Origin of the sequence: Enhydrobacter aerosaccus (assembly GCF_900167455.1) — a bacterium.
Lineage (GTDB): Bacteria > Pseudomonadota > Alphaproteobacteria > Reyranellales > Reyranellaceae > Reyranella > Reyranella aerosaccus.
In genome coordinates this window covers 1-109,064 of the sequence record NZ_FUWJ01000004.1, presented here as the reverse complement: position 1 = coordinate 109,064, position 109,064 = coordinate 1, and the positions used below count along the sequence as shown (strand labels likewise).

Annotated in this window: 118 protein-coding genes, 1 tRNA gene and 1 riboswitch (1 of these 120 running past the window's edge); of the genes, 55 read left to right on the top strand and 64 right to left on the bottom strand. The window is 65.5% G+C overall.

Translation table 11 applies throughout. The annotated features are described in order from the left end of the window. Positions 1 to 571 carry the 5' portion of a GNAT family N-acetyltransferase gene (locus B5D62_RS17785; RefSeq protein ID WP_085935270.1) on the bottom strand. The gene continues 278 nt to the left of window position 1, outside the view, so the window shows 571 of its 849 coding nt (coding positions 1–571); its start codon is at positions 569 to 571; its stop codon lies off the left edge, out of view. 66 nt (positions 572 to 637) lie between these two features. Continuing rightward, on the bottom strand, positions 638 to 1,075 hold the full coding sequence (locus B5D62_RS17780; protein WP_085935269.1) for a Fur family transcriptional regulator: 438 nt from the start codon (positions 1,073 to 1,075) through the stop codon (positions 638 to 640). Positions 1,076 to 1,187: 112 nt separating this feature from the next. Here B5D62_RS17780 and B5D62_RS17775 point away from each other — a divergent pair, with 112 nt between their 5' ends. Then, positions 1,188 to 1,370: a sulfurtransferase TusA family protein gene (locus B5D62_RS17775; RefSeq protein WP_231714849.1), complete on the top strand. Its 183-nt coding sequence runs from the start codon at positions 1,188 to 1,190 to the stop codon at positions 1,368 to 1,370. Positions 1,371 to 1,385: 15 nt separating this feature from the next. Here the strand turns inward: B5D62_RS17775 and rimI are convergent, their stop codons facing one another. Further along, entirely contained in the window at positions 1,386 to 1,859 is a 474-nt protein-coding gene (gene rimI / locus B5D62_RS17770; protein WP_085935267.1) for a ribosomal protein S18-alanine N-acetyltransferase, read from the bottom strand. Then, on the bottom strand, positions 1,856 to 2,533 hold the full coding sequence (gene tsaB / locus B5D62_RS17765; RefSeq protein WP_085935266.1) for a tRNA (adenosine(37)-N6)-threonylcarbamoyltransferase complex dimerization subunit type 1 TsaB: 678 nt from the start codon (positions 2,531 to 2,533) through the stop codon (positions 1,856 to 1,858). Before tsaB ends, rimI begins: the two co-directional genes overlap by 4 nt. Positions 2,534 to 2,587: 54 nt before the next feature. Here tsaB and ddpX point away from each other — a divergent pair, with 54 nt between their 5' ends. Continuing rightward, on the top strand, positions 2,588 to 3,154 hold the full coding sequence (ddpX, locus tag B5D62_RS17760) for a D-alanyl-D-alanine dipeptidase (RefSeq protein WP_085935265.1): 567 nt from the start codon (positions 2,588 to 2,590) through the stop codon (positions 3,152 to 3,154). 7 nt (positions 3,155 to 3,161) lie between these two features. Here the strand turns inward: ddpX and B5D62_RS17755 are convergent, their stop codons facing one another. The 6 genes from B5D62_RS17755 to B5D62_RS17730 form a co-directional block, all read right to left on the bottom strand. Beyond that, positions 3,162 to 4,241 carry a glucosaminidase domain-containing protein gene (locus B5D62_RS17755; protein WP_085935264.1) on the bottom strand — a complete coding sequence of 360 codons (1,080 nt, stop codon included), beginning with the start codon at positions 4,239 to 4,241 and terminating at the stop codon, positions 3,162 to 3,164. 103 nt (positions 4,242 to 4,344) lie between these two features. Then, positions 4,345 to 4,899 carry a NifU family protein gene (locus B5D62_RS17750; RefSeq protein WP_085935263.1) on the bottom strand — a complete coding sequence of 185 codons (555 nt, stop codon included), beginning with the start codon at positions 4,897 to 4,899 and terminating at the stop codon, positions 4,345 to 4,347. 278 nt (positions 4,900 to 5,177) lie between these two features. Next, a complete protein-coding gene (locus B5D62_RS17745) occupies positions 5,178 to 5,663 on the bottom strand; it encodes a universal stress protein (RefSeq protein ID WP_085935262.1) in 486 nt (161 codons plus the stop codon). Positions 5,664 to 5,680: 17 nt separating this feature from the next. Further along, complete coding sequence (locus tag B5D62_RS17740) at positions 5,681 to 6,580, bottom strand: TIGR02186 family protein (RefSeq protein WP_085935261.1); 900 nt, start codon at positions 6,578 to 6,580, stop codon at positions 5,681 to 5,683. After that, positions 6,577 to 7,503, bottom strand: a complete 927-nt coding sequence (locus B5D62_RS17735) for a sulfite exporter TauE/SafE family protein (protein ID WP_085935260.1) — start codon at positions 7,501 to 7,503, stop codon at positions 6,577 to 6,579. Before B5D62_RS17735 ends, B5D62_RS17740 begins: the two co-directional genes overlap by 4 nt. 9 nt (positions 7,504 to 7,512) lie before the next feature. Beyond that, entirely contained in the window at positions 7,513 to 8,553 is a 1,041-nt protein-coding gene (locus B5D62_RS17730; RefSeq protein ID WP_085935259.1) for a DUF2333 family protein, read from the bottom strand. 135 nt (positions 8,554 to 8,688) lie between these two features. Between B5D62_RS17730 and B5D62_RS17725 the strand changes: the two genes are divergently transcribed. Next, positions 8,689 to 9,645, top strand: coding sequence for an alpha/beta hydrolase (locus B5D62_RS17725; RefSeq protein ID WP_085935439.1), 957 nt, complete (start codon positions 8,689 to 8,691; stop codon positions 9,643 to 9,645). Positions 9,646 to 9,764: 119 nt separating this feature from the next. Here B5D62_RS17725 and B5D62_RS17720 read toward each other — a convergent pair whose 3' ends face one another. Beyond that, on the bottom strand, positions 9,765 to 10,649 hold the full coding sequence (locus B5D62_RS17720; protein WP_085935258.1) for a LysR substrate-binding domain-containing protein: 885 nt from the start codon (positions 10,647 to 10,649) through the stop codon (positions 9,765 to 9,767). An 80-nt stretch (positions 10,650 to 10,729) separates the two neighbouring features. On the opposite strand from B5D62_RS17720, the gene B5D62_RS17715 reads away from it, so the two are divergent. The 5 genes from B5D62_RS17715 to B5D62_RS17695 all read left to right on the top strand — a co-directional run bounded on the left by B5D62_RS17715 (position 10,730) and on the right by B5D62_RS17695 (position 14,107). Beyond that, positions 10,730 to 11,902: an MFS transporter gene (locus B5D62_RS17715; protein ID WP_218191113.1), complete on the top strand. Its 1,173-nt coding sequence runs from the start codon at positions 10,730 to 10,732 to the stop codon at positions 11,900 to 11,902. A gap of 117 nt (positions 11,903 to 12,019) precedes the next feature. After that, entirely contained in the window at positions 12,020 to 12,259 is a 240-nt protein-coding gene (locus tag B5D62_RS17710; RefSeq protein ID WP_085935438.1) for an antitoxin, read from the top strand. A gap of 3 nt (positions 12,260 to 12,262) precedes the next feature. Beyond that, positions 12,263 to 12,649, top strand: a complete 387-nt coding sequence (locus tag B5D62_RS17705) for a PIN domain-containing protein (RefSeq protein ID WP_085935256.1) — start codon at positions 12,263 to 12,265, stop codon at positions 12,647 to 12,649. An 80-nt stretch (positions 12,650 to 12,729) separates the two neighbouring features. Beyond that, positions 12,730 to 13,395 carry a hypothetical protein gene (locus B5D62_RS17700; protein WP_139373946.1) on the top strand — a complete coding sequence of 222 codons (666 nt, stop codon included), beginning with the start codon at positions 12,730 to 12,732 and terminating at the stop codon, positions 13,393 to 13,395. Positions 13,396 to 13,441: 46 nt separating this feature from the next. Next, positions 13,442 to 14,107, top strand: a complete 666-nt coding sequence (locus B5D62_RS17695) for a TetR/AcrR family transcriptional regulator (RefSeq protein WP_085935254.1) — start codon at positions 13,442 to 13,444, stop codon at positions 14,105 to 14,107. 19 nt (positions 14,108 to 14,126) lie between these two features. Here the strand turns inward: B5D62_RS17695 and B5D62_RS17690 are convergent, their stop codons facing one another. From B5D62_RS17690 to gloB, 7 genes are all read right to left on the bottom strand, one after another. Beyond that, positions 14,127 to 14,774, bottom strand: coding sequence for a class I SAM-dependent methyltransferase (locus B5D62_RS17690; protein ID WP_085935253.1), 648 nt, complete (start codon positions 14,772 to 14,774; stop codon positions 14,127 to 14,129). A 10-nt stretch (positions 14,775 to 14,784) separates the two neighbouring features. Further along, positions 14,785 to 15,453 carry a tetratricopeptide repeat protein gene (locus B5D62_RS17685; protein WP_218191112.1) on the bottom strand — a complete coding sequence of 223 codons (669 nt, stop codon included), beginning with the start codon at positions 15,451 to 15,453 and terminating at the stop codon, positions 14,785 to 14,787. A 22-nt stretch (positions 15,454 to 15,475) separates the two neighbouring features. Beyond that, the gene (locus B5D62_RS17680) at positions 15,476 to 16,234 is read right to left on the bottom strand and encodes an SDR family NAD(P)-dependent oxidoreductase (protein ID WP_085935252.1); all 759 of its coding nucleotides are present in this window, start codon (positions 16,232 to 16,234) and stop codon (positions 15,476 to 15,478) included. Next, positions 16,224 to 18,374, bottom strand: a complete 2,151-nt coding sequence (locus tag B5D62_RS17675) for an AMP-binding protein (protein WP_085935251.1) — start codon at positions 18,372 to 18,374, stop codon at positions 16,224 to 16,226. The genes B5D62_RS17680 and B5D62_RS17675 overlap by 11 nt, the downstream gene beginning before the upstream one ends. Next, entirely contained in the window at positions 18,371 to 19,102 is a 732-nt protein-coding gene (locus tag B5D62_RS17670) for a thermostable hemolysin (protein ID WP_085935250.1), read from the bottom strand. The genes B5D62_RS17675 and B5D62_RS17670 overlap by 4 nt, the downstream gene beginning before the upstream one ends. Before the next feature lie 102 nt (positions 19,103 to 19,204). Next, positions 19,205 to 19,648 (bottom strand): DUF2141 domain-containing protein, encoded by a 444-nt coding sequence (locus B5D62_RS17665; protein ID WP_085935249.1) that lies wholly within the window; start codon positions 19,646 to 19,648, stop codon positions 19,205 to 19,207. A gap of 522 nt (positions 19,649 to 20,170) precedes the next feature. Next, positions 20,171 to 20,947 carry a hydroxyacylglutathione hydrolase gene (gene gloB / locus B5D62_RS17660; RefSeq protein WP_085935248.1) on the bottom strand — a complete coding sequence of 259 codons (777 nt, stop codon included), beginning with the start codon at positions 20,945 to 20,947 and terminating at the stop codon, positions 20,171 to 20,173. Between the two features lie 152 nt (positions 20,948 to 21,099). Here gloB and B5D62_RS17655 point away from each other — a divergent pair, with 152 nt between their 5' ends. The 5 genes from B5D62_RS17655 to B5D62_RS17635 all read left to right on the top strand — a co-directional run bounded on the left by B5D62_RS17655 (position 21,100) and on the right by B5D62_RS17635 (position 24,663). Beyond that, entirely contained in the window at positions 21,100 to 21,891 is a 792-nt protein-coding gene (locus tag B5D62_RS17655) for a class I SAM-dependent methyltransferase (protein WP_085935247.1), read from the top strand. Positions 21,892 to 21,929: 38 nt separating this feature from the next. Beyond that, the gene (locus B5D62_RS17650) at positions 21,930 to 22,862 is read left to right on the top strand and encodes a DUF1932 domain-containing protein (protein WP_170920996.1); all 933 of its coding nucleotides are present in this window, start codon (positions 21,930 to 21,932) and stop codon (positions 22,860 to 22,862) included. Beyond that, complete coding sequence (locus tag B5D62_RS17645) at positions 22,852 to 23,355, top strand: YbaK/EbsC family protein (protein ID WP_218191111.1); 504 nt, start codon at positions 22,852 to 22,854, stop codon at positions 23,353 to 23,355. Before B5D62_RS17650 ends, B5D62_RS17645 begins: the two co-directional genes overlap by 11 nt. Positions 23,356 to 23,425: 70 nt before the next feature. Next, the gene (gene lepB, locus B5D62_RS17640) at positions 23,426 to 24,193 is read left to right on the top strand and encodes a signal peptidase I (RefSeq protein ID WP_085935435.1); all 768 of its coding nucleotides are present in this window, start codon (positions 23,426 to 23,428) and stop codon (positions 24,191 to 24,193) included. After that, a complete protein-coding gene (locus B5D62_RS17635; protein ID WP_170920994.1) occupies positions 24,190 to 24,663 on the top strand; it encodes a GNAT family N-acetyltransferase in 474 nt (157 codons plus the stop codon). Before lepB ends, B5D62_RS17635 begins: the two co-directional genes overlap by 4 nt. A gap of 33 nt (positions 24,664 to 24,696) precedes the next feature. Here the strand turns inward: B5D62_RS17635 and metW are convergent, their stop codons facing one another. Both metW and metX read right to left on the bottom strand, forming a co-directional pair. Beyond that, positions 24,697 to 25,308: a methionine biosynthesis protein MetW gene (metW, locus tag B5D62_RS17630; RefSeq protein WP_085935244.1), complete on the bottom strand. Its 612-nt coding sequence runs from the start codon at positions 25,306 to 25,308 to the stop codon at positions 24,697 to 24,699. Between the two features lie 12 nt (positions 25,309 to 25,320). After that, entirely contained in the window at positions 25,321 to 26,481 is a 1,161-nt protein-coding gene (gene metX, locus B5D62_RS17625; RefSeq protein ID WP_218191134.1) for a homoserine O-acetyltransferase MetX, read from the bottom strand. Positions 26,482 to 26,585: 104 nt separating this feature from the next. Further along, positions 26,586 to 26,661, bottom strand: a riboswitch (SAM riboswitch). 103 nt (positions 26,662 to 26,764) lie between these two features. On the opposite strand from metX, the gene B5D62_RS17620 reads away from it, so the two are divergent. From B5D62_RS17620 to B5D62_RS17605, 4 genes are read left to right on the top strand one after another with little or no spacing between them, the layout of a single operon-like run. Next, positions 26,765 to 27,616: a chorismate mutase gene (locus tag B5D62_RS17620; protein ID WP_085935243.1), complete on the top strand. Its 852-nt coding sequence runs from the start codon at positions 26,765 to 26,767 to the stop codon at positions 27,614 to 27,616. A 22-nt stretch (positions 27,617 to 27,638) separates the two neighbouring features. Then, positions 27,639 to 28,730, top strand: coding sequence for a histidinol-phosphate transaminase (hisC, locus tag B5D62_RS17615; RefSeq protein WP_085935242.1), 1,092 nt, complete (start codon positions 27,639 to 27,641; stop codon positions 28,728 to 28,730). Beyond that, on the top strand, positions 28,727 to 29,611 hold the full coding sequence (locus tag B5D62_RS17610) for a prephenate/arogenate dehydrogenase family protein (protein WP_085935241.1): 885 nt from the start codon (positions 28,727 to 28,729) through the stop codon (positions 29,609 to 29,611). The genes hisC and B5D62_RS17610 overlap by 4 nt, the downstream gene beginning before the upstream one ends. Beyond that, complete coding sequence (locus tag B5D62_RS17605; RefSeq protein WP_085935240.1) at positions 29,608 to 30,150, top strand: gamma-glutamylcyclotransferase; 543 nt, start codon at positions 29,608 to 29,610, stop codon at positions 30,148 to 30,150. Before B5D62_RS17610 ends, B5D62_RS17605 begins: the two co-directional genes overlap by 4 nt. On the opposite strand, the gene B5D62_RS17600 is transcribed toward B5D62_RS17605, so the two are convergent. Continuing rightward, the gene (locus B5D62_RS17600; protein WP_085935239.1) at positions 30,147 to 30,776 is read right to left on the bottom strand and encodes a TetR/AcrR family transcriptional regulator; all 630 of its coding nucleotides are present in this window, start codon (positions 30,774 to 30,776) and stop codon (positions 30,147 to 30,149) included. The two genes, B5D62_RS17605 and B5D62_RS17600, sit on opposite strands and share 4 nt — an antisense overlap. 198 nt (positions 30,777 to 30,974) lie before the next feature. Between B5D62_RS17600 and B5D62_RS17595 the strand changes: the two genes are divergently transcribed. Continuing rightward, a complete protein-coding gene (locus B5D62_RS17595) occupies positions 30,975 to 32,129 on the top strand; it encodes a trans-sulfuration enzyme family protein (protein WP_085935238.1) in 1,155 nt (384 codons plus the stop codon). On the opposite strand, the gene B5D62_RS17590 is transcribed toward B5D62_RS17595, so the two are convergent. Both B5D62_RS17590 and B5D62_RS17585 read right to left on the bottom strand, forming a co-directional pair. Next, positions 32,126 to 33,115, bottom strand: a complete 990-nt coding sequence (locus B5D62_RS17590; RefSeq protein WP_085935237.1) for a proline racemase family protein — start codon at positions 33,113 to 33,115, stop codon at positions 32,126 to 32,128. The genes B5D62_RS17595 and B5D62_RS17590 overlap by 4 nt on opposite strands. After that, positions 33,112 to 34,269: an acyl-CoA dehydrogenase family protein gene (locus B5D62_RS17585; protein WP_085935236.1), complete on the bottom strand. Its 1,158-nt coding sequence runs from the start codon at positions 34,267 to 34,269 to the stop codon at positions 33,112 to 33,114. Before B5D62_RS17585 ends, B5D62_RS17590 begins: the two co-directional genes overlap by 4 nt. A 57-nt stretch (positions 34,270 to 34,326) precedes the next feature. On the opposite strand from B5D62_RS17585, the gene B5D62_RS17580 reads away from it, so the two are divergent. Together B5D62_RS17580 and B5D62_RS17575 are read left to right on the top strand one after the other, a co-directional pair. Next, positions 34,327 to 34,401 (top strand) — tRNA-Gly (locus B5D62_RS17580). Between the two features lie 38 nt (positions 34,402 to 34,439). Further along, positions 34,440 to 35,780, top strand: a complete 1,341-nt coding sequence (locus B5D62_RS17575) for an enoyl-CoA hydratase/isomerase family protein (protein WP_085935235.1) — start codon at positions 34,440 to 34,442, stop codon at positions 35,778 to 35,780. Positions 35,781 to 35,800: 20 nt separating this feature from the next. On the opposite strand, the gene B5D62_RS17570 is transcribed toward B5D62_RS17575, so the two are convergent. The 4 genes from B5D62_RS17570 to pyrC form a co-directional block, all read right to left on the bottom strand. After that, a complete protein-coding gene (locus tag B5D62_RS17570) occupies positions 35,801 to 36,391 on the bottom strand; it encodes an ActR/PrrA/RegA family redox response regulator transcription factor (protein ID WP_085935234.1) in 591 nt (196 codons plus the stop codon). A gap of 20 nt (positions 36,392 to 36,411) precedes the next feature. Beyond that, the gene (locus B5D62_RS17565; RefSeq protein WP_231714848.1) at positions 36,412 to 37,749 is read right to left on the bottom strand and encodes an ActS/PrrB/RegB family redox-sensitive histidine kinase; all 1,338 of its coding nucleotides are present in this window, start codon (positions 37,747 to 37,749) and stop codon (positions 36,412 to 36,414) included. Between the two features lie 3 nt (positions 37,750 to 37,752). After that, complete coding sequence (locus tag B5D62_RS17560) at positions 37,753 to 38,553, bottom strand: NUDIX hydrolase (protein WP_085935233.1); 801 nt, start codon at positions 38,551 to 38,553, stop codon at positions 37,753 to 37,755. An 86-nt stretch (positions 38,554 to 38,639) separates the two neighbouring features. After that, on the bottom strand, positions 38,640 to 39,683 hold the full coding sequence (pyrC, locus tag B5D62_RS17555; RefSeq protein ID WP_085935232.1) for a dihydroorotase: 1,044 nt from the start codon (positions 39,681 to 39,683) through the stop codon (positions 38,640 to 38,642). 50 nt (positions 39,684 to 39,733) lie between these two features. Here pyrC and B5D62_RS17550 point away from each other — a divergent pair, with 50 nt between their 5' ends. Beyond that, positions 39,734 to 40,789, top strand: coding sequence for a serine hydrolase domain-containing protein (locus B5D62_RS17550; protein ID WP_231714847.1), 1,056 nt, complete (start codon positions 39,734 to 39,736; stop codon positions 40,787 to 40,789). Continuing rightward, the gene (locus B5D62_RS17545) at positions 40,786 to 41,673 is read left to right on the top strand and encodes an alpha/beta fold hydrolase (RefSeq protein ID WP_085935230.1); all 888 of its coding nucleotides are present in this window, start codon (positions 40,786 to 40,788) and stop codon (positions 41,671 to 41,673) included. The genes B5D62_RS17550 and B5D62_RS17545 overlap by 4 nt, the downstream gene beginning before the upstream one ends. A gap of 38 nt (positions 41,674 to 41,711) precedes the next feature. Here the strand turns inward: B5D62_RS17545 and B5D62_RS17540 are convergent, their stop codons facing one another. Next, positions 41,712 to 42,899: a glycoside hydrolase family 5 protein gene (locus B5D62_RS17540; protein WP_170920993.1), complete on the bottom strand. Its 1,188-nt coding sequence runs from the start codon at positions 42,897 to 42,899 to the stop codon at positions 41,712 to 41,714. Positions 42,900 to 42,960: 61 nt separating this feature from the next. On the opposite strand from B5D62_RS17540, the gene B5D62_RS17535 reads away from it, so the two are divergent. Further along, entirely contained in the window at positions 42,961 to 44,151 is a 1,191-nt protein-coding gene (locus tag B5D62_RS17535) for a GntT/GntP/DsdX family permease (protein ID WP_085935228.1), read from the top strand. Here the strand turns inward: B5D62_RS17535 and B5D62_RS17530 are convergent. Beyond that, a complete protein-coding gene (locus tag B5D62_RS17530; RefSeq protein WP_085935227.1) occupies positions 44,148 to 45,119 on the bottom strand; it encodes a Bug family tripartite tricarboxylate transporter substrate binding protein in 972 nt (323 codons plus the stop codon). The two genes, B5D62_RS17535 and B5D62_RS17530, sit on opposite strands and share 4 nt — an antisense overlap. Positions 45,120 to 45,179: 60 nt before the next feature. Here B5D62_RS17530 and B5D62_RS17525 point away from each other — a divergent pair, with 60 nt between their 5' ends. Beyond that, positions 45,180 to 46,409: an MFS transporter gene (locus B5D62_RS17525; RefSeq protein WP_170920992.1), complete on the top strand. Its 1,230-nt coding sequence runs from the start codon at positions 45,180 to 45,182 to the stop codon at positions 46,407 to 46,409. 14 nt (positions 46,410 to 46,423) lie between these two features. Next, entirely contained in the window at positions 46,424 to 47,263 is an 840-nt protein-coding gene (panB, locus tag B5D62_RS17520; RefSeq protein ID WP_085935225.1) for a 3-methyl-2-oxobutanoate hydroxymethyltransferase, read from the top strand. Here panB and B5D62_RS17515 read toward each other — a convergent pair. Further along, positions 47,260 to 48,240, bottom strand: coding sequence for a quinone oxidoreductase family protein (locus B5D62_RS17515; RefSeq protein WP_085935224.1), 981 nt, complete (start codon positions 48,238 to 48,240; stop codon positions 47,260 to 47,262). The two genes, panB and B5D62_RS17515, sit on opposite strands and share 4 nt — an antisense overlap. A gap of 105 nt (positions 48,241 to 48,345) precedes the next feature. Between B5D62_RS17515 and rutA (B5D62_RS17510) the strand changes: the two genes are divergently transcribed. Next, positions 48,346 to 49,428 (top strand): pyrimidine utilization protein A, encoded by a 1,083-nt coding sequence (rutA, locus tag B5D62_RS17510; protein WP_085935223.1) that lies wholly within the window; start codon positions 48,346 to 48,348, stop codon positions 49,426 to 49,428. A 3-nt stretch (positions 49,429 to 49,431) separates the two neighbouring features. Here the strand turns inward: rutA (B5D62_RS17510) and B5D62_RS17505 are convergent, their stop codons facing one another. The 14 genes from B5D62_RS17505 to B5D62_RS17440 form a co-directional block, all read right to left on the bottom strand. After that, positions 49,432 to 50,370, bottom strand: coding sequence for an acetamidase/formamidase family protein (locus tag B5D62_RS17505; protein ID WP_085935432.1), 939 nt, complete (start codon positions 50,368 to 50,370; stop codon positions 49,432 to 49,434). A gap of 11 nt (positions 50,371 to 50,381) precedes the next feature. Further along, positions 50,382 to 51,137 (bottom strand): SDR family NAD(P)-dependent oxidoreductase, encoded by a 756-nt coding sequence (locus B5D62_RS17500; protein WP_085935222.1) that lies wholly within the window; start codon positions 51,135 to 51,137, stop codon positions 50,382 to 50,384. 26 nt (positions 51,138 to 51,163) lie between these two features. Further along, a complete protein-coding gene (locus B5D62_RS17495; protein WP_085935221.1) occupies positions 51,164 to 52,321 on the bottom strand; it encodes an ABC transporter substrate-binding protein in 1,158 nt (385 codons plus the stop codon). 24 nt (positions 52,322 to 52,345) lie between these two features. Further along, positions 52,346 to 53,173 (bottom strand): ABC transporter permease, encoded by an 828-nt coding sequence (locus tag B5D62_RS17490; protein ID WP_085935220.1) that lies wholly within the window; start codon positions 53,171 to 53,173, stop codon positions 52,346 to 52,348. Further along, complete coding sequence (locus B5D62_RS17485) at positions 53,173 to 54,042, bottom strand: ABC transporter permease (protein ID WP_085935219.1); 870 nt, start codon at positions 54,040 to 54,042, stop codon at positions 53,173 to 53,175. Before B5D62_RS17485 ends, B5D62_RS17490 begins: the two co-directional genes overlap by 1 nt. Then, the gene (locus tag B5D62_RS17480) at positions 54,039 to 55,175 is read right to left on the bottom strand and encodes an ABC transporter ATP-binding protein (protein ID WP_085935218.1); all 1,137 of its coding nucleotides are present in this window, start codon (positions 55,173 to 55,175) and stop codon (positions 54,039 to 54,041) included. The genes B5D62_RS17485 and B5D62_RS17480 overlap by 4 nt, the downstream gene beginning before the upstream one ends. Continuing rightward, the gene (gene rutA, locus B5D62_RS17475; protein ID WP_085935217.1) at positions 55,176 to 56,258 is read right to left on the bottom strand and encodes a pyrimidine utilization protein A; all 1,083 of its coding nucleotides are present in this window, start codon (positions 56,256 to 56,258) and stop codon (positions 55,176 to 55,178) included. 100 nt (positions 56,259 to 56,358) lie between these two features. Then, the gene (locus tag B5D62_RS17470; RefSeq protein WP_085935216.1) at positions 56,359 to 57,408 is read right to left on the bottom strand and encodes an oligopeptide/dipeptide ABC transporter ATP-binding protein; all 1,050 of its coding nucleotides are present in this window, start codon (positions 57,406 to 57,408) and stop codon (positions 56,359 to 56,361) included. Continuing rightward, positions 57,405 to 58,382 (bottom strand): ABC transporter ATP-binding protein, encoded by a 978-nt coding sequence (locus B5D62_RS17465; RefSeq protein ID WP_085935215.1) that lies wholly within the window; start codon positions 58,380 to 58,382, stop codon positions 57,405 to 57,407. Before B5D62_RS17465 ends, B5D62_RS17470 begins: the two co-directional genes overlap by 4 nt. Continuing rightward, on the bottom strand, positions 58,379 to 59,221 hold the full coding sequence (locus B5D62_RS17460) for an ABC transporter permease (RefSeq protein ID WP_085935214.1): 843 nt from the start codon (positions 59,219 to 59,221) through the stop codon (positions 58,379 to 58,381). The genes B5D62_RS17465 and B5D62_RS17460 overlap by 4 nt, the downstream gene beginning before the upstream one ends. Then, the gene (locus tag B5D62_RS17455) at positions 59,218 to 60,228 is read right to left on the bottom strand and encodes an ABC transporter permease (protein ID WP_085935213.1); all 1,011 of its coding nucleotides are present in this window, start codon (positions 60,226 to 60,228) and stop codon (positions 59,218 to 59,220) included. Before B5D62_RS17455 ends, B5D62_RS17460 begins: the two co-directional genes overlap by 4 nt. A gap of 2 nt (positions 60,229 to 60,230) precedes the next feature. After that, entirely contained in the window at positions 60,231 to 61,859 is a 1,629-nt protein-coding gene (locus B5D62_RS17450) for an ABC transporter substrate-binding protein (RefSeq protein ID WP_085935212.1), read from the bottom strand. Then, positions 61,856 to 63,199 (bottom strand): LLM class flavin-dependent oxidoreductase, encoded by a 1,344-nt coding sequence (locus tag B5D62_RS17445; RefSeq protein ID WP_231714860.1) that lies wholly within the window; start codon positions 63,197 to 63,199, stop codon positions 61,856 to 61,858. Before B5D62_RS17445 ends, B5D62_RS17450 begins: the two co-directional genes overlap by 4 nt. Before the next feature lie 142 nt (positions 63,200 to 63,341). Beyond that, positions 63,342 to 64,361, bottom strand: a complete 1,020-nt coding sequence (locus B5D62_RS17440; RefSeq protein ID WP_085935211.1) for an aspartate-semialdehyde dehydrogenase — start codon at positions 64,359 to 64,361, stop codon at positions 63,342 to 63,344. A gap of 158 nt (positions 64,362 to 64,519) precedes the next feature. On the opposite strand from B5D62_RS17440, the gene B5D62_RS17435 reads away from it, so the two are divergent. Together B5D62_RS17435 and B5D62_RS17430 are read left to right on the top strand one after the other, a co-directional pair. Continuing rightward, on the top strand, positions 64,520 to 66,169 hold the full coding sequence (locus tag B5D62_RS17435; RefSeq protein WP_085935210.1) for an amidohydrolase: 1,650 nt from the start codon (positions 64,520 to 64,522) through the stop codon (positions 66,167 to 66,169). Next, positions 66,166 to 67,104, top strand: a complete 939-nt coding sequence (locus B5D62_RS17430; protein ID WP_170920991.1) for a CobW family GTP-binding protein — start codon at positions 66,166 to 66,168, stop codon at positions 67,102 to 67,104. Before B5D62_RS17435 ends, B5D62_RS17430 begins: the two co-directional genes overlap by 4 nt. A 2-nt stretch (positions 67,105 to 67,106) precedes the next feature. Here B5D62_RS17430 and B5D62_RS17425 read toward each other — a convergent pair whose 3' ends face one another. The 3 genes from B5D62_RS17425 to B5D62_RS17415 all read right to left on the bottom strand — a co-directional run bounded on the left by B5D62_RS17425 (position 67,107) and on the right by B5D62_RS17415 (position 71,373). Then, complete coding sequence (locus tag B5D62_RS17425; protein WP_085935208.1) at positions 67,107 to 69,449, bottom strand: xanthine dehydrogenase family protein molybdopterin-binding subunit; 2,343 nt, start codon at positions 69,447 to 69,449, stop codon at positions 67,107 to 67,109. A 90-nt stretch (positions 69,450 to 69,539) separates the two neighbouring features. Then, positions 69,540 to 70,178, bottom strand: coding sequence for an NIPSNAP family protein (locus B5D62_RS17420; RefSeq protein WP_085935207.1), 639 nt, complete (start codon positions 70,176 to 70,178; stop codon positions 69,540 to 69,542). 10 nt (positions 70,179 to 70,188) lie between these two features. After that, positions 70,189 to 71,373 (bottom strand): mandelate racemase/muconate lactonizing enzyme family protein, encoded by a 1,185-nt coding sequence (locus B5D62_RS17415; RefSeq protein ID WP_085935206.1) that lies wholly within the window; start codon positions 71,371 to 71,373, stop codon positions 70,189 to 70,191. Positions 71,374 to 71,432: 59 nt separating this feature from the next. On the opposite strand from B5D62_RS17415, the gene B5D62_RS17410 reads away from it, so the two are divergent. The 11 genes from B5D62_RS17410 (at position 71,433) to B5D62_RS17365 (ending at position 81,491) form a co-directional block, all read left to right on the top strand. Continuing rightward, positions 71,433 to 72,110: a DUF4286 family protein gene (locus B5D62_RS17410; RefSeq protein WP_085935205.1), complete on the top strand. Its 678-nt coding sequence runs from the start codon at positions 71,433 to 71,435 to the stop codon at positions 72,108 to 72,110. Positions 72,111 to 72,157: 47 nt separating this feature from the next. After that, positions 72,158 to 72,994, top strand: coding sequence for a protein-methionine-sulfoxide reductase heme-binding subunit MsrQ (locus B5D62_RS17405; protein ID WP_085935204.1), 837 nt, complete (start codon positions 72,158 to 72,160; stop codon positions 72,992 to 72,994). 23 nt (positions 72,995 to 73,017) lie between these two features. Beyond that, the gene (locus B5D62_RS33415; RefSeq protein WP_170920990.1) at positions 73,018 to 73,677 is read left to right on the top strand and encodes a hypothetical protein; all 660 of its coding nucleotides are present in this window, start codon (positions 73,018 to 73,020) and stop codon (positions 73,675 to 73,677) included. 80 nt (positions 73,678 to 73,757) lie between these two features. Beyond that, the gene (locus B5D62_RS17400; protein ID WP_170920989.1) at positions 73,758 to 74,927 is read left to right on the top strand and encodes a DUF2157 domain-containing protein; all 1,170 of its coding nucleotides are present in this window, start codon (positions 73,758 to 73,760) and stop codon (positions 74,925 to 74,927) included. Then, a complete protein-coding gene (locus tag B5D62_RS17395) occupies positions 74,924 to 75,481 on the top strand; it encodes a GDYXXLXY domain-containing protein (protein WP_085935202.1) in 558 nt (185 codons plus the stop codon). The genes B5D62_RS17400 and B5D62_RS17395 overlap by 4 nt, the downstream gene beginning before the upstream one ends. A 115-nt stretch (positions 75,482 to 75,596) precedes the next feature. Next, positions 75,597 to 76,400, top strand: a complete 804-nt coding sequence (gene modA / locus B5D62_RS17390) for a molybdate ABC transporter substrate-binding protein (RefSeq protein WP_085935201.1) — start codon at positions 75,597 to 75,599, stop codon at positions 76,398 to 76,400. After that, positions 76,397 to 77,083: a molybdate ABC transporter permease subunit gene (modB, locus tag B5D62_RS17385; RefSeq protein WP_085935200.1), complete on the top strand. Its 687-nt coding sequence runs from the start codon at positions 76,397 to 76,399 to the stop codon at positions 77,081 to 77,083. Before modA ends, modB begins: the two co-directional genes overlap by 4 nt. Then, positions 77,080 to 78,138 carry a molybdenum ABC transporter ATP-binding protein gene (gene modC, locus B5D62_RS17380; RefSeq protein ID WP_085935199.1) on the top strand — a complete coding sequence of 353 codons (1,059 nt, stop codon included), beginning with the start codon at positions 77,080 to 77,082 and terminating at the stop codon, positions 78,136 to 78,138. Before modB ends, modC begins: the two co-directional genes overlap by 4 nt. A 14-nt stretch (positions 78,139 to 78,152) precedes the next feature. Then, on the top strand, positions 78,153 to 78,503 hold the full coding sequence (locus B5D62_RS17375; RefSeq protein WP_085935198.1) for a winged helix-turn-helix domain-containing protein: 351 nt from the start codon (positions 78,153 to 78,155) through the stop codon (positions 78,501 to 78,503). 63 nt (positions 78,504 to 78,566) lie between these two features. Further along, positions 78,567 to 80,189 carry an FMN-binding glutamate synthase family protein gene (locus tag B5D62_RS17370; RefSeq protein WP_085935430.1) on the top strand — a complete coding sequence of 541 codons (1,623 nt, stop codon included), beginning with the start codon at positions 78,567 to 78,569 and terminating at the stop codon, positions 80,187 to 80,189. Positions 80,190 to 80,261: 72 nt separating this feature from the next. After that, positions 80,262 to 81,491 carry an aminotransferase-like domain-containing protein gene (locus B5D62_RS17365; RefSeq protein ID WP_085935197.1) on the top strand — a complete coding sequence of 410 codons (1,230 nt, stop codon included), beginning with the start codon at positions 80,262 to 80,264 and terminating at the stop codon, positions 81,489 to 81,491. A 69-nt stretch (positions 81,492 to 81,560) separates the two neighbouring features. On the opposite strand, the gene B5D62_RS17360 is transcribed toward B5D62_RS17365, so the two are convergent. The 6 genes from B5D62_RS17360 to B5D62_RS17330 all read right to left on the bottom strand — a co-directional run bounded on the left by B5D62_RS17360 (position 81,561) and on the right by B5D62_RS17330 (position 86,646). After that, positions 81,561 to 81,983, bottom strand: coding sequence for a VOC family protein (locus B5D62_RS17360; protein ID WP_085935196.1), 423 nt, complete (start codon positions 81,981 to 81,983; stop codon positions 81,561 to 81,563). Positions 81,984 to 82,006: 23 nt separating this feature from the next. Continuing rightward, the gene (locus tag B5D62_RS17355; RefSeq protein ID WP_085935195.1) at positions 82,007 to 82,426 is read right to left on the bottom strand and encodes a VOC family protein; all 420 of its coding nucleotides are present in this window, start codon (positions 82,424 to 82,426) and stop codon (positions 82,007 to 82,009) included. Between the two features lie 21 nt (positions 82,427 to 82,447). Continuing rightward, on the bottom strand, positions 82,448 to 83,644 hold the full coding sequence (locus tag B5D62_RS17350; protein ID WP_085935194.1) for a serine hydrolase domain-containing protein: 1,197 nt from the start codon (positions 83,642 to 83,644) through the stop codon (positions 82,448 to 82,450). Between the two features lie 9 nt (positions 83,645 to 83,653). Next, positions 83,654 to 84,112, bottom strand: coding sequence for an SRPBCC family protein (locus tag B5D62_RS17345; RefSeq protein ID WP_085935193.1), 459 nt, complete (start codon positions 84,110 to 84,112; stop codon positions 83,654 to 83,656). A 13-nt stretch (positions 84,113 to 84,125) separates the two neighbouring features. Next, positions 84,126 to 84,659: an SRPBCC family protein gene (locus B5D62_RS17340; protein ID WP_085935192.1), complete on the bottom strand. Its 534-nt coding sequence runs from the start codon at positions 84,657 to 84,659 to the stop codon at positions 84,126 to 84,128. Positions 84,660 to 85,056: 397 nt separating this feature from the next. Further along, positions 85,057 to 86,646 (bottom strand): flavin-containing monooxygenase, encoded by a 1,590-nt coding sequence (locus tag B5D62_RS17330; RefSeq protein ID WP_085935190.1) that lies wholly within the window; start codon positions 86,644 to 86,646, stop codon positions 85,057 to 85,059. Between the two features lie 76 nt (positions 86,647 to 86,722). Between B5D62_RS17330 and B5D62_RS17325 the strand changes: the two genes are divergently transcribed. From B5D62_RS17325 to B5D62_RS17315, 4 genes are all read left to right on the top strand, one after another. After that, complete coding sequence (locus tag B5D62_RS17325; RefSeq protein ID WP_170920988.1) at positions 86,723 to 89,023, top strand: xanthine dehydrogenase family protein molybdopterin-binding subunit; 2,301 nt, start codon at positions 86,723 to 86,725, stop codon at positions 89,021 to 89,023. Next, the gene (locus B5D62_RS17320; protein WP_085935188.1) at positions 89,020 to 89,613 is read left to right on the top strand and encodes a DUF938 domain-containing protein; all 594 of its coding nucleotides are present in this window, start codon (positions 89,020 to 89,022) and stop codon (positions 89,611 to 89,613) included. Before B5D62_RS17325 ends, B5D62_RS17320 begins: the two co-directional genes overlap by 4 nt. Positions 89,614 to 89,718: 105 nt before the next feature. Continuing rightward, positions 89,719 to 89,862: a hypothetical protein gene (locus B5D62_RS33410; protein WP_170920987.1), complete on the top strand. Its 144-nt coding sequence runs from the start codon at positions 89,719 to 89,721 to the stop codon at positions 89,860 to 89,862. A gap of 19 nt (positions 89,863 to 89,881) precedes the next feature. Next, on the top strand, positions 89,882 to 90,196 hold the full coding sequence (locus B5D62_RS17315; protein ID WP_085935187.1) for a c-type cytochrome: 315 nt from the start codon (positions 89,882 to 89,884) through the stop codon (positions 90,194 to 90,196). 26 nt (positions 90,197 to 90,222) lie between these two features. Here B5D62_RS17315 and B5D62_RS17310 read toward each other — a convergent pair whose 3' ends face one another. From B5D62_RS17310 to B5D62_RS17275, 8 genes are all read right to left on the bottom strand, one after another. Next, on the bottom strand, positions 90,223 to 90,927 hold the full coding sequence (locus B5D62_RS17310; RefSeq protein ID WP_085935186.1) for a cyclic nucleotide-binding domain-containing protein: 705 nt from the start codon (positions 90,925 to 90,927) through the stop codon (positions 90,223 to 90,225). A gap of 124 nt (positions 90,928 to 91,051) precedes the next feature. Beyond that, positions 91,052 to 92,026 carry an ABC transporter transmembrane domain-containing protein gene (locus tag B5D62_RS17305; protein ID WP_085935185.1) on the bottom strand — a complete coding sequence of 325 codons (975 nt, stop codon included), beginning with the start codon at positions 92,024 to 92,026 and terminating at the stop codon, positions 91,052 to 91,054. Between the two features lie 20 nt (positions 92,027 to 92,046). Then, the gene (locus tag B5D62_RS17300) at positions 92,047 to 92,424 is read right to left on the bottom strand and encodes a response regulator transcription factor (protein ID WP_085935184.1); all 378 of its coding nucleotides are present in this window, start codon (positions 92,422 to 92,424) and stop codon (positions 92,047 to 92,049) included. An 81-nt stretch (positions 92,425 to 92,505) separates the two neighbouring features. Then, complete coding sequence (gene fixJ, locus B5D62_RS17295; RefSeq protein WP_139373945.1) at positions 92,506 to 93,141, bottom strand: response regulator FixJ; 636 nt, start codon at positions 93,139 to 93,141, stop codon at positions 92,506 to 92,508. Beyond that, positions 93,131 to 94,672, bottom strand: coding sequence for a PAS domain S-box protein (locus B5D62_RS17290; protein WP_085935182.1), 1,542 nt, complete (start codon positions 94,670 to 94,672; stop codon positions 93,131 to 93,133). Before B5D62_RS17290 ends, fixJ begins: the two co-directional genes overlap by 11 nt. A gap of 86 nt (positions 94,673 to 94,758) precedes the next feature. After that, complete coding sequence (locus tag B5D62_RS17285; RefSeq protein ID WP_085935181.1) at positions 94,759 to 94,974, bottom strand: hypothetical protein; 216 nt, start codon at positions 94,972 to 94,974, stop codon at positions 94,759 to 94,761. A gap of 19 nt (positions 94,975 to 94,993) precedes the next feature. Further along, positions 94,994 to 96,337 carry an oxygen-independent coproporphyrinogen III oxidase gene (gene hemN / locus B5D62_RS17280; protein ID WP_085935180.1) on the bottom strand — a complete coding sequence of 448 codons (1,344 nt, stop codon included), beginning with the start codon at positions 96,335 to 96,337 and terminating at the stop codon, positions 94,994 to 94,996. 8 nt (positions 96,338 to 96,345) lie between these two features. Then, positions 96,346 to 97,182, bottom strand: coding sequence for a universal stress protein (locus B5D62_RS17275; protein ID WP_170920986.1), 837 nt, complete (start codon positions 97,180 to 97,182; stop codon positions 96,346 to 96,348). 103 nt (positions 97,183 to 97,285) lie between these two features. On the opposite strand from B5D62_RS17275, the gene B5D62_RS17270 reads away from it, so the two are divergent. Further along, complete coding sequence (locus B5D62_RS17270) at positions 97,286 to 98,035, top strand: sulfite exporter TauE/SafE family protein (protein WP_085935178.1); 750 nt, start codon at positions 97,286 to 97,288, stop codon at positions 98,033 to 98,035. A 12-nt stretch (positions 98,036 to 98,047) separates the two neighbouring features. On the opposite strand, the gene B5D62_RS17265 is transcribed toward B5D62_RS17270, so the two are convergent. Beyond that, positions 98,048 to 98,740 carry a DUF2189 domain-containing protein gene (locus B5D62_RS17265; protein WP_170920985.1) on the bottom strand — a complete coding sequence of 231 codons (693 nt, stop codon included), beginning with the start codon at positions 98,738 to 98,740 and terminating at the stop codon, positions 98,048 to 98,050. Positions 98,741 to 98,969: 229 nt separating this feature from the next. Between B5D62_RS17265 and ccoN the strand changes: the two genes are divergently transcribed. From ccoN to B5D62_RS17220, 9 genes are read left to right on the top strand one after another with little or no spacing between them, the layout of a single operon-like run. Beyond that, complete coding sequence (gene ccoN / locus B5D62_RS17260; protein WP_085935176.1) at positions 98,970 to 100,430, top strand: cytochrome-c oxidase, cbb3-type subunit I; 1,461 nt, start codon at positions 98,970 to 98,972, stop codon at positions 100,428 to 100,430. 11 nt (positions 100,431 to 100,441) lie between these two features. Beyond that, complete coding sequence (gene ccoO, locus B5D62_RS17255; protein WP_085935175.1) at positions 100,442 to 101,167, top strand: cytochrome-c oxidase, cbb3-type subunit II; 726 nt, start codon at positions 100,442 to 100,444, stop codon at positions 101,165 to 101,167. A 7-nt stretch (positions 101,168 to 101,174) separates the two neighbouring features. Continuing rightward, positions 101,175 to 101,330 (top strand): cbb3-type cytochrome oxidase subunit 3, encoded by a 156-nt coding sequence (locus B5D62_RS17250; protein ID WP_085935174.1) that lies wholly within the window; start codon positions 101,175 to 101,177, stop codon positions 101,328 to 101,330. A 10-nt stretch (positions 101,331 to 101,340) separates the two neighbouring features. Next, positions 101,341 to 102,201 (top strand): cytochrome-c oxidase, cbb3-type subunit III, encoded by an 861-nt coding sequence (ccoP, locus tag B5D62_RS17245; RefSeq protein ID WP_085935173.1) that lies wholly within the window; start codon positions 101,341 to 101,343, stop codon positions 102,199 to 102,201. Between the two features lie 11 nt (positions 102,202 to 102,212). Beyond that, positions 102,213 to 103,688 (top strand): cytochrome c oxidase accessory protein CcoG, encoded by a 1,476-nt coding sequence (gene ccoG / locus B5D62_RS17240; RefSeq protein WP_231714846.1) that lies wholly within the window; start codon positions 102,213 to 102,215, stop codon positions 103,686 to 103,688. Positions 103,689 to 103,698: 10 nt separating this feature from the next. Further along, entirely contained in the window at positions 103,699 to 104,172 is a 474-nt protein-coding gene (locus B5D62_RS17235; RefSeq protein WP_085935172.1) for a FixH family protein, read from the top strand. Then, the gene (locus B5D62_RS17230) at positions 104,169 to 106,532 is read left to right on the top strand and encodes a heavy metal translocating P-type ATPase (protein ID WP_085935171.1); all 2,364 of its coding nucleotides are present in this window, start codon (positions 104,169 to 104,171) and stop codon (positions 106,530 to 106,532) included. Before B5D62_RS17235 ends, B5D62_RS17230 begins: the two co-directional genes overlap by 4 nt. Then, positions 106,532 to 106,672 (top strand): cbb3-type cytochrome oxidase assembly protein CcoS, encoded by a 141-nt coding sequence (ccoS, locus tag B5D62_RS17225; protein WP_085935170.1) that lies wholly within the window; start codon positions 106,532 to 106,534, stop codon positions 106,670 to 106,672. The genes B5D62_RS17230 and ccoS overlap by 1 nt, the downstream gene beginning before the upstream one ends. 13 nt (positions 106,673 to 106,685) lie before the next feature. Continuing rightward, a complete protein-coding gene (locus B5D62_RS17220; protein ID WP_085935169.1) occupies positions 106,686 to 106,874 on the top strand; it encodes a hypothetical protein in 189 nt (62 codons plus the stop codon). Between the two features lie 25 nt (positions 106,875 to 106,899). Here B5D62_RS17220 and B5D62_RS17215 read toward each other — a convergent pair whose 3' ends face one another. Both B5D62_RS17215 and B5D62_RS17210 read right to left on the bottom strand, forming a co-directional pair. Further along, a complete protein-coding gene (locus B5D62_RS17215; RefSeq protein ID WP_139373944.1) occupies positions 106,900 to 107,142 on the bottom strand; it encodes a hypothetical protein in 243 nt (80 codons plus the stop codon). Between the two features lie 15 nt (positions 107,143 to 107,157). Next, a complete protein-coding gene (locus B5D62_RS17210) occupies positions 107,158 to 107,502 on the bottom strand; it encodes a hypothetical protein (protein ID WP_085935167.1) in 345 nt (114 codons plus the stop codon). Positions 107,503 to 107,620: 118 nt separating this feature from the next. On the opposite strand from B5D62_RS17210, the gene B5D62_RS17205 reads away from it, so the two are divergent. After that, the gene (locus B5D62_RS17205) at positions 107,621 to 107,986 is read left to right on the top strand and encodes a hypothetical protein (RefSeq protein WP_336470162.1); all 366 of its coding nucleotides are present in this window, start codon (positions 107,621 to 107,623) and stop codon (positions 107,984 to 107,986) included. 73 nt (positions 107,987 to 108,059) lie between these two features. Further along, positions 108,060 to 108,824 carry an FkbM family methyltransferase gene (locus B5D62_RS17200; protein WP_170920984.1) on the top strand — a complete coding sequence of 255 codons (765 nt, stop codon included), beginning with the start codon at positions 108,060 to 108,062 and terminating at the stop codon, positions 108,822 to 108,824. The last annotated feature ends 240 nt before the right edge of the window (positions 108,825 to 109,064 follow it).

Genomic DNA, 109,064 nt, shown 5'->3' with positions numbered 1-109,064 from the left:
GATAGAGGTAGCTGAGCGCGAGCGCATCGTGCGCCGGCTCGGTCCCCGGCAGGCTGGCGCAGCCGAACATCACCTGAATATTGTAATGGAAAGAATAGAGCGCGATGCCACGCCACAGCATCTGCATGGTGGCCGTGTTGCGCGCATCCTTGGCGATGCAGGAACGACCGAGTTCCAGCACTTCACCCGGATAGTTAACCATCGGTCCGACATCGAACTCCGCCGCCGAATAAAACCGGCCGAGCTTTGCCGCCGCCGCGCGTCGGATCAGGCGATAGGTGCCGACGATTCCTTCGGGTCCCTCGCCGCGACGCCGATCGAGCACGAGCAGATGATCGCAGACATCGTCATAAGCGTCGAAGTCGCGCCTCAGCCGCGCCATGTCGGGCGTGGGATTGGCCTGCATCTCCTCGTAGAAGATGCGAAAGCGCAACGCCTGGGCCGCATCGATCTCGGCCTCTGTCTGGGCGAGTCGAACCTCGAAGTCGCCCGCAACGACCTTGACGATCTCCGCGTTCGAAACGGGAGGGCCAAGGAGTTCGGCTTCGCTGTCAGCGCGGTCAATTCGCATGCGTCATCCGCAAGGGGGCCGCCCCGATCATGCGGTCATTATCGGGGCAGCGAGGATTGCGTCCACTCATTTTTGGCGGTCGGATTTCCCGTCCAGGGGAACGCCGTACAGTTCCAGACGATGTCCGACAAGGCGATAGCCCTGCTTTTCCGCGATGCGCCGTTGAAGTTCCTCGATCTCGTCGCTGTGGAACTCCACGACCTTGCCACTCTGGATATCGATCAGATGGTCGTGGTGCTCGTTCGGCGCTTCCTCGTAGCGAGCCCGGCCATCGCCAAAATCATGCTTGGCGAGAATGCCGGCTTCCTCGAACAGGCGGACCGTTCGGTAGACCGTCGCGATCGAAATATTGGGATCAACCGCCGTCGCCCGTTTGTGCAGGGACTCGACGTCGGGATGATCGGAGGACTCCGACAGCACGCGCGCAATCACGCGACGTTGGTCGGTCATTTTGAGGCCACGCTCAGCGCAGATCGCCTCGAGCTTTGATTTTTGGTCAGACATGCCCACATACCCTACACCGGCCCGCCCGCGCGGTATAGTTGGGGACATGTCTTTCCCTTCCCCCTCTGCCCTACCCGACGACGCCATCGACATCACCCACGAGGTTTGCCCGATGACGTTCGTACGCACGAAACTCCGGCTGGAGCGCATGCGTTCCGGCCAGGTGCTTACGGTGCGCCTGCGCGGCGAAGAGCCGCTGCGCAACGTGCCGCGCGCCGCCCGTGACGAGGGCCACATCATCTTGGGGATCGTAGACGACGGCGATGACCATATCGTGACTATCCGCCGCGCCTGACCCTTCCGCCCGGGATCATCCCAAGGCTAACCGCATCACGATGGCGTCCGCGGGCGGGCCCTTGGTGCGTGGATAGTAGCCCGGCCGACGGCCGACGGCGGCAAAGCCGGCCTGTTGATAAAGCGCTTGCGCCTTCGGGTTGTCGGCCCCGACCTCCAGGAAGAGATGGTTCGCGCCGCGCGCGCGAACGAGATCGATAACCGCTTTCAACAAGGCGCGGCCTGCGCCCTGGCGCCGGCAACTCTGCGAGACAGCCAAGGTCAGCAATTCCGCCTCGTCGGCGGCGACGCGGCAAAGCGCAAACCCGACCGGCTTGCGCGTATCCGTCATCGCGATCAGGCCGAAGACACCGGGACCCACCGCCAGATCGGCGAGCTCCTGCCACGTCCAGCCGCGTTCGTTCAACTCGGCAAATGCCTCTGCGTGCAAGGCAGCCGCCAGTTCGAGATCGAGCGGGCCCAGCGGACGACAGGTGGGAGGTGCGGTCAATCGACCGTCCGCCGCTCGCCGCTGGGCAAGGTGATGTTGACGCCGCGGAGATAGAGAGGATGCGGCAGCCCCTCGGCCTTGTTGCGCCGATCCCAGTCCTGCACGTCCGTCACCGTCGCAAGGTGCGCAAGCACGACAGGATCGAGCAGCGTTGCCTGTGGCGTGGCATCGATGCCAGCCTCACCGAGCTCCGTCGCAAGGCGCACCGCCTCGAGCCCGATGACAAGACACGGTCGCCCCTGCAGCCGACTTGCAAGCTGTTCGGTCGAGGCAAGGAATGGCACCTGATCGGCTTCGCGAAGTGCGCAGAACCAGTCGCCTAGATGCGTGTCGACCGCCGCCACGACGAGGCGATCGCCGGCATTGGCCTGGGCCAGCAACACATCGGTGGTGCGAATACCGGCCAAGGGAACGTCGAGCGCAAGCGCAAGCCCGCGCGCCGTCGCGAGGCCGACGCGCACGCCGGTGAAGCTGCCGGGCCCGACCGTCACGGCGATCAGCGATACCGCCCGGCGATCGACCTTTGCCGTTTCGAGCAGTTCGGCAATGACGGGGAGCAGCCGCGCCGCTTGATCGCGTCCCTCTTCGCGATGAACCGCCAGCACCGCATCATCCCGCAAGAGCGCGGCGCCCAGGCCGGTGATGGCGCAGTCGAAGGCAAGGACCACGCTCATCGCGCGAACTCCGGATCGCTGGCGCTCGCTCGCGCGACTGGGCAATGTGCGGTCATGAAACTCGATCTGGTTGAAATCGTCCCGCCGGACTTCGATGTCGACGTGACGCTGGCCTATGCGACCGACGCCAATCTAACCGGGCGACCGGTGTATCGAAATGCCGAATGCTGGCTCCATCGCGATGCGGCCGAGAAGCTCGCCGTCGCCATCGCTCTGGCCAAGCCGCTCGGCTATCGGCTGCGCATCTTCGATGCGCTGCGGCCGAGCGAGGCGCAGTGGGCCTTGTGGAACGTCCGGCCGGACCCCGAATTCCTGGCCGATCCACGCCGCGGCTCGCCCCATTCGCGTGGCGTCGCCGTCGATCTGACGCTGCTCGATGCCGACGGCCGGGAACTCGACATGGGCACCGGGTTCGATGCCTTCACCCCGCTGTCGCATCATGCACGGACGGACATTCCGGTCGAGGCACAGCGCAACCGGCTGCTGCTGATGGGCCTCATGACCTCTGCCGGCTGGGACTTCTATCGCAACGAGTGGTGGCACTATCAGCTGTTCGACGCGCGCCGCTACGCGCTGATCGCGGATGCCGATCTGCCGCGCTCCATGATGCAGCCGCGCTAAGCGTCGCTCAGAAACTGGAAAGCTTGGCCTTGTCGAAGTCGCCCATGTCGTTCTCGCGCATCACTTGGCGCACGAACTGGACGTAGGACTGCCCGAGCTCGGAATAGCGCGCGAGCTGGCCGATCAGGCGAAAGCCCTCGAGCGGCTCGCCACGCCGGCGCATGGCGGCGCGTTCGGTGCGGAACGCCGCATAGGCCGGATGAGAGTCGAGGTTGAGCACATAGGCCTCGGCCGCCTCGCCGATATTGGCGAAGGGTTGCGGCATGCCGGCACCCGGCTTCCACGACACCGACACCGCATGCTGGCCCACGGCCTGGATCTGACCGAACAGCGCATTGCCGGTGCGGGCCGCGAAGGACGTCCCCCAGCCCGACTCGACGCCGGCCTGCGCGATCGCCATCGACGGCGGCACGATGTCGACACGGCGCACCAGCTCTTCGAGGTTGTCGGCGGGCGTGTCATAGCGATCGGCAAGCTGCTCCAGCCACACGCGCTCCACCGGCGTGATTCCGGCGCCGGAGTCGAGCTTGCCCTTGAGGTAGAGCAGCTGATCGCGCTCGCCGAGCACGCGCTGATTGATTTCGAGAATCACCGGCAGGAGCGCGGTGATGAACAGCACCTTGCGGCTGGTGCCGTCCTTGCTGCCGAGATCGTCCGGCACGCGCTGCACCTTGAGCGGCGGCACCGCCTCGCCCTGGCGGATGTCGGTCAAGGTGAAGGACACATCGCGGAACGCACCGGCCAGTTCGTCCGCGGTACGCGGATTGATGGCCCGCAACTGGACCTGCCGGCGCACGGCGTTGCCCGGCGCCGCGAAGCGGCCGTGGCCGCCCAGGAAATCCCGGCTCGTGACCTGCATCATCTGGTCGAGCTCGGAAGGAACGGGCGCGGCGAAGGTAAGGGACGTCGGAAAGGGAGAATTGGAGAGGAAGGGTGGCGGTTGGGCCGGATCCGCCGGCTCGCCGATACGTGCTGAAAGGGCTGCCATGGCATCGGCCTGGGGCACCGGATGGCGGAGGCTTACGCCCGTGGCGAACACCGCAAGCCAGACGGCCGGAAATGCATAATGGCGGATAGACAACTGCATGCCTCACTCTTCAGTAGTTGTTCCAGGGAACGAGCTACCGTCCGCGGCCCCCGGCATTGGGGACCACGTCCTGAACTACGCTGATACTTGGGCTTGGGCGGTCCTACTGGGCCGCCTGAACTTCAACCACTTCCGGCACGTAGTGCTTCAGAAGGTTCTCGATGCCCATCTTGAGCGTGGCCGTCGAGCTGGGGCAGCCCGAACAGGACCCCTGCATGTGCAGGTAGACCACACCATCTCGGAAATCCTGGAAGACGATATCGCCACCGTCCTGGGCCACGGCCGGACGGACGCGCGTCTCGAGAATGTCCTTGATCTGGGCGACGACTTCGTCGTCCTCGCCGGCCGCGCCTTCGGCGCCGGGTCCGGCCTCACCGGCGACCACGGGCTCGCCGGAGGTGTAATGCTCCATGATGCCGCCCAGGATCGAGGGCTTCAGCATCTGCCAGTCCTTGTCGGCGGCCTTGGTCACCGTAACGAAATCGGTTCCGAAGAAGACCCGCTCCACGCCATCAACGGCGAACAGCCGCTTCGCCAGCGGCGAGGACTGGGCGGTGTCGACATTGGCAAAATCCACCGTCCCCTTTTCCATGACCACCCGGCCAGGGATGAACTTCAGGGTCGAAGGGTTCGGCGTCTGCTCGGTCTGGATAAACAAACCTACCTCCTTCTCGAACGCTTGAGGCGGCAGGCCGCTCGCGTCGCTTAGGGTTGGGATGGGACGTCGCCATCCCGTTTCGTGCCATCGAGGTAGGAACCCAGAATGGCCTGATCAAGACGATTCTTGGGTCGTTCTGTATATTTGTTATGGAAATATTTATTCTTTATAAATAATTACAAACGCTTGATCGACATTCGAGTGATGGAAAGTCTCCCGAAGGAGCAATATGCAATAGCAGGCCGATTGCCAAAACGCCGCATATGTTCTTGCACCCATCATGAGATTGCGTCGATTTCGGCTTCAGACAGACCGCCCGGAACGATGGTCAGCGGAATCCGAAGCTGCGCACCGGACTTGCCGGTGAAGGCCGTGACCAGCGGTCCGGGTCCTTCGCCGGTCGAAGAGCTGCCGAGCACCAGCACCGAGATCGAACGATCCTCGGCCAGCAGCTTCAGGATCTCGTCGCGGCTCTTGCCTTCGCGGATATGGATCGCCGGCGGCTGCCCGGTGAGCGTGGCCGCGACCTCGGCGTGTCGGGCCACGATCTCCTCGGCCTCCTGGCGCGCCTCCTGGTGCATCAGCTCGGCCACGGTGCCCCATTGCTGCGCTTCCGGCGGCGGCATCACGTAGAGCAGCGCCACGCGGCCGCCCGTGCGCTTGGCGCGACGGCAGGCATAGTGGAGTGCCTTGCGCATCTCCGGACTCTCGTCGACCACGACGAGGAACACGCGCTCCCCCGGCCGTCCGCTTGGCTGCGTCATCCTCTCCCCCCGTCCGTCTAGAGCCGCCGCATGATCGTGCCGCCCACCCATCCGACCAGCAGTGCCATGGCGATGGCGCCCATGCCGTAGAAGGCTCCCTCCTGGTGCGACCATGCCGCCAGATCGGCGCTGAACCCCACCTTGGCCACCGGCAGCGGGTGGGACACGGTCGCGGCAATTCGGCCGTCCCGGATCAGATAGGCTCGCACCGAATACATCCCCTCCGGCAGGCGCGAGGGAAACGGCAGGTCGGCCCGGAACAGGCGGCCGCCCTGGATCGGGACCTGGCCGATATCGGCGGGATAGAGACCTTCACGCCGTTTGACCTCGACCAGGCCGCCGCGGAACTCGGCCAGCCGGGCCGGCGGACCGAGGCGGACCGGACGAATGATCGACATCCGATCCTCGAGCGACAGGATCTCGCCGCCGGCGCGGCCGGCCAGCAGCCGCTGCAGGGGCTGGCTGGCGGCAATGAAGTAATAGGACGGCACGTCGTCGAACAGCTGCCGCCCGGTCGTCAGCCACAGGCCGAGCACGCGCTGCTTGCGCATCACCGTCTCGCGCATCGGCGGCCCCTCGACCACCACGACGATCTCGCCCGGCGGATCGAACATGCCGAACACCAGCAGGCTCTCGCCCTGGAAAGCCGAGGTGATGGACACCCTCGGCGCCGACAGATCCATGATCAGGTTGGGCGGGCCCAAGGGGTCGCTGCTGGCCGAGGGCTCGGCCGGCGGGGCCTGGCCGGCCAGAGGTGGTGCCGGCAGCAATCCGCCGCGCGGGGAGACGGGGGGCGGCGACACGGCTGGCGGTGGCACGGCTGGCGGCGGCATCGAGGATGGCGGCGGGGGCGCCTGGGCCCCAGCCTCGACAGCCGCGGCGCAGCACCACAGGAAGGCCAGCAGCAGCACCTTCACGGCAGCACCTCCCGGGTGCCGAGCGAATAGGGCGAGGCCGGCGTCCGCACCAGGTCGGTCAGGAGCTGGCCGGCCACCGCCAGCACCAGCAGCCCCATCAATCCGCGCAGCACCACGCCCGGCAGCTTGGCGGCCAGGCGGGCGCCGATCGGCGCCCCGACCACGCCGCCCAGGATCAGCAGCAGCGCCAGCACGACATCGACGGTGCGGTTGGTCATCGCCTGCAGGAAGGTGACGTTGGCCGCCACGAACAGGATCTGGAAGTTGGAGGTGCCGATCACAACGCCGGTCGGCATGCCGAGCAGGTAGATCATCGCCGGCACCAGCACGAAGCCGCCGCCCACGCCCAGGATCGCCGACAGGATGCCGATCACGAAGCCCAGCCCCAGCGGCAGCAGCGCGCTGATGTAGAGCTTAGACTTGTAGAAGCGCATCTTGAGCGGCAGGCGATGCACCATGTAGTGCGTATGCAGCTTGCCGCGCGGTGCCTCGGGATTGCGCCGGCGCTTGAAATAGGTGCGCGAGCTCTCGGCCAGCATCAGCAGGCCGATCGCCGACAACATCACGACATAGAGCACGGCGATCACGAAATCGATCTGCCCCACGCGCTTCAGCCAGGTGAAGAGCGACACGCCGGCCGAGGAGCCAACCATGCCGCCCAGCAGCAGGATCAGCCCCATGCGCAGATCGACATTGCCGCGCCGCCACTGCACCTGCAGCGAGGAGACGGAATTGGCGATCACCTGGTTGGCCTGGCTGGCCACCGCGACCGCGGGCGGAATGCCGGCGAAGATCAGCAGCGGCGTGGCCAGGAAGCCGCCGCCGACGCCGAACATCCCGGCCAGCAGGCCTGCCGCACCGCCCAGCGCCAGCAGAACGAAGACGTTCATCGACTGCTCGGCGATGGGCAGGTAGATCTCCACGCCCGACCTTTACTTCTGCAGGATGGAGCTGATTTCGCGCAGCTGGGTGCGCGCCCGCAACAGGTAGAAGCCCTGCGCGGCGAGATGGTTGGGGATCAGCAGCGCATCGGGCCAGCCGTTCCACACGATCCACGGCTTGAGCTCGGCCGCCACCCGGAAGGTCTCGACCATCTGGTTCCAGGCATTGGTGAGATCGCGGTCGCGGATCACGTTCTGGAAGTCGTTGCCGAGCTCGCGCAGCAGCAGGAAGTTGGCGTAGAGCCGGCCCTTGTTGAAGTAGAAGATGTCGTCGCACTGCATGTCGAACAGGTTGCCCGCCTGCTCGATGATGTGCCGGTCGATCACCGCCGAATCGGAGCCGATATCGTTGGCGATGCGATCGATCAGCGCTTGCAGATTGTCGGCGCGGCGCTCGAACACCGCCTGCCCGACCGCCAGCCGCTTGTTGTAGGCGATCAGCCGGTCGCGCCCGGCGCGATATTTCTGCGCCGAGGTGGTGGTCGGCATCAGCGAGACGCTGGGCTGCCACAGCCACACCGTGGGCTGTTCGTTGAGGAAGCCGCGCGCCTGGTCGAGATCGCGATCGACCTGGCTCGAGCCGCGGGTGCGGCCGACCTGGTCCATCATCTCGGTCGAGAACCGGCCCAGCGCCGCCATGATGCCGCGCTGGAAGTTCGGCATGTTGTCGAGGATCGCCGCCGGCATGAAGAACGGCTGCATCGGCGTCCATTGATGGACATCGACCTCGCGCGTCACGAGATCGGCCGCGACCGCGACTGTCCGGCTCTCGCCCGAGGCGACGTTCTGGGGACCGAACTGCGGATCGTCGTCGATATTCTGGATGATCAACCCGCCCAGGGGATAGAACAGCAGCAGGAACACCGCGAGGATCGACAGCGCCCATCGCCAGGCGGATCGACGGCCTGGTGACGGCGCCGCCGCGTGCGATGCCCGTCCTTTGATGCGAAAGCCGCGCAGATCGTCCCAGGCACGCCGCCACCGCGACGGCTTCGGTGACGGTCCCGTGCCTGGATCCGGTTCGAATGTCATGACCTGACATTAGCGCGAACACCTGCCGGAATTGCGGAAAAAAACAGCGCAACGAAGAGCGCGCAGCCTTTCCCCAACATCACGGTGCTAGACTGCGCTCCCTTCACGGAATGGACACGAATGGAGTCGATGGCGATGGCGCTTGATCCCGAATCCCAACGGTTGCTCGAGGCGATGGCAGCGGCCGCTCGTCCGGCCTGGCGCACATTGAGCCCGGAGGCGGCACGCGAGCAGTATCTGTCGCTGCGGCCGGCGGCCCAGGGACCGCGACCGGATGGCATCAATGTCGCCAATCGCACGATCCCGGGTCCGGGCGGACCGATTCCGATTCGCGTTTATCGTCCCGAGCGCGCCGCCCCGGATGCGCGTCTGCCGGCGCTGATCTATGCGCATGGCGGCGGCTGGGTGTTCGGCAATCTCGACAGCCACGACGTGCTGTGCGCGCAGCTGGCGCGCGACGCCGGCATCACGGTGATCGCGGTCGATTATCGCCTCGCCCCCGAGCAGCGCTTCCCCGGCGCCTTCGAGGATGTCGTGACGGCGCTGAAATGGGTCGCCGCGCACGGACCGGCGCTCGGCGTCGATCCGCAGCGTCTCGCCATCGGCGGCGACAGCGCCGGCGGCAACCTCGCTGCCGCCGTCTCGATCTGGGCACGCGACAACAAAGGACCGAAGCTGCGTCTGCAGCTCCTCGCCTATCCCGTGACCGATGCGCTGGAGCGGGCCGAGTCCTACGAGCTGTTCCGCGAGGGCTATGGCCTCGACGCACCGACCATGGAATGGTTCTTCGATCACTATGCGCCCGACGCGGCGGCCCGCAGCGACTGGCGCCTGTCGCCGCTGCGCGCGGACTCGCTGGCCGGCCTGCCGCCGGCGCTGGTGATCACCGCCGGCTACGACCCGCTACGCGACGAGGGCCGCGCCTATGCCTTCCGCCTGCAGAAGGAAGGCACGGTCGCCGACCTGGTCGAGTTCGGCGGCATGCTGCACGGCTTCCTGTCCTCGCCCATGCTGCTGCACGGCGCCCGCCGCGGCGCCGCCATCTGCGCCAGCGCCCTGCGCGAACACCTGGTGCTGCGCGGGCAACAGTAAGAGACACCCTCATAGGAGCGCGCAACTCCAGTTGCGCTCATGCTTGAAGGCGCCACTGGAGTGGCGCGCTCCCATGAGCGCTACGCGCCTCCTCAGGATGAGGTTGGTAGGGACCAAGATCACGCCGCCGGCTGGCGGAGCAGCCAGTCGGCGAAGAGTTGGGCTTCGCGGCCGGCGCCGGGGGCGCGGCCGAAATACATGGGCGGCAAGGGCATGCGCAGGTCGGGCAACGGACAGACCAAGCGGCCCTGGGCCACGTCGGTCCCCAGCAGCGACGTCGCCGTGATGGCGAAGCCAAGCCCGTCGACCGCGGCCTGCAGCACGATGTGCGAGTGATCGAGCTGCAGCCGCCGCGCCGGGCGCAGGCGCGGCAGGCCGACATGCGTCTTCCAGTCGTCCCAGTCCTGCTTGCGCGTCTTGACCACCAGCAGCGTGTGCTGCGCCAGCGACCGCGGCTCGACGATCGGCTTGTGCTTCAGGAGCGACGGCGCGGCGACCACGACCAGCTCGTCGTCGAGGAAGGGCTGCGCCTGCAGCGCGGGCGGCCAGCCCTCGACGCTGCGGCGGATCGCTATGTCGAAGGGCTCGGCCGCCTTCTCGGGCGGCAGCAGCGTGGTCAGGACCTGCGGCTCGATGCCCGGATGATGCGCGACGAAATCCGGCAGGCGCGGGATCAGCCAGCGCACGGTGAAGGACGGCCGCGCATTGATGCGCACCGCCCGCGCCGGCGCCCGCACCATCAGCGCTCGCGCCGCCTGGCCGATCTGCTCCAGCGCCGGCCCGGCCTCGGCCAGGAGCTGCTGGCCCTCGACGGTGAGGCTTACGCGGCGCACCTGTCGCTCGAACAGCGCCACGCCCAGGAACGCCTCCAGCCCACGGATCTGCCGACTGACGGCGCCATGCGTGACGTTGAGCTCAAGCGCGGCGCGCGAGAAGCTGAGATGGCGCGCGGCCACCAGGAACATGCGCAGCGCATTGAGGGGCGGAAGCGGACCGGCCGGCATGTGTGAGTTTTTATCACACATGGCCGGAGGACACATCGTTTGTCACACCTCCGTAACAAACCCATTGTGAACCCATGTCCGTGTCGGCGTCTCCTTCCGCGTCCCCTTCCACTTCCCCGGCCGCTTCCCCGGGCGCGCCTCCCGCCGCGTCCCCTTCTCCCGCCGATCACAACGCCCGCTATTCGGCCGCGACGCTGGCGCTGACCCTGCCGGGCGACACGCTGCTCTATCTCCTGCTGCCGATGTTCGCGCCCCAGTTCGGCGTGACGGTGGCCGAGGCGGGGCTGCTGCTGGCGGCCAACCGGCTGGTGCGCATCGTCGGCTATGGCTGGGTGGCGCGCTTCTATGCCGCCCGCGGCGACCGGCCGACCAACCTGCTGGCCGTCGCCGCCTCGACCATTGCGGCGCTGGGCTATGCGACACTGTCGGGCCTGTGGCTCCTGCTGCCGATGCGTCTGCTGTGGGGGCTGGCCTTCGCGGCCCAGAACCTGTCGACCCAGACCATGGCCACCACCGATCTGCACGGCGCCTCGAAGCGCAACGGCCGCTCGCGCGCCATCATCGCCCTGGGGCCGACCCTGGCCCTGCCGCTGGGCGCGCTGCTGGCCGAGGCATGGGGACCGCGGGCGATCTTCTTCGTGCTGATCGCCGTCGCGCTGGCCGGCTTCTGGACCGCGCGCCGCCTGCCATCCGCCCCGCATCCCGTCCCGACCACGCGCCGCCGCCTCACCCTGCCGACCAGCCTTGATGTCTGGTCGTTCCTCGAAGGCTTCACCCTCGACGGCATGTTCGTGATCGGACTGGCCTATCTCGGCAAGGACCTGCTGCCGGGCGACGCCGTGCTGGCGGCCGCGCTGCTGATGGCGCTGCGCTATTTCTGCGAGATCGTGCTGGCGCCGATCGGCGGCCATATGGCCGAGCGGCTGGGCGCGGAGCGGCTGCTGGTCAGCCTGTCGCTGCTGACGGCGCTGGTGCTGGTCGGCTTCGGCGCCGGGTGGCTGCTGAGCTGCGCCGCCGCCATCGTCGTGCTGCGCGCGCTGCAATTGCCGCTGGTGCCGCCGATCGTGGCCCGCCGCACGCCCGGACCCGCGCGCGTCCAGGCGCTGGCCGCCCGCGCCGTCTGGCGCGACATCGGTGCCGGCACCGGCCCGATCGCCGCCGGCCTGCTGCTGCCGATCCTGCCGACCTTCTGGATTTATGCCGTCTCAGCCGCGCTGCTGTCGCTCGCCGCGCTGGCGTGCGTGAGGCGGTAGCGAGAGAGAGCTGCCGGAATTGCGGGAATGGACTTTCCGCAATTCCAGCAGCTTGCGCCGACCTTGTTTCCGCCTGTCTTCGTCCGTATATATGCGTATATACACACGGAATCCCGCATGACAATCGCACGAACCAGGACCTTCAGGAGTGGCAACAGCGAAGCGTTGCGGCTGCCGCGTGATGTTGCTTACGGTGAGGGTGTCGAGTTGGTGATCGTCCGCTCTGGCGATGTGATGACGATCTATCCTGCCGCGACTTCACTCCCGGCGATGATCGCACGCCTGAGAGCACTGCCTACGCCACCCACCATTGAGGTGCGCGACACCGAGGAGCTGCCGGAGCGGCCTGGCCTCTAGACGATGGCCTTCCTGCTCGATACCGACGTGCTAATCCATCTGCGCGATGGCGATCCCGGCATCACTGACAAGGTAGCCGCGCTCGACGATGGAGTGCTGATGTCGATCGTCAGCCGCGTCGAACTCGAAGGTGGCGTCTATCGCGACCCCGCGTGGGCGCTGCTTCGGCGTAGCCGACTCGACGCCTTGCTGAATGCGATCCCCGCGCTCGCCTTCGACGAGGAAGCTGCGGAGATGTACGGCGCCATCGTCGCGAGCACCGGCTATTCGCGGCGCAAGTTGCTCGACCGCATGATTGCCGCGCAAGCGCTCGTTCATCGCGCAACGCTGGTGACGCGAAACGCGGATGATTACACCGGCATCCCTAACCTTTCGCTGCTTGCCTGGTGATGGACCGCAACGACTCACATGGGAGATGACGGCGCTCTCGGGCATGATTACACAGGCGCGCTCGCAAAGGAGTGCGTGGCGTGACCAGGAGGCAGCCGGCGCCGATGCCGCCCAAGCAGAAACCGAGAAGCAAGAAAGCGCCTGCCGCTCCGCGCAAACCGCGCGCGCGCAAGCAGACGCGCGCCGCCGCACCACCGCCGCCGCCCAGCCTCGAACAGGGCCTGCGCGAGATGGCCTATGACGGCGCCCTGTCATTCTTCTGGGTCGGCGTGGCGCTGACGATCGTGGTCGCGCTGGCGATCGGCGCCTTCGCCCTGTGGTCGCTGCGGCCGGTACCGGGCTTCGCCTCCGACGGCGTCGAGACCGGCTCGCCGTTCGACGTCACGTTCCGGGTCGAGAACATGAGCGCGTGGTTCCCGCTGGCGAACCTCAAGGTGAGCTGCGTGCTGACCTATGCCGGCGTGCCGGAGATCCCGTCGATCCCGGCCGCCGACCTGCGGCTGCCCGGCGGCAACGGCACGGCATTGGCGCCGGGCCAATCGGCCGCCTTCCGGTGCCCCTTCCGCAGCCGGCTGAAGGCCTCCAGCAACGACGAGCTGGGCGTCGCCCTGCGCTCGGAGGTCTACTTCCACAGCGAGTACGACCTGCCGCTGCTGGGCTCCTACCGCATCACCGCCGACAACGGCCCCTTCATCCTCAACACGCGCCTCATCCCGCCGCGCTGGACCGGTCGGCCGGGCAAATGACAGATTCGGCCTTTGCTAGAATAATCACTCTAATTTAAGATTGATCATGCGCACCGTCGATCCGATCAAACACGAACAGAAGCGGCAGGAGATCCTCGCGGCGGCCATCCGTTGCGCGCTGCGCAGCGGGCTCAAGGGCACGTCGACCTCGGACATCTGCGCCGAGGCGAAGATCAGTCCCGGCCATCTCTATCATTACTTCGAGAACAAGGACGCGATCTTCGCCGGGTTGGCGGAAACCAAGCTGAACGAGCTGACGGAACGACTCAGGCGCAACATCGAGGCCGGCGGTGCCACCCTGGAGGCCATCTCGGCTGCGGTACGGGCGGCGTCGGAGGCGTCCTGGCACCGCGACGAATATGCCCTCGTGTTCGAGATGCTGGCGGAAGCCGTGCGCAGCCCGGCGATGGCATCCCTGCTGCGCAAGACCGGCGATGCCATGCGTGCCGTATTGGCGAATGCCTTCCGCGAGGGACAGAAGAACGGCGAGTTCGACAAGACGCTCGACCCGGCCCTCGCCAGCGCCGCCGTGCTCGGCATGATCGATGCCGCCAAGGCGTTCGCACTGCGCTATCCGGAAACCAGCCGGGCCGAGCGCGCCGCCTTCCTCGACCTTCTCATGGCGCGGCTGCTGGCCCCGGGCTCGTGCCCCGCCGCGAAGGCGGCTCCGAGGCACGTGGCGGTCGCGAAGCGCAAGGTCCGCGCCTCCTGAAGCGGCGGCGCGGGATCGGTCACGGCGTCGTGGCGACGGCGACCAGTCCCTGAACGCCGCCGCGGAGGCGGACCTTCCACACCTCGATCGTCGCCTGCGGAAATCCACCCGCGTGCAGCATCGAGGCCAGGCTGTGCTCGTCCCAATGGATGTGCGTATCGGCGCCGGCGAAAGGCCAATGGGCCATGGTCGCGCGGTCGGTCACGTAGAGCGCCAGCGTGCCGGACGGGCGGAGCACGCGGCGGATCTCGCGCGCCACCCGTCCCTCCCTGTCCCAGAAATAGGCGACGTTGACGGCCAGGACTTTGTCCATCGAGCGGTCCGCGAAGGGCAGCGCGTCGAAGGCGCCGGTCGTCAGCACGAGGCGTCCCGACCGGACGGCACCGCGATTGCGGGCCGCCGCCTGCTCGAGCATGACCGCCGACCGGTCGACGCCGTAGAGCCGACCGTTGGGGGCTTGCGCCGCCGCCAGCGCCAGCCCATGGCCAGGACCGCATCCCACTTCGAGCACGGTATCCGTCGCGTGGATCGCCAGCGCCTCGACCGCCAGCCGGTTGCATTCGTCGTTGACGACCCGCATCGCCAGGCCGGTGAGCCGGCCGGCCCAGCCGCGCGGCTCCCTGAGTTGGCGCCCGAGCCGATGCCCGAGCCGGTGCGAGAGCGACATCGTTGCCGGCCTACTGGCGCGTGCCGTCGATGTTCGCGATCAGCGCCTGGATCTCGGCCCGGCGCCCGCTATCCCAGATCGGCCGATTCGGCGTGACCGGCGCCGCGAGGCCGTGGGTAAGCACGGCCTTCGCCTTCTGCTTCTCGCCCTGGCCGATCAGGAAATCGCCGTAGAAGTACGCCGAGTCCAGGCCGTTGGGATCGAGCGCCGCCGCCCGCTCCAGGTACTTGCGCGCCTTGGCGTCGTCGCCGAAGCCGAGCGGGAAACCGGGAACGCGATAGTAGATGACGCCGAGGCTCAGCAGGACACCGCCGTTGGCGGCGTTAGGATCGATCGCCTCCGCCTGCTCGAACAGCGTGCGCGCAGCGCGGGCATAGCGCATCTGATCGAGCATGTGCGCCATCGCCGCTTCCTCGCTCGTCACGATGCCCTCCCAGAGCAGCGGCTCGGCGCGGCCCGGGTACTTCTTCCTCACCGCAGCCGCCTGGGCCACCAGTTGATCGATCTGCCTCAACTGCTCCGATTTGTCGGTGCCCTGGTACTTGATGCGGGCCCACTGCTCCGAGATGGCGACGAGATCGGTATCCATCGCCGGATTGTCCGTCGCGCCGGCCGGCGACCACAGGCCGACGACCAGGAGGGCGAGCGCGTAGGGAAGGAACCGAACGAAAGCGAACACGGCAATCTCCTGTCTGTCGTCATCAACGATGGAAAAGCAGCCGCGCCTTCGCGGCATCCTTCACGAGGGCGCTGTCGATCAGCCGCGGCGCCAGGGCATTGAGGCGGGCGAACAGCCGCTCGGGCGCACCGATCAGTACGTCCCGCTCGCGGCGCACGATGGCCTCGGCGATCCGCGTCACCACGACCTCGGGATCGTCGAGCCGCATGCCGCTCATATTGGCGAAGCGCTCGACCAGCCCCTTGCTGAGGCCGGTCCTGACGCCGCGCGGCGCGATATGGGTGACGGCGATGCCGTCGCTCGCGACCTCGCGGCGAAGGCCCTCGCTGAAGCCCCGCAGCCCGGCCTTGGCGCTCGAGTAGGTGACGAAATAGGGATAGTGGATCGAGCCGAGGACGGAGCCGATGTTGACGATCTGTCCGGCCTGGCGCCGGCGCATCTCGGGCAGCACGGCCTGGCTCAGGCGAACCGGCGCAACCAAGTTGACCAGGTAGCTCATGAGCACATGGCTGCTCTCCTGGTCCTCGACGGCACCGAAGAACTGCACGCCCGCGAGGTTGACGAGGATGTCGGGCATCTCGGCCGCCACGATGCGCGCCGCCGCGTCGATGCCCTCGGCGGTGCCGAGATCGGCGGCCAAGAACCGGCCCGGCAGGTCCTGCGGCTCGATGCGGCCGATTACCACCAGATCCGCCCGGCGCCGGACGAGTTCGTGCGCAAGCCGCGAGCCGATACCGCCGCTGCCGCCCGTGAGGGCGACCTTCTTGCCTTCAAGCGACATCGGACGCGGGCCTCGTGTGGGGGATGCTGGCGAAGAGAGCGGCGAACAGGCCGAACATCGCCTTCGCGACCTCGATGACGGCGGCCTGGTCGCGCTCGTCCTCGATGCGGTCCATCAGTCGCCGGAAGAAGTCCATGTGCGCGATATCGAGCGCGCCATGCGACAGGAGATAGCTGAAGCATTCGCGTGGCAGCCGGAGAGATTCCATCAAGGCCTCGGCCCCCAGCGATGCGAGCTGGGTGCTGGTGCCTTCGAGCACGAAGACCATGCCGAAGAACCCGACCGGGTTGACCCGCCTGATGTAGTCGTAGGCGTAAGCCACCATGCTTGCCGTCGCCGGTCGCGGCTCCGCCTCGCGCACCACATCGGCGTCACCGCCGGCATTGCGGATGTCGTCGAGGATCCAGGCCTCGTGACCGCTCTCTTCGGCGATGTAATCGTCGAGCGCGGGACGCAGCCATGCCTGACCTGGCGACAGCTTCGATGCGGCGAGCTGCATCAGCGGCACGGTGTGCTTCACATGGTGATAGGCCTCACCGAGATAGGCGAGATAGGACTCGCGCGACACCCTGCCCCGAAGGCCATCCTGGATCTGGGGGACCTGCTGCAGCGCCGCGCGCTCGACCGCCGTCTCCTCGACCAACCGGTCATAGAAGCTTCGATAGCGGCCGGGTTGCTGCAGGCATCTGGCGATGCGCGCCGCGTACCTGTCGGCGATCGCCGCGCGACGCAGCCGGCCATTCCCCGTCAGCCCGCCATTGGCCGGCGTGAAGGGCATGACGGCGCTCCAGTGGCGGATCACGGCATAGTCCGGCAGGCGCTCGTTGACGCGCGCGATGGCGGCTTCGAGGTCGGCGGCACGCGTCATAGCCGATGCCGGCACCACCAGGGCGCCCAGCGCCGGCCCGGCGTCACCGAACACGAACGCCTGGCCAATCGTGCTTTCGCCCAGCAGCTCGCCCTCGATCCATTCGGGCGAAACGTTGCGGCCGAACGAGGTGATGATGACGTTGGACTTGCGGCCGAGCAGGCGGATGCGGCCGGCCGCGTCGATGTCGGCAAGGTCGCCGGTGGCATAGATGCCGGATGTGGCAGGGGCGCCGACATAACCCAGGAACAGGGGATTGCCGATCAGCAGTTCGCCGTCCTCGGCACAGACGAGATCGACATGCGGCAGCGCGCTGCCCACGGTGCCCGTGACGTTGTCGGAGGGCGCGTTGAGCGCCACGACCGATCCCATTTCGCTCAGGCCATAGCCCTGGACGACCGGCAGGCCGAGCGCTTCCGCCTCCACCAGAAGCTGCACCGAGACCGCGGCGCCGCCGACGGCCAGCAGCGTGAGGTCGGGAAGCCGCATGTCCGACCGCGCCAGGGCCATTATCGTGCCGCGCAGGAGTTCCGGCACCATGATGACGCTCGTGGCGGCACAGGCCGCGAGTGCATGAACGAGACGGGCGAAATCCGGTCGGAATGGCTGCTCGAGCCCCAAGGCCGACGGCGTCGGCACGTGATAGCAGCCACCGGCCATCAGAGTCGGATAGAGCCCGGCAACGTTCTCGAGGAGGACGCCCAGCGGCAGGATGGCGCAATGAACGCCCGCATAGTCGGAGCCGATGCGTTCAACGATCGATTCAGCGACGGTTTCCATCCCGGCCAGGGACAGACACACGCCCTTGGGCTGTCCGGTACTGCCCGACGTGTAGGTCACCTTCGCGGTTCCGGGCGGGAGCGCCGGACGCGACGAGTCTGCTGGACAAGCGATGCAGTACAGTTCGCAGCCTGCGACCATCGAGAAGGTGCTGCTGATTTCTCCGTCCTGCGCGCGATCCGTGATCAGATAGACGGCGCCAGTCTCTTCGAGCGCGTGCGCGCGCTGCGACGCGGTGAGGAAGGTCGGCAGCGGGATCACCGGCCGCCCGGCCTGGAGCAAGGCGAGATCCAGCAACACCCAGGCGATGCTGTTTTCAAGGCAGAGCGCCACCGGTCCCGGCTTCGGGAAATGGATATCGAGCTGGCCAGCCACACGGCCGATCTCGCGCGGCAGGTCGCCATAGGAGACGATGGTGGCCGAGTCTGTCAGGGCTGACACGCGGGGCTGTGTCCGTGCGTGTGCGGCGACGGCGTCGAGGAGCTTGCTCATTGGATATGGGCCTCTTCGCCCGGACGATGAACGGCAAGAAGCTCGTCCAGCCCGCCGTTCTGCGCCTCGGGCAGGAACGCGCCGATGCGACGGCGCGCCGAGGCGATGGGACCCGCCAGCACGCGCGGATCGGTTCGATAGTAGGTCCCCCACGATGTACCGTGATCCGGCAGCACCTTCGGGGAAGCCGCGCCGAGATCGAGACACTCGATGTCAAAGGCGCGCAGCATGCGCCCAAGCGACTCGGCGACCGTTGCCACGGCATAGGTGAAACCGTTCCGGCGCAGGAGCTCCATGAGGGCGATGAACAGGAACAGGGAGCCGCCTCTGCCGATCGAGACGAAGCTGCCGATCTCGACGATTTCCGCACGGGGCAGCGGATGGCGGACCTTTTTCGCGATCGCTTCCTCGACGGGGCGCGTCAGATACTGTTCGAGGAAGAGCTGGTCTTCGGCGGCGGAACGAAAGCCCGCCGCCGCAATCACGCTTCCGTCCTCGGCGTGGATGCCGATCAGGTAAGGATAATGCCGGGCTATGATGGCATTGTATGAAGCGGCATAGACATGCTCGATCAGGCTCTCGACGGGAGCGCGTCCCGGCGTGAGCCTTTCCGTCAGGGAAATCGAGGCGGGCTCGACCCGCGTCATGCGGCGGACATGATCGCGATCCAGAAGCAGCGCGCCTCGCTTCCGGGCATTCGATGTGAAGGCAATCTCCAAGACGTTCAAGCAACTCTCCAGCGTTGACTGCGCGCGATAACGGGTGAACTCGGTCGGCGTGTCGCTGCGACGCCGATCTGCGTCGCTATCCCCGAAGCGTCGGCTCCAGCTTCAGTAGTGGAGGGGAACGGCGATCGTGGTGTTTGGCTCGATCACGTCGAACGCCGAATCGGCGAAACGTGGTGGACCGAAGACCTTGGGATCGTTCGACAGACCCCAGCCCTCTTCGGGAAACATGCCCAGAGTGAGGTCCAGCTTCTTATTGTCGTTCCCGTCGTGATAGGCGACCACCGCGTAGCGTCCCGCGGGAACCTGGTGGAACGTGACCTCGGCAACGTTGGAGCGCGCCGGCACCGAGAGAACGGCCACGGCCCGGGCTTCACGACGAAATGAATCAGGGTCCCGATAGAGCGCAACCCGCAAGGAGCCCGTCCCCGGCTTTATGCCTTCGACCCTCACGCCGACTTCGGCGGCAACAGCCACCTTGGCGTCGGCCCAGATCAGCAAGCTGACAAGAACCAAACCCGCCACGAGCGACGCGTTTCTATCGAGCATGGGGGAATTCCATCGCAAGCCGTCCTGTGAATTAGAGCGATCACACTATTAATAATGGGCAGGCCATTGCGGCGAAACAATGATTGGTAGATTAAATTCTCTATTTTTGAATGATTATCAAATGCATCACCAGAGCTGTTCTCCCTGGCATCGACCGGCCAGCCGAACAGATGACCTGATCAGGGCGGTAACGACCCGAATCGTCGATTGGGACCGGGTGCGTTTAAGAAGGCGAGATTGCTTCGATGGAGGAGCGCCGCCATGCCCTTCGATGCGCCTGCCATGTCCGAATGCCGCAACACCCGGGCTTCCTCGAGTCGCAACCGAGGCGACCAGGCAAACCGGCGTGCTGCGAAGCGGTCAGCGCCTCGCGAGGTTCGCGAGCCTCGCGAGGTTCGCGAACCTCGCGAGGAATCGCATCGGATGACCGCCCGTCAACGTTTCAGGCGATTCCTCGCGAGCAGCATTTTTATTTTCCGAGAGCCCGCGGTTGTCGGACCGCGGACAGCACGCTTCCGGCGATTAGCGGAACACGTCCTTGCGGTGGCGGACCTCGGCGAAGACCTGGACCGGGTCGGCGCCGGCGAGGCCGACGGCCTGCTGCAGCGAGGGCAGGTCGGCCCGCAGGAAGGGGTTGGTCTGCTTCTCCTCGCCCAGCAGGCTCGGCACGGTGGCCTCGCCGCGGGCGCGGGCGGCATCGATGGCGTCCGAGCGGGCCAGCAGGGCCTTGTTGTCGCGCTCCACCGTGACGGCGAATCGGGCGTTGGACTGGGTGTATTCGTGGGCGCAGTAGACGCGCATGTCGTCGGGCAGGGCGCGCAGGCGGGCGAGCGAGCCCCAGAACTGCTGCGGCGTGCCCTCGAACATCTTGCCGCACCCCAGCGCGAACAGCGTGTCGCCGCAGAACAGCGCTTTCTGCTCGCGGAAGGCATAGGCGATGTGGCCGCTGGTGTGGCCCGGCACGAAGAAGATCTCGGCCTCCGCCTCGCCGAAGCGATAACGGCCGCCATCCTCGACCTCGACGTCGATGCCCGGGATGCGGGCGGCGTCGCCGCGATAGCCGACGATGGTGCAGCCGGTGGCGGCCTTGATCTCGCGGTTGCCGCCGACATGGTCGCCGTGATGGTGGGTATTCAGGATATGGGTGATCTTCCAGCCCCGCCGGTTGGCCTCAGCCAGGACCGGCCCGGCCTCGGCGGGATCGACCACGCCGACCGCGCCGGACTGCGGCTCGCGCATCAACCACACGTAATTGTCGCTCAGGACCGGGATACGGACGATATCGAGGGTGCTGCTCATCTGGGTACTCGCCTGGCTGGGGAACGGATCGCGACGCACACGGTTTACGACAGGGGCTGCAAGACTGGCAAAGCTCCCTTGCACCCGCCACGGAACCGCCAAATCGTTACGCCATGACTCCGGGGACGGGTTTTCGCTAGGATGCTGCCGATATGTGGACGGACGTCCTCGATCTCAACGAATTCTACAGCACCACGCTCGGCCAGATGACGGGGCGGCTGCTGCGCGCCCGGCTGCGCGAGGTGTGGCCCAACGTGCGCGGCGAGACGGTGCTGGGGCTGGGCTATGCCGCGCCCTTCCTGCGGCCCTTCATGGACGAGGCCGAGCGCGTGATGGCCTTCATGCCGGCCCAGCAGGGCGTGGTCCGCTGGCCGCGCGAGGGCCGCAACCATACCGCGCTGGTGGACGAGCTCGACCTGCCGCTGGCCGACCGCTCGGTCGATCGCGTGCTGCTGGTCCATGCCGTCGAATGCACCGAGCAGGTGCGGCCCATGCTGCGCGAGATCTGGCGCGTGATGGCCGACGGCGGCAAGCTGATCACCGTGGCGCCGACCCGCACCGGCTTGTGGTCGCAGTTCGACCGCTCGCCCTTCTACCAGGGCCACCCCTACTCGACCGGCCAGCTCGCGGCGCTGCTACGCGCCAACATGTTCGCGCCGATGCGCCAGGCCCGCGCGCTCTACATGCCGCCGACCCATTCGCGGCTGGCGCTGCGCATGGCGCCCGCGGTCGAGCGCTTCGGCCAGCGCTGGCTCGGCCGCTTCGCCGGCGTCAGCGTGATCGAGGCCGGCAAGCAGCTCTATGCCGGCATCGCCGAGCGCCATACGCCGGAGCTGGCGGTGGTGCGGCCCAAGCTGCGCATCGCCTCGTCGCGCGACAGCGGCCAGCTTCCAGGCGCGGCGCGCAACGCCCACAACAAGGACGGCGAAGCGCCCGCTTCGTGATCCGGCCTCAAGCAAGCAACAATCCGGGAGAAATGCTCATGACGCCGTCTCCGCGCGTGATCGCGCTGCTGGGTTTCGGGGAAGCGGGAACCGCCATCGCGCGCGGCCTCGCCGCCGAGGGCGGCTGGCGAGGTACGCCCAAGCCCGGCGATAACGCTCCCCGCCGCCTGATCGCCATCGACACCGCGCTCGACCAGCATGCGCGCGGCATCGCGCTGGGCAAGGAAGCACGCCGGCTCGATGTCGCCATCGCCGGCACCTATACCGAGGCGCTGCGGGAGGCCGACCTCGTGATCTGCGCCGTGCAGGGCGAGCATGCGCTGTCGGCCGCCACGTCGGCGGCGCCGCTGCTGAAGAAGGGCGCGCACTATCTCGATCTCTGCACCGTGACCGGCGCCATGTCGGACGAGGACCGCGCGCCGATCGACGCGGGCGGCGGACGCTATATCGACGTCGCCGTGATGGGCGGCTTCTTCAAGCAGGGCATCAAGGCGCCGATGCTGGTGGCCGGCGCCGATGCCGCACCGGTGGTCGAGTGGATGAACGCCAACGGCTTCGTCGCCACGCTGCTGGGACCGAAGCCCGGCAGCGCCTCGGCGGTGAAGATGCTGCGCTCGGTAATCGTGAAGGGATTGGAGGCGCTCGCCGTCGAGTCGCTGGTGACGGCGCGCCGCCAGGGCATCCTCGACGAGGTGCTGGGCTGCCTGGGCGACATCGATTCCATGACCTTCTCCGGGGCGCTGCAGATGCTGGTGCAGACGCATGTGGTGCATGCCGAGCGGCGCTGGGAAGAGATGGGGCTGGTGGCGCGGACGCTGCGCGAGACCGGCGTCGAGCCGCTGATGACCTCGGCCATCGAGACCAGCCATCGCCGCACCGTCGACGCCCATATCGCGCCGGCCGATGGCCAGGTGCCGAGCCTCGACGATGCGCTCGCGATCCTATCCGACAAGGTGATCCGTGGACGGTGAGACGCGGACCGGCGAGGTGTTCGAGCGGCTCGTCGCGCTGCTGAGCGAGGCCGGCGCGAAATTCCGCGTCATCGAGCACGAGGCCGAAGGCAAGTCCGAGGCGATCAGCGCCATCCGCGGCAACCGGCCCGAGCAGGCGGCCAAGGCGATGGTGCTGGATGTGCGCGGTGGCGGCGGCGGACGACGCAACGTGCTCGCCATCCTGCCGGGCAACCGCAAGCTCGACTTCGCGGCCGTCGCCGCCCTGTTCGAGGCGCGCAAGTGCGGCTTCGCCTCGCCCGACACGGCGCAGGCACTGACCGGCTGCGTGATGGGCGCGGTGCCGCCCTTCGCCCTCAATCCCGACCTCGCCATCGTGGTCGAGGAGGACCTGCTGGCCAACGACACGCTGTTCTTCAATGCCGGCCGCCTCGATCGCTCGATGGAACTCGCCACCGGGGACTGGCTGGCGGTCGCCCGGCCGCGGGTGGCGCGGATTGCGCCGCACCCCTGAAGGCTCCGCCTTGGAAAGGTCGAGTTCGGGGGTATTATCCCCGACCAGAAACTTGCATGAGGCCCGCGCCATGGAAACCGGCTCACCGTCCCTTCGACAGCGCCTCACCGGGTGGGGGAAGGAACTCAAGCCGATCGCGATTTCCATTGCCTTGGTCCTGGTCGTGCGCACCGTGGTGGCGGAGCCCTATACCGTGCCGACACCGTCGATGGTGCCGACGCTGCTGGTCGGCGACGAGCTGATCGCCAGCAAGTTCGCCTATGGCTACAGCATGTATTCGACGCCGATCGGCCAGCTGCCGAGCTTCTCGGGCCGTGTGTTCGACCGTGCGCCGGAGCGCGGCGACGTCGTCGTGTTCCGCCTGCCGCGCGATCCCTCGACCACCTACGTGAAGCGCGTGATCGGCCTGCCCGGCGATCGCATCCAGATGCGCCGCGGCCGGCTCTACATCAACGACACGCTGGTCGAGCGCCGCGCCGTCGGACCATTCCCCGACGATGTCGGCAGCCGCAGCGTATCCGCCACGCTCTATATCGAGAGCCTGCCCAACGGCCGCGAGCACGAGATCGTCGAACTGTCCGACAACGACCGCTACGACGACACGGCGGTCTATGTCGTGCCGGCGCGGCATTACTTCATGATGGGCGACAATCGCGACAATTCCCTCGACAGCCGCATCGGCGAGGCCGCCGGCGGCGTCGGCTTCGTGCCCGAGGAGAATCTGGTCGCCCGCGCCGACCTGCTGCTGATGTCGCGCGATCCCGCCGTCGGCTGGTTCGACATCGGCAAATGGCTGCACGCCTTCCGCCTCGACCGCTCGTTCGGCTGGGTCAATTGAAGCAAGCGACCGGCAGTGCCGCGGCGACCGTGCCGTGGCGCTTCGGGGCTGTCAGCGAGTCCGATTTCGAGCCGCTGCTGGCGTTGCGCATCGCGGTGATGCGCACGCATCTCGAACGGGTTGGCCGCTTCACGCCCGAGCGCTCCCGCAATACCTTCCGCGCCCATTTCGACCAGCCCGGCCTGCGGCTGATCCTGATCGACGGCAAGCGCGCGGGCTGCGTCGGCTTCCGCGTCGACGCGCAGTGGGTGACGATCGACTCCTTCTATCTCGACGGCCGCTTCCACAATGGCGGTCTCGGCTCGACGATCCTCTTAACGCTGCTCGCCGAGGCCGACGCGCTCGGCAAGCCGGTACGGCTCGAGGTGCTGAAGCAGAGTCCGGCCGACCGCTTCTATCTCCGCCACGGCTTCGTGCCCATCGGCGAAAACGATTACGACATCACCTTCGAACGGCCGCTTCCCGCCTGACTTTCCGCAATTCGGGCAGCTCTCCGGCCGGTCTCAATCCCGCCGCAGCAGGAACACGGCCTGCTCGCCGAACAGGTTGGCGAGGAACGGCGGCATGTGGATGGGACGGCTCTTGCTGTTGAGCACGATGGCCCGCTCCACGCGCACGCCCATGTCACGGCACAGGGCGCGGAAGTCGTCGATGCTGCAGAGATGGATGTTGGGCGTGTCGTACCACTTGTATGGCAGCGACGCCGTCTCGGGCATGCGGCCGCCGAACACCAGGCGCAGGCGCACTTGCCAGTGGGCGAAATTGGGAAGCGACACGATCGCCCGCTTGCCGACGCGCAGCATCTGCCGCAGCACCTCGCGCGGCTCGCGCGTGGCCTGCAGCGTCTGGCTCAGGATGACGTAGTCGAACGCGTCGTCGGGATAGTCGCGCAGGTCGGTATCGGCGTCGCCCTGGATCACTGACAGGCCGTTGGCGACGCAGGCATTCACGCCGGTCTGGCTCAATTCCATGCCGCGCGCGTCGACGCGCTTGAAGCTGACGAGGTAGGCGAGCAGCGAACCGTCGCCGCAGCCGACATCGAGCGCGCGTCCGCCCGGCTCGACCATGTCGGCGATGAGCTGCAGGTCGACGCGGATGGGGGCGATGACACTCATGGCTGGGCCTCCTCAGCGTCCGTTGCCCAGGCCGCGCGCATTGGCGGCGCCCTGCAGGAAGCCGTGCAGGGTGCGGAACATCTCCGGCTCGTCGAGCAGGAAGGCATCGTGGCCCTTGTCGCTCTCGACCTCGACGAAGGAGACATTGGCCGCCGCCGCGTTCAGGGCATGCACGATGGCCCGGCTCTCGCGCGTCGGGAACAGCCAGTCGCTGGTGAAGGACACCAGGCAGAAACGCGTCGCCGTCCCGGTGAAGGCCTTGGCCAGCACGCCGCCACCACGCGCCGCGGCCAGATCGAAGTAATCCATGGCGCGCGTGATGTAGAGATAGCTGTTGGCGTCGAAGCGATCGACGAAGGTCGAGCCCTGGTGGCGCAGATAGCTCTCGACCTGGAAGTCGGCATCGAAGCCGAAGCCCAAAGCATCGCGGTTCTGCAGGGTGCGGCCGAACTTGCGCTGCAGCGCTTGCTCCGAAAGGTAGGTGATGTGCGCGGTCATGCGCGCGACGGCGAGGCCACGGGCGGGCACGGTGCCGTGGGCGCGATATTCCCCGCCCTTCCATTCCGGATCGGCCATGATCGCCTGCCGGCCAACCTCGTGGAAGGCGATGTTCTGCGCCGAGTGATGCGCGGCACAGGCGATCGGCACCGCCGAGAAGACGCGCTTGGGAAAGCTCGCCGCCCATTCCAGCACCTGCATGCCGCCCATCGAACCGCCGATGACGCAGAACAGGTCCGGGATGCCGAGATGGTCCAGCAAGGCCGCCTGGGCGCGCACCATGTCGGCGATCGTCACCACGGGGAAGCGCAGGTTCCAGGGCTGGCCGTTCACCGGGTCGCGGGCCATCGGTCCGGTCGAGCCCATGCAATGGCCCAGCACGTTGACGCAGATGATGAAGTAGCGCGCCGGATCCAGCACCTTGCCCGGCCCGACCAGGCTGTCCCACCAGCCTTCCTTGCCCGTCACCGGGTGCTTCTCGGCAACGAACTGGTCGCAGGTCAGCGGATGGCAGATCAGGACGGCGTTGGACTTGTCGGCATTGAGCGTGCCGTAGGTCTGGTACGCGACGCGATACGGACCGAGTTCGACCCCGCATTCGAGAGCAAGCGGCCGATCGACGCCCAGGATCGCATGGCGGCATTGCGCGAGCGCCTTGCGCTCGGCATCGGTCAGCTCGTCCGATGCAATATCGGCGGGTGCCTGCACGTCCCTCTCCTTCGCCGCCGGCGGCCTGGCGAGCCGCCAACGAAAAACCCCCGACCGGTGAAGGGCGGGGGCTTTCGGGCACTCCGACCTTTTAGCGAGGTTTAACGTGGCCGCAAGCCGGTCGGCTCAAATTCCACGGCCCTACCTATAGCGATGCCGATGCGGGTCGCGCAAGCCTGTTGACGTTTGTTTGCCTTTACGCAGACCGGCCGGACGTAGTATCGCCGCTCTCCACTTACGCTCTGGATCCATGGACGCACCCAGTCTCGATTCCCTGCGGCAGCAAATAGACGCCATCGATGGCGAGTTGCACGGGCTCATCTGCCGCCGTGCGTCCCTGGTCGGGCAGATCGCCGCCGCCAAGCCGGCGGGTGGCCTGTCGATGCGGCCGGGCCGCGAGGCCCAGGTTCTGCGCAAGCGTCTGGCCGCGCACGAGGGAGAGTTCCCCGCCGCCGCCGTCTACCGCATGTGGCGGGAAATGATCAGCGCCTTCGCGCTGATGCAGACCAAGGACCTCAAGATCGCCGTGTGTCGTCCCGCCGATCAGCCGGGATACTGGGACATCGCGCGCGATCATTTCGGCTGCCAGGTGCCGATGGTCGCCTACGAATCGCCGGCCCAGGTGCTGGCCGAGGTGCGCAGCAACCCCGCCACCATCGGCGTGGCGCCGGCCCCGATCGAGGCCGATACCGCGCCGTGGTGGCCGCTGCTGGCCAGCGGCGAGCAGACGCTGCCCAACATCGTCGCCCGCCTGCCTTTCCTCACCATGCCGAACGCGCGGGCACGCGGCCTGTCGGCGCTCGTGCTGGCCCGCATCGAGCCCGAGGAGAGCGGCGACGATCGCGCGCTCGTTTCGGTTCAGGCGTCGACCGCCATCAGTCGCAACCGCATCGCCGGTGCGCTGACCAAGGCCGGGCTGCCCGCCTTCATCTCGGCGCTGGACCAGCTCATGGCGGGCGTGCATCACTATCTGCTCGAGCTGCCGGGCGTCATTGCCGATGGCGACGAGCGTCTGCGCGGCCTCGAGCAGGCCCTTGGCCTCGACCGTGGCAGCGTCGCCGCGATCGGCGCCTACGCCGTGCCGGTCGGCGCGCGGCCCTGATCGTTCTTAACGGGAGACTGCCATGAGCGCGCTCAGCCCGCGTCCCGGCATCATGAAGATTGCGCCTTACGTGCCGGGCAAGGACTCGGTGGACGGCAAGGAACCGATCGCCAAGCTCTCCTCCAACGAGGGCGCGCTGGGACCGAGCCCGAAGGCAATGGCGGCCTATGCCAAGGCAGCCGCCGAGCTGCACCGCTATCCAGACGGCGCTGCCGAGAAGCTGCGCCTGGCGATCGGTCGCCATCATGGCCTGGACGCAGCGCGCATCATCTGCGGCGCGGGCTCCGACGAGTTGCTGAATCTGCTGGTGCGGGCCTATTGCGGGCCGGGCGACGAGTTGCTGTACAGCCAGTACGGCTTCCTGATGTATCCCATCAACGCGCTGGGCGTTGGCGCCACGCCGGTCGCGGCGCCGGAGCAGGACTATCGCACCGACGTCGAGGCGATGCTGTCCAAGGTCACCAACAAGACGCGCATCGTCTGTCTCGCCAATCCGAACAATCCGACCGGCAGCTATATCACCAAGGACGACGTGCGACGCCTGCATGCCGGCCTGCCGAAGAACGTGCTGCTGGTGATCGACGCCGCCTATGCCGAGTACGTGACGCGCAACGACTACGAGGCCGGCATCGAGCTGGTCGATCAGGCCGAGAATGTCGTGATGACCAGGACCTTCTCCAAGATCTATGGCCTGGGCGGATTGCGATTGGGCTGGATGTACGGCCCGGCCGGCATCGTCGACGTGATCAATCGCCTGCGCCAGCCGTTCAACGTCAATCTCGCCGCTCAGGCCGCGGGCATCGCGGCGCTTGACGACATTGCCCATGCCGACGCCAGCCGCACCAACAACGACGTCTGGCTGCCCTGGTTCAGCGCGGCGCTGTCGAAACTCGGCCTGAAGCCGCTGCCCAGCGTCGGCAACTTCGTGCTGGTCGGCTTCGGCTCCAAGGAGCGCGCCGCCGCCGCAAACGAGTGGTTGATGAGGGATGGGCTGATCCCGCGCATGGTCGCCGGCTACGGCCTGCCCGAACATCTGCGCATCACCATCGGCACCGAGACCGAGGTGAAGGCCGTCGCCGAGTCTCTCGGCCGCTTCGTCGCCGCCAGCAAATGACCGAGCCGATGTTCGACAAGATCGCGCTGATCGGCATCGGCCTGATCGGCGGTTCGATCGCCCTGGCCGCGCGCCGCGGTGGCCTCGCCCGGCAGATCGTCGCCGCGACGCGACGCGCCGAAACCGCCGCCACCGCCAATCGGCTGAAGCTGGTCGATCATTGCGGCACGGACCTCGCCGCCGCCTGCGAGGGCGCCGACATGGTGATCGTCTGCACGCCCGTCGGCGCCTGCGGCGCGGCCACCCGCGAGATCGCGCCCGCGCTCAAGAAGGGCTGCATCGTCTCCGACGTGGGCTCGGTGAAGCAGTCGGTGATCGACGCCATGCAGCCGCATATCCCGGCCGGCGTGCATTTCGTGCCGACCCATCCGGTCGCCGGCACGGAGAATTCAGGTCCCGAGGCAGGCTTCGCCGAACTGTTCGACGGCCGCTGGACCATCCTGACCCCGCCGGCCGATACGGATCCGAAGGCCGTCGATACGGTCGAGGCCTTCTGGAAGGCACTGGGCAGCCAGGTCGATCGGCTCGACGCCAAGGATCACGATCGTATCCTCGCCATCACCTCCCACCTGCCGCACCTGATCGCCTATACGATCGTCGGTACGGCCGACGATCTCGGCGGCCATCTCAACGCCGAGGTCCTGCGCTTCGCCGCCGGCGGCTTCCGCGACTTCACCCGCATCGCCGCCTCCGATCCCACCATGTGGCGTGACATCTTCCTGAACAATCGCGAGGCGGTGCTCGAAGTGCTGGCCCGCTTCCAGGAGGACCTCTTCTATCTCCAGCGGGCGATCCGCTGGGGTGAAGGCGACAAACTATTCGACCTCTTCACGCGCACCCGCGAGATCCGGCGTGCGCTGATCCATCTCAACCAGGCGTGACGGCGGACAGACCTCTCTGGGTCTTCGGCTACGGATCCCTGATGTGGAATCCGGGCTTCGCTACTCCCGAGACGAGACCGGCGAAACTGCAGGGATGGCATCGCGCCTTCTGCATTTATTCCGAACATTATCGCGGCACGCCCGAGAAGCCCGGTCTCCTGCTCGGCCTGCTGCCTGGCGGTGCCTGCCGCGGGCTCGCCCATCGGCTGCCATCCGACTCGTACGAAGAGGTGCGCCGCTATCTGCGGATACGCGAGATCGACAATGACGGGGTCTACGAGGAGGCGATCCGGACCATAGATCTGGCCGACGGCCGGCGCGTCCCGGCCCTGGTCTATCTGGCCGATCGCGGCCATCGGCAATTCGCCGGCAAGCTGCCGACGGCCGAGGCGCTGCGCCTCGTGCGCCAGGGGCATGGCGCCACGGGCAGCAGTCTCGATTATCTACGCAACACGATCACGCATTTACGCGAGCTCGGCCTACGCGATCGCGCCCTCGAACAGCTGGCGTGCCAGGCAACCGCGACAGCGGCGGCTTAATGCTCGGTGCCGTCCTTGAAGATCGCCTTGACGATGAAGCGCCATTCGTCGCGCGCCTGATCGGCCGTGAGACCGAGCCGCTCGCGCAGCACGATCCAGCTCTCGGGCGCCAGCACCATCGCGAGCGCGTTCAGCGTATGCTCGCGCTTCTCTCCCGAAAGCGCCGTCAACTCGTGACCGAAGGACCTGGCGATCTCTTCGCGATTGTCCGTGTAGAGTTCCGTCGTCTTGCCGGCCGCTTCCTTCGAGCGACGGCACAAGGCCTGCACGAAGGTCCACATCGGCCGCAGCATCTCGTAGCGTCCCGAGCGCTTGCTCACGACGGTCGAAATGCGTTCGTCGAGTGGCTTGCGTACATCGGGCTCGACCACGTCGCCGTTGCGCCCGGTGCCGAGCACGCGCCCGAGCACCGCGACGTACAGTTCGGCCGTATCGGCGAAGTGCTGGAACACCGTGCGGGCCGAGACACCAGCCAGCTTGGCGATGTCACGCACGATCGGCGCCACCTCGCCTTCCATCGCCAGCGTCAACGTCGACGAAACGATCGCTTCGCGTGTACGCGCGACGCGATCCCCACGTGCTGCTGGTTGAACTTGAGGCAGTTGAACCGACGGTTCGAGTTCCATACCTACGTCCCCTGTATGCGGTCGACCTTTGATCGCGATCGAGGTTCGACATCGCGTAAGGTGACACTCTTCTAATAATGGCCAAAAAATGCTTGGCCCTGTATCGATAAAACAAATGTCGCCCGCCGCCAATGCCAAGGCAATACCAGTCAAAAACTTTGTTGGACGTAAGTATTTCGTAAGGTTTGCGAGGGTTTGATGAAAGGTCTGAAGTTCTCCGCCGCGTCACAGGCCGCACAGGCTCTGGGCTGGATCGATCCCGTGACCAAGGCGGTTGTGCCTCCCATCCATATGGCGAGCACGTATCAGCGCGACGAAGATAATGCTTATTCGTCCGGTCGCGTTTACGCACGAGCAGATAATCCGACCTTCGATCAGGCCGAGGCGACGCTGGCTGCCCTCGAGGGCGGCGCGAAGGCGTTGATCTTCTCCTCCGGCATGAGCGCGGCCAGCGCCTGCTTCCTGGCGCTGGCACCCGGCGATCATGTGGTCGTGCCGAAGGTCATGTACTGGGCCTTGCGCAACTGGCTCGCCACCTTCGCCACGCATTGGGGCCTCGAGGTCGACTTCGTCGATGCCGAAATCAACGACGCACTGGCCGCGGCTGTTCAGCCCGGACGGACCAAGCTTGTCTGGCTCGAGACTCCCGCCAATCCGACCTGGGGTGTCAGCGACATCGCCGCCGCCGCCGAGATCGCACACAAGGCCGGCGCCCTGCTCGGCGTCGATTCGACGGTGGCGACTCCGGTGCTGACGCGACCGCTCGAATTCGGCGCGGATATCGTGATGCATTCGGCCACGAAGTATCTCAACGGTCATTCCGACATCATCGCCGGCGCCTTGGTAACAGCCCGCGAGGACGCGTACTGGACAAGGCTGCGGACCATCCGGGCACAACTCGGCACCATTCTCGGCCAGACCGAAGCCTGGCTGCTGATGCGCGGCATGCGGACATTGTTTCCGCGGGTTCAATGGGCCTGTCGGTCGGCGCAATCGATGGCCGAGCGCTTCGCCGACCATCCGATGGTTGCCGACGTGCTCTATCCCGGCCTGCCTTCCTTCGCCGGCCATGCCGTCGCCGCGCGACAAATGAAAGGCGGCTTCGGCGGCATGCTGTCGATCCGCGTCAAGGGCGGCGAGCGGGCCGCGATAGCGACGGCGGCGCGCGTCGAGCTGTGGAAGCGGGCGACGTCGCTGGGCGGCGTCGAGAGCCTGATCGAGCATCGTGCCAGCATCGAGGGCCCGGGCACACCCTGCCCACCTGATCTCCTGCGCCTCTCCGTGGGTGTCGAGGACGGCAACGATCTCTACGACGATCTCGACCAGGCGCTACGTCGCGCCCACAACGCTTAAAGCCCGAGCGAGAATCCCTCGCGCAGAGGATCTTCCGCGTCGAAGCGGAAGCGGCTCTCACCGATGAAATGCGCACGGCCGCCGACTTCGACGACGACGGCCTTGCATACGCCTACGGGCACCTCACCGAGCACCCGCCCCGTGAAGCAGGCGCCGGTGCAGCTCTCGAACAGGCGCTCCTCGCCCCTCTTCGCCTGACGTCGCGCCCATTGCAGCGCCATCCGGGCACTCACGCCGCTGCCCGTGGGACTGCGATCGATCTGACGTCCGGCAAAGATGCAGACATTGCGGCTGGCAATGCCGTTGGAGCCGTCTCGACCGTCGGTCAGGATCGTCCCGTAGAGAAAGCCGAGCTCCGGCTGCTCGGGATGGTCGACGGGAATCGATCGCGCCACCGCGTCAGCGATTTCCTCGCCGGCATCGACCAGCGTTCGCATCGGCGTCTGCTGGAGATCGAGCCCGATCGAATCCGCCGGCAGGAACGCATAGAAGGCGCCACCATAGGCGATATCGACGGAAACGGGTCCCCAGGTCCGGGTGGGCGCGATCCTCTCCCGCGCATGCACGAACGACGGCACACTCTCGAACCGGACGAAGCCATCGGCGGCGACCCGGGCCACGACCAGGCCGCAGGGACATTGCAGCCTGACGATCGTTTCGCCGGCTTGCCGCTTCACGCGGCCACTTTCGACAGCCCAGCGGGCGAGCGCGATCGTGGCGTGGCCACACATCGTGCTGTAGCCCTCGTTGTGCATGAAGAGGACGGCCAGATCGGCCTCGGGATGGTCCGGCTCGACCAGCAGCGCGCCATACATGCCGTCGTGACCGCGTGGCTCCAGCATCAGGCCACGTCGCAGGCCATCGAACCGCTCCCGGGCCTCGCGCCGCTTATCGAGAAGCGTCCGCGCTTCGAAGCGTGGCCATCCGTCGACGATGATGCGCGTGGGCTCGCCGCCCGTGTGCATCTCGACGGTGGACAGGATCATGTCGCCGTGCCGAACAACGCCGGCAGTGCCACGCCGATGCGCTCGTTCATCATCTCGATCGAGCCGTCGGTATAGGCCGCTATCTTGGCGCCGGCGAGGTGACGGGCGAGCGGATAGTCCGCCCGCAAGCCGTTTGCGCCCATGGCCTGGATGCAGTCGGCGATGCGCGTGAGAGCCATGTCCGTCGCGAACTTCTTGGCATAGGCGGCCGCAAGGACGGCATCGCCACCCTCGTCGATCAAACGGGCGGCACGATACGTGAGAAGGCGCGCGGCCTGCAGATCCGTGACGGCATCGACCAGCTTCCAGCGCACGCCCTGGTGCTCGAGCACCGGCTGGCCGAAGGTCTTGCGCTGCTGGGTGTAGCGCACGGCAGTTTCGAGGCTGGCCTCCAGCATGCCGCAGCACATGGCGGCGACATAGGCCCGGGCGCCATTGATGCCGGCCAACGCCGCCTTGAAGCCCTGTCCCGGCGGCTGCAGCACAGCCTCATCAGGAGCGAAGTAATCGACCAGGCGAAAGCCACCCACGCCGATGGCATGACCGCCATGGAGCGCAAACGGTGCCTCGCGATGGAAGCCTTCGCGCTCCGCCTCGATCGCGAAGCAGGCAATGCCGCGATAACCGAGCGCCTTGTCGGTCTGGGCATAGGCCACCGAAAGGCCGGCGACGGCGGCATTGGTGATCCAGGCCTTGGCACCGTTCAGTTTCCAGCCACCCGCGACACGCTCCGCCGTCATCTCGAGGCCGCCAAAGTCGCTGCCGACGCCGGGCTCGCTCAAGCCGGCGCAGCCGATCACGTCGCCGATGATCATGCGCGGCAACAGACGCGCCACATGGGCCGGCTGTCCATCGCGCGCGAACCTGGCACAGGCATTGTGATGGTTGATGAGAGCGAAGGCGAAAGCGAAATCGGCTTTGGCCATCTCCTCGAACACGCGCAGCTTGCACGAAAAGGACAGGCCAAACCCGCCGTGCTGTTTGGCAAGTTCGATCCTGTTGAAGCCGACCGCGCAGGCTGCCTTGATCGTCTCGAGTGGGTAATGACGCTCCCACTCCCATTGCGCCGCGTTCGGCGCCACATGCTCCTCGGCAAAAGCGCGCGCCCGTGCCACGAGATCCCGTTCCTCGGGCGTCAATATTTCGTCCAGCATGCAAGTGAGATACACGAATGGACCTCGGGCGCAACCACGGGCTAGAATGGCGCCAATGCGGGTGTAGCTCAGGGGTAGAGCGTCGGCTTCCCAAGCCGTAGGTCGCGGGTTCAAATCCCGTCGCCCGCTCCAAAATCTTCGGCAGTCGCCGGGCAGGAAGCGTCGTCAGCATGGATTCGGTGGTTTCGATGCCAGCGGCGGCGAGTGGCGATTTTGCCGCCGATGCCGCCTCCTTTTCCGCCTATTGGCGCAATCAGGCAGCCCGACTGGCCAAGCTGCCTCCGAAGCCGGATCGCGACGCAGCCGCGTTCGATACAGCGGAGACGATCAAGCAAGCGGCACGCGACGCGCGTTTCGCCTTCCTCCGCGTCCATGCGCGCACGCTTTACGACAGGCTGACGAACGGCCGGCGCAAGTTCGTGCGGCTGGAGCAGCTGGTGTACGAAGCCGCCGATCTCGTTCCCGGTCTGGCGCCGACGCGAGCTGAAGTCGCAGCCGAAGCGGAGGTGCGGCAGGGCGAAAAGGATGGCTGCGAAATCGACCAGGGCATCCTGTGCAATCAGTTCCTGGCCGATCCGGACTGCGGCCGGCATCTATGTCACGCGATGCTGCTGCCACGCCCGGAATCGGCGGAGGCGCTCGCCAAGTTCCAGCGCGATGGTCACCTGGACCTTGGCACCGCCAAGGTCGAGCGTCAGGGCAAGGCCGCGGTCCTGCTGCTCTCCAACGGCCGCTTCCTCAATGCCGAGGACAATGCCACTCAGGTTGCGACCGAGATCGGTGCCGATGTGTGCATCCTCGATCCGCACAGCCAGATGGCCGTCCTGCGCGGTAATGTCGTGCCCCATGGCAAGTATGCCGGCCGACGCGTCTTCAATGCCGGCATCAACCTGACGCACCTCTACTACGGCAAGATCCCGTTCCTCTGGTTCCTGATCCGCGATCTGGGCTTCGTGAACAAGCTCATGCGGGGGCTTGCCCGGCCGGACGTCACGCCGGACGAAGCCTCGGGCGATTCGATCGAGAAGCTCTGGATCTCGGCGGTCGACACCTTCGCGATCGGCGGCGGCTGCCAGATCCTGCTGGCCACCGATTTCAACATTGCCGCCCGCGATGCCTACATGACCCTGCCGGCGCGCAAGGAAGGGATCATTCCGGGCATGGCCAATCTGCGCCTGTCCCGCTTTGTCGGCGACCGCATCGCCCGTCAGGCCATCATGTACGAGCGTCGGATCGACTGCGATTCCGATGTCGGCCGCATGATCTGCGACGAGGTCGTCGCGCCCGAAGATGTCGATGCCGCCATCGTGAGGGTGATCGATCGGTTGACCACGTCAGGCGTCGTGGGGGCGACCGGCAACCGTCGCGCCCTGCGGGTGGCGGTCGAACCGTTCGACACCTTCCGCCAGTACGCGGCCGTCTATGCCCGCGAGCAGGCCTGGTGCCATTTCAGCCCCGCGCTGATCTCCAACCTCGAGCATTACTGGAACGCCCAGAGCCGGCGGGCCTGACCCGGACGACTATGGAGCCCTCAATGCTCCCTTGGCGCGTGCTTGCCGAGGATGCGCTGCAGCGTACGGCGATGCATGTTGAGCCGCCGGGCGGTCTCGGACACGTTGCGATCGCATTGCTCGAAGACGCGCTGGATATGCTCCCAGCGCACGCGATCGGCTGACATCGGATTGCTGGGCGGCGGTGGCAGTTTGCGGCCATGGGAGGTCAGGGCCTGCTCGATGGCATCGGCATCGGCCGGCTTGGCGAGATAATCGATCGCCCCTTCCTTCACCGCGGCGACGGCGGTGGCGATGTTGCCATACCCGGTCAGCACCACGATGCGGATATCCGGCCGCGCCTGACGCAACGGCCCCACCAGCTCCAGTCCGTTGCCGTCACCCAGCCGCAGGTCGAGAACCGCAAAAGCGGGCGGCCGGGCCGTCTGGGCCAGCGCTTCGGCGACCGAGCCGACCGCCGTCACGATGAAACCACGCGTTTCCAGCGCGCGCGCGATACGATTGCGAAACGCCGCGTCGTCGTCGGCAATCAGCAGGGTGCGATCCTTATTGTTCGTCACGCCGGCAATGGCGGGCGACACGGAGCGGTTCGCGCCTGTGTCCTGGCTCATAACGACCTCCGATCTGGGCGCTATGTAGCCTTGAAGACGGGGTTTGGCCAGCGCACGACAACGATGGCCCCATCGCGACCGCCCCCGCGATTGCCAAAACTGACCGACGCTCCGGTGCGCTCCAGCAGCGTTTTGGCAATAAAAACCCCCAGCCCCATATGGCCTTCCACCCCCTGGCGGGTCGAAATGAACGGGGTCCCCAATTCATCCAGCAGAGCCTCGGAAAAGCCTGGCCCGTCGTCGGAAACCTCGACTTCCGACCACTCCGTGGTCCAGCGGGTGGTGATGCGGATCGTTTGGCGGGCGAAGGAAAGGGCATTCTGCACGATGTTGCCGATACCCTGCATGATCTCTGGACTGCGAACCTGGATGGGCGCCGTCGTTGGAACGCCCTCGCCCATGGGGCCTGACTCGAAGGAGATCGTGATCCCCTCACGACGGTAGTTCTGGGCTGCCGCCTCGATCAGGGCCGGCAGCGGCACCAGCGTATAGGCATCGGAAACGTCCCCCGCCGGATCGACAGACAGACGGGCGAGGATCGACCGGCAGCGATCGGATTCGGCGGCCAGCAGCTCGATATCCTCCCGCAGGGGATCGTCGGCCTCGACCTCGCGCAGCATTTCCTTGGCAACGACCGCAATGGTCGAAAGCGGCGTGCCGAGTTCGTGGGCCGCCGCGGCGGCGAGTGCGCCGAGAGCGGACAGGCGCTGCTCATGGGCGAGCGCGGCCTGGGCAGCCGCCAACGCGTCGGTCATCTGCCGAGCTTCCTCGGCCAGCCGCCAGCCGTAGAGCGTGATCAGGAGCGCCGTCAGCGTAAGGCCAACCCACACACCCGCCTGATAGATCTCCGGGAATTCGGGCGGTCGCCCAAGCCAGGGCAACGTCTGATGGAAAAGCCCAAGCAAGGCGATGCTGACGATCGTCAGCAACGACAGTGCGATGTTGCTGCCCAGCGAAAGGACGTTGGCACCGATCGCAACCGGCGCCAGCAGCAGCAAGGCGAAGGGGTTGGTGAGGCCGCCCGTGAGATAGAGCAGCACCGCAAGCTGCACGACATCGAAGGCGAGGAAGATCGCGGCCTCGCGGTCGTCGACGCGAGCCGAGGCTGGCCGCCCGAGACTGACGGCGACATTGAGCAAGGCCGACAGCGCGATGGCGCCGCCCACCGGTAACAACGGCAGGGAAAAGCCCAACCCCCAGTGAACGACCGCGGCGGTGAAGAGCTGACCGGCGACGGCGCCCCAGCGGATGAGGACCAGCGCCCGCAGGCGCACCCCGCCGCGCGGCGGCAGGCTCGGACTGGCCGCGGCGAGCGGACCGGGCTGGGTGGACGCGTTCACGTCGGGACGCGCCGCCACAACCTATTCCTCGATCATCAGATGCTTGCGGTGCACCGTCACGAAGAGCGGGATCTTGCGCTGCTTCTTGCGATCGGGCGGCTCCTTCACCAGTCGGCCAATCTCTCCCAGGATCAGGCCGGTGATGGTAGGGAGCGGCAGCTCGCGCGCTTCGTCGAGCGCCACCCAACGGATATCGCCCATCTCGCTCGAATGTCGAATGTCGCCGCTGGCATCCTCTGCTCGCGCCATGAAGAAGCGCGCATTGAATCGCCGCGGCCGACCCGGCGGTGTCACCGCGCGGGCGATCAGATCGAGACAGTCGAGCGCTGGTCCCATGCCCTGATCGAGAAAGCCCCGCCAATGCTCGCCATAGTCCTTCTCGGGCGCGCCACCCTTGAACGGCTTGGCCAGCATCAACCCGGTCTCCTCGAAGGTCTCGCGCACAGCGGCCACGCCCAAAGCGCGTGCCCGCAGCGCCGTTGCCGCCTTCTGCAGGCGCGCATTGACGTGCCGGTCGAGCGCCGTCGCAATGGGCACATGGGCATCGGCCCGGTCGACGCGTCCGCCCGGGAAGACATAGCGGTTGGGCATAAAGGCGTGCTTGGCGTCGCGGCAGCCCATCAGCACTTCCGGCTTCTTGCCGCGCATGCGCACCAGGATCAGCGTCGCGGCATCGCGCGGCCGCATGTAAGGATATTTCTGGTCGACCTTCTCGACCGGGCGTTCGCTGCCCGGTTTCAGGTTAGGAGCCGGCAGATTGTGGACATAGCCTTTGTCGGTGCCGCGCATGACGGCGCCGGCGGGGATCGCTTTCTTGCTCATATGCCGACGATAAATTGTCGTCCCGAATCACGCGAATGGAAATTCGCAGGCTGGCGTCGATCCGGTCCGTAAAGCCCGCGAGTGCCCTAGAACGACCAGCCGACCGGCGTGTCCGGATGAAACACGACGATGCTCTTGTCGCCTCCCGGCACTTCGATCCGTTCCGGTGCCTCGAGCGGACGTGCCTGCAGGGTGATGCGCTCTTCGTTGGCCGGAAGACCGTAAAAGCGCGGCCCGTTCAGGCTGGCAAAGGCTTCGAGCTGGTCGAGGGCCTTCTCCTCCATGAACACCTGCGCATAGACCTGCATCGCCACCGGCGCGTTGAAGATGCCGGCACAGCCGCAGGCGCACTCCTTGGTATCCGCCGTGTGAGGGGCCGTATCCGTGCCGAGGAAGAAGGCGGGATTGCCCGATGTCGCCGCGCGCCGCAGGGCGAGACGATGCTCCTCTCGCTTGGCGATCGGTAGACAATAGAAATGGGGCCGGATGCCTCCCTTGAAGATCGCATTGCGATTGTAGCTGAGATGGTGCGGCGTGATCGTGCCCCCCAGCCGGCCGGTATTGGCCTCGACGAACTGCACGCCGTCGCGGGTGGTGATGTGCTCCAGCACGACCTTGAGGCCCGGATGCCGCTTGAGAAGCGGCGCGAGCACCTTGTCCAGGAACACAGCCTCGCGATCGAAGATGTCGACCTCGGGATCCGTGGCCTCGCCATGGACGAGCAGCGGCATGCCGACCTTCTCCATGGCCTCCAGCGCCTTGGCGATCTTGTCCATGGAGGTGACGCCATGGGCCGAGTTGGTGGTGGCGTGTGCCGGATAGAGCTTGGCCGCGACCCAGACACCCTCCTGCTTGCCCCGCGCCAGTTCGGCAGGGTCGGCGCCGTCGGTCAGATAACAGGTCATGAGCGGCTCGAACCCGAAGTCGGCCGGAACCGCTCTGCGAATGCGATCGCGATAGTCGACGGCCTGAGCCACTGTCGTTACCGGCGGCACCAGGTTCGGCATGATAATGGCGCGCGCAAACTGCCGCGCCGTGTGGAGCGCACAGGCGGCCAGCAGGGCGCCGTCGCGCAAATGGGCATGCCAGTCATCAGGGCGGCGGATCGAGAGCGTCGTGGGCGTGGACATGGCCGTTTTCTACGCTTGCTCCGAGACAGGCTCCAATGTTGATTGCGGGCATGACCGATCTGAAAGACGCAATCGCGTTCGCCGAGGCGGCGGAAAGCCCTTGGCCCAAGAGCATGTACATGCCTGACGGGCAGTTCGTGATGACCCACGATTCGGGAGAGAAGGCTCCAGACAATGAGGTGCTGGGGCCGGTCACGCCCCGCGGCGGCGCCTCGGGCATGGTCTACCAGGGCGGCAAATTGATTGCCGAGTGGGGCGACACCAATCGCCCCGACATGACCTTCAGCGTGGCCAAGAGCTTCCTGTCTCTGCTGGCCGGCCTGGCGTTGGGCGATGGCCTGATCAAGAGTCTGGACGACAGGGTTGCAGACACGGCGCTCGATGACGGCTTCAAGAGCGAGCAGAACCGCGACATCACCTGGCGTCACCTCCTGACCCAGACCAGCGAATGGGACGGCACGCTGTTCGGCAAGGAGGATCGCGTCGACCATAACCGTGTGGTCGGCCTTGCCGTCGCCGAGGCCCCCAAGGGCACGCGCCGTGCGCTCACGAGGCCAGGCAGCTTCTACGAATACAACGACGTGCGTGTGAACCGGCTCAGCCTGTCGCTGCTGCAGGTCTTCCGCGAGCCACTGCCGTCGGTCCTGAAACGCCGCATCATGGATCCGATCGGCGCTTCCTCGACCTGGAAGTGGGATGGCTATCGAAATTCGGCCGTAACGATCGATGGGAAGTCCATGATCTCGGTGCCCGGCGGTGGCCATTGGGGCGGCGGCATCGTGATCTCGGCCCGAGACCTCGCCCTGATGGGACTGCTGGTCTCCCGCGGCGGCGCCTGGGACGGCAAGCAGATCCTGCCGGGGGGCTGGACCCAGGAACTGGTGAAGCCCTGCCCGGTTGCGCCCTTCTATGGATTGATGTGGTGGCTCAATACCGACAAGCGGCAATTTGCGGCAGCCTCGGAGCGCAGCTACTTCGCGCTGGGCTGGGGCAGCCACATCGTCTGGATCGATCCCGACAACGACCTCGTCACGGTTCTGCGCTGGATCGACCGCAAGAAGACGCCAGGCTTCGTCGATCGTCTGCTTGGCGCCCTCAAGAAATGAGTCTCGACTTCTCTGCCGTCCCGCACCTGCCGGACGGCCGCACCGCCATCGAGCATATCGAGGCCGTTGCCGCCCGATCAGAAGCCGTGCGCATCCCCATGGGCAATGGCGGCTCGATGATGTGGCACGTTTGGGGTGCCAGCTCGGGCAAGCCGATCCTGCTGCTGTTCCACGGCGGTTCCGGCTCGTGGATCCATTGGATCCGCAACGTCCTGCCCTTGTCCCAGCACTATACGATCTACGCACCCGACCTGCCCGGCCTGGGGGAGAGCGATCCGCCGGACGATGTGCGCGACATCTGGTCGGTCACCCGATGCGTCCATGCGGCGACGGAAACGCTGCTGCCCAAGGACAAGCCCTTCTTCCTGACCGGCTTCTCGTTCGGCGGCATGGTATCGGGCCATCTCGCGACGCTGATGCCGGACCGCATCCGGCGCATCGCGCTGGTCGGTGCCGGAGGACTCAAGGCGACCCGGAAACCGGGGCCGAAGCTGCACAAGCTCCTGCCCGAGATGCCGGCGCAGACACTGGTGGACGAAGCGCGGCGCAATCTCGAAATCCTGATGCTGCACGACCCCGCCAAGATCGACGGCGTCGCCATCTACATGCAAATCCTGAACACGACGCGCGCCAAGACCCGCAGTCGGGAGATGGGCCTGGCCTTTCGCCTGAGTGAAGTCCTCCCGCGTGTCACGACGCCCCTCACCGGAATCTGGGGCGAGTTCGATTCGACCACCTATCCGCACATCCAGGAGCGCATCGATCTGTTCCGCGCCCTGCAGCCCGATTTCGAGATGAACGTCATCCCGGGAGCCGGCCACTGGGTGGCCTACGAAGCTGCCGAGGCCTTCAACAGCAAGCTGCTCGAGGTGCTGAACGACTGACCCGGGACGCCAACGTCGGCGGACACCGGCGATCCACCTCAGCGCTGGGCGCGCATCGTCGGGGGCGTGGCCTTCAGGCCGAGAGAGGCGAGATAGCTCCAGCGCACGACGCCATGTCGGAACTGGATGCCGTCGAGATATTGGGCAATGGCGCGGTCCACCACCTCCGGCGCCGGCCGATCGGAACGCCGGCCATCTGCGAAGTCGGCGATGTCGTCCCAGCCATCGGGGCGCGGGATGGAAACGACCGTCGAGGTCGTATCGAGGTTCTTGTAGGTCCAGAACGACCAACCGATCCCGTTCGCTTCATGCAGCTTGCGGAAAGCCTCGTTCCAGTCGTCGGTGAGTTCTCCCGTCTCGCCGAGGAACAGCGGCACGTTGTAGCGATTCGAGAAATTGAGATGGCGCTGGATCGAATCGCGCTCCGTGCTGCCCCAGAACAGATGATAGGTATAGGCGAGGTTCGGAGCGAACGGACGGCCGAGCATGTCGAAGCTCGAGCTCCACTGGCCGCCGGCGAGAATGACAATGCGCCCGGGATCGACTTCGCGGATCGCCGCGGTCACGTCGCGGTAGAACGGTTCGAGCCGTGGATTGAGCGTGGCAACGTCGTGGTGGGGCGCGATCGGTTCGTTCAAGACGTCGTAGCCCAGGATTGCCGGATTGCCGGCATAATGCTCGGCCATCGCGCGCCAGAACTTGATCGTCAGCTCCCGATCCCGCGGCACATAGAACATCAACGGATAGCCCGATCCGTCATCATGATTGACGCCAGTCTGCCCACCGGGTGCTGCATGCAGGTCGAGGATCGCGTACAGTCCCGCCTCTTGCACCCACCCCAGTACGCGATCAAGCAGCGCCCATCCCTCGCCGGTCATGTCGCCGGTCTCGGTCATGAACAGATCGTAGTGCAGCGGGATGCGGACGACATTGAAGCCGACCGACTTGATGAAACTGATATCGTCCGGTCCGATATAGGTATCGCGATAAGTTCTCCAGAAGGCTGCGGCCCGCTCCGGTCCAAGCAGCTTATCGAAGGCGCCGTAGATCTCCCGCGGGGCAAGGGCGATCTTGAACTTGAACATGTAGCCCTCTGGCACCAGCCAATTGCCGAGGCTGATTCCCTTCAGATGCAGAATCGTGCCGTCGGGGGCGACGAAATTCTTGCCTTCGATCCGAGCCAGCTTGGTCTGCGCGCAAAGCGGCGCACACAGGGCAAGCAGCATAATGCAAACAGCCGACAACAGACGCATGACGTCAGTTTAACAGACGAATAAGGTCCGGCCCATGCTCGTCGCCGCCCTCCTCGTGCCCGTCGCCATTGCAGTCGTTGTGATCGCCGTCTATCGCTTTGGCGTGCCGGCCTTTCTGGCCCTGATGTTCGTCGCGATCGGTTACGGACTTGCCACCGACCTGCCGTTCAAGTCGGTGGACAAGGCCTTTGCCTTGGGCTTCTCGACGGCAATGGAGCAGGTCGGTCTGTTGATAGTCGCCGGCAGCCTGGTCGGAGGTCTGCTGCCGAAATACCCATTGCCGGGGCCCGCGGCCGGAGCGGTGGGGCTGCTGGCCGGAATGGGCGGTGCCGGCGCCGAGGGGCTGGCGCTTTTGCAGCATGTCGGCGTCAATGCGCCGCGTCGGGCACTGGCCCTTGCCTTGGGCGTGCTCGCGTTCCAGCCCCTAATTGCCCCGTCGCCGCTCGCCGTCGCCCCCGCCGTTGTCCTGAAAGCCGAACTCGGTGAGGTCTTGTGGTTTGCTCTTCCGGCCGCCGCGGTCGCGGGGCTTGCTGGCTGGCTCTATATCCGACGACAAATGTCGGACGGGTCCCGCACCGGCGCCTTGTCGTGGCGCTGGCTGGCCATCGTCGTTCCTCTCGGCGTGCTGGTCCTTCACGCTGTGGCGCAACTGCCGAGCGCCCCTCTTGGTCGGGCAGAGACGCGCGAGCTGCTGACCGGGTTGAGCCGCCCGCTGATGCTGGCAGCGATGGCCATCGCCCTCGCCGTGCTGCTGTCGGGGCGTTGGCAACCGGCGGTGCTGGCCGATACGCGCTGGGCGACACTGCTCCTGACGGTCGGCGCTGCCGGTGGATTCTCGCGGGTACTGGACGAGATCGGCATCGCCGAATTGCTGGCCGAACGCGTCCTCACGCCCCAACTCGGCCTGCTCGTACCCTTCCTCGCCGCCGCGATCGTCAAGACAATGCAGGGCAACTCGCTTACAGCGGTGCTCACGGCATCGGGCATGATCGAGCCGATGCTGCCTGCCCTCGGTCTCGACGGCGCCGCCAGCCGGGCCATTGCCGCCGCCGCCGTCGGTGCAGGCTCGATCGCCATCTGCCATATCAACGATCCGTTCTTCTGGATCGCCACGAAGATGGCTGGCCTGTCCCCCGGACAGGGTCTTCGGACACTCTCGCTCGGCAGCCTGATCATCGCCGTCGCGGCACTGATCGTTCTCGCCGTGTTGCGCCTCGTCCTCTAATCGAGGGTCACGCCCGCCGCCTTCACCGCCGGCCCCCAGGCCGACCGGTCCGCAGCCAGGAACTCGGCAAAGCCGGCGCGACCGGCGGGCGGCATGTCGAGACCCAGATCCTCCTGCCAACGTCGCTGGATGTCGGACGACGCAAGAGCAGCAGCGATCGCCGCCTCGAGCTTCGCAAGGATCGGCTCGGGCGTCTGGGCTGGCGCGGCGATGCCATACCAGGAGGTCGCGACATAGCCGGGCAGTGTTTCAGCGATGGCCGGCAGATCGGGCGCCGCCCTGGACCGCTCTGCCGACGTAACGCCCAGCCCCTTCACCTTTCCGCCGCGCACCTGAGGCAGCATCGACGGCATGTTGGCGAACATCATATGCACCGTGCCGGAGATCAGGTCGGCATAGGCGGCGCCGGCACCCTTGTAAGGGACGTGCTGGATATCGACACCAGCCATCATCTTGAACAGCTCGCCACTGAGATGCAGCGAGGTTCCCGGCCCCGACGACGCGAAGGCGTACTTGCCGGGCTCCCTCTTGCAGAGCGCGATCAGCGCTGCGACGTCATTCACCGGCAGGCCCGGCGTCACGCCGAGCAGGTTGGCCAGAAGAGCCACACGCGAGATCGCCACCAGATCCTTGTCCGGATCGTAAGGCAGCCGGCGGTAGAGCATCGGATTGAGCGTATGACTCGCCACGGAGATCAGGCCGAGCGTGTACCCATCGGCAGCCGAACGAACCAGTTCAAGCGTACCGATATTGCCTCCGGCACCGCCCTTGTTGTCGATGACGAAGGACTGGCCGAGGCTGCGACTCAACTGATCGCAAAGCAGACGGCTCGCCGTATCCGTACCGCCCCCCGGCGCGAAGGGCACGATGAAGCGGACAGGCTTGCTTGGCCACGGCGCATCGGCACGGACCATGGCGAGCGGTGCGACAGATGCAAGGCTGCCCAGCAGCAAATGACGGCGCTTCATGGCGTTCCTCCCGTCTTTTCTCTTTTCCGCAGCATAGCCATCCCGCTAGCGTGCCGCCCAATGGATTCGGCGGGGGAAACGGCGTCTTCACGTTCGGCAACGCGCGAGCTGCTGGCTTCGCCTGATTTCCTGCGCCTGTGGCTGGTCGGAGCTTTCGCCAACGCCATGCGTTGGCTGGAGCTTCTGGCCTCGGGTCTCTTCGCCTACGAGGCGACCGGCTCTCCGCTCGCCGTCACCGCCGTCGTTGCGGCGCGGCAGCTTCCGCAGCTTTTCCTGGGCGCCTTTGCCGGCGCGGTCTCGGAAGCGGTGAACCGCAAGCTGATCGTGATGCTGGCGCTGATCGTACCCGCCTCCGTTTCGACCGTGCTCGCCATCCTGGCGACCACAGGACATCTGGCGCTGTGGCATGTGGCGCTCGGCAATCTCCTGTCGGGGTCGATGTGGGCGACCGAAATGTCGACCCGGCGGCGCATGGTGGGCGAGGTGGCCGGGCCGCATCGCATCGTGCCGGCGATCGCCCTCGATTCCACCACTTCGGCCGCCACGCGCATGATCGGCCCGTTGCTCGGCGGCCTTGCCTTCGAATGGCTGCATATGAAAGGCGCCTACACCGTCACGGCACTCGTGCAGTTCATCGGCGCCTTTGCCATGGCAGGCCTCGTCCATACCCAAACCACGCGGCCGCTGGCGCTGGGCCGTATCGTTCGCGACATTGCCGAAGGTCTCGCCTTCGCCCGTACCAAGTCGGTGCTGTTGCTAGTGTTCGGCATAACTATCGTGACCAACACTTTTGCCTTCGCCTATTCGTCTCTGGTGGCGCCGTTGGGTCTCGGGGAGTTCGGCGTGTCGCCCAGCCTCGTCGGACTGCTGGCCGCAGCCGAACCGGCGGGAGCGTTGATCGGCGGCTTGCTGATCGCCATGGGCATCGTGCGAATGAATCGACAGCTCACCTTCGCCGGCGGGGCGGCTCTGTTCATGTGCGCCTTGCTCGTGATGGCGCTATCACCCTCCTATTGGCTGGCCTTGACAGTGATGATCGTCGGCGGCTTCGGCACGGCGGGCTTCGGCAACATGCAGTCGACGCTCATGCTGACCGAAGCGCCGCCCGAGATGCGGTCGCGGCTGATGGGCATCGTCACCGTGTGCATCGGCACCAACCCGCTGGGCGTTCTCGCAATCGGTGTGCTTTCTGATCGTCTCGGACCGCGAATCGCGATCGTGGTCATGGCCATGCTGGGCTTGGTCCTGACGGCAACCCTGACGTCGGTGTTGCGACGACGGCAGGGCTGAGGTAGGGCAGCGCCATGAGCGCCGTCACCCGTGCCAAACGGCTGAGCACGCCGCAGATCCGAGACCGGAAAGGACAGCAGCCGATCGTCTGCCTGACCGCCTATACGACCCAGATGGCGCGCTGGCTCGATCCGCATGTCGACCTTCTGCTTGTGGGCGACTCGCTTGGAATGGTGGTCTACGGCTTCGACAGCACGTTGCCCGTTACGCTCGACATGATGATCGCCCATGGCGCTGCGGTGATGCGTGGCGCCGAGCGCGCCTGCGTGATCGTCGATCTGCCGTTCGGCAGCTACCAGGCCAGCCCCGAGCAGGCTTTCCGCGCCGCCGCGCGCGTAATGGCCGAGACCGGCTGCAGCGGCGTGAAGCTCGAGGGCGGCGCCGAGATGGCGGAAACGATCCGGTTCCTGGCACAGCGCGGCATTCCGGTATGCGGCCATGTCGGCCTGATGCCCCAATCGGTGAATGTGGCAGGCGGTTTCAAGGCGACCGGCCGGTCCGAAGCGGAAGCGCAGAAAGTGGCGCAGGATGCCGCAACGGTGGCCGATGCCGGAGCGTTCGCCGTGGTCCTGGAAGGCACCGTCGAACCTGTTGCCGCCGCGATCACATCATCTTTGAAGGTGCCCACCATCGGTATCGGCGCATCGCCGGCCTGCGACGGCCAGATCCTGGTCGCGGAAGACGTCTTCGGTCTCTTCAGCGATTTCACGCCGCGTTTCGTGAAGCGCTACGCCAATCTGGGCGTCGAGATTTCCGCCGCTGCCGAGGCCTACGCTCGGGAGGTCCGGTCGCGGACATTTCCGACGCTGGATCACTGCTTCCGTGCCAGGCCGGACAAGGATCGCAGCGCCTAGTCGCCAGCCTTCAGCAGCAGCTTGCCGGCGACCTGACGCCCCTCGAGGCAGCGGTGCATATCGGCCGCCCTGTCGAGAGCGAAGACGCCCTCGATCGGCACCTTGAGCCAACCCTGCTCGATGCCCGATACGACATGATCGATGCCGGCTTTCCATTCGGGCGACGTCTGATCGACATGGCCGAGATGAAGGCGGGTGAAGGTCTGCGAGCGCGGCAGGATGCGCTCCCGGATGTTCTTGAACGGTTGGCCCTCGGCTTCGCCGATGCTGATGACATGGCCAAGCTTGCGCACGACGTTGAAGGTGCGGTCGAGCATCGTGGCGCCGTAGGAGTCGATCGCCAGATCAACCCCCTTCCCGTGCGTGAATTCGAGAACGGCTGTCTCGAAATCCTCGCCGGAAGTCACCACAACACGCGCGGCGCCATACTCCAAAGCACGCTGCTCCTTCCCTGGCGTGCCCGTGGTGCCGATCACGCGCGCTCCAGCCTGGACGGCGAGCTGGGTGCACATCAGCCCAACGCCGCCGCCAATGGCGTTCACCAGCACGGTATCTCCCGGTTTCAGGCGGTAGACGGTGAAGAGCATGTGATAGGCGGTCAGCGCCTGGATGGGAAATGCCGCCCCGACATCGAGCGGAACATCTGCCGGAAGCTTGATCAGTCCGGCGGCCGGAGCGACGCATTTCTCGGCATAGGCGCCGCCTTTATCGGGGAAACTCGCCACCCGCTCTCCGATTGCCACGCCGTGAACCTCCGGGCCGAGCGCCGCGACCGTCCCCGACACCTCGAAGCCCAGCACCATGGGGTAGGTCATGGCATGCGGATAGATGCCCATCCGCACTTGCGTATCGGCCCAGTTGCAGCCGGCATAAGCAACATCGACCAGGACTTCTCCCGGCCCCGGAACAGGATCTGGCAGCTCGGCGACCACGAGTTGCTCCGGTCCGCCGGTGGCGTGGATGACGACCGCCTTCATGTCTCGTTCCCTCCCGTGAAAGCCACCGCAGACCTGCAACTTCCATGCGACGCGCTGGCATGTCGCTTGCTCGACCTTCGGTATCGGATTTCACAGGAGGTTGTCATGGATATCGGTGTCTTCATTCCGATCGGCAACAATGGCTGGCTGATCTCTACGACCTCGCCGCAGTACATGCCCTCCTTCGATCTCAACAAGCAGATCGTGCAACGAGCGGAGCATTACGGCCTCGACTTTGCCCTCTCGATGATCAAGCTGCGCGGCTTCGGGGGCAAAAGCGAATTCTGGGATCACAATCTCGAATCCTTCACCCTGATGGCGGGCTTGGCCGCCGTGACGAAGCGGATTCAGCTCTATGCTTCGGTGGCGGTGCTGACCATTCCGCCGGCGATCGTCGCGCGGATGGCCTCGACCATCGATTCGATCTCGAACGGACGCTTTGGCGTCAACATCGTCTCGGGTTGGGCAAAGGACGAATATGAACAGATGGGCATGTGGCCCGGTGAAGCCTATTTCGGCTACCGCTACGACTACAGCACCGAATACGTCACCGTCCTGCGCGAACTTTGGGAGAAAGGCACCTCGGATTTCAAGGGCAAGTACTTCCAGATGTCCGACTGCAAGCTGAGCCCGCGTCCAACGGCATCGATGAAGATCGTTTGCGCCGGCCAGAGCCCGCGCGGCATGGAGTTCGGCGCGACCTACGGCAATTATAATTTTACACTGGGCAAAGGGGTCAACACACCGACAGCCCATCAGCCGACCAATGAATTGATGATGCAGGCGGCCGCCAAGACCGGCCGCGATGTCGGTAACTACGTACTGATGATGGTAATCGCCGACGAGACCGACGAGAAAGCGATGGCCAAGTGGAAGCGCTACAACGAAGGCGCGGACCTGGAAGCGCTGAGCTGGATGTCGGGCCAGGCCGATGCCGACCCCAATGCGCCCGAAGGCGGCACCGCCAAGCGCATCTCCGCCCCTGAAGGCGCGGTCAATTTCAACATGGGCACGCTGGTCGGCTCCTATGCCTCCGTCGCGCGCATGCTCGATGAATGCGCCGCCGTTCCCGGCACCAAGGGCATCATGCTGACCTTCGATGACTTCCTGGTCGGCATGGAGCAGTTCGGGCAGCACATCCAGCCGCTGATGGCCTGCCGCAGTGAGAAACTGAAGGCGGTCGCCTGACCGCTATTCCAGCACGATGCGCGGGAAGTAGAACGAGACGACCCAGTTCGGCACATCGACGATCGAACTGATCCGCAGGTCAGCGCAAACGCTGCACAGCATGTAGGCATCGATCGCTGAATAGCCGAAGCGGCGGCAGAGCAGCTCGATCATTTCGGATACCGCCATACGGGCGCCGGCCATCAGGTCCGCGCCGATGCCCGTTGTCACCTCATATCCAGCCTTGTCGAAATGGTCGCTCACCGGTCCCGGTGTGACGTAGCGCGGCATACGGAGATTGGCGCCTTTCACCACGTCGATCTTCAGCACCACATCGATCGGACTCTCGATCGCCGTGCCGCACACTTCTCCGTCGCCTTGCGCAGCATGGGTATCGCCAACAGAGAAAAGCGCGCCATCGACTTCGATCGGCAGATAGAGTTCGACCCCGGCGAACAGGTCCCGGACATCCATGTTGCCACCGACATTCCGGGGCGGAACGATGCTATGAAGCCCGGGCGCGGCTGGCGCGACCCCGATCGTGCCGGCGAAGGGACGCAACGGAACCTTGCCTCCCGGTCCATACATCGCCGGCTTGAGGCCGGGGTCGTAGTTCCAATGATGGAGCTTGGCATCGGGAAACTGATCCGCCAGCAGCCCGAAGCCTGGAATGTTGCCGGTCCAGCCCCAGCCCGAAGGACTGAAGGACAAGATGCTGATCTTGAGCGCGTCGCCTGGTTTGGCACCATCGACGAAGATCGGCCCCGTGACCGGATTGACGAAGGCGAGGTCGAGCTTGGCGAGATCGGCTTCGGTCGACGTCCGCGACAGTTGGCCCGACGAGGCATCCACGGTCTCGAAATGCACCACTTCGCCCGGCGCGATCTTGAGACAGGGCGCGAAGGCGTTGTTCCAGCCGTGATGAATATGGTCCTTGTGGATCGTGTGGCGATGGCCATGCATGCGCATTCCCCCTAGACCGCGACCGTAAGAGCGCCGTCGATGACGAGATTGGTGCCCGAGATGCGGCTGGCCTTCGGACTGGCGATGAACACCACGCCGTTCGCCACTTCCTCGGCGGTGCCGAACTTCCCGGTCGGATTGACCTTGATCGTCGACGCGAACAGGTCCGGCATATTGTTCTCGATATTCTGCCAGATACCACCTTCGAAATAGGTGTTGCCGGGAGAAACGCAGTTGACCCGAATGCCCTTGCCGACGAGTTGCCGACTCAGCCCCTTGGCGTAATGGATCAGCGCTGCCTTGATCGCGCCGTAGGAACCTGCGGCGAAGTCGACCTCGAAGCCGGACACGCTCGAGATCAGCACGATCGAGGCGCAATCGGACTTCTCGAGGAACGGCACCGCCGCGGCCACCGCGTTGACGGTGTGCATCATGTCGGTGCGGAACGACTTTTCCCAGGTCTCCGCGGAATCGCCAACGGCCAGGGCGCTGACATTGCAGACCAGCACATCCAGCCCGTTGAATTCGGCCGCGCTGGCCACGATCCACGCCTTGAGCGCGGCGGGATCAGCGACATCCAGCGCCTGGCCGAAAGCCTTGACGCCCTTGGCAGTCAATGCCGCGACGGCGGCGGCGACCTCGCTGGTGTTGCGGGCGCAGACTGAGACAGCCGCGCCCTCGTCGCCAAATCCCTCGGCGATGGCGCGACCGATGCCCTTGCTGCCGCCGGTCACAGCCACCTTCTTGCCTTTCAAACCGAGATCCATGGCGCTCCTCCCTTGTTCCGGTCACCTCAGGCAGCCAGGAATTCGTTCCATTTCTCTGTGTAGTATTCGAGGTTCTTCGGGCGCGTGTTCCAGACATAGACGCGCTGGGCCCGGTCCTCGAGCGAACCGCCATCGCGGCCCTCGCCACCATAGACCTCTTTCACCAACTTGGGATCGAGATATTTCTCGTAGGTGTTGACGGTCGAGAAATAGCCGATCTCCGACTGCCGGGCGCCTGGGAATCCTTCCATCCAGAAGTTGAGCCACTCATAGGCCGCGTCGACATTCTTCGCGTTCGCGGGAATGCCGTAACCGTTGCACCAGGCACGATAGCCCTCCTTGGCGACGGCGTAACGAACGGGGATCCCCTTGCTGGCGACTTCGACAACCACTGGCCACCAGGCGTCGGCGATCCATACTTCCTCGGAAGCCATCAGGTTCACCAGTTCGCCATAGGCCTTCCACATGGCACGGAAGTGACCCTCCTTCTTCTTGTCCTTGAGGAAGGCGACGACGGTGTCGACTTCCTTCTCCGTCATGTTGCTCATATCGACAGGCTTGAAGAGCCCGAGCGCCTGCATGGCCATGGCCGCATTCAGCATGCCGAGCCAGTCAATGCCGTACAGCGCGACCTTGCCGCGCCATTTCGGGTTGAACAGCTCGCCCCAGGACAGCGAATTGTTCTCCGCCTGAATCTTGCCGGCGTTGTAGCCGATGCTGTCCATCTGGAAGAACATCGGGGCGAACGACACCTTGGTACGGGCATCGTCGAGATACATCATGCGCCCCGGGTTGGCGCCGACCCCGAGCGGTGCCGTCGGTGTGGCGCGGCCGTCCTTCAGCAGCGGATGCAACTTTGGCCAGTAGGTCAGGCGGGACGTGTCGATTGGCTGGAGCAGATTCTCTGAATTGGCATAGGCGGCGAACGGGGCATCCAGCATCAGGCAGTCAAGAGGCGCCGTGCGGATGCGGTCGACGCGGACCTGTGTCGACGGGTTGATGAAGGGCCGGGGCGTGATCCCGCTTCGCTTTGCGAACTCGGTCAGGATAACGTCCCGCATGTCATAGCTCGCGCCGGCGAGATTGATCTGCTTGGCCTGCGCTTGCGCCGGCGACACGACCGAAGGCGCGGAGAGCGCAGCTGCCCCGGTTGCGGCCAGCAAGGCACGTCGTTTGATGAGCATGTCAGGCCTCCTGTGAATTCGACATCAAGGGCTGCGGCCGGCCGTAGATCGACGCATCGCCCACAAGCCAGCCGCACAAAGCGTGACAGCCACCAGGGAAGACATCGTCGTGACCGTTCCGATCGCATAGATTTCAGGTGTCAGTTGCCGGTCGAGCTGCGCCATGATGGCAAGCGGCAACGTGCCATCCGGCCCGGTCGTGAACATGCTCCGGGGATATTCGTCGTAGGATAGGGAGAAGCCGAACAGCGCGGCCCCGATGATACCCGGCAGGACGAGCGGCAGCGTAATCCGCCGGAATGTGACCAGGCGCGACGCTCCCAGGGTCAGTGCCGCTTCTTCCACCCTGGGATCGAAGCGGTTGAAGACGGCAAGCATGGTCAGGAACCCGAATGGCAGGGTCCATGACACCTGGACGAGGAATGTGGTGGTGTTCCACGCAAGCTCGATTCCGAGCAGACGCATCAGGATGGCAAAACCGAATCCCACCAGGATGCCTGGCGCCATGATGCCCAGCAGCATCAGATAGAAGAAGGCGCCGCTGCCGCGAAACCGGCCGCGCATGGCCTGGGCAGCCATCACCGACAGAACGACGGTCGTCAGCGCACAGGCAAGCGCTAGCAGCGACGAGCGCAGCAATGGCGGCTTGAAATCGTTCATGACGCTGGCCTGCCAGAGCTCGCGATACCAATGAAAGGAGACGCCGTTCATCGGAAAGGTCGTGCCCCCGCTCGGGCCACTGAAGGAAAGAAGCCCGAGCGTGAGGATTGGCAGCCACTGATAAGCAAGAAAGGCCAGGGTAATCGCGCCCAACAGGCCAGTCGTGACGTTGAGGCGGACTTTCCAGCCCATCAGCGATCCGTGCCGAGGCGCCGAATATCGACGACGCGCATTGCCGCCACCACACCTACCAGCATGCAAAGCATCAGCAGAACCGCGACCACCGAGGCCGCCCGGATCTGCGACCCCTCGTAGAACAGCAGCACGAGGTTGGAGAGCAGCGCATGCTTGTTGCCGCCGACCGTTGCGACGGTTGCAAAGTCGGACATGACATTGAGGAAGACCAGCACCTGGCCAATCACGATGCCCGGCAGGGTGAGAGGAAGGACGATGCGCCGGAACACGACAAAGGGCGGCGCCTTCAGGGTCATGGCCGCCTCGCGCAGCTGTGGCGCGATGGCGTTCAGCATGTACACGACCGGCCCCGCTGCCATCATCGTATAGAGCGAGACCTGGGCCATCGTGATTCCCGTGCGCGAATAGAGAAAGGCCTCGATGGGCGCATGGGTCGCGCCGAGCGCGAGCAGTATCCGGTTGATGACACCGTTCACGCCCAGGAATGGCACCCAGGCGATGGCGCGGATCAGGGTGCTGGTCCAGAACGGCACGACAAACGCCAGGAACAGGACCAGCCGCCAGATCGGGCTCCGTACCTTCATGACCAGGAAATAGGCGATGCAGTAGCCCAACAGGCCGGTCAGCCCCATCAGCAGGAGGACGTGGCCGATGGTGCTCAGGGCGAGGTCGATATAGGTCTTGTTGGCGAAGAACTTGGCGTAGTTGTCGAACGTCAGTGGACTGGTCGGCGAAAGGCTGCGACCACCCCAGAGCGATACCCAGGCCAGAAGCACTATGGGCACCACCACCACGACCAGCATCCACACCGTGGCCGGCAGTGCCAGCCAGTAGCTCGCACTGGAGCGGACGCGGATCGTACTCATCCGGCCATCCCGTGCAGCACGGTATCGTCGGCGCGCCAGCCGATCGTCACGAGCTGCCCCAGCTCGATGCGTGCGGCCTGGGCGCCAAACTGGTCATATTTCAGCACCTCGCCATCCGAGCGTTCGAACAGATGGCGTCGCACAGAACCAAAGAACTCGATCGCCGAGCAGCGGGCCGATACGCGATTGCCATGCTCGTCCCCGACGAGATCGGTCATCTTCTCCGCACGAACGGAGAAGGACACGGCGGTGCCAGCCGCCGGGGCCGAACCGGACGAAGACACGTGAAAGCGGCCCAGTGCCGTGTCGACCGCCAGCAGCCCATCCGAGGTTCCGGCGGCGCGTCCATGGAACACGTTGTTGCCCTGCACGAATCCCGCCACGAAGGCGGTGGCAGGACGCTGCAAGATCTCCTCCGGCGTGCCCATCTGCTCGATACGTGCGTGGTTCATCACCACGACGAGGTCGCCCAAGGAGAATGCTTCGTTCTGATCGTGCGTCACCCAGATGAAGGAGATGCCGCTGCGCTTCTGCAGCAGCTTGAGTTCCAGCATCACCGTCTCGCGCAGCGAGTAGTCGAGCGCGCCGATCGGCTCGTCGAGCAGCAGGAGGCGCGGCTCAGTGATCATGGCGCGGGCGAGCGCCACCCGCTGACGCTGGCCGCCCGACAGGCTGCCCGGCTTGCGATTGGCCAGGGCGGCGATCTCGAACGATTTCAACACCTGATCGACGCGCGCCGTGATCTCGGCTTTGGGCCGCTTCAGCATCTCGAGGCCGAAGGCCACGTTCTTCGCCACCGTCATATGCGGAAACAGCGCGAAATCCTGGAACATCATTGCGATGTCGCGTTGCCAGGGTGGATCTCGCGTCGCTTCCTTGCCGCCGATCAGGATGTCGCCCTCGTCCGGCTCCTCCAGCCCCGCCACGCAGCGCAAGGTCGTGGTCTTGCCGCAACCGGAGGGGCCGAGCAGGCAGACAAACTGCCCCTTCCGGACCTTGAGCGACACGCCATCGACGGCAATGAAGTCGCCGTACCGCTTGCGGATGTTGCGCAGTTCGAGGTCGAGCTGGGGCCGCGCAAACCCGGGCTTCGCCGCGCTGTCGACCTCAATCGGCTGCGCGAGGATATCCACCTAGGCGGCCGCGGCTGCGAGCTTCTGTCGACTACGCATCAGAGGTTGAATGCGCTGCCCGAACTGCTCGATGCCGATCACGAAATCGTCGAAGGTGAGCATGACGCCCGCCAGTCCGTCGATTTCCGACATCTCGTCGAGCATGCGTGCCACCGAGGCGTAGGAGCCAACCAGGCGCGTGCCATTGTGGGGCAGCGGTTCACGGCGACGGATGCGCCCGGCGGTGGAATTGTCCGCCGCATTCTTGTCGGCCGCGGCCTGATCGGAACGCCAGCCAATCGCATCGAGGTCGACGCCGGCCTTGTAGTGTTCCCACTTGGCCATCGCCGCTTCATCGGTTTCGTCGGCGATGATCATGGTCAAGGCCAACGCCTTTGTCTTCGTGCCCGTCGCATCAGTGCAGGCTTTCAGGCGAGCCACGGAGTCGGCGCAGTCCAGCGGATCGTTCATCTCGCCATTGCCGCTGCAGAAATTGTACGTGCAGTACTTGGCCGCGAACGCCATGCCGGCATCGCTGGTACCGGCGCAGATCAGGGGAATCTGCCGTGACGGCAGCGGTCCCAGCCGGCAGTCGTTCATGGTGTAGTACTTGCCCTTGAGGTCGCACTGCCCCTTCGACCACAGATCCTGCATCACCGTTGCGTACTCGCTGAGCAGGTCATAGCGATACTTGAAATGCTCGTCGCCGGGCCACAGGCCCATCTGATCGTACTCGGCCTTCTGCCAGCCGGTGACGAGATTCACGCCGAAGCGGCCGTGCGAGATGCTGTCGATGGTCGTTGCCATTCGGGCGACGATTGCTGGTGGCAAGGTGAGAACGGCAACGGTGGCATAGAGTTCGATTCGCGACGTGATCGCCGCCAGGCCGGCCATCAAGGTGAAGGATTCGAGATTGTCATCCCAGAAGCGCGACTTGCCGCCGAAGCCTCGCAGCTTGATCATCGACAGCGCGAAATCGAAACCGTAGCGCTCGGCTCGCAGCACAACCTCGCGGTTGAGATCGAAGGTCGGTGTGTATTGCGGCGACGTCGACGAGATCAGCCAGCCGTTATTGCCGATGGGAATGAAGACGCCGATATCCATCTTCCAACCTCGCACGCGATTTCGTCGCGATGGTTGCAGCAACTCCCATGCCACGCGTGCGCGTTGCTATTTCCCTGAAGCGGACAGCCCTATCGATCGATCAGCCGCGCGGCCCTGCACCGGCTGAGGCAGTCTGCCCCATCGGGACACCATCGCTCGCCCAATCGTTGGCAGCGGTCACGCGGAGATGACAGGCGACGCGATGGTCGGACCCGATGGCAACGAGCTGCGGAACGCGTTCACGGCAGCGCCGCTCGCCGATCGGGCAGCGATCGACAAACGCACAGCCCGGCGGAGCCGCCGCAGGGCTGGGTGGATCGCCGCGCACCACGATCGCTTCGGCCGGCCGCCTCCCCGCCAGACGCGGCGCTGCGGCCAGCAGAGTGCGTGTGTAGGGATGGACGGGCTGCGCGAACAGCGCCCTCGTCGGACCGGTCTCGACAATTCGACCGAGATACATGATGGCAACGCGATCAGACAGACGTTCCACCACGGACAGATCATGAGAAATGAACAGATAGGTGAGGGAGAATTTTTCCCGCAACTCCAGCAGTAGATTGAGCACCGTCGCCTGCACCGACATGTCGAGCCCGGACGTTGGCTCGTCGAGGATCAGCACGCGCGGCCGCAGCAGCAGGATGCGGGCAAGCGCCACGCGTCGCAGCTGGCCACCGGAAAATTCGTGCGGATAACGGCGCGCCGCGGCGGGATCTAGGCCGACGGCAGCCAACATCTCCGTGACACGATCCCTCCTTTCGCCGGCATTGGGCACGCCATGGATGCGGAGGCCCTCCGCCATGGTGCGGCCGATACTCCACCAGGGATCGAGAGCAGCGCCAGCATCCTGGTGCACGTATTGGACATCGCGGCGCGCGATGCGAGCGGCTTCCGCGGTCAGACCGCCAACGGGCTTGCCGTCGAGGAGAATGTCACCCGCGGTCTCCCGCTGCAGACCGAGGATGGTACGGCCGAACGTGCTCTTGCCACAGCCGGACTCACCGACCAGCGCGAGGATTTCTCCTGCCTGCAGGTCAAGGCTCACCTCCTTGACCGCCGCCACAGGCGGTATCGTCTTCTTCAGAAAGCCGCGCTGACCGCCAAGTAGTACAGACAGCCCGTGGACCGAGACGATCGGCGTGATCGTACTCATGCGTACTGCACGCAGCGCACGTTGGCGCCCGATCGGGTCTTCACGGGAAGCGGAGAAGAGGTTCGACAGCGTGGCAGTGCTTCGCCGCAGCGGTCCGCGAACTGGCACCCAGCTGGCCGAGCCAGTGGTGATGGAACCAGACCCGGAATCCCGACGAACGACGTGGCGCGATCCGGGTGACAGGCGAGCAAGGCACGTGTGTAGGGATGCGACGGAGCCTGCAGGACGGCCTGGACCGTACCGGCCTCGACGGTCTGGCCAGCATAGATCACGCACAGATCGTCGCAGAGTTCGGCAACGACGCCGAAATCGTGGGTCACGAACAGAAGCGAAAGGCCGAATTCGCCGACCAGCTCACGCAGCAGCAGCAGGATCTGGTGCTGGGTCGTCACGTCGAGCGCCGTCGTCGGTTCGTCCGCGATCAGCAAGGTAGGCGAACAGGCAAGAGCGGCCGCAATCAGCAGGCGCTGGCGCTGACCGCCGGAGAACTGGTGCGGGTAGCGCTCCAGCGCGGTCTCCGGATCGGGCACCTGCATGCGCCGCAGCAGGTCGACCAGTCGGGCGACATGGCGGCGCTGACGATCGCGTCCGCGGCTACCATCATCCGGCGCGTGTCGGCGCATGGTCTCGAGCAGCTGCGTGCCGACCTTGAACACCGGATTGAGTGCCTGCAGGGGATCTTGCGGAATGAAGCCGATGCCGCTCGACCGGATCCGTGTGTTCAGTTCGGCTTCTGAAAAGACCAGCAGGTTCTCGCCGTCGAACCAGATATGGCCCCCTTCGACCGCCGCAGCTTTTGGCAGGATCCCCATCACCGCCCGAATCAATGTGGACTTGCCGCATCCCGACTCGCCCACCACGCCGAGAATGCGGCCGCGCTCCAGCGTCAGGCCGATATCGTCGAGTACCTGGGCCATACCGTCGTCGGTCCGGATCGACACTTTCAGCCCGTCGATTTTCAGCAGCGGAATCATCGCGATCGCCGAATGCGGGGATCGACCAAGTCGCGCAGGCCATCACCCAGCAAGTTGAAGCCCATGACCGTGATCAGGATCGCGACGCCCGGGAAAGCGGCATACCACCACGCCTTCGGCAGATAGGTGCGGCTCTCGGCGATGGCGAGGCCCCAGTCCGGCGCCGGCGGCGTGGCTCCCATTCCGAGAAAGCCCAGGACCGCCGCGACCAGGATCGTGAAGCCAAGCCCGATGGTCGCCCGGACGATCACCGGCGACAGCGCGTTGGGCAGGATATGGAGGAATACGATGCGGGATGTGCCCGCACCGACCCCGCGCAGGGCATCGACGAACAACGATCCTGAAAGCCGTCTCGTCTCGGCATAGACGATGCGCGTGAAGAAGGGCCAGTAGGTGAGCGACAGCGCCAGCATGGCGCTTTCCAGCGAAGGCGACAGGAGCTGTGCCAGGGCCAGCGCCAGCACGAGCTGCGGGATCGCCAGGACCACGTCCGTTATCCGCATGATCGTTTCGGATAGCCAGCCGCTGCGATAGCCAGCCAGCAGGCCGAGCGGGACGCCGATCAGCATGGAGGCGACCACGACCGCCAACGCGATCTGCAGCGCGCCGCGTGCGCCCAGGATGACACGGGAGAAGATATCGCGCCCCAGATTGTCGGTGCCGAACGGATAATCGAGGCTGGGTGGCTTCAGGCGGCGCAGCAGATGCGATGCCGACGCATCCCCCGGATAGGGTGCGATCCATGGCCCGAGCACCGCCAGCAGCAGCACAAACACCACAATGCCGAGCCCCAGCATGGCTGGCACATCGCGGGCGAGCCGGGCGAAGATCGGCCTCATGCTCGTCCCATCAGTCTCGGATCGAGCAGTCCGTGCACGACATCGACCAGGATATTGACCATGGCATAGACGGCGCCGACCAGCAGCGTGACCGCGAGCATGACCTGGCGGTCGCCGGTGAGAATGGCCTGCACCGTATAGCTGCCGATGCCAGGCCAATCGAAGATTGCCTCGACCACCACGCCACCCGCGATAAGGCCGCCGAACAGCAGGCCGATCTGCGTCACCGTGGCCGTCAGGGAGTTGCGCAAGACATAGATCCAGACGAGACGGGATCGGCTGTATCCGACGGCTCTCTCGTACAGGACGAAGTCGTGCTGCAGCGTGTCGAGCACGCCTGACCGCGTGAAGCGCACGATCGTCGCCAAGCCGCCAAGAGCCAACGTGACCGCCGGCAGGAAGAGATGGCGCACGGCATCACCAAAAGCGTCCCAGCGACCGGCGATCAGGCTGTCCAGCAGGAGGAAGCCCGTCACCACGGGCGGACGGGACATGGTCGCGCTCAGATCGCCGCGCAGCGGCAGCCAGCCGAGAGTCATGGAGAACAGGAATTGCAGCATGATCGCGAACCAGAAGGCCGCGACCGCGACGCCCAGCACGGAAAAGATGCGCAGCGCATAATCCGGCCAGCTGTTGTGCTTGAGGGCGGCAACGACACCCAGCGGCACGCCGATCAGCACCGACAGCAGCAAGGAAGCGAAGGTCAGCTCGAGCGTCGCCGGCAGTCGCTGCACGATGTCGAGGGCGACCGGCCGATGGGAAAACGCGCTCTCGCCGAAATCGAACGAAGCGACCTTGCCGAGATAAAGGCCGAACTGCTCCCACATCGGTCTGTCGAGCCCGTATTGCTGACGCAGATGGGCAATCTGCTCGGGCGTCGCGGCGTCACCCGCCATCGCGACCGCGGGATCCGACGGAACTGCATGGATCAGCAGGAACGTCACCACCAACAGCCCCAGCAGCGAGGGCAGCACGAGAGCGCACCGTCTCAGGACGAAGCGCAGCATGGTCAGCCGGCGAGCGTGATCCAGCGCAGCTCGGCGCCCTGCCCAACCGTGCAGAATCGCCGGCCCTTGACGCGCTTGTTGAAGCCTTGGAGCTGCATCGAGTTGTAGATCCAGATGTCGGGTGAATCGGCCATGATCTTGCGGATTGCCTGCTCGTAGAGAGGTGCCCGCTCCTCCTGCTTCACCAAGCCGCGCGCCTTGCGCAGCAGCACGTCGACCTCGGGATTCTTGTAGTAGGACGAAGCCTTCCAGGTGCCGTGGAACTGGCTGTCGTACATCTGACCAACCCAGTTCTCCGGATCCACGAAGTAGGTGCTGACCCAGTGCACCCACATGTCGGGTGTCGTCTCGGGCTTGGCGGCAGCCGTCGTGAGATTGGACCAGATATTGCCCACGACCTTGAGATTGATGCCGATCTGAGCCAGTTCGCTCTGGAACAGCTGCGCCCCTTGGACACTCTGTTCGTTCTCCGACTGGACATGGATCTCCAGGGGCCGCTTCATCGGCGCGCCCTCGGCCATCGCCTTGGCCATATACTCCTTGGCCTTCTTCAGATCGTAGTCGTAGCCCTTCGCGTCCTTCGGGACGCCCCACAGATTCTCCGGCATCGGGTAGGGATCGCGCGTGGCGTACCCGCCCAGGATGTCGTTGATGAAACCCATGTAGTTGAAGGCATGGGCGAAGCACAGGCGCGCGTTGAGATTGTCGAACGGCGGCTTGGTGTTGTTCATGCGAACGACGAAGGTCCGCATCACGATGTCCTTCTGGACGAAGGCGATCTTGGAGGCGTTGATCTGCTCGACCTGGTCCGCCGGCAGGTTCGGATCGGTGCAGTCGAGCGTGCCGTTCAGCAGTGCCAGGATGCGGGTCGAGGTTTCCTTGGTCGGCCGGTAGGCGATCTTCTTCACCGGCTTGGCGTTGTCGGACCAGCCTTTGAAGTGGCCCTCGTTGATCTCCATGTCGAGATATTCGAGCGGCCGGTAGCCCTCCGGCACGATGCGATAGGCCCCTGAACCGGCACCGTTCGAGGCCAGCCAGGTCTTGCCCCAGTCGCCGTTCTTTTCGTTCGGCTTGATGGCGCGTGGATTGACGATGCAGATGCTCGGGATCGCGGCCAGGAACGGCGCGTAGGAGGTCTCCAGCTTGAACCGCACCAGCAGCGGTTCGGGCGCCGTCACGTTTTCGGGCTTGAGGATCTTGAGGAAGGCGCCGGCGGGCGCCAGCGCCAAGGCCAACATCCGGCGGAAGCTGTACACGACATCGTCGGCCGTGAGAGGGCTGTCGTCGTGAAACTTGAGGTTCGGCCGCAGCTTGAACTCCCACGACAGGCCATCGTCGGAGACGGTATGGCTCTCGGCCAGCCACGGCACGATCTCGGGCGGGTCGCCCTCGTAACGATAGAGGTTGTCGTAGGCATTCAGCATCATCGACTGCATCGGCACGTCGTAGACCTGATGCGGATCGAGATTCATCGGCAGGGCGAAGCCGCTGACGAAGGTCGAGGCATCGGCCGCTTGCGCAAACGTCGACGTCGCGGCGGGGAATGCCCCAGCCACGAGGGCTCCCGCGGCCAGACCGCCCATCTTGCGGCGGCCGAGCAGCGGCCCACCCTGTCGCACTGCCTTCGTCATTGCGCTGCCCCCATGAAGCGTTGCTCGTGATGGCGATTGACCGGCTTGGGAAGGCCGAGATTCCCGCGCAAGGTCGTGGCTTCGTACTCCTCCCGGAACAGGCCGCGGCGCTGCAGCTCGGGAATGACCAGATCGACGAAATCCGCAAGCGACCCCGGCAGCCAGGCCGGCATGACATTGAAGCCGTCGGCGGCGCCGCCCGTGAACCAGTGCTCCATCTCGTCGGCGACCTGCGACGGCGTGCCGATCGACAGCACGTGACCGCGCGGCCCGGCGTTAGCGAGGCAGAGTTCCCAGAGCGTGAGATTGTCGCGCCGCGCCTGTTCCAGCAGCAGGCGCTGACGGCTGAGCGGACCGTTGGTGTCGACCATCTCGGGCACCGGCCCGTCGAGGGGCAGCTTGTCGAGGTCATGCACACCGATCGTGTGCTCGAGGATCGAAAGGCCGACCGGCTTCTGGATCAGTGACTGCAGATAATCGTACTTCTCCTGCGCCTCCGACGCTGTCGGCGCCACGACCGGATAAAAGCCCGGCATCACCTTGACCTCGTCGGACGTGCGGCCGAAGCGCGGCAGGCGCGACATGACGTCGGAATAGAATTCCTTGCCCTGTTCGAAGGTCGTTTGCGCCGTGAACACGACTTCGGCCAGGCGCGCCGCGACATCGCGACCAGTGCCTGAGGCGCCCGCCTGCACCAGCACAGGGCGCCCTTGGGGCGAGCACGCGACATTCAGCGGACCGCGGACTTTGAAATGCTTTCCCTTGTGGTTCAGCACATGCATCTTCGAGGGATCGAAGAAGACGCCGGAGTCCTTGTCTCTGATGAAGGCATCCTCGTCCCAGCTGTCCCACAGACCGTTCACCACCTCGGCGAACTCGATCGCGCGCTCGTAGCGATCGCTATGCGACATGTGTTCGTCGCGGCTGTAGTTCAGCGCATCCTGCTCGTTGTTGGAGGTGACGAGATTCCAGGCAGCTCGCCCGCCACTGATCTGATCGAGTGACGCGAACTGTCGGGCGAGCGTGTAGGGCTCGTTGAAGGTCGTCGTCGATGTCGCGACGAGACCGAGATGCGTCGTGACAGAAGCCAGTGCCGACAAAATGGTCATGGGTTCGAATTTGACCACCTTGCCCATGCGACCCCGCGCATCGGCGCTGCCTTCGAGATTGACTGCGGCGGTGTCAGCGAGAAACAGGAAGTCGAACTTGCCCCCCTCGGCGAGCCGGGCGACCTCGACCATGTCGGAAAAGCTCGTGCCGGACTGATAGTGCGCTTCGGGATGGCGCCATGCAGCGACATGCTGCCCCGTCTCGTGCACGAACGCGCCGAGGTGAATCATGCGTTTGGCTTGTGAAGACACGCCTCGCTCCACCATGGACTGCAGACCGTGCGAATAACACGCAAGTTCCATGCCGCGGGCGGCAAACAAAAACGGCGGCATCGCTGCCGCCGCTTCTGAATTCTACGACTCCGATGAGGCTTTACGCCACTTCCACCGGAAGCTTGGCGAGTTCCTCGGCGATCTGCACCGCGTTCCACGCAGCGCCCTTCAGCAGCTGATCGCCCGCCACGAACAACGCCAACCCGTTGGGGTTGGTGAGGTCCCGCCGGATGCGGCCGACATGCACATCGAGATCGCCGCTGGCTTCGAGCGGCATCGGGAAGTGATTGGCGACCGGATCGTCGACGATCTTGATGCCCGGCGCACGACGCAGGATCTCGCGCGCCTCTTCAGGTGACATCGGCGCTTCGAGTTCCAGCGCGACGGATTCCGAATGCGCGCGCAGCACCGGCACGCGGATGCAGGTCGGCAGGATCGGGAGATCGGGTGCATGGAACATCTTGCGCATCTCCTCGATCACCTTGTTCTCTTCCTCGTTGTAGCCATTCTCGGCCACTTTGGTGTTATGCGAAAAGAGATTGAAGGCGATCTGGTGCGGGAACACCGTGTGCGTGACCGGCTTGCCCTCGGCATACTGGCGCACCTGATCCTCGAGCTCGCGCATCGCCGCCGCACCAGCGCCGGACGCCGATTGGTAGGTGGAGACCACGATCTTGCGGATGCCGACCGCCTGGTGGATGGGCCACACGGCGGTGGCAAGGATCGCTGCCGTGCAGTTCGGATTGGCGATCACACCCTTGTGGCGCCGAAGATCCCCCGGATTGACTTCCGGCACGACCAGCGGCGTGTTGGGATCCATCCGGAAGGCCGACGAATTGTCGACCACGACCGCGCCTGCGGCCTTCGCCGCCGGCACGAACTCGCGGCTGCGGGTGGCGCCAGCGCTGAAGAAGGCGATGTCGGTGCCCTTGAAGGCGCCCGCCGCCAGCAGCTCGACCGGGACCGGTTTGCCCTTGAAGTCCAAGGTTTTGCCGACCGAGCGCTCCGAAGCGAGAAGCTTCAGTTTACCGACCGGAAAGTTCCGGCGTTCGAGCACGCGCAGGATCTCTTCCCCGACGGCCCCGGTAGCACCCACGACGGCAATATTCTTGGCTTGCATGTCCCTTTTCCTAGAGTTGAGAACCGCCGTGTGAGGCACGGGCGCCAGCCTGTCAAGGGAGCGCGGCCGCACGCGCCATGGCGTCGAACAGCCATTGATGCCATAGGACGAGACCTTCGGGACGCAACCGGTTGAGAACAAAGAGCGAGTCCGGCGAAATGACTGCAAATACAACGACGATCTATCGCGCCCGTCGTATCCTCACCATGAACCCGAGCAATCCCGAGACGACTCACGTGGCGGTACGCGAAGGCCGGATCCTGGGGGCGGGCTCGCTCGACGACCTCACCGGCTGGGGACCGTACACGCTCGATGAGCGCTTCGCGGACAAGGTCCTGCTGCCAGGCTTCGTCGAAGGTCACAGCCACGCCAGCGAAGGCACTTTCTGGCGCTACATCTATGTCGGGCGCTTCGATCGCATGGATCCGGACGGCAAGGTCTGGCCGGGCGCCACGTCGATCGAGGAAGTCGTCGGCCGCCTGCAGGATCACGAGCGGCAGCTCAGCTCCCCAGATGAGCCGATGTCCGGCTGGGGCCTGGATCCGATCTACTACGGCGACCGTCGAGTGACGCGGCAGGACCTGGATCGGGTCTCGACAACGCGCGCGATCGGCGTGCTGCACGCGAGTGGCCACATCTTCAACGTCAACAGCCGCGTGCTCGATCTTGCCGGACTGCTGCGGCCCGGCATCAATCATCCCGGCGTGCCGCTCGGTGACGACGGGCTGCCGACCGGCGAGCTCAAAGGCCCCGACGCCATGAGCCTTGTCGGACACCATTTCGGCTTCGATCGCGAGGCGATGGCCAGTGACGAGCCCGGCTTGCGCCGCTTCGCACGCCTCTGCGTACGCCAGGGCGTGACCACTGCGACCGACCTCGCGAACCTGCTGCCGGACGAAGCAGTTTCCATGATGCGCCGCGTCACCGGCGAAGCGGACTTTCCGGTGCGCATCGTTTCCTTCCGCCGTTTCCTGGGTATGACGGCGCCGGAGGTCATAGAGCGCGCCCTTGCCCTCAGGAAGCAATCGACCGACCGTTTGCGACTCGGTGCCGTGAAGGCATTCGTCGACGGTTCGATTCAGGGCTTCTCGGCCCGGCTGCGCTGGCCCGGCTACTACAACGGCGCCCCCAATGGCTTGTGGTACACGGCGCCTGAAACGATGCGCGAGCTTTACGGCGCGGCCTTGCGTGCCGGCGTGCTGGTACACAGCCACACCAACGGTGACCAGGCGACCGAGATGGCACTCGACTGCCTGGAAGCCGCGCTGCTCGGTCAACCGGCGCGCGATCATCGCTTCACGCTGCAGCATTGCCAGCTCGCCGATGCGGCCCAGTTCCGGCGCATGAAGCAGCTCGGCATGTGCGCCAACCTTTTCCCCAATCATCACTTCTATTGGGGCGACCAGCATTACGCGATGACCGTCGGACCGGAGCGGGCCACGCGCATGAACGCCTGCGCAACGGCGCTTGCGACCGGCGTGCCGCTGGCCATCCACTCCGATGCGCCCGTGACGCCGCTCGGTCCGCTCTTCACGGCCTGGGGCGCCGTCAACCGCCTCACGGCATCCGGCCGCGTACTGGGCACGGAGGAGCGCATCTCGGTTGCTGATGCGTTGCGCACCATCACGCTCGGCGCTGCTTATACATTGCGATTGGATGGCGAGGTCGGCTCTATCGAGTGCGGCAAGCGCGCCGACTTCGCGGTGCTCGAGGACGATCCGACCGAGATCGGCGCCGAGCACCTGAAGGATGTGCGGATCTGGGGCACCGTCCAGGACGGTCGTCCCTTCCCAGCCGTTGCGGCGTGACCGACGTAGGCTCCACGCGAGCGAGGCGGCTGCCGGTCACGGTGATCGGCGGCTATCTCGGCACCGGCAAGACAACCCTGGTCAATCACCTGCTGCGCCATGCCGGGGGCAGAAAGCTGGCGGTACTGGTCAACGATTTCGGTGCCTTGCCGATCGATCGCGACCTGATCGTCTCGGCCGGCGGCGACACGCTGGAGATCTCCGGCGGCTGCATCTGTTGCAGCTACGGCTCGGAGCTGATGGAAACGTTGATGGCCTTGCCGAGCCGGCGTCCCGATCTCGACGCCGTGTTGCTGGAAACCAGCGGCGTCGCCCTGCCCGGCATGGTGGCGAACGCGGTGAGCCTGCTGCCCGCCTATCGCATCGACTCGATCATCGTGCTGGTCGACGCCGAGACAGTCCTGGAGCGGGCTGCCGATCCCTATCTTGGCGACACGATTACGCGACAGGTCGCTTCCGCTGATCTCCTGCTCGTCAATCGCTGCGACCTCGCAGCGGACGACCAGCGTGCCCAGGTCGTCGGCTGGCTGTCCGCACAAATGCCCGCGGCGCCGATCATTGAAGCCGTGCGCGCCACTGTTCCATCGGAACTCGTATTCGATATCGAGCACAGGAAGGCGGGACCATTGGCGCCTTCCGCTCTGGGCGCGCCTGACGCCTCAGCCCTGTACGAGGCGATGGAACTCGCACTGCCCGATCCAGTGGATGCCGAGGCCTTGGCTCGCGATCTCGTATTGCCCTCCTTCGGCTTGCTGAGGGCGAAGGGCTTCGTGCGAGACCGGAACCGAGGTCCGGTCACCCTGCAGATCGCCGGCGCCCGCCACGCAGTCGAGCCGGCGACCAACGAAAGCCCCAGCCGCCTCGTGCTGATTGGACAGCGCGGCCATCTCGATCGCAGCGCGATCGAGCGCTGCGTCGCCCAGCATACGCGATAGGATCAGCGGCCGTTCAGCACGCGCCAGAGTTTTTCCGGCGTCACCGGCATGTCGATATGCGTGACCCCAACCTCGGCCAGCGCGTCGACGATGGCGTTCATCACCGACGGCAGCGCACCGGCGCAACCCGCCTCGCCACAGCCTTTCACGCCCAGCGTGTTGGTCTTGCAGGGCACCGGATGGCTCTCGACCGTGAAGAACGGCACGTCCGACGCGCGCGGCAGGGCATAGTCCATGTAGGAGCCAGTGAGCGGCTGGCCCTGGTCGTCATAGACGGTACGCTCGAAGATCGCCTGGCCGATCCCCTGCACCACCCCGCCATGCGCCTGGCCCTCGACCAGCATCGGATTGATGACGGTACCGAAGTCGTTGACCATGAAATAGCGCACGACATCGACCTGCCCCGTATCAGGATCGATCTCGACCTCCGCCACGTGGCAGCCATTGGGGAAGGCGGAGGGCGGCGTGTCGGAGATGTGACTGACATCGAGCGTCTGCGGTACGTCGTTGGGTAGCTTCAGGCCGCTGCGGATCTTCCCGGCCAGTTCCAGCAGACCGATGCCGCGGTCGGTGCCGGCAATGGTGAAGCGGCCGCGGGCGAATTCGATGTCTGCCGCCGAAGCTTCGAGCACATGGGCCGCGATTGCCTTGCCCTGCTCGATCACCTTGGCGCCCGCTTCGAGGAAGGCCTCGCTGCCGACGATGGCCGAACGCGAGCCGCCGGTGCCGCCGCCGGCCTTGAGCTGATCGCTGTCACCCTGGAGCAGGCGAAAGCGCTCGAACGGAATGCCAAGCTTCTCGCTCAGCACCTGGGCGAAGGGCGAAGCATGACCCTGGCCGTAATCCAGCGTGCCGCTCAGCATCGTGACGGTGCCATCGGCCTCGAAGCGGATGCCGCCATATTCCTTGCCGGCCGGCGCCGTGACTTCCAGATAGCTGCCGATGCCGCGACCGCGCAACTTTCCGCGTTTCCTGCTGTCGGCCTTGCGCTGTTCGAATCCGTTCCACTCCGACACCGCGACAGCCTTGTCGAGAATCGCCGCGAAGTCGCCGCTGTCGTAGTTCATGCCTGACGGCGCCTTATAGGGCATGGCATAGGCGGCAATATGGTTGCGACGACGCAGCTCGATTCTGTCGATGCCCATCTCGCGGGCGGCGGTATCGATCAGCCGCTCCATGAAGTAATTGCCTTCGGGACGGCCGGCACCGCGATAGGCGGCGATCGGCGTCGTGTTGGTGAACACGACCTTGGAATTCACTTCCATTGCCGGCGTCTTGTAGACGTCGATGACATTCTTCACGGCGTTGGTGGTCGCCGGCAGCGGCGGATAGATGAAGGCGCCGGCATTACCGTACCCGGTGAGACGTACCGCCAGGAACTTGCCGTCCTTGTCGAGCGCAAGCTCCGCCACGCGCTGGTGATCGCGGCCGTGATGATCGCTCAAGAAGCTTTCCGAGCGCTCGTCGGTCCATTTGACCGGTCGGCCCAGCGACTTGCCCGCCAACAGCAGGGGTCCGTACTCCGGATAGGGCGGCGCCTTCATGCCGAACGATCCGCCGACATTGCCGGTGAGCACATGCAGCCTGTCGGCCGGAACGTTCAGGACGTCCTTGGCCAGACCGCCGCGCAGACCGAACACACCCTGGCAGCCGACATGGAGGACGTAGCGCTCCTTCGCGGCATCCCACGATCCGATCGCCGACCGGGGCTCCATCGCGTTCACGATTACGCGATTGGAAACGATCTCCAGCCGCGTGACATGAGCCGCTTCGGCAAACGCCTTCTTAACCGCCTCGGCATCGCCATAGTGAAAATCGAGCACGAGATTGCCCGGGGCCTCGTCATGCAGCGGCGGGGCGCCAGGTTCGAGCGCCTGGGTGGGCGTCGTGACCGCCGGCAGTTCCTCGAGATCGAGCTCGACAGCTTCGGCCGCGTCCTTGGCCTGCGCCTGTGTCTCTGCCACGACGCAAGCCACCGCCTCGCCCACGAATCGCACCTTGTCCTTGGCAAGCGACGGCCGCGGCGGAGTCTTCATCGGCGATCCGTCGCGCTGCGGGATACTGACCGGGCATTTGAGCGGACCGAAGCCAGCCGCCTCGAGATCGGCATGGGTCAAGACCATCAGGACGCCCGGCATGGCGAGGGCCGCCTTGGTGTCGATGCCCTTGATCCGACCGTGCGCGATCTTGCTGCGGACCATGACGGCATAGGCCTGGCCCGGCAGGTTGATGTCGTCGGTATATCGTCCCTCGCCGCGCAGCAGCGTGGGATCCTCGGTCCGCGGCACCGGCTGGCCGACGCCGAATTTCATCAAGGCGAGATCGGTGTCGTTCAACGAATCCATGGCAAGCCTTTCTGACTCGAACCTACGTGCAGTATCATGCCGAGCGGAGCGAAGGGCCCTTCGCCCTCGGCCCCGGAAGCAGCAGCGCTGTCATTTCAACGGCGAGTAATTCGTCGGTATCAGCAAGGTCGAATGCATCTCGGCCAGCAGCGCCGGGCCCTTGGCGAGATAGGCCTGCCACGCCGGATCCTTCATCGCCGCGGCCCGCGCCTCGAAGCGTTCCTGCAGGTTCTTGTAACGCCACAGATGGATCCACTCGTTGGGCTGCGGAAACTCGCCGGTCCAGGCGCCCCAGATCGGCGAGTACTTGTCGCGCGCCTCGCGCACGGCCTTGAAGTTCTCGCCGTACTGCGGCGCGCCGCCCAGGACGGTGCGATAGACGCGAAGCTCATAGACATTGCCGGTCGTGCCATCGGAGGGTCGAATGTCGACGACGGCATTCATCAGCCGGAGGTCCTGGCGCTGCACGCAGGTCTTTACGATCGGGACGTACTTCTCCGTCCAGTCCTTGTTCTTCTGCAGCTCGGCGCGAAGCCGCGTACGCTCCTCGTAGCTGTCATACTTCCAGAGATGCCAGATCTGATTCAGCGCGCCGAACTCCGAGATCCAATAGCCATGATTGACGCCGTAATTGTTGCCCCGCGCGGGACGTCCGATGGTTTCGGCGGCCTTGAGATATTCCGGCATCTTGCCGGGAAAGAGCGTGTAGCAGCGCAGCTCGTAGACCATGGCGTACCTCTCACGGATGTGGATTCTTGGGCGGGTGGGCCCGCACGGCGTCCTCGTTGATGTCGGCGCCCCATCCCGGCCGGGTGGGCACGATCAGCGTGCCATTCTGTATGACCGGCGGATGAGTCACCAGATCGTCTTTCCAGGGCACGTCGTCGATATCGATTTCCATGATGCGGAAGTTCGGCATGACGGCGCAGAGGTGTGCACTCATCAGCGTCGACATATGACCGTAGAAATTGTGGGGAGCACAGTTGATCTCGTAGGGATCGGCCATGGCCGCGATCTTGAGCGACTCCATCAGACCGTTCCACGGCACATCGATGATCGAAACATCGATCGAACGATGCTCGAAATAGGGGCGGAACTGACGGCGGCCGAACAGAGACTCGCACGATGCAATCGGCATCGAGGCGCGGTCGCGGATGAGCCGAAGGCCTTCGGGATCGTAGGAATCGATCTCGAGCCAGAACAGGTTGAACGGCTCGCAGGCGCGCGCGACCTTGATGTAGCCCTCGGTCTTGAAGTTGAAATTGGTGTCGAGAAGGATGCCCATATCGGCGCCAGCACCCTGCCGAAAGGCCGCCAATCCCTCGGTGATGGCCGCCAGCACGGCACCGTCGGCATTGAGTTCCGGTGCGCCGACGCCGCGGCCGAAGCCGGGCTGATGCATGTTGGGCGGATTGGTGTCGAAGCGGAAGATGTTGGTTTTGAGGGCCTTGAAGCCACGTTCCTTGACGTGCCTACCGAGCTTGACCAGATCGTCGAGCGAGCGTACCGGCTCGACCTTCATGACTTCGGCATTGCGGAACCGGTAGCTGCCGCAGTGCGACCAATAGAGCGGAAGCCGATCGCGGACCGGCCCACCGAACAGCTCGTAGACCGGGATGCCGAGGCCCTTGGCCTTGACGTCAAGCAGGGCATTCTCGATGGCCGCCATCGCCTGCTGGTTCAAACCTCCCGGCGCTTGCCGCGTCGTCGCCTGGAACCCCGTCATGATGCGTTCGATGGGCCTGAGATCCTGCCCGATCAGGCTGGCGGCCATGCGCCGAATCACAGCGGTCAGGCCCGCGCTGCCATAGCCTTCGTTGTATTCGGACCACCCGACCAATCCGTCGTCGGTGACGATCTTGAGGAAGGAGAAGTCCCGCCACCCGGCGTCGCAGTGCAGATCCTCGATCTTGGCGATTTTCATGGTGTTTCCTCCGCTACGCCGGACAGCATAGACTGGAACTGGCGACGGGGGAGATGAACATGGCGCTCTTCGGCACGGGAATGCTGATCACGCTGACCGAAGTGAAAGCGCGCGACGAGCGCGATTTCAACGAATGGTACAATCGCGAACACATTGACGAGCGCGTCAACCTGCCCGGCTTCCACCGCGCCCGGCGCTATGTGGCGCTGCGCGGTTCGCCGAAATATCTCGCGACGTACGAATGCGACAGCGTCAACGACCTGGCGACCCCCGGCTATCTTGCCTTGCTGGCCAACCAGACTCCCTGGAGCCAGGCGGTGATGGCCAAGTTCACGCATTTCCATCGCCTGACGTTGCGCCTCCAGATCGACCTCACGCATGGCGTCGGCGGCGCGGTTACCGCAGTCCGCTTCGTGCCCGATCCCGCCCGCCGGCGGCCACTGATCGAGTGGCTGCGCGACATCGCTCTGCCCAAGGCTATCCAGCGCCCGGGCATGCTGGGCGCGGCGGTGGGCGAAAACGATCTCGAGATCGCCAACGCCCCGGTGCAGGAGAAGAGCATGGACCATCCCCGCGCCGATGAGGTCGAGTGGGTCGTTCTTCTCGAGGGCGCCGAACCGGCGGCAACCGGCGCAGCGGCTCGACTGTTGTTCAAGCCATCGGCGCTCAAGCCGTTTGGCGTCGAGGCCGCCCCGATCATCGGCACCTACCGCCTGTTGTACGGCAACCAGCGCTAACGCAAGTTTGACCTGCGAGTGAGGCCCTCCTTCGCTAAGTTGACGCCGTGTCCACTCAACGCCTGATCTTCTGGCTGCGCCAGGCCACGCTGGTCCTGCTGTGCCTGCCGGCGCTTTACCTTGCGTGGCGCTGGTATAGCGACGACCTGGGGGCCCGTCCCGTTACCGAAGCGACCCATGTCACCGGTGACTGGGCCGTGGTGTTCCTGCTGTGCTCGCTGGCGTTGACGCCGGCGCGCGCGGCCTTGGACTGGATGCCGCTGACCCAGATCCGGCGCCGCGTCGGTGTCGCGGCCGCGCTTTATGCCGGCCTGCATTTCCTGATCTACGTCGCCGACCAGAAATGGAATCTCCTGGTCGTGGCTCTGGAGATCATCAAGCGCTTTTATCTTACGATCGGCTTTGCCGCCCTGCTCGCCCTCACCGCCCTCGCCATCACCTCGACCAACGGCTGGCAGCGGCGCCTCAAGCGCAACTGGAAGCGCCTGCATTGGCTGGTGTTTCCCGCCGCTGTCCTGGCGATCCTGCACTTCTTCATCCAGTCCAAGGCCAATGTCGGCGAAGCGACGATCGCAGCCGGTCTCTTCGCCTGGCTGATCCTGTGGCGGACTTTTCCATCGAGGCTACGCGCCAGCCTGCCGGGTCTGGTTCTAATCGCGCTCGGCGCGACCCTGATGGCGCTCGCCTTCGAGGTTGCCTGGTATGGGTTGGTGAACCACATCGCGCCGTCACGCATCCTCGATGCCGACATCGATCTCGACCTCGCTCCGCGACCGGTGCACAAGGTCCTGATTGCCGCCCTTGGCGCGGCAGCCTTGGTCGGCCTGCGCCGCCTGCAACAAGGGTGGCGCCTGCGGCGCAAGCGGCCCGTGCTCGCGACCTGAGCGCGCGCTGACGGAGAGACACGATGGCGATCGGACGACTGCTGGCGGTGATTCTGGCCGCCGCAGGTATTTGGAGCGCTCCGGCGAACGCTCAGCAGCCGGCCGACACGGCCTCTCCAAAGGTAACTCAGGTCGTGCACGTCTATGACGTCACCCTGGTTTATCCACCGCCGCTCTGGATCTCCTCCAAGGATGACGTGACGGCCGCCAGCGAGCGATATCGCGAGGAAGGCAGCAACACCTTCCTTCTCGAAGAGATCCCCAAGACCGAAACCCTCCAGACCTGGAAGCAGATGCTGAAAGTGACGGGAACCTATCGGCGCGACGCGCAGAGCATCGGTCTGGATGGCGCCGTGGAGCAATCGGTCAGTGGCTATCTTGGCGCCTGCGAGGAGAATGGCTTCGGCCTCGAGGTCCTGAAGCAAGAACCAACCAGCGTGATCTTCATCGTCGCCTGCGGCAACACGCCAAAAGGTCCAACAGCCGTGGGCTATGGCGAGGGCGTTGGCGAGGTCGCCGTTGCCCGACTGTTCCTGGTCGAGAACACGATTGTTCAGGTTCAGTACAGCTGGCGAGGCCGCAAGTTCGACATCCGGGATCATGCCGCCTATCCCGTGCCGGTCGCGACCATCATGGGCGTGGCTTCCCAGTTCGAGACGACGGCCCAGGCGATTGCCCGTTAGCGTCGTTCGCCGACGTCGCGATCACCGGCGCGTCGGCCGCAGCGCTTGTCGCTTGCTACTCTTTGCGTGATGATGCCGCGGTGATCGCGGAGCACTACCTGAAGCGCTGGCAGGGCGCCGGTCTGATCGACGATGCCGCGGTGGAGCGTATCAGTGCCTGGGAGGCCACGCATCGCCGGCCGATCTGGCTGTGGGCGCTGTCGGGCACGGGCGCACTGGCGATCGGGCTCGGCGTGGTGGCGATGGTCGCCGCTAACTGGGAGGACATTCCCGCCGCAGTGAAGCTCTCCGGCGCCATGCTGCTGACCGGTCTCGTCGCGGCCTTCGTGTTCGTCGCCTGGCTGCGGGACCGCGCATGGCCACGCGAGATCGGCGCGCTGCTGCTGTTCGGTCTGGTGATTGCAAGCATCGCGCTGATCGGGCAGGTCTATCAGCTGCAGAGCGAACCTTGGCAGGCGTTGTTGACCTGGCTCGCGCTCTGCACACCGTTCCTCGCGCTGCTTACCTTCACCCGCCTGGTCGGGACGCTGTGGTTTGCCGCAGCGGTGCTTACGTGGTTCTCGGCCTCCGAAACTCTCGAACCGCTGATCCGGACGCTGGGTTCCGCCAGCGCGCGCGGCCACTTCTTTCATGTGCTTTTCTATCTGCCGGCCTGCCTGATGATCCTCGTGGCGGTCGTGCGCGGTCTCTGGCCGCCGGCCGAGAAACAGGGCGAGTTGATGCTCAAGCTGGCGTTGGCCGGACTGACCGGCGCCGTCAGCATGACGGTGATCACCATCGACTCGCGGCTCATCGACCAGGTCGCACCGGTCGAGATCTGGCTGGGCGCAGTCGCCACGGCGCTGGCCGCGATGGCGCTGTGGTTCGGCGGCGGCGAAATGCAGCGGCGCCACACGCTCCCGCTGCTGGGCGTGAGCTTCGGGACCTGGGCCGTCGCCCTGCTGCTCGCACATCCCTGGAACCCGGATGGAGGCCTCGAGGACACGATCACGTTCGAGGCCATCATCGGCCTGCTCTTCATCCTCTACTGGTCGGCGATCGGCTGGCTGGCGGCGCGGACCGGCCAGCGCATCCTGTTCGGCCTCGCCTTCACCGTCATCGGCCTGCGGCTGCTGGTCCTCTACTTCCAGGCGATCGGCGGCCTGACCGCGACCGGCTTCGGCCTGATCGGCGGCGGCCTGCTCTGCCTCGCCTTGAGCTGGCTGGGCTGGCGGCTGACGCAGCGCCTGGCACGCGGGACGCCCCCGTGAGCCGCAAGGCTACGGCGCTGCTCGTGATCGCGGCACTGGCGCTGCCGCTCCTGGCGCTGGCGGCGATGATCGGCGAGCAGGAATGGCTCCGCAGTCGGGTCACGGTCCTGAACGTGGCGGTGCGCGGCGTCGATCCCCGCGACCTGTTGCGCGGCCACTACCTGACGACAGCCCTGGAGTGGAACTGGGAGCGCCTGCCGCAGCCAGAGGCCGACGGTCGAATGCCCGAGGGCGCGCTGTGCGTGACGGCGATCGACGCCCAGCGACGCCCCCGCGTGCGCTTCCTTCCCGATTCGGCAGAAGACCGGGCGATGGCGCGCAACTGCCTGCTCGTCATCCCCGGAGGCCTGTGGGCAAGCGACAGGTTCGTGCCGGATGCGTTAGCGACCTCGGACGGCAGCATCAGGCTGTTCGTGCCGGAAGAGCGCGCGCGCGAACTCGAACGGCTGATGCGCAATCGACCGGGCGCTCTCACCGTCGATCTGGCGGTGCGCGCCGATGGCCATGTCAGCATCAAGGCGCTGCGCATCGACGATGAGGCGCTGGGGCACTGATCAATTCTCTTGGCCAATTCTACTGGATCATGCGCCGAGAAAGCGTCGACAACGCTCTGGACGAGGCGATATATCCAGACAAATATACCGCGATCGGGGCCCGGAGGAGTTTGGCATGAGTCTGTCGATGAAGCGCCGCGGCGTGATTGGTCTTGCGCTCGCGGCCGTCGCCGCATCACTTGGGACGGCGCGCGCGCAGGGGACCGGCCTGGTGATCTTTGCCGCCGCAAGCCTGAAGAACGCCCTCGACGAGATTGCCGCGGCCTGGGCCAAGGAAACCGGCAAGCCGATGCCGAAGATCTCCTATGCCGCGAGTTCGACGCTGGCCAAGCAGATGGAACAGGGTGCGCCGGCCGATATCTTCATGTCGGCCGATCTCGACTGGATGGATTATGCCGCCAAGAAGGACCTGATCCGGCCGGACACACGGGTGAACCTGCTGGGCAACAAGATCGTGCTGATCGCGCCGCGCGACTCGACGCTGTCGATTGATGTGAAGCCCGGCTTCGACCTCGCCAAGCTCCTCGGCAACGGCAAGCTGGCCACTGGCAATGTCGATTCGGTCCCGGTCGGCAAGTATGCCAAGGCCGCGCTCGAGAAACTCGGCGCCTGGGAGGGCGTGAAGGACAAGATCGCCCAGGCCGAAAGCGTGCGTGCCGCCCTCATGCTCGTGGCGCGCGGCGAGGCGCCGATCGGCATCGTCTACAGCACCGATGCGGCGGCCGAGCCCAATGTGAAGATCATCGGCACGTTTCCGGCCGATTCGCATCCGCCGATCATCTATCCGATGGCCATTACCAAGGACTCGAAATCAGCCGATGCCAAGCCGTTCCTCGACTTGCTGAAGAGCGCGAAGGCGCGGCCGGCCTTCGAGAAGCAGGGCTTCACGGTGCTGGTGCCGTCCGCCTCGGCGACATGACGCCGGAGGAATGGACGGCGGTCCGGCTCAGCCTGTTGATCGCCGTCACGGCCACTGCCGCCAGCCTGCCGTTCGGCATCGCCATCGCCTGGCTTCTGGCGCGCGGCCGATTCCTGGGCAAAGGACTATTGGACACGGTGGTGCATCTGCCGCTGATCCTGCCGCCGGTGGTGACGGGCTACCTGCTTCTCCTGTTGTTCGGCCGGCGCGGGCCGATCGGCGAGTTCCTGAACAACGCCTTCGGCATCGTTCTCGCCTTCCGCTGGACCGGGGCGGCGCTGGCCTGCGCCGTGATGGGCTTCCCGCTGATGGTGCGGGCCATCAGGCTGTCGATCGAGGCCGTGGATACGCGACTGGAGAGCGCGGCGGGCACCCTCGGCGCGCATCCGCTCTGGGTCTTCGCCACCATCACCTTGCCGCTCTGCCTGCCGGGGGTGATCGCCGGCGCCATCCTGTGCTTCGCCAAGTCGATGGGCGAGTTCGGCGCCACGATTACCTTCGTATCGAACATTCCGGGTGAAACCCAGACGCTGCCATCGGCGATCTATACCCTGACACAGGTCCCTGGGGGCGATGCCGGCGCGCTGCGCCTGACGCTGGTCTCCGTCGTCATCTCCATGAGTGCGCTGCTCGGCTCCGAGCTGCTGGCGCGCCGCATTGGTGCCCGACGCGTCGCGACATGAGCCTGGAAATAGACATAGACCATCGGCGCGGGACCTTTCATCTGGCAGCGCGCTTCGCTGCTCGACCGGGCGTGACGGCCCTATTCGGCCGCTCCGGCTCGGGCAAGACGACGCTGGTCAATATCGTCGCCGGCCTGATCAGGCCCGATCGCGGGCGGATCGCCGTCGACGGACAGGTGCTGGTCGATACCGAGCGCCGCCTTTTCGTGCCCACGTATCGCCGTCGGATCGGCTATGTGTTCCAGGATAGCCGCCTCTTTCCCCATCTCAGCGTGCACCGGAACCTGCTCTATGGCCGCTGGTTCGCCCGCGGCAATGGCGGCGCCTCGGCCGACTTCGCATCCGTGGTCGAGTTGCTGGGCATCGGCCATCTGCTCGAACGGCGGCCGGATTCGCTGTCGGGCGGCGAGAAGCAACGCGTCGCCATCGGCCGCGCCCTGCTGGCCCACCCACAGATTCTGCTGATGGACGAGCCGCTGGCGGCGCTCGACGAATCCCGCCGCGGCGAGATCCTCCCCTATATCGAGCGGCTGCGCGATACGGCGGGGGTTCCCATCCTCTATGTCAGCCACTCCGTGTCCGAAGTGGCCCGGCTGGCGACGACCGTCGTGCTGCTGGCCGAGGGCAAGGTCGCCGATGTCGGCCCGGTGGCCGATATCCTACCGCTTGCCGATGTCGACGAAGGCGGCAGCGTTCTCGACGCCGTGGTCCTGCGGCACGACGAGGCGTTTCAGCTTACGACCCTGTCGTCGCAGGCGGGCGAATTGCAGGTGCCGCGTCTGGCCGCCGGTATCGGCATGCCGGTCCGGGCCTATATACGCTCCCGCGATGTCATGCTGTCGCTGCAGGCGCCGCAGCAGGTCAGCGCGCTGAACATCCTGCCGGGCAAAGTTTCGCAAATCGCCGGATCGGGTCCGCAAGTCGATGTCCGCCTGGAGTGCAACGGCGCTATGCTGACAGCGCGTCTGACCGCCAAGTCGGCGCAGCGGCTGGCGCTGCAGCCCGGCCTGCCCGTCTATGCGGTCATCAAGAGTGTTTCCTTCGAGCGAAGCTAGGAGTGGGGAGAGCGATGCCGAGCCTGAGCATCCGAATCGATTTCGACAATGAGGGACGCCTTGGTCCCGGCAAGGTGGCGCTTCTCGAGCACATCGCCAAGGAGGGATCGATCTCTGCCGCCGGCCGCTCGATGAACATGTCCTACAAGCGGGCGTGGGAGCTGGTGTCGGAGATCAACCGCAGCTTCGAGGAACCCCTTGTGACGGCACAGACCGGCGGTCGCTCGGGCGGCGGCGCCGTCCTCACCCAGCGCGGACAAGAACTGATCCGCCACTACCGGGCCATCGAGCGCAAGGCCTTGTCGGCCACGGCGTCGCACCTGAAAGCCCTCCAGGCCATTTCCCGCAGCCCGCGACGGGCCTAGACGCTATCTTCTCCCCCTGCGGTCCCGCGTCCGCCGATACTGGAACGAACCAAGGGGGGGATGATGCCAACGCTTTTTCCGATCTTCGAGATTCGCTTCGTGCCGTTCCTCGCGGCGCTCCTCCTGAGCGTCGCCTTCGCGATCGCCCTGTTCTTCGACGCCGACAATGCCTGGCTGTGGATCGGAGCGGGCATCGCCGTGCCGCTGCTGCTGCTCGGCGTCTACGACATGATCCAGGAGCGCCACGCGGTCCTGCGCAACTATCCGATCGCCGCCCATCTGCGCTTCATCCTCGAAGCCATCCGTCCCGAGATGCGCCAGTACTTCTTCGAGGACGAGAAGGACGGCCTGCCCTTCAGCCGCGATAAGCGCTCGATCGTCTATCAGCGCGCCAAGATGGTGCTGGACGTCCGTCCGTTCGGTACCAATTACAATGTCTATGGCGAGGGCTTCGAATGGGTGAACCATTCAATGGCCCCCAAGCCCATGAGCAAGGAGCCCTTCCGCATCACCGTCGGCGGGCCGGAGTGCAGCAAGCCCTACTCGGCCTCGGTGTTCAACATCTCGGCCATGAGCTTCGGCGCCCTGTCGGCCAATGCCATCCGCGCTCTCAATGAAGGGGCGCGGCTCGGCGGCTTCGCGCACGATACCGGCGAAGGCGGCTACAGCCCCTATCATCGCGCTGGCGGCGGCGACATCATCTGGGAGATCGGCTCCGGCTACTTCGGTTGCCGCAATCCCGACGGCACTTTCTCGGCCGAGAAGTTCGCGGAGGCGGCCACCAACGACCAGATCAAAATGGTCGAGCTCAAGATGAGCCAGGGCGCCAAGCCTGGCCACGGCGGTGTGCTGCCGGCACCCAAGGTCAGCCCCGAGATCTCGCTGACCCGCGGCGTGCCTACGGGCCAGGATTGCGTCTCACCGGCTCGACATTCCGCCTTTTCCACGCCGATCGAGATGATGCAGTTCATCGCCGAGATGCGACGGCTCTCGGGCGGCAAGCCGGCCGGCTTCAAGCTCTGCGTCGGCCACGAGTGGGAGTTCCTGGCCATCTGCAAGGCGATGCTGGAGACGGGGCTCTATCCCGACTTCATCGTCGTCGACGGCAAGGAAGGCGGCACCGGCGCCGCGCCGCTGGAGTTCATCGACCATATCGGCAAGCCGATGCGCGACGGTCTTTCCTTCGTGCACAATGCCCTGATCGGCATCGGCGCCCGCGACCGCATCAAGCTCGGCGCCAGCGGCAAGATCGTAAGCGGCTTCGACATCGCCCGCGCCATGGCGCTCGGTGCCGACTGGTGCAACGCCGCCCGTGGCTTCATGTTCGCGATCGGCTGCATCCAGTCGCAGAGCTGCCATACCGACCGCTGCCCGACCGGCGTGGCGACGCAGGACAAGAACCGGCAGCGCGCGCTGGTCGTGGCGGACAAGCGCGAGCGGGTCGCGAACTTCCACCGCGCCACGCTGCACGCGCTGGCCGAGCTGACGGCGGCGGCTGGTCTCGACCACCCCAACGAGTTCCGCCCCCACCATATCAGCCATCGCCTGTCGCCGAGCGAGACCGCGACCTTCGCCGATCTCTATCCCCGCCTCTCCGAGGGCGAATTGCTGGCCGGCACCACCAATCCGCGTTGGCGCAAGCCGTGGGAGATGGCGGACGCCCAGTCGTTCCGCCCCGTGACCTAGGCCCTGCAATTCGGTTGCGGTCGGGCGGCTCTTGCCGCAGCAATACGGGATCAAAAAAGATCGAGGAACGCCATGACCGCACCGTTCGATTTCGCGCCCTTGCTGGCGCCGGGAACGCCCGCGCCCGCCGTCAAGTGGACCGGTTTCCCGACCTACAACTTCATCGGCGGCCACAACGACCCCAAGCACCTGCCAGTCGAGGCCCTGATCGAGGCGGCAACCGCCGTGCTCAGGCGCGAAGGTGTCACGCTCGCCACCTACGGGCTGAACAGCGGCCCGCTCGGTTACCGGCCGCTGCGTGAATTCCTCGCCGGCAAGCTCAAGGGCCACGCGGGCATCGAGTGCTCGGCCGACGAGATCCTGATCACCTCCGGCTCCATGCAGGGACTGGAACTGGTGAACAGCCTCCTGGTCACCAAGGGTGACACGGTTCTGGTCGAGCAGGAGACCTACGGCGGCGCGCTCACCAAGCTGGCTCGCCTCGGCGCCAAGGTGATCGGCATCCCGCTCGACGAGGAAGGACTGCGGCTCGACGTCCTGAAGCAGAAGCTCGAAGAGCTGAAGCACAACGACGTGAAGCCCAAATACATCTACACCATCCCGACCGTGCAGAATCCGACCGGCGCCATCATGGGCGAGGCACGCCGCCGGGAGCTGATCAAGCTCGCGGCCGAATACGGGGTGATGATCTTCGAGGACGAGTGCTACTCCGACCTTGTGTGGAGCGGCGAACGGCCGAAGTCGATCTACGCCCTGGCGGGCGGCGAAGGCGTGATCCATATCGGCTCCTTCTCCAAGTCGATCGCGCCGGCGCTACGCGTCGGCTACATCGTCGCCAAGTGGGACGTGCTCGCCCGCATCCTGGCGTTGAAGCAGGACGCGGGGTCCGGTGCGCTCGAGCAGATGGTCCTGGCCGAGTTCTGCAGCAGGCACTTCGCGGCCCACGTGCCGAAGCTGAGCAAAGCGCTGCACGCCAAGCTCCAGACCCTGCGCGAGGCCCTGGCCGAGCAGTTCGGCACATCGGCCGAGTTCGGCAATCCACCCGGCGGCATCTATCTCTGGATCAAGCTGCCCGATACCGTCGACACGGTGAAGCTTGCTCAGGCGGCGCAAGCTGCCGGCGTGTCGATCAATCCGGGACCGGAATGGTCGACCGACAAGGACTACGCCCGATGCCGGCTGCGTCTCTGTTTCGCCAACCCCGAGCCCGAGACGATCAGGAAGGGCGTCGAGGTTCTGGCCGAGGTCTGCCGGCGCGAATTCGGCGTGCCCGTCCGCAGTAGCAACGTCGACAAGCGTTGACCTGATCAGGACCGCGGACCGATCCGCTCGGATTCATGAGCGGGACCGGAAGTCCGCGGTCCGGAAGTTTCAGGTGGGCCTCTTCTCGGCCAGCACCATCCAAGAGATGCCGAACTTGTCGGCGACCATGCCGAAACGGGTGGCGAAGAAGGTCTCCGTCATGGGCATCTGGACCTGGCCACCCTTGCCCAAGGCGCCAAACAGCTTCTCCGCCTCGGCGTCGTTGGCCGCGTTGATGGTGAGCGAGAAGCCCTGAAAGCTGGGCTTGCCCTGGCAGTGGCCGTCCGACGCCATGATCTGCGTGTCGCCGATCCTGAAGTTCGCATGCATGACCTTGTCCTCCGAGCCCGGCGGAATCATGCCCGGCTTGCAGGCATCTGGATGCTCCTTGAACTTCATCATCATCTCGACCTTGGCGCCGAGCGCGTCCTTGTAGAACGCGAGCGCTTCCTCGCATTTGCCGTCGAAAAAGACATAGGGTTGCACGTTCATCGCTTTCTCCTTCGTCTGGCTGCTCAGTTCATCGGCCTTGCATTGATGATCATCCAACCGACACCGAACTTGTCGGCCACGATGCCGAAGCGCGAGGCAAAGAAGGTTTCGGCCATCGGCATCTGCACCTGACCCCCTTGCCCCAGCGCCGTGAACAGCTTTTCGGCCTCGGCGTCGCTGCCTGCGTTCAGCGTAAGGGTGATGCCGGAAAACGAGCCCTTGCCGGTGCATTGGCCATCCGACGCCAGGACCTGCGAGTCGCCGATGCGAAGGGCGGCGTGCATCACCTTGTCCCGGGCCTCGGGCGTGATCATGGCCTGCTGATCGGCCGGCGCTTCCTTGAAGCGCATCATCATCTCGACCTTGGCGCCGACCGCCGTCTTGTAGAAGTCGATCGCTTCCTCGCATCGTCCTTCGAAGGACAGGTAGGGTTGAATGTCCATCGCTTCCTCCTTCTTCTCCGCTCAGTCGTCGATTGCCTGATAGGTCGAGGTCCAGAAATCGCTGAACACCGCCGGTGGCTGTGGCGACTCCATCATGCGCTGCGTCATCAGGATGCCGATCATCCGCTCGGCCGGATCGACATGCGCCGTGGTGCCGTAGCCGCCGTCCCAGCCGAAGCGACCGGGCGTGGTTGAGACATCGGTGCGCCGCGTGATCACCGCACCGCCCATGCCCCAGCTCGCGCCCATGCCGAAGAATATCTCTGCCCCTTGCTTCTGCCCGTCCGTGAGCTGATCGGACATCATCAGTTCCACGGTCGGCCGGGCCAGGATCTGCTCGCGCCCGTGCCGGCCCTTGTCGAGCAGCATGCGCAGGAAGCTGTGAAAGTCGTCGACCGTGGACACCAAACCCGAGCCACCAGCGGCAAAGGCCGGCGGCCTGCTCCAACGACTGTCCGCGGCATCGTCGAAGAAGGTCAGTGCCTGCTTCTCTGGATCGATCATGTAGGCGGTCGCAAGCCGCTCAAGCTTGGCAGCCGGCACCTGGAAACCGGTGTCACGCATGCCGAGCGGGGCGAACAGGCGCTCCTGGAAGAATGCCTCCAGCGTCTGTCCGCTGACGCGCGCGATCAGCACGCCCAGGATGTCCGAGCCGGTGTGATAGAGCCAACGCTCGCCCGGCTGATGGATCAGCGGCAGGCGGCCAAGACGCTTCATGAACTCGTCGGCCGAGAAGTTCGGCTGCCAGGGGCCCGGCGCCACCCCGAGTTCGTCGACCGCCTTCTGGATCGGATATTTGGGCGGCCATTCCATCACGGCACCCAGCCCGAACGTAAAGGTCAGGAGATCGCGCACGGTGATCGAGCGCCGGGCCGGAACAGTGTCGTCGAGCGGACTCTCCGGTGTCCGCAACACGGTGCGATTCGCGAGCTCGGGGAGAAAGTGCTCCACCGGATCGGCAAGCCGCAGTTTGCACTCTTCCACCAGCAGCAACACCGCCGCAGCCGTCACCAGCTTGGTCATGGAGGCGATGCGAAAGATTGTGTCGCGCCGCATCGGCGCGCCGCCGAAGGACTGTGTGCCAATCGCCTCGACAACGACCTCATCGCCACGGGCGACCAGAGCCACCATTCCCGGCATGTCGCCACGGGCAACGTGCGCGGCAAGCACCGGATGCAGTCGGGCGAGCCTCGCCTTGGACAAGCCACCCCCAGCCATCTGTCCCTCCTACGCCTTGGCGACGAAGGTTGCGAAACGTTCGAGGCAGCTTGTCCAGCCGCCCTCGTGGCTGAGACGCGAAACCTCGGCCTGGAACGCCCAGTGGCGCAGGGTCAGCCGCGTACCCGTGGCAATCTTGGCCAGAGTGACGCTGACCCAGGTCTCCGGATCGACAGTGCCGTCGGCATATTCGGTGCTGTAGGTGAAGACGAGCCTCTCCGGCACCACGACATCATGATAGACACCGAACTTGGCGATCACCGTGCCGTCCGGGACACGCATCCGCCGATGCCAGCGACCGCCCGGACGCACATCCATGTCACACGAGATCGGCGTGCAATCCTGCGGCGCCCACCACAAGGCTGCCTGGTGCGGGTCGGTCCAGGCCGCGAACACCCGCTCGCGCGGCGCCTTCAGATCACGCGTGATGACGAGTTCCTGGTCGGCAGGCTTCAGCGACGCGTCCATGGACTTCCTCCGACTATTTCTCGGCAAGCGACTTCAGGCTGGCGAGACCGGCCTCGAAATCGGTACCGATCATCTTGTCCATGTCGAAGAAGGAGCTCATCACCTTGGCGACATAGGGGCTTGGACCATACATCATCCAGGTGACGGTCGTGCTGTCGCCGCGAGGCTCGAGCGTGAATCTGGCCGTGTTGTGGCCTTCGAACGGCCGGCGGAAATCGAGCTTGATCACGATCGCCGATGGCGTGACCTCCACGATCTCCATCCGCCCGGCGCCGACAGCCTTGTCGCCATCCCATTCGTAGACCGCCCCCTTGCCGGCCGATGGGCCTTCGAAGGTCCGCTTCATCGCCGGATCCTTCTTCTCGTACGGCGACCACCCGGCCCATGCCCGGAAATCCTGGATCAGCGCCGCAATTTTCTCGGGCGGGGCCTGGATGCTCGCCGAGCGCTGCACGCTGAACGAATCGGGTTTCGTGGCAGCGTAAACGAGAATGCCCGCCACGATGACAACGACCAGAGCGGCGAGGACGGCGACAATTCTCCGCATCGGCTGACCTTTGTGATCAACACTTAATAATGTGGTTAACTTTTATGAATCCCTTCCAGATCTGTCAACCGAAGCTGTGTGTCAGGCTCATCAGGACCCGTGACACTGCTCCACACGTTGAGACCCCAGACATTGAGGCTGGTGCCTGACCCGCCGTTAAATAAACGGAAAAATAACGGAGGCCGCTGCAGGACACCCAACATCTTGTGGCAATGGTCGTACGTTCATCCATCACGATACACGACTCGGCGACGCCGGCCGATTCCGGTCGCCAATCGCCGTCAACGGTCCCCAATAGTGATCAAGTCCTTCGGGCCGAATCGATCGTGCAGATCGTCCGTATCGTGCGCGTTCTCGTCTTCCAGCAGACGCGCAGGCTACACATCATCAGAAAAGGCTAAGCGAGCGCGAAGCCTTTGTAGCCCTCGGCAACAACCTGCTCGCAGCGCTCTATGTAAGCCGGGAAGCCGCCGATATAGGGCATGAAGACGCGCGGTTTTCCCGGAATGTTGGCGCCGACGTACCAGGAGCTGCAGGTCGAGCGCAACGTGATGTTGGCAGATCGGCCGACCTCTCCGGCCCATTCCTCCTCGGCCTCCGGCAGCGGCTCTATCACTGCCTGATTGCGGCTGCGCATGGCGTCGAGGCAATCGGCAATCCAGTCGACGTGCTGCTCGATCGACGGAAGCATATTGGTCAGCACGGAGGGGCTGCCGGGCCCTGTGATGGTGAACAGGTTGGGGAAGCCCACCACCGTGAGGCCGAGATAGGTTCGCGGGCCATCGCGCCACTTGTCGCGCAGCGGGAGGTCGCCGCGACCCCGGAAGTCGACCTTGAGCAGCGCACCGGTCATGGCGTCGAAGCCGGTCGCGAGCACCAGGCAATCGAACTCATAATCCTGGCCCTTCGCGCGCAGCCCTGTTGGCGTGACGCGTTCGATCGGCCCGTTGCTGATGTCGACCAGCGTGACGTTCGGCCGATTGAAGGTTTCCCAGTAGCCGGTATCCACGCACAGCCGCTTGCAGCCGATGATGTTCCTGGGGGCGAGGATCTCGGCGACTGCCGGGTCCTTCACCACTTCGCGGATCTTGGCCTTCACGAACTCGGCGGCGGTCTTGTTCGAGTCGTCGTTCAGCAGGAGATCCTGGAACGACGCCATGAAACCCAGCCCGCCATAGGCCCAGCGCTGCTCGAAGATCCGGGTGCGCTCTGCCTCGGGCGTCTCGATCGCCGAGGCATAGTTGATGTCGAAGTCGATGCCCGCGGGCTTGGTCCTGGCGCGGCGACGCAGCACGCCGTAATCCGCCTTCACCCGCCGCACATAGTCGGGATCGAGCGGCCGGTTGTGCGCCGGCACGGTGTAGTTCGCCGTGCGCTGGAACACGGTCAGATGCCTGGCCTGGCGGGCGATGATCGGGATCGACTGGATCGCCGACGAACCCGTGCCGATCACTCCCACCGTCTTGCCGCTGAAATCCACTCCTTCATGCGGCCAGTTGCCGGTGTGATAGATCGGCCCCTCGAAATCCTCGAGCCCGGGAATCCGCGGCGTGTTGGGCGACGACAGGCAGCCCATGGCGGTGATGACGAAGCGCGCGACGATCCTGTCGCCCTTGTCGGTCTCGACGATCCAGCAGTTCCCGCCTTCGTCGAAAGTCGCTCCGGTCACACGCGTATCGAACTGGATGTCGCGGCGCAGGTCGAAGCGATCGGCAACATGATTGGCGTAGCGCAGGATCTCCGGCTGGGTGGCGTAACGCTCAGACCATTCCCACTCCTGCTCGAGCTCGGGTGAGAACTGATAGGAATATTGAACACTCTCGACGTCGCACCGCGCGCCGGGATAGCGGTTCCAGTACCAGGTGCCGCCAACGCCACTGCCCGCCTCGACGACACGTGCCGAGAAGCGCTTCTGGCGCAGCCGATGGAGCATGTACATGCCGGCAAAGCCGGCGCCGATGATCAGAGCATCATAGTCGGGTGTCATGACTCATTCGAAACCGGCCGTTCGCAGCGCGCAAGCCGGGACTTGCTCCACCGCCATCGCCACGCGAGATTGCAGCATGGCTGTTTCTCCCATCGGTACATCGCCGAAGCGGCGAGAGGATGTACGCTTCGTCACGGGGCGAGGAACCTATCTCGACGATCTGCGCATCGACGGCCTCGTGCATGCGACCGTCCTGCGCTCGCCGCACGCCCATGCGCTCATCCGTTCGATTGACACGACAGCCGCGAGGCAGGCCCCCGGAGTCCTCGCCGTGCTCACCGCGGCCGAGATCGCCTCGGACGGATTGAAGCCGCTGCGGCCTTACGTCGAGGCGAATGTCCAGACCGGCGAGCCCTTCGCCTTCGCACCCCAGCCGCTGCTGGCGGCGGACAAGGTGCGACATGTGGGCGAGGCAGTCGTGCTGATTGTCGCCGAAACGCCGGCCCAGGCGCTGGATGCCGCCGAGTGGGTCGTGATCGACTACACCCCGTTACCAGCAGTGACAACCGCCGACGCGGCACGCCTGTCCGGCGCGCCCCAGCTCAGCGCCGAGGTACCGGGCAATGTCTGCTTCGACTGGCGGACCGGTGACTGGGATGGTGCCGAAGCGGCGCTCGGCAAAGCGGCTCACCTGGTGGAGCTGACGCTCGACAATCACCGCATTGCAATGAACCCGATGGAGCCCCGCGGCTGCATCGGACAATTCGATCCGGGCAGCGGACGCTACACGGTCCACGTCTCCAGCCAGAACATCCATAACAACCGAAACCATGTCGCGCGCGCGCTGGGTGTCGAACCGAGCGCCGTGCGCTTCGTCGCGCCGGATGTCGGCGGCGGCTTCGGCGCCAAGAACTTCGCCTATGTCGAACATGCGCTGATCCCCTGGGCGGCGCGACGCGTGGGACGGCCCGTCAAATGGATCGCGAGCCGCAGCGAGACGCTGCTGAGCGACCACGCGGCGCGCGACATGAAGGCCAAGGCATCGCTCGCTCTCGATTCATCCGGCCGGTTTCTGGCGCTGACAGTGGATGGAACCTTCGATCTCGGCGCCTACATGGCGGGCGCGGGAGGCGGCGTTCCGACCTATCAGTATGTCCACCTGCAAGGCACCGTGTACCGTATCCCCTCCATTGCGCTTCGGACATCCGCCGTGCTGACGAACAAGGCACCGATCGGTGTCACGCGGGGACCGGGCTTCGCCGAAACCGTGAACATCATCGAACGTCTGATCGATGCGGCGGCAGCGCAAATGGGGCTGGATCGAGTGGAGTTGCGGCGGATGAACATGGTCCCGGCCGAGGCCATGCCGATGACCAACGGCTTCGGCTTCATGGTCGATAGCGGGCGCTTCGCCGAGACATTGGCACGGGCCCTCGACCGCGCCGATGCCGCCGGGTTCGTCGTCCGTCGGCGCCACAGCGAAGCCAACGGCCGTCTGCGCGGGCTGGGCTTCGCCTATCACATCAAAGGCACCGGCGGCCCACCGGAGGAAAACGTCGAGGTGCGCTTCGAGGCGGACGGCTCCGTGTCGCTGATCACCGGCACGCAGCATATCGGCCAGGGTCACGAGACGACCTTCCCACAGATCCTCAGCACGCGGCTGGGCATTCCCGACCACCTGATCCGATTGCGCCAGGGCGATACCGATCTCATCGTCTCGGGCGGCGGTCACGGCAGTTCGCGCGCCACCTACATGGGCGGCACCGCGTTGTGGCGGGCCTCCGACGAGATCATCGCCAAAGGCAAAGCCGTAGCCGCCGACGCCCTGGAGGCGGCCGAGGCCGACATCGTTTTTGCGGACGGCCATTTCACCGTCTCCGGCACGGACCGCACCGTCAGCCTGCTCGACGTCGCCACGCTCGGGCGCGAGAAGGGCCGACCTCTCGACACCTATCACCTGTGGAAGCGCGAACAGATGACCTTTCCCAACGGCGCGCACGTCGTGGAGATAGAGATCGACCGCGAGACCGGCGCCGCGGCCCTGGTACGCTATACCGCGGTCGACGACTATGGCGTGCTGGTCAATCCCATGATCGCCACCGGCCAGGCGCACGGCGCGATGGCCCAGGGCGCGGGCCAGGCCCTGATGGAGCAGGCGATCTATGATCCTGTCTCGGGCCAGATGCTCGCGGCTTCCCTCATGGACTATCCGCTGCCGCGCGCGGACGAGTTGCCCTCCTTCGATCTCGGCTTCAATCCGACACGCTGCACGACCAATCCGCTCGGCGTGAAAGGCTGCGGCGAAGCCGGGGCCATCGCGGCCTTTCCGGCCATCGCCAATGCGATCCTCGATGCCCTATCGTCGTTCGGCATAGCGAATTTCGATGGCCCCGCCACGCCGTCACGCCTCTGGCAGGCAATGGAGGCGGCGCGATGAGACGCCAGGCCCCAGCAGCGGCGCGCAACAGACAGCCGATCCTGGAGGTGTTGCAGCCCGAGTTCCCCGATGACGGCCTGGTGCTCGAGATTGCGAGTGGCACAGGCGAGCATACGGTTCACTTCGCCGCCGCCTTGCCGCACCTTCTGTTCCAGCCCAGCGATCCCGACGCCGACGCCCGCGCCAGTATCGACGACTGGACCCGGACACTCGGCCTCGCCAACGTCCAACCAGCGGTCGCCCTCGACGCCGCCGCTGCGGATTGGCCGCTGGCCGCAGCGGACGCGATCGTCTGCATCAACATGGTGCATATATCGCCGTGGACGGCCACGGTCGGGCTTTTCAGGGGCGCGGCTGCGCGATTGCCGCCACGGGGGCTGTTGTACCTCTACGGTCCCTATCACCGCGGCGGCCGTCCGACGGCTCCCAGCAACGCCGCCTTCGATCATGATCTGCGCGCGCGCAATCCAGCCTGGGGCATCCGAAATCTCGAGGATGTCTGCCAACTGGCCGCAGAGCAGGGCTTCACGCCGCCACGGATCGTGGATATGCCCGCCAACAATCTGTCGCTGCTTTTCAGACGACACTGATCGCGCCAAGCCGCTCTCCGAGGAGGACAGGGAATCGGCGACTTTGAGGCAGATCAAGGAATCGGCGTCGCTTGCGACTCATCCTTCCGGCCAAGGAGGGATTCGATGACGACTCATGAAATGTACTACCTGATTCTGGTCCTGGCGGCTTTCTGCGGCCTTGGCGTGTTTCTCGTCGTCGAGACCATCGTCTATCGCCGGTCGCTGCCGCGTATCGGCTACCTGCCGCACGACAAACCGCATCCGTAACAGGCAAGGTGGACGGCCCATGCACCGATCGGTCGGACCGGCACTCGGCATCGTCCTGGCCCTGACAACGACAGTGCATGCCCAGGACGTCGTCAATGGCGAAGCCCTGGCCAGGCGCTGGTGTGTAAGCTGCCACATCGTCAGCGCCGACGCCCGTACGGGCCAAGCCAACGGATTGCCGAGCTTCCCGACACTGGCAAAAGCGCCTCAGACGACGGAGACGTCGTTGCGGCGCGCCATGACGGCGGGGCACAGCCGCATGCCTGACTTTTCACTGACGAAGCAGGAGCAGGACAATCTGATCGCCTACATCTTCAGCCTGCGCTCCCGCTGAGCGGCGCAGGCGGCGATCGCGGCTCCTCACCCGTTGAGCTGCTGGAGGGCGAGCTTGTTGGTGAGGGTGATGGTGCGGCCGGCGGCGCCGAGCTTGATCAGCCCGTCCCGGACCATCTGCGTCAGGGTGCGCGACACCGTCTCGATCGTCAGGCCGAGATGGTCGGCGATGTCGGTGCGCTGCATCGGCAGGTCCAGCCGGTCGCCCTTGGCCAGGCGGCCCGCCATGTCCATCAGGAAGGTCGCGATCTTCTCCTGCGCCGTCTTGCGGCCCAGCAGCACCATGTGGTCCTGCGCCCGCTCCAGGCTGGTGATCATCGATGTCATCAGCTGGTCTCCGAACGCCGGGTTGTCGTGCAGCAGGTTCGCAAACCGGCCGCGCCGGAACGCCAGCACCACCGTCTCCTCCACCGCCTCGGCCGTGAAGCGGTGCTCCGCCCCGTTCTCCAGCCCGAAGATGTCGCCCGCCAGCTGGAACGCGTCGATCTGCCGGCGCCCGTCGCTCAGCAGCTTGCACACCCGGACCGTCCCGGAAACAACCTGGTAGAAGAAGTCCGCCGCCTCGCCTTCCGCGAACAGCTCCTCGCCCTTGGCGAAGGTCCGCCGCGTCCCGCCCCGATCGTCCGCCAGCGCGGACCGGCCCAACGCGGCACTGCCCTGCATCGCCAGATAACCGGCGGGTACGCGGGCCTGGGGAACGGCGGTACGGGTCGAAGCGGCGTAGGCTGGCATCGGTCTGTCCCTTTCCAATGATGACGCCTCTTCCCTACGACGGCCTCCATGCCGCCACCATTCAGGTAATGACCTAAGGGGTTCTACGTAGGGCAGCCTGACGCACCCTCTCGCCGCGACGGGATCAGACCTCGGCCGGCGCGGAGCGCCGTGACATTCCTGCGTCGGTCGGATCCGGCTTGGCTCCCGTCAGCCAATTCGCCGCCTCCGAAAACAGCCGATACTTCACGCGTACGACCGACAGCTCACGCCCCCAGTCGATCAGGTCGCCCCACGGGTCGTTGAGCTTCGCCAGACCACCCACGATCGCCACCACGGTGCCGATCTCGATGCGGCCTTGCAGCACCAGCCAGCCGCCGACGCACAGGGCAGCGGCCACCGAGAGGTGGTGCATCAGGTTCATCAGCAGATACATCACGTACTTCAGCCAGTAGATGGCCATGTTCAGGGAGAAGATACGCTGGATGCCCGTGACTTCCTCCTGCGTCGCATCGTTCTGGCCCTCGACGATGGTGCCGCTGATCTCGCGCTTGGTGAGGATGCGGCGGCTCGCCCGGCGGTTGATGGCGCGCTGCATGGCCGGCACGAACACGACCTGGGGCACGAAGAAGGCCATGCCCATCAGCGCAAGATAGGGTTGCAGGGCGAACATGTAGCCCACGACGCTCACCAGGATGCCGACCTGCAACAGGGGCTGCGACAGGGCGAGCGCCACGAAACCACCGATCGGTTCGGCCTCTTCCAGGATCATGGCGATCTCGACGCCGACATCGACCGGTGAATGCGCCGCCACGGCGCTGCCGATATCCGCATCGATGAGCTTCCGCCGCAGCGACCGGACCGAATTCTCGGCCACCCAGCCGCGATAGACGTTGAGGAGCAGCTTCAGGATCTGATCAGCCAGGGCCACGCCGGCATAACCCAGCGCCAGCCAAAGCACGTTGTCGAAACTGCCCTTCTCGGTCAGATCGTTGATGATGCGGCGCTGGAATTCGAGCGGCGCCGCACTCAGAAGGAAGACCGTGATCGCCAGGGCCGCGAGGCCGGCCTGATGCTTGCCGGTTTCCGCCAGGACGTAGCCCATGATCGTCCGCGGCATGGCATAGCGTCCGACGGCTGCTATCCGACCGCTCCGAGGACGGTGCGGATGCTGTCGACGAGGGCGCTGTCCGAAAGCGGCTTCTCCAGCACATCCGACACGCCGGACCGTTCGGCCAGGCGGCGCAGATCCTTGTTGGCGCGGCCGGTAATCATGATCGCCGGAAAGCGGACATCGCGTGCCCGCAGAGCGTCGACGAGTTGCAAGCCATCCATCTCGGGCATGCGATAATCGACCACGAGACAGCCGTTTGGCGGGAGCTCACTGTCGCCGAGCATCGCCTGGGCACCATCGTACAGACGGACGTTCAGCCCCTCGAGCTCAAGCGCGAACTTGAGCGCACTGCGGACGGCGGCGTCGTCGTCGACAATGCAGATCACCGCTCCTTCCTGGGGCATTTGAACAACTTCCTGATGGGCCGTTAGGCCATTGTTTCGGGGTGGAGACTAATAGCCCCATTCCACATGTGACAAATTGATTTAGCGCAAGCGCCCGCCCTCGTCAGCGGAATTCCCTTCGAGCAGGACCATGCGGACCAGCGTGGACAGGCTGTCGGCCTGCATCTTGGTCATCACATTGGCGCGATAAATCTCCACCGTACGGGCCGAAATGCCGAGATCGTAGGCGATGACCTTGTTCGCCTTGCCCGCAACCAGCCCGTCCAGGACCTGACGTTCGCGCTCCGACAGAAGCGCCAGCCGGGAGCGAATCTCGGCCGCGCGGGCCCCGCGCTCGCGGTCGCTGCTGCTGCGCGCCAGAGCCGACCGGATCGCCGTCAGCAGGACCTCGTCGTCGAAGGGTTTTTCAATGAAATCGACCGCGCCCGCCTTCATCGCCTCGACGGCGAGGGCGATGTCGCCGTGGCCGGTGATCACGATGACCGGCATGGTGTTCCTGGCCTCGACCAGGCGGCGCTGCAGTTCCAGCCCGTCCATCTCCGGCATCCGGACATCCGTCACGATGCAGCCGTCCTGGGCCTTCGGCAGATTCTTCAGGAAGGCAACAGCGGACTCGTGCAACTGCACCGGCAGTCCCGCGGTACTCAGCAGGAAGGCCAGCGACTGCCGCACGTCCGCATCGTCGTCGATGATGTGAACGACCTGGCTATTGGGCAAGGTTGCCGTCCTCCTCGTTCGCCGCGCGCAGGGTGAAGCGGAAGATCGTCCCGCCTTCCGGCCTCGAATCGACCCAGATCCGCCCGCCATGCGCTTCGACGATGGTGCGGCAGATTGACAGGCCAAGCCCCATGCCCTTCTGCTTGGTGGTCAGGAAGGGCTGGAACAGGTTCGCCGCCACCTCCGGCGCAAGACCGCTTCCGGTGTCGGCAACACTGATCTGGACGGTCGAGTCGGGATTTGCAACGGTCTCGATGTCGAGTTCGCGCAGTCCGCTCGATTCCACCAGGACGTCGATGGCATTGCGGATCAGGTTGACCAGCACCTGCTGGATCTGGATCCGGTCGGCGAGCACCAGATCGGCCTGCGGGTCGAGCCGGAACGACACGGCAATGCCGTTCTCCTTGGCGCCGATCAGGGCCAGCGTGCTCGCATCCTCGATCAACTTGGGCAGATTCTCGATCCGCCGTTCGCTTTCACCCCGGGCCACGAACTCGCGCAGGCGACGGATGATCTGGCCCGCGCGCAGAGCCTGGTCCGCTGCCTTGCCGAGCGCATCGCGCAGCACGACGGCCGGCTCGCCCTCGATGCGTTCGAGCAGGCGCTGGCTGCCGCGCAGGTAGTTGTTGATGGCGGTCAGCGGCTGATTGATCTCGTGCGCCAGCGTCGAGGCCATCTCGCCCAGCGCGGTGAACCGCGACATGTGGGTGACCTCCGACTGGAGGTCCTTCAGACGGCTCTCGGTCAGCTGCTGATCGGTCAGGTCGCGGATGAAGCCGGTGAAATAATGCTTCTCGCCGGTACGCAGCTCGCCGATGGTGAGATGCATGGGGAAGGTGGTGCCGTCGCGACGCTGCCCGACCACGATGCGGCCGATGCCGATGATGTGCCGCTCGCCGGTCTTGAGATAGCGCTCGAGATAGGAGTCATGCTGCTCGCGATGCGGCGACGGCATGAACATCGACACGTTCTTGCCCGCCACCTCCTCGAGCTTGTAGCCGAACAGCCCCTCGGCCGTGCTGCTGAGCGATTCGATGCGTCCGCGCTCGTCGATGATGATCATCGCATCGGGCACGGTTTCGAGGATCGATCGCAACCGCGCCTCGGCTGCCTGGAGCGCCGCCTCCATGACCTGCCCATCGGGCCTGCCGCTCTCGATCCTGTGGATGCTGTGGAGGATCCAATCCACGGCGTGCCCGCTCGCGACCGGCGCGCTGATCACTTCGAACTGAAGCGCCTGACGCTGCCCGTCGGCCTTGGTCACCATGATCGTTTCCGCCGCCAGACGCTGCGGATAGCCGGTCTGGATGGCGGCTTCGAGCGAGGCGACAAGATCGCCCAAGGCCGGGCTTTCGCGCAGTACGTGCCGGATATCGCGTCCAACCAGCGATTCCGGCGCGGCGCCCAATGCCTTCTCGTAGGCCTTGCTGGCCGCGACGATCCGCAGATCGGTGGACAGCAATAGATCGGCGTCGGGCGACGCGGTGACGCGGGCCAGCAGCTCAGGCGGTACGGAGGCCGTCGAGTTCATGCATTACGCCTTTCGCGCCGACAATATCACGGCACGGGCGGCCGACGAGAGGGATCGTATGACCGGCCGGCGCTGCTCGGGAACGCTCAGGGACGGATGAAGGCGAGCGGTGCGTCCTCATCGAGATTGTCGGCGGCCGCAGCCAGCTCCGAGGCGATATCGTCGTTGGAGCGCTCCTTCTTGAACAGCCGGATTGCCTCCGACAGCAGGCAGCGCGCCACGACATCGCTCGAAATCGAGTGTGTGGCGGCCTCTGCCAGGGCGGCCTCGATATGCCGGGACACAAGCTGATAGGGACTCATCTCTTTCCTTCCTCCATATTCACACGCCGCTGGCGTGGCGGCCCGGACCGCCGGCGAGATGCCGGTCGAAGGCGGCGCACACGAAGCGGACCAGCGGCCGGCCGGCTTCCGTCACGGCGAGCCTTAATCCGTCGCTACGCACCAGGCCATCCCTCTCGAGTGTCTCGAGCTGGTCGATACCTGCCAGGAACGCTCCGGGATCGACGTGATGGCTGCGGCAGCATTCCTCGAGATCCACGCTGTGCTGGCACATCAGCCGCTGAATGATGTCGGCGCGCAACTTGTCGTCCTCGGTCACGGCAAGGCCGCGCGCCGTGGCGAGACTGCCGGAGGAAATCGCGGCCATGTAGCCGCTGGCATCGGCGGTGTTCTGGCTGAAGCCGCGCGGCAGGCTCGAGATGGCCGAGGCACCGATACCGACGACCCACGGCGCCTCGTTGGCGACATAGCCCTGAAAATTGCGATGCAGGCTGCCATCGGCTGCGGCGCGCGCCATGGGGTCCTCGGGGCGTGCATAATGGTCGAGGCCAATGCGCACATAGCCGGCCGCGACCAGCTTGTCCGCCACCAGCTCGACCATCTGCGCACGCAGGGCAAGATCGGGCAGAGCCGACTCGTCGATCAGGCGCTGATGCGGCTTCATCCACGGCACATGCGCGTAGCCGAACACGGCGAAGCGGGCCGGTGACAATGCGACTGCCTGGTCCAGTGTCCTCGCGAGGCTGTCCAAGGTCTGGTGGGGCAGACCATAGACCAGGTCGACATTGATCTGCGCAATCCCGCAGCCGCGCACGCGCTCGACGGCAGCGGAGGTATCGGCGAAGGATTGCGGCCGATTGATCGCGAGCTGAACCGTCGGATCGAAGTCCTGTACGCCGAGGCTGACCCGCGTCACATGCAGGTCGGCAAGGGCAGCGGCAAGCTCCGCATCACAATAGCGAGGGTCGATCTCGAAGGCGATCTCGGCATCGGACTTGCGATCGAACAGGCCATCGATGCGCCGCCCGATCCGGCGCAGGCGGTCGGCCCCAAGTTGCCCCGGGGTGCCGCCGCCCCACTGAATGGCATCGACGACAAGTCCGGGTGCCGTATTGGCAACCCGTTCCAGTTCGGACAGCAGCGCATCGGCATAGGCGTCGAGTGTCCCGTGCCGGCGCATGGCCATCGTATTGCAGGCGCAATACCAGCACAGTTCACGGCAGAACGGCACATGGAAATAAAGGGCGGTCGAGACGCCATCGAGATCGGCCAGCCACGCAACATGCTCCGCCGGCCCAACCGCCGGGCCGAACTGGGCCGCGGTCGGATAGCTGGTGTAGCGCGGAACCGGCCGGTTGTAGGTCGCCAGAATCGCAGGATCCATGACTTGACTTAGTGCGACATCAGGACGGGAACGGTCATGCTCGAGAGCAGTGTGCGACTGGCACCGCCCAGCACCAGCTCGCGCAGGCGCGAATGGCCGTACACGCCCATCACGATCAGATCGACGCCGCGATCGGCGGCACGGGAGAGAATGACATTGCCGACATCGGTGTCGGCGGCAACGTCGCGCTGTACCGTCACCTTGATGCCGTGCCGCGACAGCCAGGTCGCCACGTCGGCGCCGGGTTCGGCGCCATGTCCATTGGCCGACGGCTGAGGATCGACGACCATCACGATCACCTCGTCCGCCTTCTTCAGGAACGGCAACGCATCGGTTGCGGCCCGGGCGCTCTCGCGACTGGCGTTCCAGCACAGCATGACGATCTTTCCCGGCGGCTTGGCGGCACCGATATAAGGCACGACGAGGACCGGGCGACCGGTGGCAAGAGCGACCGATTCGGGCAGGTCGCCCGGCGTCGGGCTGATGTTCTCGCGATCGGTCTGGCCAACCACGAGCAGATCGGCGTAGCGCGCGCTGACAGCGAGCTCGTCGTCGGCGTAGCCGTCGACGACGCGCCATTCGGCCGGCAGGTGCTTGCCTTTGATCGCCTTGTCGAAAGCGGCCTTGGCTGCTGCCTGATCGGCATTGGCGCCCTGCTCGTAGGCCTCGAACAGAGGCCCCATCGGTACGCCGACATCATAATAGGTCGGCGCCTCGAACGGACGGCGCGCGTGGAGACCGACCAGATTGGCGTCGAAGCGCTGGGCCAGTTCCGTCGCCACATCCAGCGGACGGTCCACCGTCTTGCTCGCATCGCAGTTGACGAGGATTGTCTTGTAGCCCATCGCGTTTCTCCTCTCTGAACGGGCAATTCTTGTGCGGCCAGGCCGTCGCTCGGACATTGATGCAGGTCAACCTCGACCACTCGCGCGAAGGGTACGAGAAGCGATGGATCTAATTCTGCGTGTCCTCGCCGTCTGTCATGACGGTCTGGTGTCGCTGACGGCGCAACCCGCCGGCCTGTCGATCTCGCTGTTCCTCGCGGGGCTCGCCGGCAGCGCACTTCATTGCGTCGGCATGTGCGGTCCGTTCGTGCTGGGACAGGTAGCGGCCGATGTCGAGCGGATCGGCACGGGCTACGGCGAATGGCGTCGATTGGCGGGCGCGGCCCTCCTACCCTACCATCTCGGTCGCGTCACGACCTACACGGGCCTGGGCGCCTTGGCTGGAGGCGTCACCGCCTTGTTCGCGTCAACGGCGGCGTTCGGCTTGCTGTCGGGATTATTGCTCGTCGGCGGTGCGGCGCTGATGCTCGCACAGGCTGTCGGTCTCGCGACCACGGTCGCGACGCCCGCGACCGGACTCCTGACTCGCCTCGCCAGCGGACTTTCCACGTCGGCGAACCCCATCTCCCGCTACGCCTTGGGAGTCGTCCTGGGCTTCCTGCCTTGCGGCATGATCTATGGCGCATTGGGCGCCGCCGCCGGCACCGGATCAGCCTGGCTGGGCGCGGCCGCCATGGCCGGTTTCGCCCTCGGCACGATTCCGGCACTGGTCATGGTCGGTTGGGGCGGCCTGTTCGTGCGCCGCCGGCTGCGCGAGGTCGGCCGCTGGGTCTTCGCGCCGCTTCTCCTGCTCAACGCCGTCTTCATGCTGGCGTTGGCAGGAGAACGGTTCGGTCTCGTCGTCAATCCCTGACGCGACGGGCGGTCACCGGCTGGAGCCGTCGAAGCAGACGACATCGCGATAGGCGTGCCAGGTGGCGTAGCCCGTGATCGGCAGCGTCACCACCAGCCCGATCAATCCTGTCACCATACCCAGAGCGATCAGGAAGACGATCAGCCCGGCCCATAGCAGCATCGGCCGCAGATTGACGCGTACCGCCGCAGCCGAGGTGCCGATCGCCTCGAACAGGTTCGAGTCGGGACGGTCGAGCAGATAGGGAATCGAGAAGGCGCCGATCACGAAGGCGATGGCGGCGAGCACCGCACCGCAGATGACGCCGAGAGTCAGGAACGGCAGGTTGTGCGATGCATACCAGATCACGTCGGCAAAGCGATCCCAGGACGGCAGGTCGCGCCAGGCGAAGAAGGCAAAGAGAAGCTGCGCCACGCGCATCCACGCCAGATGCAGGAGCAGGAAGAGCAAGCCCATGAGAGCGATCTGTTCAGGATTGCGACGCCACGCGCCGAACGTCGACTGCGCATTGATGCCGTTGCCCGATTCGCGGCGGCGACTGACGTCATAGAGCCCGACGGCGATGAATGGTCCGACGAAGAAGAAGCCGGCACTGAACGGCAATACGAGGTACGGCACATCGAACCAGATCAGCATCGCCGATGCGAGCCAGCCGGTGACGGCTGGCACAAAACCATAGATGAGACTGAGACGCGGTTCCGACATGAAGTCGTGCCATCCCGCGCCAAGCCATGTCCAAGGCCTGTCGACCGGAACGCGTCGAATTCGCGGCGGTGGACCCTGAAAGACAGGAACCGTATCGACCATGGCGTTCTCTCTCCCGGATTGATTATCAAATTAAGCGTTGGCGATAAGTCGCAGCTTTGACTCATATCAAAGGTCACCCGTGCCACTCAATTTAGGCTTATAGGCGTCAAAAAAGCCGGGAGATCGCATGTCTAGTACCGCCGTCAACCCGACCGCCCAGCCGGCTCCTCGTTACGTCGAGGATGTCGTGCGAGTGGCGATGATTCTCACCATGTTCTGGGGAGTCGTCGCCTTCTTGGTCGGTGTGGTGATCGCCGCTCAACTTGTCTGGCCACAACTCAGCTTCGACAGCGAGCATCTTACCTTTGGACGCCTGCGTCCGTTGCACACGTCGGCGGCGATTTTCGCCTTCGGCGGCACAGCGCTGATCGGCACGGCGTTCCACGTCGTACAGCGCACCTGTCGAGCCCGCCTGTTCGGCGGCGCACCGCTCGGCTGGTTCGTGCTGTTGGGCTACCAGTTCTTCATTCTCATCGCGGCGACCGGCTATCTGCTCGGCATCACCGAGAGCAAGGAGTACGCCGAGCCCGAATGGTACGCCGATCTCTGGCTGACGATCGTCTGGGTCGCCTACCTGCTGGCCTATCTCGGCACGGTGATGAAGCGGCAGGAGCCGCACATCTACGTGGCGAACTGGTTCTACCTCGCCTTCATCATCACCATCGCGATGCTGCACATCGTGAACAACATCTCGATCCCGGTGTCGATCACGGGGACGAAGAGCTACAGCCTCTATGCTGGCGTGCAGGATGCGATGATCCAGTGGTGGTACGGCCATAACGCGGTCGGCTTCTTCCTGACCGCCGCCTTCCTCGGCATGATGTACTACTTCATCCCGAAGGCGGCGAACCGGCCGGTCTATTCCTACCGGCTGTCGATCATCCACTTCTGGGCCCTGGTGTTCCTCTACATCTGGGCCGGCCCGCACCACCTGCACTACACGTCCCTGCCCGACTGGGCGCAGACGCTGGGCATGATCTTCTCGGTCATGCTGTGGATGCCGAGCTGGGGCGGCATGATCAACGGCCTCATGACGCTGTCCGGCGCCTGGGACAAGCTGCGGACCGATCCCGGCCTGCGCTTCTCGGTCACGGCGGTGGGCTTCTACGGCATGTCGACCTTCGAAGGTCCCGTCATGTCGATCCGGGCCGTCAATTCGCTCAGCCACTACACGGACTGGACCATCGGCCACGTGCACTCCGGTGCGCTGGGCTGGGTGGCGTTCATCGTGTTCGGCACGATGTACTACCTCGTCCCGCGGCTGTGGGGCCGTACCTCCATGTGGTCGACCCGCCTGATCGGCTGGCACTACTGGATCGCCACGCTCGGCATCGTTCTCTACATCTCGTCGATGTGGGTGAGCGGCATCATGCAGGGTCTGATGTGGCGCGCCTATGACGAGCTTGGCTTCCTGCAATACTCGTTCGTCGAGACCGTCGCAGCGATGCATCCGTTCTACATGATCCGTCTGCTCGGAGGTGTTCTCTTCCTGACCGGCGGCCTGATCATGGCCTTCAACATGTGGCGCACGGTGCGCGGCCAGCCTGCAGGCATGGCCGCTGAAACCCCCGTCGCTCTCGCGGCGTAAGGAGGCGCGCGATGTCTTTCCGTCACGAGGTTATCGAAAAGAACGCCATCCTGCTGCTGGTGCTGACACTGATCACGGTGTCGATCGGCGGCATGGTGCAGATCATTCCACTGTTCACGATCGAAAGCACGATCGAGCGTGTGGAAGGCGAGCGGCCGTACAGTCCGCTCGAGCAGATGGGACGCAACATCTACACCCGCGAAGGCTGCTATCTGTGCCACAGCCAGCAGATCCGTCCCTTCAAGGACGAGGTCGAGCGCTACGGGCACTACAGCCTGGCGGCCGAGAGCATGTACGACCATCCGTTCCAGTGGGGCTCCAAGCGCACCGGTCCCGACCTGGCGCGCGTGGGCGGCCGCTACTCGAACGACTGGCACGTCGCGCATCTGTCCTCGCCGCGGGCGGTGGTGCCGGAGAGCGTCATGCCGGCCTATCCGTTCCTGGCGGAACGGCCGCTGCGCTACGAGGACGTCGCCGATCATTTGAAGGCGTTGCGCGCCACCGGCGTGCCCTACACCGACGACATGATCGCCAACGCCAAGGCCGATCTCGAGGCCCAGGCCAATCCCGATGCGGATACCAACGCCCTTCTGAAGCGCTACCCGAAGGCCGTGGTCGCCAAGTTCAATACGGGATCGACGGAGATCACCGAACTCGATGCGTTGATCGCCTACCTGCAGATGCTGGGAACGCTGGTGCCCATCAGCAACATCCCGGCCGACCGGCTGAAGCAGTGAGGACTCCATGACCACGCTCAAGGAAATCGGCGAGTTCCTCGCTACGCTGTGGACGGTGTGGGCTGTCCTCATCTTCCTCGGCATCGCGTTCTGGGCCCTGCGGCCCAAGAACCGGAAACGGTTCGAACGCGACGCCAAAATTCCTCTCAACGACGAACGGTGAGGCAGCCGTCATGCCGACCAAGATCGAAAAAGACCAACTCTCGGGTACCGATACGACGGGCCACGAGTGGGATGGCATCAAGGAGCTGAATACGCCGCTGCCGTCGTGGTGGCTTTACACCTTCTATGCGTGTATCGCGTTCGCGATCGTCTACAGCGTGCTGTATCCGGCCTGGCCGTGGTTCAACGGCCATACGTCGGGCCTGATCGGCTATTCCACCCGAGCCGAACTGACCCAGGAACTCGACGCCCAGGCCAAGGCCCGCGCCGTGTTCATCGACCGTATCCGCGCGACGCCGCTCGGAGACATCCGCAAGGATCCCGAGCTGTTCAACTTCGCCGTAGCGGGCGGCCGTTCGGCCTTCCAGACGACCTGCATGCAGTGCCACGGTTCCGGCGGTGCCGGCAGCGTCGGCTTCCCCAACCTGGTCGACGATGACTGGATCTGGGGCGGCACGCTCGACCAGATCTACACGACCATCCGCTACGGGGTGCGCAACGCCAACGACAAGTCGCACCAGTCGCAGATGCCGCGCTTCGGCGCCGATCAGATCCTGACCCCGGCGCAGGTCTCGGCCGTCGCCGATTACGTGCTCAGCCTGTCGGACAAGGGCAAAGCGACACCAGAAGGCAAGAAGGTCTTCGAGGAGAACTGCGTCGCCTGCCACGGCCCGGACGGAAAGGGCAACCAGGAACTCGGCGCGCCCAACCTGACCGACGGCATCTGGCTCTACGGCGGCGATCGTCAGTCGATCTACAACTCCATCTTCTATGCCCATGCCGGCAGCATGCCGGCCTGGGGTGATCGCCTCGACGACGCGACGATCAAGATGCTCGCCATCTACGTCCACAATCTCGGCGGCGGCCGCTAGGGGATGATCCAGTGGCCTCGTTGGACAAGAAGCTCAAGGAGCGGAGTTCCTCGACAAACATGAGTCTCTCCGATTCCCCGCTGTATGCCGACCGCACCAAGGTCTATCCGCGCGCCGTCACCGGAAGGTGGCGGCGCGTCAAGTGGACGGCGCTGGTCGTGCTCCTCGGCATCTACTATCTCGTACCGTGGCTGCGCTGGGACCGCGGTCCCGGCGCGCCCAGCCAGGCGATCCTGCTCGATCTCGACGGACGCCGCGGCTGGATCTTCGACGTCGTGATCTGGCCGCAGGAAGTCTATTTCGTCACAGGGTTCCTGATCCTGGGCGCGATCGGTCTGTTCCTCGCCACCTCCCTGTTCGGCCGCGTCTGGTGCGGCTTCTCCTGCCCGCAGACCGTGTGGACCGACCTGTTCATGATGGTCGAGCGCCTGATCGAAGGTGACCGCAACGAGCGGATGCGCCGCGACAAGCAGCCGATGTCCTTCGACAAGGCCGTGCGCAAGGGCGCCAAGCATTTCATCTGGCTCGCGATCGCCGCCGCCACCGGCGGTGCCTGGGTCTTCTATTACGTCGATGCGCCGAGCACGCTGGTCAAGATCTTCCGCGGCCAGGCCTCGATGGAAATCTATTTCTTCATCGGGCTGCTGACTGCCACGACCTACATGCTGGCCGGCTGGGCCCGCGAACAGGTCTGCACCTACATGTGCCCGTGGCCGCGCTTCCAGGCCGCGATGCTCGACGAGCAGAGCCTCATCGTCACCTACGAGAAATGGCGCGGCGAGCCGCGCGGCAAGCACAAGGCGGGCGAGAGCTGGGACGGCCACGGCGACTGTGTCGATTGCGGGCTCTGCTCCGCGGTCTGTCCGACCGGCATCGACATCCGGGACGGCCAGCAGCTCGAATGCATCGGCTGCGGCCTCTGCATTGACGCCTGCGTGCCGACCATGCAGAAGGTCGGCCGTCCCACCGGACTCATCCGCTGGGACACGCTGGCTCGCCAGCAGGTCCGCGAGACCGGCAAGGGCAGCCTCAAGTGGCGGATCGTCCGCCCCCGTACCGTGCTCTACGCCACGTTGCTGGCGCTGGTCGCGGCCGCCATGCTCGTGGTCTTCGCCATGCGCAACGATAGCGACCTGTCGGTGCAGCGCGATCGCAGCCCCAACTTCGTGCGGCTGACCAACGGCGACATTCGCAATTCCTATACCGTCAAGATCTCCAACAAGACGCAGATGCCACGGCAGTTCCAGCTCTCGGTCGAGCGGCTGCCTGGCGCCTCGCTCGCCATTGCCAACGCGGAGGGCGACAGCACGACCGCCGCCCGCCACATGGCAACGGAGGCGAACGGCGTGACGACGTTCCGCGTGCTGCTGACGGTGCCGGCCAAGTCGGCGCCTTCGGGATCCACGCCCGTCGAGTTCGTGATCCGGGACGATCAAGGTCGCGAACGAGCCAGCCACGACGCAGTCTTCGTTGGCCCTGCCCGCTAGGAGAGCCGCCATGTCCGTCGCTTCAACCCGGTCCAGCGCCATCCCCTGGATCTTCGTCGCCTGCTTCTCGGTGGTCTTCGCCGTCAACGGCACCATGATCTGGCTGGCCGTGAGCTCCTTCTCGGGGCTCTACGGCAACGGCGCCCGTGACCGCGAGTACCACTACAACCAGGTCATCGCCGAACAGAGAGAACGCGATGCTCTTGGCTGGAAGATCAACACGAGCTGGCGCGTCGACGACAATCGCCTGCAGATCGACATCACCCAGGCCGATGGCAGCGCGCTGCCGGGAGCCACGATCAACGCGCAGCTCGTGCGACCGGCGGAGAAGCAGCAGCCGGTTCCGCTGGCGCTCGTGGAGGTCACGGACGGCCGCTTCTCCGGGCACGTCGACCTGCCCAAGCGCGGCAATTGGGATCTCGATCTCCTGGTGGTGGCGAAGGGCCATGACTTCGCCATCACCAAGCGCCTGTTCCTGAAATGACCGAAGTCGCCCTTCCTGCCGGCGCCGCCCTGGCGCCTTCACGCCGCATCTGCGCCCATTGCGGCGAGAAGCTGCGCGGGCAGGGCGACTCGCTTTTCTGCTGTGCCGGCTGCGCCGCTGCCCATGCCATCATCGACGGCGCCGGACTTGGTTCCTTCTATCGCCGACTGGAAGAGACCCGCGCCCATCGCCCGGTGGCGCTGGACACGGACTTCTCGGGCTTCGTGCGCCAGACAGGAAATGGCGAATACGCGCTCGACCTTCTGGTCGACGGGTTGGACTGCGCCGCCTGCGTCTGGTTGATCGAAAGCCTGCTCGCCCGCAATCCGGCAGTGCTTTACGCCCGCGTCAACCTCTCGACCCGCCGCCTTTCAGTGAAATGGCGCGGCAGTGCTGCCGATGCCAATGAGCATGCCGGCCTCATCGCCGCCCTTGGCTTCCGTCTTGCGCCCTACATGGCGCTGGCGGCCAGCGCGCGCGAGGAAGACGAGATGCGGGACCTGCTGCGATGCTTGGCCGTGGCCGGCTTCGCCGCGGCGAACGTCATGCTGCTTTCGGTGGCGATCTGGTCCGGCGAGGCCGGATCCATGGGCGACGCCACACGCGACCTGTTTCATTGGATCTCGGCTGCCATCGCGCTTCCTGCCGTCGTCTATGCCGGACGCCCGTTCTTCCGCTCTGCCTTCAAGGCGTTGCGCGCCGGCCGGACCAACATGGACGTGCCGATCTCGATCGGCGTTACGCTGGCCTGCGTCGTCAGCCTGCACGAGACCTGGCTTGGTGAGCCGCACGCCTTCTTCGACTCGGCCATCACTCTGCTCTTCTTCCTGCTGATCGGCCGCTATCTCGACCGCCAGGCCCGGGGCCGGGCGCGACGCACGGTCCAGGCCATGCTCGCCCTGTCGAACGCGACGGCCCATGTCGTGACGCCGGACGGCCGGACCGAGGCCCGCCGGGTCGACCGGCTGGCGAAGGACGACATTCTGCTCGTGGCCGCCGGCGAACGGCTCGGCGCCGATGGCACCGTGATCGACGGCATTTCCTCGCTCGACTCCTCCCTGATCACCGGCGAGAGCCTGCCGGTTGCCGTGGCGCCGGGCGCGCGGGTCGTGGCCGGAACGATCAATCTCGGCGCTCCCCTACGGGTGCGGGTCACGGCCGCGGGCGAGGCGACCGTGCTCGCCGAGATCGTCCGGCTGGTCGAGGCCGCCGAACATGGCCGCTCCAAGTTCATCGCCATCGCCGATCGTGTCGCCCGGGCCTACGCGCCCGTCGTGCATCTCACGGCGCTGGTGACCTTCATTGGCTGGATGGTGCTGGGTGGCCTCGCCTGGGATCGCGCCCTGTTGACCGCGACCTCGGTGCTGATCATCACCTGTCCGTGCGCGCTGGCCCTCGCCGTTCCCGTCGTGCAGGTGGTCGCCAGCTCGAGATTGATGCGTTCGGGCGTGCTGTTGCTGTCGCCATCCGCGCTCGAGCGCCTGGCCCAGATCGATCATGTCGTGCTCGACAAGACCGGCACGCTGACGCTCGGTCGCCCCGAGCTGGTGAGCGGCGGCGATCCCGAGACGCTGCAACTGGCGGCCGGCATCGCCGCCAGCTCGCGTCATCCGCTGGCCCAGGCCCTGCGCCGGGCAGCACCCGATGCGCCCGTCGTCGACGGTGTCGTCGAGGTTTCCGGGCAAGGACTGCAAGCAGGCGACGCACGGCTGGGATCGGCGCGGTACTGCGGCGTGCCGCACGCGATCGACGATGGCCATTCCGAGCTGTGGTTCGCCCGGCCTGGCCAAGCCCCGGTGCGGTTTGCTTTCGCCGACGCGCTTCGACCCGATGCCGCCGAGTTTGTTGGCGCGCTGCAACGGCAGGGACTGGAGGTCGAGCTCCTCTCCGGCGATCGTGACGTCGTCGCGGCCTCCGCCGCTGCGTCCGTCGGACTGCAGAACTGGACGGCCGGAGTCTCCCCCGCGGCAAAGGTCGCGCGACTGACGGAGCTGGCCAAGGCCGGCAAGCGCGTGCTCATGGTCGGGGATGGGCTCAACGATGCGCCGGCCCTTGCTGCCGCGCACGCGTCGATCTCGCCTTCCACGGCAACGGAAGCGACGCAGAACGCCGCCGATGCCGTATTCCAGGGGGATCGCCTGGCCCCCGTGCTCGAGACGCTCTCGGTGGCACGGCGCGCGGACCGGTTGGTCCGCCAGAACCTCACGCTCGCGCTTCTCTACAATCTCGGCGCGGTGCCGCTGGCGATCGCCGGAGTCGTCACTCCGCTCATCGCGGCCGTCGCCATGTCGTCTTCCTCGTTGCTGGTGATCGGCAACGCGCTCCGCCTCGGGCGCCGTCCGGTCCGGGAGGTCCGCTGATGGACAGCCTTCTCATCCTCGTGCCGGTGGCGCTGCTGCTGGGACTCATGGCCCTGGCCGCCTTTCTCTGGGCGTTGCGCCACGGCCAGTTCGACGATCCGGACGGCTCGGCCAGCCGCATACTTTTTGACGACGACTGAAGGAGAAGAACCAATGTCTCACTGGATCATGGGCATCCTGTCCGCGCTGTTCGGACTGGTCGGCCTGTTCATGGCAGCCAAGGCGCACGATTTCGGCATCGCCTTTTTCGGCCTGGCGCTCGCTGTCTGGGCGGCGCTGTTCTGCTGGTGGATGATCAAGACCCGCTACGACGAGATCGAGCACAAGCAGGCGCAGGGCTGAGGGCCCGCCGCCGACCTCGTGCAGCTCAGCGCCGGCTGAGCTGCAGGGCGAGCATTGCGATCAGCGACGCCACGACGTAGCCGGCGCCGATGATCAGGGCGGCCGCCACATCACCGACGCCGTGAAGCAGTGCACGATAGGCCGCCAGGGTGATGAAACCGACACCGGCCGCCATCAATCCGAGCGCCATGAGATAGCCGACGAGCACCATCGCGGCGCGCTGCACCGTATCGAGCAGCATCGACCGGAAGACGGCCAATAAACCCATCACGGCCTCCATGGCCTACGACCTGCCGCGCTGCAGCAGCGACGCCAGCAGAAAGCCGGCGGCCGCGGCAATGCCGACGGCGAAGAGCGGTTGGGCCCGGATCCTTTCCTCGAGATGGGATCGGCCCGCCAGGGCTGCCGCCTTCATGGCGTCGGTCCGGCGCGACAGATCCTCGACGGCGGCGTCGGCTTCGGCCAGGAGCTTGCGGGCCTCGTCACATCCGGCTTTCAACGCATCGGCGCTTTCCGCCGCCACCATGCGCTCCAGCACGGCCGCGAGTTCCTTGAGCCTGTCCTTGAAGTCGGCATAGTCGAACGTCGTCGCGTCCGCCTGGGCGGACCTGGGCGTGGCATCGGCCATCGATGTCTCCTTGGCTGATGAACCCTCCCATCCCCTCGGCTAACATCCCTTGATCTGGATCATGGGCACTCGGGCAGCCAGCGGCGAGGGTGCCGGCCGTTGAAAATGGAAGTGAGGCATGATGAGCTTGAAGAAGATCCGCCTGGAACTGGCTCGGACACCGGAGTTCCCCGAGGGCAGTGTCGAATGCGGCTATGAGTTCACCGCCCCGTTGGACAGCACGGGCAAGCTCGACCCCAAGCAATGGGCGCAGGACAAGGACAAGTGCACGGTCCGGCGTTTCTGGCACAATGCGGATGACGAGCATGGGCGGCTTACGCATCACAAGGGCGGCGCCTGGGCCTTCTCCTATGCGGCCGGCGAGGAGGAAGAGGAGCCCATCTTCCGGTTCGACAAGCACGTCTTCAAGCCGGGCGAGTATGTCTCGATCACCGAGCACGATGGCGTGACCCGACCTTTCCGGGTGGTCGATATCCGGCCCTGACGCCACACCATGATCACAAGCGCGCGGGAGCGGCTTACCTAACATAGAGGCCACACCTCCAACGGAGAGAAGCGTGGCCAGCACCGAGACCCAAGCGGCAGTTCCCGCGCGTCGTGGCGTCGTCTCACGACTGAAGGATATCCTGCGGCCGTTCGAGCCCTATCTCCCCTTGCCGACGCCGCGCCTGTCCTGGCGCCAGTCGTTGGCCGTGCTGCAGCAGCACGGCTTCCGGCCCGAGACGGTTTTCGATATCGGGGTCGGCTTCGGCACCTATGGCCTCTATCACCTCTTTCCCGACGCCTTCTATCACCTGGTCGAACCGACGCCCGAGTCGTTGCCCTACATGCACAAGCTGGCGCGCCGGCTGCGCTGCCAGATTCATGCGCTGGCGCTGGGCGATCGCGATGGCGAGGCAATGCTGGAGGTCCGCTCCGACATCCAGGGCTCGACCTTGCTCGAAGAGGTCGGCCAGCGTGATTTTCTGCGCGTCGAGTCCGTGCCCCTGCGCCGCTTCGACTCGCTGTTCACCGAGGTGAAGCGGCCGGCCCTGTGCAAGATCGACGTGCAGGGCGCCGAACTGATGGTGCTCGAAGGCATGACCGGACGGATGGGCGATATCGATGCGCTGATCGTCGAGACCAGCACGATCGCCACCGTGAAGGGCGGGGCCGAGGTCCACGGCGTGGTGCGCTTCATGCACGATCACGGCTTCGTTGTGGCCGATATCCTCGGCCTCAAGCGGCGACCGCTCGACCAGGCCACGGCCCAGCTCGACCTGCTGTTCGTTCCGGATCAGTCTCCGTTGCGGGCCGACCGGCGCTGGTCCAAGGGCGCCTGATCCTGGCCTTCCACAACGACAACGCCGCGCCGGTGATGGCCGTCGCGGGAAGAGCGGGCTGGAAGCCCGCGGTCCAGAAGAGACGATGATCGTCTTCCGGGACCGCCAGTCTTCCGCCAAGGGCGCTCGTAGGAGCGCGCCACTGCGTGCGGATACCTCCGCGCTGAAGTGGCGCTCATGGTCGTTGCTGCACCGGGAAGAGCGCAACTGGAGTTGCGCGCTCCCATGAGTCGTGACGCC

What these genes read in the sequence shown, in the direction of transcription:
- B5D62_RS17455 (WP_085935213.1), bottom strand. Translation starts at nt 60,228, where the DNA reads ATGCTGCGCTTCGTCCTGAGACGGTGCGCTCTCGTGCTGCCCTCGCTG.
- B5D62_RS33415 (WP_170920990.1), top strand. Translation starts at nt 73,018, where the DNA reads ATGGCGATCGGACGACTGCTGGCGGTGATTCTGGCCGCCGCAGGTATT.
- B5D62_RS17620 (WP_085935243.1), top strand. Translation starts at nt 26,765, where the DNA reads ATGGACGCACCCAGTCTCGATTCCCTGCGGCAGCAAATAGACGCCATC.
- B5D62_RS17265 (WP_170920985.1), bottom strand. Translation starts at nt 98,740, where the DNA reads ATGTCGGAACCGCGTCTCAGTCTCATCTATGGTTTTGTGCCAGCCGTC.
- ccoN (WP_085935176.1), top strand. Translation starts at nt 98,970, where the DNA reads ATGTCTAGTACCGCCGTCAACCCGACCGCCCAGCCGGCTCCTCGTTAC.
- B5D62_RS17420 (WP_085935207.1), bottom strand. Translation starts at nt 70,178, where the DNA reads ATGGTCTACGAGCTGCGCTGCTACACGCTCTTTCCCGGCAAGATGCCG.
- ccoO (WP_085935175.1), top strand. Translation starts at nt 100,442, where the DNA reads ATGTCTTTCCGTCACGAGGTTATCGAAAAGAACGCCATCCTGCTGCTG.
- B5D62_RS17515 (WP_085935224.1), bottom strand. Translation starts at nt 48,240, where the DNA reads ATGAAGGCGGTCGTCATCCACGCCACCGGCGGACCGGAGCAACTCGTG.
- B5D62_RS17365 (WP_085935197.1), top strand. Translation starts at nt 80,262, where the DNA reads ATGACCGCACCGTTCGATTTCGCGCCCTTGCTGGCGCCGGGAACGCCC.
- B5D62_RS17285 (WP_085935181.1), bottom strand. Translation starts at nt 94,974, where the DNA reads ATGAGTCCCTATCAGCTTGTGTCCCGGCATATCGAGGCCGCCCTGGCA.
- B5D62_RS17330 (WP_085935190.1), bottom strand. Translation starts at nt 86,646, where the DNA reads ATGACACCCGACTATGATGCTCTGATCATCGGCGCCGGCTTTGCCGGC.
- B5D62_RS17665 (WP_085935249.1), bottom strand. Translation starts at nt 19,648, where the DNA reads ATGCTCGATAGAAACGCGTCGCTCGTGGCGGGTTTGGTTCTTGTCAGC.
- B5D62_RS17780 (WP_085935269.1), bottom strand. Translation starts at nt 1,075, where the DNA reads ATGTCTGACCAAAAATCAAAGCTCGAGGCGATCTGCGCTGAGCGTGGC.
- B5D62_RS17460 (WP_085935214.1), bottom strand. Translation starts at nt 59,221, where the DNA reads ATGAGGCCGATCTTCGCCCGGCTCGCCCGCGATGTGCCAGCCATGCTG.
- B5D62_RS17370 (WP_085935430.1), top strand. Translation starts at nt 78,567, where the DNA reads ATGCCAACGCTTTTTCCGATCTTCGAGATTCGCTTCGTGCCGTTCCTC.
- B5D62_RS17410 (WP_085935205.1), top strand. Translation starts at nt 71,433, where the DNA reads ATGGCGCTCTTCGGCACGGGAATGCTGATCACGCTGACCGAAGTGAAA.
- modC (WP_085935199.1), top strand. Translation starts at nt 77,080, where the DNA reads ATGAGCCTGGAAATAGACATAGACCATCGGCGCGGGACCTTTCATCTG.
- B5D62_RS17435 (WP_085935210.1), top strand. Translation starts at nt 64,520, where the DNA reads ATGACTGCAAATACAACGACGATCTATCGCGCCCGTCGTATCCTCACC.
- B5D62_RS17485 (WP_085935219.1), bottom strand. Translation starts at nt 54,042, where the DNA reads ATGAGTACGATCCGCGTCCGCTCCAGTGCGAGCTACTGGCTGGCACTG.
- B5D62_RS17425 (WP_085935208.1), bottom strand. Translation starts at nt 69,449, where the DNA reads ATGGATTCGTTGAACGACACCGATCTCGCCTTGATGAAATTCGGCGTC.
- B5D62_RS17725 (WP_085935439.1), top strand. Translation starts at nt 8,689, where the DNA reads ATGGCGCTTGATCCCGAATCCCAACGGTTGCTCGAGGCGATGGCAGCG.
- B5D62_RS17275 (WP_170920986.1), bottom strand. Translation starts at nt 97,182, where the DNA reads ATGGGCTACAAGACAATCCTCGTCAACTGCGATGCGAGCAAGACGGTG.
- lepB (WP_085935435.1), top strand. Translation starts at nt 23,426, where the DNA reads ATGGAAACCGGCTCACCGTCCCTTCGACAGCGCCTCACCGGGTGGGGG.
- B5D62_RS17675 (WP_085935251.1), bottom strand. Translation starts at nt 18,374, where the DNA reads ATGAGCAAGCTCCTCGACGCCGTCGCCGCACACGCACGGACACAGCCC.
- B5D62_RS17305 (WP_085935185.1), bottom strand. Translation starts at nt 92,026, where the DNA reads ATGCCGCGGACGATCATGGGCTACGTCCTGGCGGAAACCGGCAAGCAT.
- B5D62_RS17730 (WP_085935259.1), bottom strand. Translation starts at nt 8,553, where the DNA reads ATGACATTCGAACCGGATCCAGGCACGGGACCGTCACCGAAGCCGTCG.
- B5D62_RS17375 (WP_085935198.1), top strand. Translation starts at nt 78,153, where the DNA reads ATGCCGAGCCTGAGCATCCGAATCGATTTCGACAATGAGGGACGCCTT.
- B5D62_RS17325 (WP_170920988.1), top strand. Translation starts at nt 86,723, where the DNA reads ATGGCTGTTTCTCCCATCGGTACATCGCCGAAGCGGCGAGAGGATGTA.
- B5D62_RS17230 (WP_085935171.1), top strand. Translation starts at nt 104,169, where the DNA reads ATGACCGAAGTCGCCCTTCCTGCCGGCGCCGCCCTGGCGCCTTCACGC.
- gloB (WP_085935248.1), bottom strand. Translation starts at nt 20,947, where the DNA reads ATGAGCAGCACCCTCGATATCGTCCGTATCCCGGTCCTGAGCGACAAT.
- B5D62_RS17710 (WP_085935438.1), top strand. Translation starts at nt 12,020, where the DNA reads ATGACAATCGCACGAACCAGGACCTTCAGGAGTGGCAACAGCGAAGCG.
- B5D62_RS17755 (WP_085935264.1), bottom strand. Translation starts at nt 4,241, where the DNA reads ATGCAGTTGTCTATCCGCCATTATGCATTTCCGGCCGTCTGGCTTGCG.
- rutA (WP_085935223.1), top strand. Translation starts at nt 48,346, where the DNA reads ATGGATATCGGTGTCTTCATTCCGATCGGCAACAATGGCTGGCTGATC.
- B5D62_RS17695 (WP_085935254.1), top strand. Translation starts at nt 13,442, where the DNA reads ATGCGCACCGTCGATCCGATCAAACACGAACAGAAGCGGCAGGAGATC.
- B5D62_RS17220 (WP_085935169.1), top strand. Translation starts at nt 106,686, where the DNA reads ATGTCTCACTGGATCATGGGCATCCTGTCCGCGCTGTTCGGACTGGTC.
- B5D62_RS17655 (WP_085935247.1), top strand. Translation starts at nt 21,100, where the DNA reads ATGTGGACGGACGTCCTCGATCTCAACGAATTCTACAGCACCACGCTC.
- B5D62_RS17290 (WP_085935182.1), bottom strand. Translation starts at nt 94,672, where the DNA reads ATGAACTCGACGGCCTCCGTACCGCCTGAGCTGCTGGCCCGCGTCACC.
- B5D62_RS17360 (WP_085935196.1), bottom strand. Translation starts at nt 81,983, where the DNA reads ATGAACGTGCAACCCTATGTCTTTTTCGACGGCAAATGCGAGGAAGCG.
- B5D62_RS17465 (WP_085935215.1), bottom strand. Translation starts at nt 58,382, where the DNA reads ATGATTCCGCTGCTGAAAATCGACGGGCTGAAAGTGTCGATCCGGACC.
- B5D62_RS17585 (WP_085935236.1), bottom strand. Translation starts at nt 34,269, where the DNA reads ATGCTGGACGAAATATTGACGCCCGAGGAACGGGATCTCGTGGCACGG.
- B5D62_RS17705 (WP_085935256.1), top strand. Translation starts at nt 12,263, where the DNA reads ATGGCCTTCCTGCTCGATACCGACGTGCTAATCCATCTGCGCGATGGC.
- B5D62_RS17775 (WP_231714849.1), top strand. Translation starts at nt 1,188, where the DNA reads ATGACGTTCGTACGCACGAAACTCCGGCTGGAGCGCATGCGTTCCGGC.
- B5D62_RS17495 (WP_085935221.1), bottom strand. Translation starts at nt 52,321, where the DNA reads ATGCTCATCAAACGACGTGCCTTGCTGGCCGCAACCGGGGCAGCTGCG.
- B5D62_RS17315 (WP_085935187.1), top strand. Translation starts at nt 89,882, where the DNA reads ATGCACCGATCGGTCGGACCGGCACTCGGCATCGTCCTGGCCCTGACA.
- B5D62_RS17235 (WP_085935172.1), top strand. Translation starts at nt 103,699, where the DNA reads ATGTCCGTCGCTTCAACCCGGTCCAGCGCCATCCCCTGGATCTTCGTC.
- B5D62_RS17525 (WP_170920992.1), top strand. Translation starts at nt 45,180, where the DNA reads ATGGATTCGGCGGGGGAAACGGCGTCTTCACGTTCGGCAACGCGCGAG.
- B5D62_RS17720 (WP_085935258.1), bottom strand. Translation starts at nt 10,649, where the DNA reads ATGCCGGCCGGTCCGCTTCCGCCCCTCAATGCGCTGCGCATGTTCCTG.
- metW (WP_085935244.1), bottom strand. Translation starts at nt 25,308, where the DNA reads ATGAGTGTCATCGCCCCCATCCGCGTCGACCTGCAGCTCATCGCCGAC.
- tsaB (WP_085935266.1), bottom strand. Translation starts at nt 2,533, where the DNA reads ATGAGCGTGGTCCTTGCCTTCGACTGCGCCATCACCGGCCTGGGCGCC.
- B5D62_RS17205 (WP_336470162.1), top strand. Translation starts at nt 107,621, where the DNA reads ATGATGAGCTTGAAGAAGATCCGCCTGGAACTGGCTCGGACACCGGAG.
- B5D62_RS17545 (WP_085935230.1), top strand. Translation starts at nt 40,786, where the DNA reads ATGAGTCTCGACTTCTCTGCCGTCCCGCACCTGCCGGACGGCCGCACC.
- B5D62_RS17445 (WP_231714860.1), bottom strand. Translation starts at nt 63,199, where the DNA reads ATGATTCACCTCGGCGCGTTCGTGCACGAGACGGGGCAGCATGTCGCT.
- B5D62_RS17575 (WP_085935235.1), top strand. Translation starts at nt 34,440, where the DNA reads ATGGATTCGGTGGTTTCGATGCCAGCGGCGGCGAGTGGCGATTTTGCC.
- B5D62_RS17590 (WP_085935237.1), bottom strand. Translation starts at nt 33,115, where the DNA reads ATGATCCTGTCCACCGTCGAGATGCACACGGGCGGCGAGCCCACGCGC.
- pyrC (WP_085935232.1), bottom strand. Translation starts at nt 39,683, where the DNA reads ATGTCCACGCCCACGACGCTCTCGATCCGCCGCCCTGATGACTGGCAT.
- B5D62_RS17250 (WP_085935174.1), top strand. Translation starts at nt 101,175, where the DNA reads ATGACCACGCTCAAGGAAATCGGCGAGTTCCTCGCTACGCTGTGGACG.
- B5D62_RS17550 (WP_231714847.1), top strand. Translation starts at nt 39,734, where the DNA reads ATGACCGATCTGAAAGACGCAATCGCGTTCGCCGAGGCGGCGGAAAGC.
- B5D62_RS17300 (WP_085935184.1), bottom strand. Translation starts at nt 92,424, where the DNA reads ATGCCCCAGGAAGGAGCGGTGATCTGCATTGTCGACGACGACGCCGCC.
- B5D62_RS17595 (WP_085935238.1), top strand. Translation starts at nt 30,975, where the DNA reads ATGAAAGGTCTGAAGTTCTCCGCCGCGTCACAGGCCGCACAGGCTCTG.
- panB (WP_085935225.1), top strand. Translation starts at nt 46,424, where the DNA reads ATGAGCGCCGTCACCCGTGCCAAACGGCTGAGCACGCCGCAGATCCGA.
- hisC (WP_085935242.1), top strand. Translation starts at nt 27,639, where the DNA reads ATGAGCGCGCTCAGCCCGCGTCCCGGCATCATGAAGATTGCGCCTTAC.
- B5D62_RS17500 (WP_085935222.1), bottom strand. Translation starts at nt 51,137, where the DNA reads ATGGATCTCGGTTTGAAAGGCAAGAAGGTGGCTGTGACCGGCGGCAGC.
- B5D62_RS17440 (WP_085935211.1), bottom strand. Translation starts at nt 64,361, where the DNA reads ATGCAAGCCAAGAATATTGCCGTCGTGGGTGCTACCGGGGCCGTCGGG.
- ccoP (WP_085935173.1), top strand. Translation starts at nt 101,341, where the DNA reads ATGCCGACCAAGATCGAAAAAGACCAACTCTCGGGTACCGATACGACG.
- ccoS (WP_085935170.1), top strand. Translation starts at nt 106,532, where the DNA reads ATGGACAGCCTTCTCATCCTCGTGCCGGTGGCGCTGCTGCTGGGACTC.
- ddpX (WP_085935265.1), top strand. Translation starts at nt 2,588, where the DNA reads ATGAAACTCGATCTGGTTGAAATCGTCCCGCCGGACTTCGATGTCGAC.
- B5D62_RS17470 (WP_085935216.1), bottom strand. Translation starts at nt 57,408, where the DNA reads ATGAGTACGATCACGCCGATCGTCTCGGTCCACGGGCTGTCTGTACTA.
- B5D62_RS17215 (WP_139373944.1), bottom strand. Translation starts at nt 107,142, where the DNA reads ATGGGTTTATTGGCCGTCTTCCGGTCGATGCTGCTCGATACGGTGCAG.
- B5D62_RS17560 (WP_085935233.1), bottom strand. Translation starts at nt 38,553, where the DNA reads ATGAGCAAGAAAGCGATCCCCGCCGGCGCCGTCATGCGCGGCACCGAC.
- modA (WP_085935201.1), top strand. Translation starts at nt 75,597, where the DNA reads ATGAGTCTGTCGATGAAGCGCCGCGGCGTGATTGGTCTTGCGCTCGCG.
- modB (WP_085935200.1), top strand. Translation starts at nt 76,397, where the DNA reads ATGACGCCGGAGGAATGGACGGCGGTCCGGCTCAGCCTGTTGATCGCC.
- B5D62_RS17690 (WP_085935253.1), bottom strand. Translation starts at nt 14,774, where the DNA reads ATGTCGCTCTCGCACCGGCTCGGGCATCGGCTCGGGCGCCAACTCAGG.
- B5D62_RS17340 (WP_085935192.1), bottom strand. Translation starts at nt 84,659, where the DNA reads ATGCGGAGAATTGTCGCCGTCCTCGCCGCTCTGGTCGTTGTCATCGTG.
- rutA (WP_085935217.1), bottom strand. Translation starts at nt 56,258, where the DNA reads ATGGATATCGGCGTCTTCATTCCCATCGGCAATAACGGCTGGCTGATC.
- B5D62_RS17350 (WP_085935194.1), bottom strand. Translation starts at nt 83,644, where the DNA reads ATGGCTGGGGGTGGCTTGTCCAAGGCGAGGCTCGCCCGACTGCATCCG.
- B5D62_RS17490 (WP_085935220.1), bottom strand. Translation starts at nt 53,173, where the DNA reads ATGGGCTGGAAAGTCCGCCTCAACGTCACGACTGGCCTGTTGGGCGCG.
- B5D62_RS17210 (WP_085935167.1), bottom strand. Translation starts at nt 107,502, where the DNA reads ATGGCCGATGCCACGCCCAGGTCCGCCCAGGCGGACGCGACGACGTTC.
- B5D62_RS17320 (WP_085935188.1), top strand. Translation starts at nt 89,020, where the DNA reads ATGAGACGCCAGGCCCCAGCAGCGGCGCGCAACAGACAGCCGATCCTG.
- B5D62_RS17310 (WP_085935186.1), bottom strand. Translation starts at nt 90,927, where the DNA reads ATGCCAGCCTACGCCGCTTCGACCCGTACCGCCGTTCCCCAGGCCCGC.
- B5D62_RS17680 (WP_085935252.1), bottom strand. Translation starts at nt 16,234, where the DNA reads ATGTCGCTTGAAGGCAAGAAGGTCGCCCTCACGGGCGGCAGCGGCGGT.
- B5D62_RS17505 (WP_085935432.1), bottom strand. Translation starts at nt 50,370, where the DNA reads ATGCATGGCCATCGCCACACGATCCACAAGGACCATATTCATCACGGC.
- B5D62_RS17270 (WP_085935178.1), top strand. Translation starts at nt 97,286, where the DNA reads ATGGATCTAATTCTGCGTGTCCTCGCCGTCTGTCATGACGGTCTGGTG.
- B5D62_RS17570 (WP_085935234.1), bottom strand. Translation starts at nt 36,391, where the DNA reads ATGAGCCAGGACACAGGCGCGAACCGCTCCGTGTCGCCCGCCATTGCC.
- B5D62_RS17540 (WP_170920993.1), bottom strand. Translation starts at nt 42,899, where the DNA reads ATGCTGCTTGCCCTGTGTGCGCCGCTTTGCGCGCAGACCAAGCTGGCT.
- B5D62_RS17345 (WP_085935193.1), bottom strand. Translation starts at nt 84,112, where the DNA reads ATGGACGCGTCGCTGAAGCCTGCCGACCAGGAACTCGTCATCACGCGT.
- B5D62_RS17415 (WP_085935206.1), bottom strand. Translation starts at nt 71,373, where the DNA reads ATGAAAATCGCCAAGATCGAGGATCTGCACTGCGACGCCGGGTGGCGG.
- hemN (WP_085935180.1), bottom strand. Translation starts at nt 96,337, where the DNA reads ATGGATCCTGCGATTCTGGCGACCTACAACCGGCCGGTTCCGCGCTAC.
- B5D62_RS17535 (WP_085935228.1), top strand. Translation starts at nt 42,961, where the DNA reads ATGCTCGTCGCCGCCCTCCTCGTGCCCGTCGCCATTGCAGTCGTTGTG.
- B5D62_RS17530 (WP_085935227.1), bottom strand. Translation starts at nt 45,119, where the DNA reads ATGAAGCGCCGTCATTTGCTGCTGGGCAGCCTTGCATCTGTCGCACCG.
- B5D62_RS17745 (WP_085935262.1), bottom strand. Translation starts at nt 5,663, where the DNA reads ATGACGCAGCCAAGCGGACGGCCGGGGGAGCGCGTGTTCCTCGTCGTG.
- B5D62_RS17355 (WP_085935195.1), bottom strand. Translation starts at nt 82,426, where the DNA reads ATGGACATTCAACCCTACCTGTCCTTCGAAGGACGATGCGAGGAAGCG.
- B5D62_RS17650 (WP_170920996.1), top strand. Translation starts at nt 21,930, where the DNA reads ATGACGCCGTCTCCGCGCGTGATCGCGCTGCTGGGTTTCGGGGAAGCG.
- B5D62_RS17450 (WP_085935212.1), bottom strand. Translation starts at nt 61,859, where the DNA reads ATGACGAAGGCAGTGCGACAGGGTGGGCCGCTGCTCGGCCGCCGCAAG.
- B5D62_RS33410 (WP_170920987.1), top strand. Translation starts at nt 89,719, where the DNA reads ATGACGACTCATGAAATGTACTACCTGATTCTGGTCCTGGCGGCTTTC.
- B5D62_RS17610 (WP_085935241.1), top strand. Translation starts at nt 28,727, where the DNA reads ATGACCGAGCCGATGTTCGACAAGATCGCGCTGATCGGCATCGGCCTG.
- B5D62_RS17600 (WP_085935239.1), bottom strand. Translation starts at nt 30,776, where the DNA reads ATGGAACTCGAACCGTCGGTTCAACTGCCTCAAGTTCAACCAGCAGCA.